Annotated in this window: 110 protein-coding genes and 1 other RNA gene (2 of these 111 cut by a window edge); 51 read left to right on the top strand and 60 right to left on the bottom strand. The window is 32.3% G+C overall.

What is annotated here, in order from left to right; genetic code table 11:
- The 8 genes from era to gpmI form a co-directional block, all read right to left on the bottom strand.
- Positions 1-490 carry the 5' portion of a GTPase Era gene (gene era / locus N7277_RS09200; protein ID WP_274779270.1) on the bottom strand. The gene continues 386 nt to the left of window position 1, outside the view, so 490 of the gene's 876 nt are visible here — the first part of the coding sequence; the start codon lies at positions 488-490; its stop codon lies off the left edge, out of view.
- A 129-nt stretch (positions 491-619) separates the two neighbouring features.
- The gene (locus tag N7277_RS09205; RefSeq protein ID WP_274779271.1) at positions 620-1,384 is read right to left on the bottom strand and encodes a class I SAM-dependent methyltransferase; all 765 of its coding nucleotides are present in this window, start codon (positions 1,382-1,384) and stop codon (positions 620-622) included.
- 135 nt (positions 1,385-1,519) lie between these two features.
- The gene (map, locus tag N7277_RS09210; protein ID WP_069799075.1) at positions 1,520-2,329 is read right to left on the bottom strand and encodes a type I methionyl aminopeptidase; all 810 of its coding nucleotides are present in this window, start codon (positions 2,327-2,329) and stop codon (positions 1,520-1,522) included.
- A gap of 45 nt (positions 2,330-2,374) precedes the next feature.
- Positions 2,375-2,722: a four helix bundle protein gene (locus tag N7277_RS09215; protein WP_274779272.1), complete on the bottom strand. Its 348-nt coding sequence runs from the start codon at positions 2,720-2,722 to the stop codon at positions 2,375-2,377.
- A 53-nt stretch (positions 2,723-2,775) separates the two neighbouring features.
- Entirely contained in the window at positions 2,776-3,207 is a 432-nt protein-coding gene (locus N7277_RS09220) for a BT0820 family HAD-type phosphatase (RefSeq protein ID WP_274779273.1), read from the bottom strand.
- 68 nt (positions 3,208-3,275) lie between these two features.
- On the bottom strand, positions 3,276-3,941 hold the full coding sequence (locus N7277_RS09225; RefSeq protein WP_274779274.1) for a response regulator transcription factor: 666 nt from the start codon (positions 3,939-3,941) through the stop codon (positions 3,276-3,278).
- A 66-nt stretch (positions 3,942-4,007) separates the two neighbouring features.
- A complete protein-coding gene (locus tag N7277_RS09230) occupies positions 4,008-6,698 on the bottom strand; it encodes a sensor histidine kinase (RefSeq protein WP_274779275.1) in 2,691 nt (896 codons plus the stop codon).
- Positions 6,699-6,750: 52 nt separating this feature from the next.
- On the bottom strand, positions 6,751-8,280 hold the full coding sequence (gene gpmI / locus N7277_RS09235) for a 2,3-bisphosphoglycerate-independent phosphoglycerate mutase (RefSeq protein WP_274779276.1): 1,530 nt from the start codon (positions 8,278-8,280) through the stop codon (positions 6,751-6,753).
- Positions 8,281-8,440: 160 nt separating this feature from the next.
- Here gpmI and N7277_RS09240 point away from each other — a divergent pair, with 160 nt between their 5' ends.
- Together N7277_RS09240 and N7277_RS09245 are read left to right on the top strand one after the other, a co-directional pair.
- Complete coding sequence (locus N7277_RS09240; RefSeq protein ID WP_274779277.1) at positions 8,441-8,764, top strand: translation initiation factor; 324 nt, start codon at positions 8,441-8,443, stop codon at positions 8,762-8,764.
- Between the two features lie 20 nt (positions 8,765-8,784).
- Positions 8,785-9,639, top strand: a complete 855-nt coding sequence (locus N7277_RS09245) for a nucleoside phosphorylase (RefSeq protein WP_274779278.1) — start codon at positions 8,785-8,787, stop codon at positions 9,637-9,639.
- 69 nt (positions 9,640-9,708) lie between these two features.
- Here the strand turns inward: N7277_RS09245 and N7277_RS09250 are convergent, their stop codons facing one another.
- Entirely contained in the window at positions 9,709-10,269 is a 561-nt protein-coding gene (locus N7277_RS09250) for a DNA-3-methyladenine glycosylase I (RefSeq protein ID WP_274779279.1), read from the bottom strand.
- Between the two features lie 304 nt (positions 10,270-10,573).
- Between N7277_RS09250 and N7277_RS09255 the strand changes: the two genes are divergently transcribed.
- Both N7277_RS09255 and N7277_RS09260 read left to right on the top strand, forming a co-directional pair.
- Positions 10,574-10,852, top strand: a complete 279-nt coding sequence (locus tag N7277_RS09255; RefSeq protein WP_274779280.1) for a hypothetical protein — start codon at positions 10,574-10,576, stop codon at positions 10,850-10,852.
- 92 nt (positions 10,853-10,944) lie between these two features.
- Positions 10,945-11,754, top strand: a complete 810-nt coding sequence (locus tag N7277_RS09260) for an enoyl-ACP reductase FabI (protein ID WP_274780824.1) — start codon at positions 10,945-10,947, stop codon at positions 11,752-11,754.
- Between the two features lie 177 nt (positions 11,755-11,931).
- Here N7277_RS09260 and N7277_RS09265 read toward each other — a convergent pair whose 3' ends face one another.
- A complete protein-coding gene (locus N7277_RS09265) occupies positions 11,932-13,101 on the bottom strand; it encodes an MFS transporter (protein ID WP_274779281.1) in 1,170 nt (389 codons plus the stop codon).
- An 84-nt stretch (positions 13,102-13,185) separates the two neighbouring features.
- Between N7277_RS09265 and N7277_RS09270 the strand changes: the two genes are divergently transcribed.
- The gene (locus N7277_RS09270; protein WP_274779282.1) at positions 13,186-16,137 is read left to right on the top strand and encodes a VPS10 domain-containing protein; all 2,952 of its coding nucleotides are present in this window, start codon (positions 13,186-13,188) and stop codon (positions 16,135-16,137) included.
- A 43-nt stretch (positions 16,138-16,180) separates the two neighbouring features.
- On the opposite strand, the gene N7277_RS09275 is transcribed toward N7277_RS09270, so the two are convergent.
- Positions 16,181-17,521 carry a M28 family metallopeptidase gene (locus N7277_RS09275; protein WP_274779283.1) on the bottom strand — a complete coding sequence of 447 codons (1,341 nt, stop codon included), beginning with the start codon at positions 17,519-17,521 and terminating at the stop codon, positions 16,181-16,183.
- A 19-nt stretch (positions 17,522-17,540) separates the two neighbouring features.
- Positions 17,541-18,572 carry a threonine aldolase family protein gene (locus N7277_RS09280; protein WP_274779284.1) on the bottom strand — a complete coding sequence of 344 codons (1,032 nt, stop codon included), beginning with the start codon at positions 18,570-18,572 and terminating at the stop codon, positions 17,541-17,543.
- A 293-nt stretch (positions 18,573-18,865) separates the two neighbouring features.
- Between N7277_RS09280 and N7277_RS09285 the strand changes: the two genes are divergently transcribed.
- Positions 18,866-19,732 carry a sigma-70 family RNA polymerase sigma factor gene (locus tag N7277_RS09285; RefSeq protein ID WP_069797503.1) on the top strand — a complete coding sequence of 289 codons (867 nt, stop codon included), beginning with the start codon at positions 18,866-18,868 and terminating at the stop codon, positions 19,730-19,732.
- 109 nt (positions 19,733-19,841) lie between these two features.
- Entirely contained in the window at positions 19,842-20,492 is a 651-nt protein-coding gene (rpe, locus tag N7277_RS09290; RefSeq protein WP_274779285.1) for a ribulose-phosphate 3-epimerase, read from the top strand.
- 80 nt (positions 20,493-20,572) lie between these two features.
- Here the strand turns inward: rpe and N7277_RS09295 are convergent, their stop codons facing one another.
- Positions 20,573-20,992 (bottom strand): nucleoside-diphosphate kinase, encoded by a 420-nt coding sequence (locus N7277_RS09295; RefSeq protein WP_274779286.1) that lies wholly within the window; start codon positions 20,990-20,992, stop codon positions 20,573-20,575.
- A 226-nt stretch (positions 20,993-21,218) separates the two neighbouring features.
- Here N7277_RS09295 and N7277_RS09300 point away from each other — a divergent pair, with 226 nt between their 5' ends.
- The gene (locus tag N7277_RS09300) at positions 21,219-21,869 is read left to right on the top strand and encodes a metal-dependent transcriptional regulator (RefSeq protein WP_274780825.1); all 651 of its coding nucleotides are present in this window, start codon (positions 21,219-21,221) and stop codon (positions 21,867-21,869) included.
- Between the two features lie 44 nt (positions 21,870-21,913).
- Here the strand turns inward: N7277_RS09300 and N7277_RS09305 are convergent, their stop codons facing one another.
- From N7277_RS09305 to N7277_RS09315, 3 genes are all read right to left on the bottom strand, one after another.
- The gene (locus N7277_RS09305; protein WP_274779287.1) at positions 21,914-23,302 is read right to left on the bottom strand and encodes a hypothetical protein; all 1,389 of its coding nucleotides are present in this window, start codon (positions 23,300-23,302) and stop codon (positions 21,914-21,916) included.
- A 58-nt stretch (positions 23,303-23,360) separates the two neighbouring features.
- On the bottom strand, positions 23,361-25,922 hold the full coding sequence (gyrA, locus tag N7277_RS09310; RefSeq protein WP_274779288.1) for a DNA gyrase subunit A: 2,562 nt from the start codon (positions 25,920-25,922) through the stop codon (positions 23,361-23,363).
- A 153-nt stretch (positions 25,923-26,075) separates the two neighbouring features.
- The gene (locus tag N7277_RS09315) at positions 26,076-26,447 is read right to left on the bottom strand and encodes a DMT family protein (RefSeq protein WP_274779289.1); all 372 of its coding nucleotides are present in this window, start codon (positions 26,445-26,447) and stop codon (positions 26,076-26,078) included.
- 41 nt (positions 26,448-26,488) lie between these two features.
- Between N7277_RS09315 and N7277_RS09320 the strand changes: the two genes are divergently transcribed.
- A complete protein-coding gene (locus N7277_RS09320; protein ID WP_274779290.1) occupies positions 26,489-26,803 on the top strand; it encodes a DUF4286 family protein in 315 nt (104 codons plus the stop codon).
- 46 nt (positions 26,804-26,849) lie between these two features.
- On the opposite strand, the gene N7277_RS09325 is transcribed toward N7277_RS09320, so the two are convergent.
- Positions 26,850-27,887, bottom strand: a complete 1,038-nt coding sequence (locus N7277_RS09325; protein ID WP_274779291.1) for an acyl-CoA reductase — start codon at positions 27,885-27,887, stop codon at positions 26,850-26,852.
- 136 nt (positions 27,888-28,023) lie between these two features.
- On the opposite strand from N7277_RS09325, the gene N7277_RS09330 reads away from it, so the two are divergent.
- From N7277_RS09330 to N7277_RS09355, 6 genes are all read left to right on the top strand, one after another.
- Entirely contained in the window at positions 28,024-28,374 is a 351-nt protein-coding gene (locus N7277_RS09330; protein WP_104792748.1) for a 4Fe-4S dicluster domain-containing protein, read from the top strand.
- Positions 28,375-28,453: 79 nt separating this feature from the next.
- Entirely contained in the window at positions 28,454-29,509 is a 1,056-nt protein-coding gene (gene serC, locus N7277_RS09335) for a 3-phosphoserine/phosphohydroxythreonine transaminase (protein WP_274779292.1), read from the top strand.
- Positions 29,510-29,524: 15 nt separating this feature from the next.
- Positions 29,525-30,484, top strand: coding sequence for a D-2-hydroxyacid dehydrogenase (locus tag N7277_RS09340; protein WP_274779293.1), 960 nt, complete (start codon positions 29,525-29,527; stop codon positions 30,482-30,484).
- 73 nt (positions 30,485-30,557) lie between these two features.
- Positions 30,558-31,808, top strand: coding sequence for a DUF1015 domain-containing protein (locus N7277_RS09345; RefSeq protein WP_274779294.1), 1,251 nt, complete (start codon positions 30,558-30,560; stop codon positions 31,806-31,808).
- A gap of 59 nt (positions 31,809-31,867) precedes the next feature.
- Positions 31,868-33,232 (top strand): M20/M25/M40 family metallo-hydrolase, encoded by a 1,365-nt coding sequence (locus N7277_RS09350; RefSeq protein WP_274779295.1) that lies wholly within the window; start codon positions 31,868-31,870, stop codon positions 33,230-33,232.
- Entirely contained in the window at positions 33,232-33,585 is a 354-nt protein-coding gene (locus tag N7277_RS09355; RefSeq protein WP_274779296.1) for a diacylglycerol kinase family protein, read from the top strand. Before N7277_RS09350 ends, N7277_RS09355 begins: the two co-directional genes overlap by 1 nt.
- Positions 33,586-33,591: 6 nt before the next feature.
- Here N7277_RS09355 and N7277_RS09360 read toward each other — a convergent pair whose 3' ends face one another.
- The 6 genes from N7277_RS09360 to N7277_RS09385 form a co-directional block, all read right to left on the bottom strand.
- On the bottom strand, positions 33,592-34,359 hold the full coding sequence (locus tag N7277_RS09360; RefSeq protein WP_274779297.1) for a patatin-like phospholipase family protein: 768 nt from the start codon (positions 34,357-34,359) through the stop codon (positions 33,592-33,594).
- 75 nt (positions 34,360-34,434) lie between these two features.
- Complete coding sequence (lpdA, locus tag N7277_RS09365) at positions 34,435-35,823, bottom strand: dihydrolipoyl dehydrogenase (protein ID WP_274779298.1); 1,389 nt, start codon at positions 35,821-35,823, stop codon at positions 34,435-34,437.
- Positions 35,824-35,943: 120 nt separating this feature from the next.
- The gene (locus tag N7277_RS09370) at positions 35,944-36,180 is read right to left on the bottom strand and encodes a hypothetical protein (RefSeq protein WP_274779299.1); all 237 of its coding nucleotides are present in this window, start codon (positions 36,178-36,180) and stop codon (positions 35,944-35,946) included.
- A 3-nt stretch (positions 36,181-36,183) separates the two neighbouring features.
- The gene (locus N7277_RS09375) at positions 36,184-38,613 is read right to left on the bottom strand and encodes an alpha-ketoacid dehydrogenase subunit alpha/beta (RefSeq protein WP_274780826.1); all 2,430 of its coding nucleotides are present in this window, start codon (positions 38,611-38,613) and stop codon (positions 36,184-36,186) included.
- 276 nt (positions 38,614-38,889) lie between these two features.
- Complete coding sequence (locus N7277_RS09380; RefSeq protein ID WP_274779300.1) at positions 38,890-39,111, bottom strand: hypothetical protein; 222 nt, start codon at positions 39,109-39,111, stop codon at positions 38,890-38,892.
- A gap of 247 nt (positions 39,112-39,358) precedes the next feature.
- Entirely contained in the window at positions 39,359-39,616 is a 258-nt protein-coding gene (locus tag N7277_RS09385) for a hypothetical protein (protein ID WP_274779301.1), read from the bottom strand.
- Between the two features lie 193 nt (positions 39,617-39,809).
- Here N7277_RS09385 and N7277_RS09390 point away from each other — a divergent pair, with 193 nt between their 5' ends.
- The 3 genes from N7277_RS09390 to N7277_RS09400 all read left to right on the top strand — a co-directional run bounded on the left by N7277_RS09390 (position 39,810) and on the right by N7277_RS09400 (position 45,611).
- Positions 39,810-41,597, top strand: coding sequence for a helix-turn-helix domain-containing protein (locus tag N7277_RS09390; RefSeq protein ID WP_274779302.1), 1,788 nt, complete (start codon positions 39,810-39,812; stop codon positions 41,595-41,597).
- 326 nt (positions 41,598-41,923) lie between these two features.
- Positions 41,924-43,576: a helix-turn-helix domain-containing protein gene (locus N7277_RS09395; protein WP_274779303.1), complete on the top strand. Its 1,653-nt coding sequence runs from the start codon at positions 41,924-41,926 to the stop codon at positions 43,574-43,576.
- A gap of 337 nt (positions 43,577-43,913) precedes the next feature.
- The gene (locus tag N7277_RS09400; protein WP_274779304.1) at positions 43,914-45,611 is read left to right on the top strand and encodes a helix-turn-helix domain-containing protein; all 1,698 of its coding nucleotides are present in this window, start codon (positions 43,914-43,916) and stop codon (positions 45,609-45,611) included.
- Here N7277_RS09400 and N7277_RS09405 read toward each other — a convergent pair.
- The 11 genes from N7277_RS09405 to N7277_RS09455 all read right to left on the bottom strand — a co-directional run bounded on the left by N7277_RS09405 (position 45,592) and on the right by N7277_RS09455 (position 58,635).
- Positions 45,592-46,569: a polyprenyl synthetase family protein gene (locus N7277_RS09405; protein WP_274779305.1), complete on the bottom strand. Its 978-nt coding sequence runs from the start codon at positions 46,567-46,569 to the stop codon at positions 45,592-45,594. The two genes, N7277_RS09400 and N7277_RS09405, sit on opposite strands and share 20 nt — an antisense overlap.
- Positions 46,570-46,666: 97 nt before the next feature.
- Positions 46,667-47,524 carry a hypothetical protein gene (locus N7277_RS09410; protein ID WP_274779306.1) on the bottom strand — a complete coding sequence of 286 codons (858 nt, stop codon included), beginning with the start codon at positions 47,522-47,524 and terminating at the stop codon, positions 46,667-46,669.
- Positions 47,525-47,529: 5 nt separating this feature from the next.
- Positions 47,530-48,567, bottom strand: coding sequence for a 23S rRNA (adenine(2503)-C(2))-methyltransferase RlmN (gene rlmN, locus N7277_RS09415; RefSeq protein WP_274780827.1), 1,038 nt, complete (start codon positions 48,565-48,567; stop codon positions 47,530-47,532).
- 92 nt (positions 48,568-48,659) lie between these two features.
- Positions 48,660-49,709 carry a tRNA preQ1(34) S-adenosylmethionine ribosyltransferase-isomerase QueA gene (queA, locus tag N7277_RS09420; protein WP_274779307.1) on the bottom strand — a complete coding sequence of 350 codons (1,050 nt, stop codon included), beginning with the start codon at positions 49,707-49,709 and terminating at the stop codon, positions 48,660-48,662.
- A gap of 90 nt (positions 49,710-49,799) precedes the next feature.
- Positions 49,800-50,144 carry a hypothetical protein gene (locus tag N7277_RS09425; protein WP_274779308.1) on the bottom strand — a complete coding sequence of 115 codons (345 nt, stop codon included), beginning with the start codon at positions 50,142-50,144 and terminating at the stop codon, positions 49,800-49,802.
- Between the two features lie 81 nt (positions 50,145-50,225).
- The gene (locus tag N7277_RS09430) at positions 50,226-50,432 is read right to left on the bottom strand and encodes a hypothetical protein (protein ID WP_274779309.1); all 207 of its coding nucleotides are present in this window, start codon (positions 50,430-50,432) and stop codon (positions 50,226-50,228) included.
- Entirely contained in the window at positions 50,429-50,920 is a 492-nt protein-coding gene (locus tag N7277_RS09435; protein ID WP_274779310.1) for a DNA-deoxyinosine glycosylase, read from the bottom strand. Before N7277_RS09435 ends, N7277_RS09430 begins: the two co-directional genes overlap by 4 nt.
- 57 nt (positions 50,921-50,977) lie before the next feature.
- On the bottom strand, positions 50,978-52,969 hold the full coding sequence (locus N7277_RS09440; protein WP_274779311.1) for a S9 family peptidase: 1,992 nt from the start codon (positions 52,967-52,969) through the stop codon (positions 50,978-50,980).
- 26 nt (positions 52,970-52,995) lie between these two features.
- Positions 52,996-53,523: a DUF1697 domain-containing protein gene (locus N7277_RS09445; protein WP_274779312.1), complete on the bottom strand. Its 528-nt coding sequence runs from the start codon at positions 53,521-53,523 to the stop codon at positions 52,996-52,998.
- Between the two features lie 9 nt (positions 53,524-53,532).
- Positions 53,533-55,023 carry a hypothetical protein gene (locus tag N7277_RS09450; RefSeq protein ID WP_274779313.1) on the bottom strand — a complete coding sequence of 497 codons (1,491 nt, stop codon included), beginning with the start codon at positions 55,021-55,023 and terminating at the stop codon, positions 53,533-53,535.
- A 126-nt stretch (positions 55,024-55,149) separates the two neighbouring features.
- Positions 55,150-58,635 carry a glycosyltransferase family 117 protein gene (locus N7277_RS09455; protein ID WP_274779314.1) on the bottom strand — a complete coding sequence of 1,162 codons (3,486 nt, stop codon included), beginning with the start codon at positions 58,633-58,635 and terminating at the stop codon, positions 55,150-55,152.
- A 271-nt stretch (positions 58,636-58,906) separates the two neighbouring features.
- On the opposite strand from N7277_RS09455, the gene N7277_RS09460 reads away from it, so the two are divergent.
- The 4 genes from N7277_RS09460 (at position 58,907) to N7277_RS09475 (ending at position 64,055) form a co-directional block, all read left to right on the top strand.
- Positions 58,907-59,944, top strand: a complete 1,038-nt coding sequence (locus tag N7277_RS09460) for a PLP-dependent cysteine synthase family protein (RefSeq protein WP_274779315.1) — start codon at positions 58,907-58,909, stop codon at positions 59,942-59,944.
- Between the two features lie 74 nt (positions 59,945-60,018).
- Positions 60,019-61,293, top strand: a complete 1,275-nt coding sequence (locus tag N7277_RS09465) for an aminotransferase class I/II-fold pyridoxal phosphate-dependent enzyme (RefSeq protein WP_274779316.1) — start codon at positions 60,019-60,021, stop codon at positions 61,291-61,293.
- A gap of 65 nt (positions 61,294-61,358) precedes the next feature.
- A complete protein-coding gene (gene rnk, locus N7277_RS09470) occupies positions 61,359-61,769 on the top strand; it encodes a nucleoside diphosphate kinase regulator (protein WP_274779317.1) in 411 nt (136 codons plus the stop codon).
- A gap of 96 nt (positions 61,770-61,865) precedes the next feature.
- Positions 61,866-64,055, top strand: a complete 2,190-nt coding sequence (locus N7277_RS09475; RefSeq protein ID WP_274779318.1) for a B12-binding domain-containing radical SAM protein — start codon at positions 61,866-61,868, stop codon at positions 64,053-64,055.
- A 53-nt stretch (positions 64,056-64,108) separates the two neighbouring features.
- Here the strand turns inward: N7277_RS09475 and N7277_RS09480 are convergent, their stop codons facing one another.
- Together N7277_RS09480 and atpD are read right to left on the bottom strand one after the other, a co-directional pair.
- Entirely contained in the window at positions 64,109-64,393 is a 285-nt protein-coding gene (locus tag N7277_RS09480; protein WP_104792726.1) for a FoF1 ATP synthase subunit delta/epsilon, read from the bottom strand.
- Positions 64,394-64,475: 82 nt separating this feature from the next.
- The gene (gene atpD / locus N7277_RS09485; RefSeq protein ID WP_213195886.1) at positions 64,476-65,984 is read right to left on the bottom strand and encodes a F0F1 ATP synthase subunit beta; all 1,509 of its coding nucleotides are present in this window, start codon (positions 65,982-65,984) and stop codon (positions 64,476-64,478) included.
- 104 nt (positions 65,985-66,088) lie between these two features.
- Between atpD and N7277_RS09490 the strand changes: the two genes are divergently transcribed.
- Positions 66,089-67,015 carry a bifunctional riboflavin kinase/FAD synthetase gene (locus N7277_RS09490; protein WP_274779319.1) on the top strand — a complete coding sequence of 309 codons (927 nt, stop codon included), beginning with the start codon at positions 66,089-66,091 and terminating at the stop codon, positions 67,013-67,015.
- 87 nt (positions 67,016-67,102) lie between these two features.
- Positions 67,103-67,861: a TerC family protein gene (locus N7277_RS09495; protein WP_274779320.1), complete on the top strand. Its 759-nt coding sequence runs from the start codon at positions 67,103-67,105 to the stop codon at positions 67,859-67,861.
- 35 nt (positions 67,862-67,896) lie between these two features.
- Here the strand turns inward: N7277_RS09495 and N7277_RS09500 are convergent, their stop codons facing one another.
- Entirely contained in the window at positions 67,897-68,250 is a 354-nt protein-coding gene (locus N7277_RS09500; protein WP_274779321.1) for an MmcQ/YjbR family DNA-binding protein, read from the bottom strand.
- 95 nt (positions 68,251-68,345) lie between these two features.
- Here N7277_RS09500 and N7277_RS09505 point away from each other — a divergent pair, with 95 nt between their 5' ends.
- Entirely contained in the window at positions 68,346-69,002 is a 657-nt protein-coding gene (locus N7277_RS09505; RefSeq protein ID WP_274779322.1) for an NAD(P)H-binding protein, read from the top strand.
- 33 nt (positions 69,003-69,035) lie between these two features.
- Here N7277_RS09505 and N7277_RS09510 read toward each other — a convergent pair whose 3' ends face one another.
- From N7277_RS09510 to N7277_RS09555, 10 genes are all read right to left on the bottom strand, one after another.
- Positions 69,036-69,572 carry a glutathione peroxidase gene (locus N7277_RS09510; RefSeq protein ID WP_274779323.1) on the bottom strand — a complete coding sequence of 179 codons (537 nt, stop codon included), beginning with the start codon at positions 69,570-69,572 and terminating at the stop codon, positions 69,036-69,038.
- Positions 69,573-69,663: 91 nt separating this feature from the next.
- Positions 69,664-70,326 (bottom strand): outer membrane lipoprotein-sorting protein, encoded by a 663-nt coding sequence (locus tag N7277_RS09515; protein WP_274779324.1) that lies wholly within the window; start codon positions 70,324-70,326, stop codon positions 69,664-69,666.
- A gap of 67 nt (positions 70,327-70,393) precedes the next feature.
- On the bottom strand, positions 70,394-71,116 hold the full coding sequence (kdsB, locus tag N7277_RS09520; RefSeq protein WP_274779325.1) for a 3-deoxy-manno-octulosonate cytidylyltransferase: 723 nt from the start codon (positions 71,114-71,116) through the stop codon (positions 70,394-70,396).
- 32 nt (positions 71,117-71,148) lie between these two features.
- A complete protein-coding gene (locus tag N7277_RS09525) occupies positions 71,149-71,505 on the bottom strand; it encodes a four helix bundle protein (RefSeq protein ID WP_213189067.1) in 357 nt (118 codons plus the stop codon).
- A gap of 24 nt (positions 71,506-71,529) precedes the next feature.
- A complete protein-coding gene (locus tag N7277_RS09530; RefSeq protein ID WP_274779326.1) occupies positions 71,530-72,783 on the bottom strand; it encodes a pyridoxal phosphate-dependent aminotransferase in 1,254 nt (417 codons plus the stop codon).
- Positions 72,784-72,907: 124 nt separating this feature from the next.
- Entirely contained in the window at positions 72,908-74,620 is a 1,713-nt protein-coding gene (locus N7277_RS09535) for a phospho-sugar mutase (RefSeq protein ID WP_274779327.1), read from the bottom strand.
- A gap of 46 nt (positions 74,621-74,666) precedes the next feature.
- A complete protein-coding gene (locus N7277_RS09540) occupies positions 74,667-75,380 on the bottom strand; it encodes a GIN domain-containing protein (protein ID WP_274779328.1) in 714 nt (237 codons plus the stop codon).
- Positions 75,381-75,410: 30 nt separating this feature from the next.
- Positions 75,411-76,364: a glycosyltransferase family 2 protein gene (locus tag N7277_RS09545; protein ID WP_274779329.1), complete on the bottom strand. Its 954-nt coding sequence runs from the start codon at positions 76,362-76,364 to the stop codon at positions 75,411-75,413.
- Positions 76,365-76,370: 6 nt separating this feature from the next.
- Positions 76,371-76,916, bottom strand: coding sequence for a hypothetical protein (locus tag N7277_RS09550; RefSeq protein WP_274779330.1), 546 nt, complete (start codon positions 76,914-76,916; stop codon positions 76,371-76,373).
- Positions 76,916-77,494, bottom strand: coding sequence for a DUF4199 domain-containing protein (locus N7277_RS09555; protein ID WP_274779331.1), 579 nt, complete (start codon positions 77,492-77,494; stop codon positions 76,916-76,918). The genes N7277_RS09550 and N7277_RS09555 overlap by 1 nt, the downstream gene beginning before the upstream one ends.
- 73 nt (positions 77,495-77,567) lie before the next feature.
- On the opposite strand from N7277_RS09555, the gene ffs reads away from it, so the two are divergent.
- Positions 77,568-77,665: signal recognition particle sRNA small type (gene ffs / locus N7277_RS09560), an RNA gene on the top strand.
- A 30-nt stretch (positions 77,666-77,695) separates the two neighbouring features.
- Here ffs and N7277_RS09565 read toward each other — a convergent pair.
- The 3 genes from N7277_RS09565 to N7277_RS09575 form a co-directional block, all read right to left on the bottom strand.
- Entirely contained in the window at positions 77,696-78,376 is a 681-nt protein-coding gene (locus tag N7277_RS09565) for a metal-dependent hydrolase (RefSeq protein ID WP_274779332.1), read from the bottom strand.
- Positions 78,377-78,382: 6 nt separating this feature from the next.
- Positions 78,383-79,312 carry a 1,4-dihydroxy-2-naphthoate octaprenyltransferase gene (gene menA, locus N7277_RS09570; RefSeq protein ID WP_274779333.1) on the bottom strand — a complete coding sequence of 310 codons (930 nt, stop codon included), beginning with the start codon at positions 79,310-79,312 and terminating at the stop codon, positions 78,383-78,385.
- Positions 79,313-79,380: 68 nt separating this feature from the next.
- A complete protein-coding gene (locus N7277_RS09575) occupies positions 79,381-80,220 on the bottom strand; it encodes a 1,4-dihydroxy-2-naphthoyl-CoA synthase (protein WP_104792711.1) in 840 nt (279 codons plus the stop codon).
- 211 nt (positions 80,221-80,431) lie between these two features.
- Between N7277_RS09575 and N7277_RS09580 the strand changes: the two genes are divergently transcribed.
- The 3 genes from N7277_RS09580 (at position 80,432) to N7277_RS09590 (ending at position 83,383) form a co-directional block, all read left to right on the top strand.
- The gene (locus N7277_RS09580) at positions 80,432-81,568 is read left to right on the top strand and encodes a Re/Si-specific NAD(P)(+) transhydrogenase subunit alpha (RefSeq protein ID WP_274779334.1); all 1,137 of its coding nucleotides are present in this window, start codon (positions 80,432-80,434) and stop codon (positions 81,566-81,568) included.
- Between the two features lie 12 nt (positions 81,569-81,580).
- Positions 81,581-81,889, top strand: coding sequence for an NAD(P) transhydrogenase subunit alpha (locus N7277_RS09585; RefSeq protein WP_104792709.1), 309 nt, complete (start codon positions 81,581-81,583; stop codon positions 81,887-81,889).
- Between the two features lie 87 nt (positions 81,890-81,976).
- Complete coding sequence (locus N7277_RS09590) at positions 81,977-83,383, top strand: NAD(P)(+) transhydrogenase (Re/Si-specific) subunit beta (protein ID WP_274779335.1); 1,407 nt, start codon at positions 81,977-81,979, stop codon at positions 83,381-83,383.
- Between the two features lie 107 nt (positions 83,384-83,490).
- On the opposite strand, the gene N7277_RS09595 is transcribed toward N7277_RS09590, so the two are convergent.
- The 4 genes from N7277_RS09595 to N7277_RS09610 form a co-directional block, all read right to left on the bottom strand.
- A complete protein-coding gene (locus N7277_RS09595; RefSeq protein ID WP_274779336.1) occupies positions 83,491-84,417 on the bottom strand; it encodes a cation diffusion facilitator family transporter in 927 nt (308 codons plus the stop codon).
- A 167-nt stretch (positions 84,418-84,584) separates the two neighbouring features.
- A complete protein-coding gene (locus N7277_RS09600) occupies positions 84,585-85,997 on the bottom strand; it encodes an APC family permease (protein WP_274779337.1) in 1,413 nt (470 codons plus the stop codon).
- A gap of 126 nt (positions 85,998-86,123) precedes the next feature.
- A complete protein-coding gene (locus tag N7277_RS09605) occupies positions 86,124-88,664 on the bottom strand; it encodes an adenosylcobalamin-dependent ribonucleoside-diphosphate reductase (RefSeq protein WP_274779338.1) in 2,541 nt (846 codons plus the stop codon).
- Between the two features lie 276 nt (positions 88,665-88,940).
- Positions 88,941-90,047: a M14 family zinc carboxypeptidase gene (locus N7277_RS09610; protein ID WP_274779339.1), complete on the bottom strand. Its 1,107-nt coding sequence runs from the start codon at positions 90,045-90,047 to the stop codon at positions 88,941-88,943.
- A 359-nt stretch (positions 90,048-90,406) separates the two neighbouring features.
- On the opposite strand from N7277_RS09610, the gene N7277_RS09615 reads away from it, so the two are divergent.
- Complete coding sequence (locus N7277_RS09615; protein WP_274779340.1) at positions 90,407-91,504, top strand: TerC/Alx family metal homeostasis membrane protein; 1,098 nt, start codon at positions 90,407-90,409, stop codon at positions 91,502-91,504.
- 197 nt (positions 91,505-91,701) lie between these two features.
- Positions 91,702-92,247: a helix-turn-helix domain-containing protein gene (locus N7277_RS09620; RefSeq protein ID WP_274779341.1), complete on the top strand. Its 546-nt coding sequence runs from the start codon at positions 91,702-91,704 to the stop codon at positions 92,245-92,247.
- Between the two features lie 102 nt (positions 92,248-92,349).
- Here N7277_RS09620 and rplS read toward each other — a convergent pair whose 3' ends face one another.
- Both rplS and rpsA read right to left on the bottom strand, forming a co-directional pair.
- On the bottom strand, positions 92,350-92,703 hold the full coding sequence (gene rplS, locus N7277_RS09625; RefSeq protein WP_069799210.1) for a 50S ribosomal protein L19: 354 nt from the start codon (positions 92,701-92,703) through the stop codon (positions 92,350-92,352).
- A gap of 219 nt (positions 92,704-92,922) precedes the next feature.
- Entirely contained in the window at positions 92,923-94,701 is a 1,779-nt protein-coding gene (gene rpsA, locus N7277_RS09630; RefSeq protein ID WP_274779342.1) for a 30S ribosomal protein S1, read from the bottom strand.
- A gap of 66 nt (positions 94,702-94,767) precedes the next feature.
- On the opposite strand from rpsA, the gene N7277_RS09635 reads away from it, so the two are divergent.
- Both N7277_RS09635 and N7277_RS09640 read left to right on the top strand, forming a co-directional pair.
- Positions 94,768-94,899 carry a hypothetical protein gene (locus N7277_RS09635; RefSeq protein ID WP_274779343.1) on the top strand — a complete coding sequence of 44 codons (132 nt, stop codon included), beginning with the start codon at positions 94,768-94,770 and terminating at the stop codon, positions 94,897-94,899.
- Between the two features lie 70 nt (positions 94,900-94,969).
- Entirely contained in the window at positions 94,970-96,277 is a 1,308-nt protein-coding gene (locus N7277_RS09640; protein WP_274779344.1) for a DEAD/DEAH box helicase, read from the top strand.
- A 44-nt stretch (positions 96,278-96,321) separates the two neighbouring features.
- On the opposite strand, the gene N7277_RS09645 is transcribed toward N7277_RS09640, so the two are convergent.
- A complete protein-coding gene (locus tag N7277_RS09645; RefSeq protein ID WP_274779345.1) occupies positions 96,322-97,221 on the bottom strand; it encodes an SMP-30/gluconolactonase/LRE family protein in 900 nt (299 codons plus the stop codon).
- An 80-nt stretch (positions 97,222-97,301) separates the two neighbouring features.
- Here N7277_RS09645 and N7277_RS09650 point away from each other — a divergent pair, with 80 nt between their 5' ends.
- Together N7277_RS09650 and N7277_RS09655 are read left to right on the top strand one after the other, a co-directional pair.
- A complete protein-coding gene (locus N7277_RS09650) occupies positions 97,302-97,649 on the top strand; it encodes a MerR family transcriptional regulator (RefSeq protein ID WP_274779346.1) in 348 nt (115 codons plus the stop codon).
- Between the two features lie 54 nt (positions 97,650-97,703).
- Entirely contained in the window at positions 97,704-99,035 is a 1,332-nt protein-coding gene (locus N7277_RS09655) for a helix-hairpin-helix domain-containing protein (protein ID WP_274779347.1), read from the top strand.
- On the opposite strand, the gene N7277_RS09660 is transcribed toward N7277_RS09655, so the two are convergent.
- From N7277_RS09660 to N7277_RS09670, 3 genes are all read right to left on the bottom strand, one after another.
- Positions 99,036-99,695 (bottom strand): hypothetical protein, encoded by a 660-nt coding sequence (locus tag N7277_RS09660; protein WP_274779348.1) that lies wholly within the window; start codon positions 99,693-99,695, stop codon positions 99,036-99,038.
- 96 nt (positions 99,696-99,791) lie between these two features.
- A complete protein-coding gene (locus N7277_RS09665) occupies positions 99,792-100,568 on the bottom strand; it encodes a hypothetical protein (RefSeq protein ID WP_274779349.1) in 777 nt (258 codons plus the stop codon).
- Between the two features lie 107 nt (positions 100,569-100,675).
- The gene (locus N7277_RS09670) at positions 100,676-102,559 is read right to left on the bottom strand and encodes an endonuclease (protein WP_274779350.1); all 1,884 of its coding nucleotides are present in this window, start codon (positions 102,557-102,559) and stop codon (positions 100,676-100,678) included.
- Positions 102,560-102,743: 184 nt separating this feature from the next.
- On the opposite strand from N7277_RS09670, the gene N7277_RS09675 reads away from it, so the two are divergent.
- The 16 genes from N7277_RS09675 to N7277_RS09750 form a co-directional block, all read left to right on the top strand.
- Positions 102,744-103,883 (top strand): acyl-CoA dehydrogenase family protein, encoded by a 1,140-nt coding sequence (locus N7277_RS09675; protein WP_274779351.1) that lies wholly within the window; start codon positions 102,744-102,746, stop codon positions 103,881-103,883.
- 84 nt (positions 103,884-103,967) lie between these two features.
- Complete coding sequence (locus N7277_RS09680) at positions 103,968-104,435, top strand: nucleoside triphosphate pyrophosphohydrolase family protein (protein WP_274779352.1); 468 nt, start codon at positions 103,968-103,970, stop codon at positions 104,433-104,435.
- Positions 104,436-104,454: 19 nt separating this feature from the next.
- Entirely contained in the window at positions 104,455-104,970 is a 516-nt protein-coding gene (locus N7277_RS09685) for a TlpA family protein disulfide reductase (RefSeq protein ID WP_274779353.1), read from the top strand.
- A complete protein-coding gene (locus N7277_RS09690; protein ID WP_274779354.1) occupies positions 104,970-105,581 on the top strand; it encodes a DUF4230 domain-containing protein in 612 nt (203 codons plus the stop codon). The genes N7277_RS09685 and N7277_RS09690 overlap by 1 nt, the downstream gene beginning before the upstream one ends.
- Positions 105,582-105,657: 76 nt before the next feature.
- On the top strand, positions 105,658-105,855 hold the full coding sequence (locus N7277_RS09695) for a hypothetical protein (protein WP_274779355.1): 198 nt from the start codon (positions 105,658-105,660) through the stop codon (positions 105,853-105,855).
- A 101-nt stretch (positions 105,856-105,956) separates the two neighbouring features.
- Complete coding sequence (gene thrS / locus N7277_RS09700; protein ID WP_274779356.1) at positions 105,957-107,876, top strand: threonine--tRNA ligase; 1,920 nt, start codon at positions 105,957-105,959, stop codon at positions 107,874-107,876.
- A gap of 86 nt (positions 107,877-107,962) precedes the next feature.
- Complete coding sequence (gene infC / locus N7277_RS09705; protein WP_069799165.1) at positions 107,963-108,493, top strand: translation initiation factor IF-3; 531 nt, start codon at positions 107,963-107,965, stop codon at positions 108,491-108,493.
- 129 nt (positions 108,494-108,622) lie between these two features.
- Positions 108,623-108,820, top strand: coding sequence for a 50S ribosomal protein L35 (rpmI, locus tag N7277_RS09710; RefSeq protein WP_069799163.1), 198 nt, complete (start codon positions 108,623-108,625; stop codon positions 108,818-108,820).
- Positions 108,821-108,949: 129 nt separating this feature from the next.
- A complete protein-coding gene (gene rplT, locus N7277_RS09715) occupies positions 108,950-109,294 on the top strand; it encodes a 50S ribosomal protein L20 (protein WP_069799160.1) in 345 nt (114 codons plus the stop codon).
- A gap of 269 nt (positions 109,295-109,563) precedes the next feature.
- Positions 109,564-110,982 carry an anthranilate synthase component I family protein gene (locus N7277_RS09720; protein ID WP_274779357.1) on the top strand — a complete coding sequence of 473 codons (1,419 nt, stop codon included), beginning with the start codon at positions 109,564-109,566 and terminating at the stop codon, positions 110,980-110,982.
- Positions 110,979-111,545, top strand: coding sequence for an anthranilate synthase component II (locus N7277_RS09725; RefSeq protein WP_274779358.1), 567 nt, complete (start codon positions 110,979-110,981; stop codon positions 111,543-111,545). Before N7277_RS09720 ends, N7277_RS09725 begins: the two co-directional genes overlap by 4 nt.
- A gap of 1 nt (position 111,546) precedes the next feature.
- A complete protein-coding gene (trpD, locus tag N7277_RS09730; protein ID WP_274779359.1) occupies positions 111,547-112,536 on the top strand; it encodes an anthranilate phosphoribosyltransferase in 990 nt (329 codons plus the stop codon).
- Positions 112,537-112,567: 31 nt separating this feature from the next.
- Entirely contained in the window at positions 112,568-113,341 is a 774-nt protein-coding gene (trpC, locus tag N7277_RS09735) for an indole-3-glycerol phosphate synthase TrpC (RefSeq protein WP_274779360.1), read from the top strand.
- 1 nt (position 113,342) lies between these two features.
- The gene (locus N7277_RS09740; RefSeq protein WP_274779361.1) at positions 113,343-113,981 is read left to right on the top strand and encodes a phosphoribosylanthranilate isomerase; all 639 of its coding nucleotides are present in this window, start codon (positions 113,343-113,345) and stop codon (positions 113,979-113,981) included.
- Entirely contained in the window at positions 113,978-115,174 is a 1,197-nt protein-coding gene (gene trpB, locus N7277_RS09745; RefSeq protein ID WP_274779362.1) for a tryptophan synthase subunit beta, read from the top strand. Before N7277_RS09740 ends, trpB begins: the two co-directional genes overlap by 4 nt.
- A gap of 22 nt (positions 115,175-115,196) precedes the next feature.
- Positions 115,197-115,343: the 5' portion of a PhzF family phenazine biosynthesis protein gene (locus N7277_RS09750; RefSeq protein ID WP_274779363.1), read on the top strand. The gene runs 639 nt beyond the window's last position; only the first 147 of its 786 coding nucleotides appear in the window; the start codon lies at positions 115,197-115,199; its stop codon lies beyond the right edge, outside the window.

Here is a 115,343-nt window from a genome sequence, read left to right on the forward strand (position 1 = left end):
TTAATTTTGGCAAAATTAAATCGGTATTAAAACCTTCTAAAGCTGAAATCGGTAAAATTTCTGCTTTTTCAATTTTATTATGCCAATACTCTACTTTTTCGAGCATCGCTTCTTGATTAGAAATGTCTATTTTATTGAGTAAAATAAGGACTGGAACTGGAATTTTGTTCAGTTTATCTACCAAAAATTCATTCGGTTCTTCTTTATCCGTAACATCTACGATGAACAAGAAAACGTCTGCATCTTGTAAAGAATCTTTTACAAAATCCATCATTTTTTCCTGCAATTCGTACTTGGGTTCTAGAACTCCTGGAGTGTCAGAAAATACGATTTGTAGGTCTTCTTCATTATAAATTCCAAAAATACGGTGTCTTGTTGTTTGTGCTTTTTGGGTTACAATCGCCAGTTTCTCACCCATCAATTGATTGAGCAATGTAGATTTTCCTGCGTTTGGTTTCCCAACTATATTTACAAATCCTGCTTTGTGCATTTGTTTTACTTAAAATTAAAGGATTAAAATATTTAAAATTTCTTTTTTGCAAAGGTAAGGAAAATAGAATTGAGAACTAATTAAAACGAAAAAATTGTCATTGCGAAGGAATATCAAGATATTTTGAAATTACTTTCTTACCACTGGTAAAATTTCGGTTACGTTTAAACCGAATCTTTTTTGTTCTTCTTCAGAAAATTTTTGAGAATAGAAATTTATATCTACTGAGAAACCTACGGATTTTAGTCTTTCGAAATAATCCATTCCGTACCAGCGAACATGGTCATATTGCCCAAAATGTTTTTGGCGTTCTTTTGGTTCTGTAATGGTGAAATCTTCGTATGTTTTCTCTAGAGAATTTTTCATGGGAACTTGCAGAATTCCCCACCCTCCTTTTTTCATCACTCTGTACAATTCGCTCATCGCTTTTTTATCATCTATAATGTGTTCTAGAACGTGATTGCAAAAAATGACATCAAAACTTTCATCTTCAAAAGGTAAATCTAGAATGTCTGCTTTTACATCTACAATTGGCGAAAACAAATCTGCAGAAGTGTATTCTAAATTCTTCATTTTCTTGAATTTTCTCAAGAATTCTTGCTCTGGAGCAATGTGAAGCACTTTATAATTTTGAGTGAAAAAATCGGTTTCATTTTTTAGATACAACCACATTTGACGATGGCGTTCAAGGCTTAAAGTACCTGGCGAAAGAGCATTTTCACGTTGCTTTCCGTAACCATACGGTAAAAATTTACGGTATGATTTCCCATCAATTGGGTCGGTGAATTTATTTCCTTTGAAAAAAAGATAGATTAAAGGGCGAAGAAAAATGCTTAAGTTAATAAGCATAGGTCTTGGAATTTTATTCAGTAAAAATGAGGCAATTTTCTTCATATAATTTCTAATTCAAATTTAAAAAAATATCATTATAAAAGAATAAAATTATTTTTCTTAGTTCAACTTTTAACTTTAGAAAAGAAAAAAAGCAGACAAAAGTCTGCTTTTACATTGATTATGAATGAAGTATTTCTAAAAATCCATAGTAAATGGTTCTTCTTCATTACTTGTAATTCCTAGGGCTTCATAAATATATTTGAAGGTAGAAAGTAAAACTGGTTTTCCATTAATCACCGCTACATCATGTTCAAAATGCGCAGAAGGTGTCTTGTCTAATGAAGTTACCGTCCATCCATCTTTGTGGAATTTTACCTGATGCGTTCCCAGATTAACCATAGGTTCTATGGCGACTACTAGACCATCTTTGATGACTTTTCCGCTGCCTTTTCTTCCATAATTAGGAACTTGAGGATCTTCGTGCATGGTTCTACCCAAACCGTGACCTACCAATTCTCTTACCACTCCGTAACCATGTTTTTCGCAATGCGTTTGAATAGCGTTTGAAATATCTCCTATTCTTTTTCCGCGAACACATTGTTCTATTCCTTTGTAAAGTGATTCTTTGGTTACTTGAAGTAATTTTTTGGTTTCTGGTGCTACTTCTCCTACTTCGAATGAATAGGCATGGTCACCATAAAAACCATTCATGTAAACACCACAATCTACAGAAAGAATGTCTCCTTCTTCAAGCGGAATATCTTTTGGAATACCGTGAACTACTTCTTCATTGGGAGAGATACATAGGGAATTTGGGAAACCATACATTCCTAAAAATGCAGGTTCACCGCCATGATCTTTAATAAAATCATGAGCTAATTTATCTAAATGTAATGTGGTAACTCCTGGTTTAATTTCTGCTGCAATCATTCCTAAAGTTTTAGAAACAAGTTGAGCACTTTCGCGCATTAAACGGAGTTCTTCTATTGTTTTAAGTATAATCATTTTATTTAAAGAGCCATGGCAAAAGTAAAAAGAGCCATGAATTATTTATAATTTAGTATTGTTTATAATAGAAGCTAAAATATTTTTAAGTTCTTTACTCTCCTGTATAAGAGATTCTAACTGTTCGTTTTCTGACCTTTCTAAAGCTTTAATTACTCTTAGCCAATAATTAGACTCTCTAGCTTCTCGAAGAGATATTCTTACTTTATTTTTAAAATCAGCTTTTGAAGAACCTGCTTGTGATTCTTCATAATTAGCACCAATTGAAGTAGACAATTTTGTTAGCTGTAATTTTATTACATTATATTCAAAATCACGAGGTAAAGTTCTTAAGAAAATAATGCAGTTCACCCCAAATTTAAAAGTTCTATCTAACAGATTATTATTTTGCATACATTAGATTATAAAACTTGTTTCTTTTTACTTTTTACTTGGGTCTTTTAATTTTACCAAAACAAACCTCTTTTCTTTTCTTTTTTCATTTTAGAATAGGCCAAAACTTCGCCGCCTTCTACCCTGAATTCTATTCTTTCAGTGATGATATTATAGATTTCTCCCCAACCTGGAAAACCTCCTAGGTTTCTATCATCTATGAATAAATCTGCATCTATTTTTCTAGATTGAGTTTCATCATCAAAGATTTCACCTTCGAAACTAGAGTTTACGGCGTAGAATTCTAGTCCATTTTTTTTACAAAATTCTACAGCTTCTTCTAAAGATTTCCCGTGTCTATATGTCCAAAGAATTAATCTATAACCTTCTGACTGTAATTTTTTTAGGGTTTCAAAAGCAAAAATTTTTGGTTTTCCGATTGATGGATAAGCATCTTCTACAATAGTTCCATCAAAATCTATAGCGAGTTTTTTATTACTTAACATTTACCGATTTAGTTTTTGCAAATATAAGAAATAAAAAAAGGCTAATAAAATAAGCCTTTTAGAAAATATTAAATCCATTTATTTTTATATGCCAGATTCATGACTTGGCTTCTAGAATTAAGATGGAGTTTTTTATAAATATTATTTACGTGAGTTCTTACGGTATTAGGACTTATAAATAATTTATCTGCAATTTCGTGATGGTTATAGCCTTTTACTACTTCTCTTAGAATTTCCATTTCTCTGTCGCTTAATTGGTGGTCTATTATTGCATTTTGCATACTTGCAATAGGTTTGGGGGTTTCTTTTAGAAGTTCCATTGCTCTTCTTGCAATCGCTGGACTCATAGGAATTCCATCAAATTGCACTACATTTTTTATGGCTTCTACAATGTTTACCCCTTTATCTTCTTTAAGCAAATAACCACTTGCTCCAGCCTTTATTGCTTCAAAGATTTTATCGTCATCTCCATAAATGGTCAAAACAATATACTTGATTTCTGGAAATTTAATAGAGGCAGACGCAATGGTAACAATACCGTCTAAAATAGGCATTTCTAAATCCATTAAAACCACTTGAGGATAATCACTTTTTGGAAGAGTTTCTAATTTTTCAAAAAACTCTTCACCGTTTGTTGCTTCAAAAGCTAAAACCACGTCTTGATAAGGCGCGAGTTTTTCTTTTATGGTTATTCTATTAACCTGATTATCATCTACTATTGCTACTTTTATCATTGTTTTTTATTGGTTCTACAAATTATTACTACTTGTGTTTTTAGGCAATACTACAAATTACGTATTTTATATTTCGTAGAGTTCAATTGTGGTTCCAGAAACGTCTGAGTAAATATTAAATTTAAATCCTAATTCCCTTGCTCTTTCTTTCATATTTTGAAGTCCAAAACCTTCTTTCAAGTTTTCTGTTTTAAAACCTTTCCCATTATCTTTTAGATAGATGATTATTTTATCTTTCGAAATTATATTTACTTCTATTTTGGTTGCATGAGCATGTTTATATATGTTTTGTAGTGCTTCTTGTATTATTCTAAAGATACCACTACCTGTAGTAGCGTTAAATTTTCTATTATTTTCTATTTCTTCTTCAAAGATTATTCTTATTTCGTCTGTTTGTAAAAATTTTAGTGCATAAGTTTTGAAGTTATCATATAGTGCGATAAGATTGGTATCTTTATTTCCTAATATCCAAATTGTTTGTCTAAGTAGTGCCAAAATTTTTTCTGCATCTAATCTTACATCATCATAGCTTACCAAGCCATTATCTTTAGTATTATCAGAATGTTTAAGTTTGTCTATTTTAGAAATGAGGCTAGCTACGTAAGCACCAATATTATCATGTAAATCTCTACTGATTCTTTTTCTTTCATTTTCTAATTGATGTTTAACTCTCAGTTGATTGAGTTTTTTTATATATTTTTTCTTGTTAATTTCATTTAGATAACTATATAAGAAAACACCGATAACCAATACAGACAAGAAGATGAACCAAAGCCTTATATAGAAAGGCCCCAGAACTGTAAACTCTATTTTCCCAGGAACTATTTTTTCATATCCATCTTCATTTACTGCTTTTATTGCTAAGGTAAAATCTCCCTGGTCAATATGTGAAAACTTGAGTGTTCTAGGCTCTTTAAAAGGTTTCCATGCCTCGTTATTTATTTTATAAAATAATATAGTATTTCCAAGTATATCTTTATCTATGGATGAAAAAACAAATTGTAAATTCTTATTGTGGTCTTCGAAATATATTTTTTTATTAAGGTCTATTTTTTCTCCATTACTGTAAACCCTTGTTAAATAGGTGTCTCTTACATAAGAATTTGGAACTATTTTACTTAAATCAACAACTGATATTTTATTTTTAGTAACAATTGTTAGTTGATGGTTTTCTGGGGAATAACTCCCTTTTAAAATAAGATCCTCATGATTGTCAAGAAGCCTCAAAGAACCTACGGGTCTTAAATTATTCTTATATTTTAGCATTAATTCTTGGTCAGTCAAAATCCACATTTTGTGATGAATGTCCCTAAAAATTAATCTGGTAACATTTCCTTTAAAACCATTGTCTTTATTAAATGTTTTAACAACTTTATTCTTATACAATAGGGAAACACCTTTTCTAGCACCTATGTAAGTGGTATCATTATCTGAAAAAGCAGTGGTTATAAAGTTACTATGTAAGCCATTTTTTCTTGTGATATGATTTAAAAATTTAAAATTCTCATCTAAAAGAGATATCCCTGATTCATAAGAAATCATGGCATAGCCGTTTTTAATCTTAAAAAAATTTTCAATATTATTAAAAGGTTTGTTATGATGTCTTACAAAAGAGTTTCCTTCTTGAACAAATATACCACCTCCATAAGTGGTAAAAATAATTTGATTATTAATTTTCAAAATCTTAGAAACTCCTGAGGTAAGAGGAAAAGTACTAATGAGTTTTAATTGATTACCATTTAATTTGTAGGTTTCTAATCCTGCAAATGAACCTAGATAAATATATTTTTCGTCTATAAAAAAAGTAAACGCATCTTTTCTTACTAGAATTTTAGAGCGTATTTTATCATTGCTAATAATATACAAAATACCATCAGAAAGAACATATTCCATGTTTTTATGAGTCATTACGGCTCTAGCATTGGTGCTTTTTACATTGTATGTTACTTTTGGGGTATTTTCTCGAATAATATATATTCCTCCACCTTGAGAAGAAATAATAACGTATTTTTTTGTTTTTAGAATCTGATTGATGTGATTATTTCCTAGTCCATTTTTTTCTGAAAGAGTATCAATAATTTTATTATTTTTTCTTCTGATAATGCCATTATCTACCTCTTCGAGTGATGTATTATTAAATTTAATCACTTCTTTACGAAGAAAAAAATCTGCTTCTGCTAATTTTGTTTTAGTAGTGTTTTTCACCAAAAAGATATTATTACGCTCACGCAATAAAGGAATTAAGGTTTTAACATTCTGAATGTTAATTGCAAAAAATTTCTCTTCTTTTTTACTAAAATCAATACAATAAACCAAGATATAGTTTTTATCATATGGCGAAATCTTAAGTCCTTTGAGAACTAGATTTCCTAAATCAGGGTACTTTACGGTGATTCGTCTCTTATTGGTATCAAAATAATACAATCCTCTTTCTGAAAGGTAAACAACTAAACCATTTTTTTTATCTGCAATAGCGTGGAAAATATAGTTTCCTGGCATCCCATTATCTACATCTAATGTAATCCATCTTCCATCTTGATACGTAGCAAGGCCTTTGTCTGTTCCTAACCAAATCACGCCATTCTGGTCTTCGTTTGCATTAAAAACATAATTACTAGGTAAACCTTCGGCTTCGGTAATATTCTCTAAAATAGAAGCTTCTTGAGAAAAAAGAAAGGAAGAGAGCACAATAAAAAATAGGCCAACTACTTTTTTGCTTTTGGTACAAACAGATTTATAAAAAAAATTAGCCAACATAATGATTATTAGTTGGCTAAAGTTAATAAATTATTTTAAAAATTTGAAATTTTTAAGAGACTAAAACTTCTCCTGTCATAATTTCTGGAATTTCTACACCCATTACTTTTAAAATAGACGGTGCTACATCTCCTAATTTTCCTGGTTTCAAATTCCAAGTTTGGTCTTTATCCATTACAATTAGCGGAACTAGATTAGTAGAGTGTTGCGTATTAGGACTTCCATCAGGATTAATCATGTAATCAGAATTTCCGTGGTCTGCCAAAATGAAAACAGCATAACTATGTTCATAAGCTTTAGTAGCTACTGCTTCTATACATTTATCTACCGCTTCGCAAGCTTTTACTGCCGCTTCGAAAACTCCAGTATGTCCTACCATATCTGCATTAGCAAAATTTAAGCAAATGAAATCTGCAGATTCTTTTTCTAATTCTGGTAAAATAGCATCTCTAATATCAAAAGCAGACATTTCTGGTTTTAAATCGTAGGTAGCAACATCTTTTGGACTCGGACAAAGCAATCTTCTCTCTCCTACATATTCTTTTTCTCTGCCACCAGAGAAGAAGAAAGTTACGTGAGGATATTTCTCTGTCTCAGCTATTCTGATTTGAGTTCTCCCCGCTCTTTCTAGAACTTCACCCATAGTTTCTTGTAAAACTTCTTCATCGAAAATGACATTTACATTTTGGAAACTTTCATCATAATTGGTTAAAGTTACGTAGTAAAGATTCAATTTTTTCATTCCAAAATCTGGGAAGTCTTGTTGAGAAAGCACTTCTGTAATTTCTCTACCTCTGTCTGTTCTGAAATTGAAACAGAAAACTACATCATTTTCCTCAATTTTAGCAGAAGGAAGGTTATTATTTTCTGAAACGATAATTGGTTTTAAAAACTCATCTGTAACACCTTCTGCATAAGATTTTTCAATCGCTTCTACAGGATTTTTTGTAATTTCTCCTACTCCATTTACTAAAGCATCATATGCTAATTTCACACGTTCCCATCTCTTATCTCTATCCATTGCGAAATACCTTCCTACAACGGTTGCTAATTTCCCAGTTGAGATTTTCATGTGATTTTGTAAATCTTCTATAAAACCTTTTCCAGACATAGGGTCACAGTCTCTACCGTCTGTAAATGCATGTACATATACATTTTCTGTCAATCCAAATTCTTGGGCAGCAGTTAATAGCCCTTTTAGGTGATTGATATGAGAATGAACTCCACCATCTGAAACTAAACCGATAAAATGTACTTTTTTATGATTCAATTTCGCATATTCAAAAGCCATTTGAATTCCTGGCTCTAATCCTAGAGTATTTTTTTCTACCGCCATATTCAGTTTTACCAAATTTTGGTAAACTACTCTTCCCGCGCCTAGATTCATGTGTCCTACTTCAGAATTACCCATTTGTCCTGCTGGTAAACCTACTGCAAGTCCAGAAGCTTCTAGCGTAGTATTCGGGAATTTTGTATAGCAAGAATCTATAAAAGGTGTGTTTGCTTGGTAAATTGCAGACACTTTATTATCCGTTCCTAAACCCCATCCATCAAGAATGGCAAGTATTGCTTTTTTAGCCATTTTAGTATTTTTTTTAATGATACAAATTTACGAAAATTCTAGGCATAGAATAATTCTTTTTAAAGACAACATTTATCAGTATTTAAAATATTTTTAAAGATTAATTTTTCAGTTATCAGTTAATTTGTAACTTTACACTCCTTTTTTTGAAAACAATTATATGGATTTAAGAGACCAATTAAAAAACCTTTTCCCAGAACACGAGGAACAAGATTTTGAAATGCCAGAAGAAAAATCTGAGCAGAAGAATCCTCTTATCTGTAAATTCGAAAAAAAAGGAAGAAACGGTAAACCTGTTACTTTAATAGAAGGTTTCGAAGGAACAGATGAAGAACTGAAACAAATTTCTAAAAAAATAAAAACCACTCTAGGAATTGGTGGCTCAGAAAAAGACGGAATTATCGTCATTCAAGGAGATAATCGTGATAAAATCATGAAAATTCTTCAAGATATGGGTTATAAAACCAAAAGAGTTGGAGGATAATAATTAAAAAATTAAAAATTATGTTGAATAAATTAGCAGCTTCAGAATTGGTTTTAAATCCAGACGGAAGCGTTTATCACCTTAATCTTCAACCAGAAGATATCGCAGAAAAAATTCTTTTAGTAGGCGACCCAGACAGGGTTCCAAAAGTTTCTCAATATTTTGATAAAATTGAAATTCAAAAAAATAAAAGAGAATTTTATACGCATACTGGAACTTTAAGAGGAGAAAGAATTACGGTAATGTCTACCGGAATTGGTACAGAAAACATAGACATCGTGATGAACGAACTAGATGCTTTGGTGAATATTGATTTAAAGGAGAAAGAATTCAAATCAGAACATACTGCGCTTCAGTTATTCAGATTAGGAACTTGTGGTTCTGTAAATCCAGATGTACAGGTAGATAACATGTTGGTTTCTCAAAACGTAGTGGGTTTAGATGGTTTAATGCATTTCTATCAAGATTATCAGTTTGAGAATGAATTTTCTAGAAATTTCATGGAAAAATTCCCATACGAAAGAATTAAGCCAATGCTTTATTTCTCTGAATGGACAGAATCTCAATACGATTACTTCAAAGATGCAAAATACGTAGGAAACACGGCTACATTCCCAGGTTTCTATGCTCCACAAGGAAGACAATTGCGTTTAAAAGCCGTAGATGATAAATTTTTGGAAACACTTAATGATTTAGGAGTTACCAATTTCGAAATGGAAACTTCTGCGATTTATGGCTTGTCTAAACTTTTAGGACACAAAGCTGTTACCATTAATAATGTGATTGCGAATAGAAGACGTGGAGAGTTTTCTGCTGATCATCATCAATCAGAAAAAAACATGATTGAATGGGTATTAGAAAGAGTTATCAAATAAGTCAGAAACTTTTTATTCTCAATAAAAAACCAGCTAGATTTTAGCTGGTTTTTATTTTTTAATAGAATTTCATTGTGTTTTAATCCAACAGTCTTCCACATGATCATTTACCATTCCTGTGGCTTGCATGTGTGCATAAACTACTGTAGAACCCATGAATTTAAAACCTCGTTTCTTTAAGTCTTTAGCAAGAGCATCAGAAATTTCGGTAGTTGCGGGAACTTCTTTTAAGGTTTTAGGACGATTAACAATCGGTTGATGATTCACAAACCCCCAAATATATTTACTGAAAGAACCAAATTCCTTTTGAACTTCTATAAATTTTTGAGCATTATTAATCGTAGCCATAATTTTCAGCCTATTTCTTATAATTCCAGCATTTTGGATGAGCTCTTCTACCTTTTTATCAGAATATTTCGCAATTTTTTGATAATCAAAACAATCAAAAGCTGTTCTGAAGTTTTCTCTTTTGGCTAAAATAGTGTACCAACTTAACCCAGCCTGAAAACTCTCTAAAATTAAAAATTCAAAAATTGTTTCATCATCATAGATAGGTCTTCCCCATTCTAGATCATGATAATCTCGGTATAAATCATCTTTTTCGCACCATGCACATCTTATGACTTCCATATTATAGATAGTATTGATAATTAATATTTTACAGCTATAAAATTTAATAAAACTTTATCAATTGGTTAACAAAATTTTGTGAAATTAGTGAGTAAATTTGTTATGTAAAATATCACAAAATTTAGCTAAAGATACAACCTTCCTAATAATAGTTATTCATAAAAATCAAATTTTTGTTGCAAGAACCTCGAAGAATTTCGGGGTTCTTTCTTTTTAACGATATAATAATTCTTTATAATTCTGTAAGAACTGTCGTTCCTAATAATTCTACATTTGCTTTAGTAACCAATCAAAATATATTATTATGGACACGAACAAACCATTAGACAATGCTTCTGATAGATTAAACGAAGCAAGAGACAGAACAGTAAACTCTGTAGAAAATACAGCGGAAAACATGTCAGAAAGAGCAGAAAATTTTGTAGATGATGTAAAAGATACTGCAGAAAATGCTTGGGAAAAAACCAAAGATGTTGCCAATGACATTTGGGAGAAAACCAAAGATGTCGCTGAAAACGTTAAGGATAAAACCGAAGACATGATAGACAATGTAAAAGACGAATACAGAGACAGAACCCATTAATTTTTAATCATCATTTTGATTTAGAATCCCGAATTTTTCGGGATTCTTTTATGCTATAAGCAATATTTTTATAAATTTGCCTAAAATAAATTATTATGTACGGATTACTTAAAGGTAAAAAAGGAATTATTTTCGGTGCGCTTAATGATCAGTCTATCGCTTGGAAAGTAGCAGAACGTTGTCATGAAGAAGGTGCAGAATTTATCCTTTCAAACGCTCCTATAGCAATGAGAATGGGCGAAATAGATGCTTTAGCACAAAAAACTAATTCAGAGGTAATTGGCGCAGATGCTACTTCTATGGAAGATTTAGGAAAACTTTTTGATGCAGCTATCGCTAAATTTGGTAAAATAGATTTCATCCTTCACTCTATCGGAATGTCTGTAAACGTAAGAAAAGGCAAACATTATACAGATATTAACTATGATTGGTTAGAAAAAGGTTGGGATGTTTCTGCAGTTTCTTTCCACAAAGTAATGAAAACCGCTTGGGAAAAAGATTGTATGAATGAGTGGGGTTCTATTGTAGCACTTACTTATATCGCTGCACAAAGAACTTTCCCAGATTATAACGACATGGGAGACAACAAATCTTACCTAGAATCTATCGCGAGATCTTTTGGTTATTATTGGGGAGAGAAAAAAGTAAGAGTTAATACCATTTCTCAGTCTCCTACGGTAACTACAGCAGGATCTGGTGTAAAAGGTTTTGGAGGATTTATGGGATTTGCAGAAGATATGTCTCCTCTAGGAAACGCTACCGCACTAGATTGTGCTAATTATTGTGTAGCTATGTTCTCAGACCTTACCAGAAAAGTAACTATGCAAAACTTGTATAACGATGGTGGTTTCAGCAACACAGGAGTTTCTCAAAAAGTAGTAGATAAATACAACGGAGAATAAAATCTCATAACTTTTAAAATACACAATCCATTCAACACTTTGTTGAATGGATTTTTTTATGGCGCCTTAACACGCTGTCCGCTATATCTTTTTTAAATTTTCTCAAAGCAATTTACTAAAATTTAAAAAAGGATGCCGCTTCCATCGTTAGCGCAAAATTCCGAATAAAATAGAGACTTAGTTTTTTACTTTCACAATAGTCAAAAAATAAAAAACTACCAAAACAGTTACAATTCCTGTTGTAATAAAGGTAATTTCTGCCCCAAATTGATACCAAATAAAACCTGCAAGAGAACTTGCCATCATTGTAAAAATACTTTGAAATGAAGAAAAAGTCCCTATAGCAGTTGCCGTATCTTTTTTATCTGAAATATTAGTAATCCATGCTTTAGAAATTCCTTCTGTGGCAGATGCATAAACACCATACAGAAAAAATAATAGAAAAAAAACATAGTAATTCCTATTAAAACTCATTCCAAAATAAACTATTGAAAAAACCAATAAACCAAAAATAAAAATCCTTTTCAAACCTAATTTATCCGCCAAAATACCAATAGGGAAAGCCAACAAAGCATAAATTAAATTATAAAAAATATAGATTATAATGAGCAATTGGTCAGAAACTCCAGACTCTTTCATTTTTAGCAGTAAAAAAACATCAGAACTGTTGAATAATGTAAAAACCAATAAGCCCACAACCAATTTTCTGTATTCATCACTACTCTCCTTCCAATAATTCAAAAAAGAAAAAAAAGAAACATTTCTCTTCTCGGGTTCTGCGTCATGCTTTTTCTCTTTCAAAAAATAAGAAGCAATTACTGCCAAAATTCCCGGAATAAAAGCAATCAAAAAAAGTGTCTTATAATTTTCCGGATAAAAATAAAGATAAATTAACGCCAGACTAGGTCCTAAAACAGCACCAAATGTATCCATGCTTCTATGAAAGCCAAAGACCTTCGCTTTATTTTCTGAAGTAGCTTCGTCTGATAAAAGCGCATCTCTTGCACCTGTTCTCACCCCTTTCCCTATTCTATCAATTGTTCTTGCAAAAAATATCCAAATCGGGAAAGTAAAAACCGCCATCATCGGTTTAGAAATAGCACTTAGAGCGTACCCTAATTGCACAAAAGGAACTCTCTTGGCAGAAACATCAGATTTTTTACCAAAATACCCTTTACTTAAACCTGCTGTAGCTTCAGCAACACCTTCTAGAATACCAATTAAAACAATGGAAAAACCAATAGATTTTAAATAAATTGGCATAATTGGATATAGCATTTCACTTGCAGTATCAGTCAGTAAACTGATTACCGATAAAATCCAAATACTTCTGGTGATGTATCTCACTTTTTTTCTTTAAAAATAAGTAAATTTTTCTCAAAATTGATTGTAATAAATTTTATTAACTTTGAAAAAATCAATAAATACCAAATGAAAATTTCTAAAATTGTTTTAACTACTGCACTTCTTGCATTTTCTTTTCATCATGCGCAAAACCTTAAACTCAATCCTACTTCTGCAGAAGAACGCTGGAAAGGTTACGAACAAAGAAAAAAATTAGAAGAAAATTCTATTCTTAAAAACCTTCAATTCAGAAATATTGGCCCTACTACCATGAGTGGTAGAGTTACAGATATAGATGCCAATCCAGAAAATCCAACAGAATTTTATGTAGCGTATGCTTCCGGTGGATTGTGGTACACCAATAATAATGGAACTACCTTCACTCCTATTTTCGACAGAGAAGCCGTAATGACAATAGGTGATATTTACGTAGACTGGAAAACCAAAACCATATTCATAGGAACAGGCGAAAGCAATTCTTCTCGTTCTTCTTATTCGGGAATGGGCATTTATAAAAGTACAGACCAAGGAAAAACTTGGCAAAACCTAGGCTTAAAAGACACGCATCACATTGGAAGAATTGTGGTAAATCCCGAAAACAATAATGAAATCTGGGTTGCAGCAGTTGGTCATTTATATTCTCCAAACGCAGAAAGAGGTGTTTATAAAACCAATGACGGCGGTAAAACTTGGAAAAAAACACTTTCGGCTGACCAAAATTCTGGAGCAATTGATTTAGCAATTAATCCACAAAACCCAAAAGAAGTTTACGCTACACTTTGGTACAAAGAACGTAAAGCGTGGAAATTTATAGAAAGTGGAGCTTCATCTGGAATTTTCAAATCAAATGATGGTGGTGAATCTTGGCAAAAAATTTCTACTAAAGATTCTGGCTTTCCAGCAGATGAAAACGTAGGAAGAATAGGACTTTCCATTTTCCCAAAAAATCCAAATATCATTTATGCGATTGTTGATAATCAAAAAACAAGACCTGTTTCTGCCGTAAAAGAAGAAAAAACTGAAAAATTTTTGGACAAAGCCAAAATGCAAAAAATCACCAAAGAAGAATTCTTGGCTTTAGATGATAAAACGGTTAATGAATACCTTGACGGAGAACGTTTCCCTGAAAGATACACTTCAGAAAACCTTAAGAAATCGCTCAGAGAAAATAAAATCACGGTAAAAGATATTTTCAACTATACACACAACGGAAATGATGATTTATTCAACATAGAAATTGAAGGTGCAGAAGTTTACCGCTCTGATGATGCAGGAAAATCTTGGAGAAAAACCAACGAAAAAAATCTAGACGGTTTATATTATACTTATGGTTATTATTTCGGGCAAATTTGGGTTTCGCCTACTAATCCAGATAAAGTAATCATTGCAGGTGTTCCGATTTTAGTTTCAGAAAATGGAGGAAAATCATTCAAATCTATAGATTCACAGAATGTACATGCAGACCATCACGCGATTTGGTTTAACCCAAAAAATGACAATCATTTCATCAATGGAAATGACGGCGGAATCAATATTTCTTACGATAATGGAAATTCATACATTCATTGCAATTCTCTGCCCGTTTCACAGTTTTATTCTGTGGATTATGATTTAGAAAAACCTTACAATGTTTATGGCGGAATGCAAGATAACGGCGTTTGGTTTGGACCATCAAGCAATAAATTTGATTATAAAAAAGGGAAATTTGATAATGGCGATAACTTCAAATTTCTCCTAGGAGGAGACGGAATGCAAGTGCGTGTAGATTTCAGAGATAATGCCACTATTTATACTGGTTTTCAGTTCGGAAATTATTTCAGAATTAACAGAAAAACCAATGAAAGAAAATATCTAGAAGTTCCTAGAGAAATTGGTGAAAATCCGCTTCGTTTCAATTGGGAAGCTCCTTTTCAGATTTCTCGTCATAATCAAGACATCGTTTATTTTGCTTCGCAAAGTGTTTTCCGAAGTATGGACAAAGGCGAAACTTGGCAAAAAATTTCTGGAGATTTAACCAGAAATACCAAACAAGAAAATGTGCCTTATTCTACCCTTTCAACAGTTGAAGAAAGTCCGAAAAAATTCGGATTAATTTATGCAGGAAGTGATGATGGATTGGTTAATGTAACCAAAGACGGCGGAAATTCTTGGCAAAAAATAGGCGATTTTCCTGGATTTTGGGTTTCTATGGTTCAACCTTCTTCTTTCTCAGAATCTAGAGTGTATTTGAGTTTAAATGCATATAGAGAAGACGATTTCCGTGCATTGCTTTACATTTCTGATGATTTCGGGAAAACTTGGAAGAAAATTGGCGAAGATTTACCTTCAGAACCTATTAATGTCATCAGAGAAGACCATACTAACGAAAATCTTCTGTTTGTAGGAACCGATAACGGATTGTACATTTCTCTAGACCGAGGAAAAACGTTTATGTCTGCCAATAACGCTACTCTTCCTAATGTAGCTGTCCACGATTTAAAAGTTCATCACAGAGATAATGAATTAATTGTAGCAACTCACGGAAGAAGTATTTACATTGCCGATGTGAAGAAATTACAAAAATTAACGCCAGAAAATTTAGCTAAAGATTTAATCGTTTATGATATAGAAAACGTGAATTTCAAAGAAAATTGGAGCAAATCTTACAATAATTTCACTGAAATTGAAAAACAGAATTTCCCATTAGAATTTTACACTAAAAATGCTGGAAACGCTTTCACTAAAATAATCAATGCTCAAAATGAAACCATAAAAATCATTAATCATTCTGCTGACAAAGGATTTAATACCATCAATTATGATTTGACCGTAAATGCAACTAAAAAATCTAAAAAAGCAGATGATGGCAATGTTTACATCACGCCAGGAAAATACACGGTAGAAATTTCCATCAATGGAGTTACAGAAAAGAAATCGTTAGAAGTGAAAGAAAAACCAAAATCTAAAAGCAAAAGGGTAACCGAAGTTCCGCAAGGAACAATGTCTCCAGGAGAATTTAAAAAATGGAGAAGAGAAGTTGGTTTCAAAAAACAATTATAATTTTAAAACAAAAAAAGTCCCGAAAATTTCGGGACTTTTTATTTTATCTTACACTCGGAATTACGATGAGACTTTCGTTTCCTGAACTGTTTACCGCTTGTACTGCAAAGAAATAATTATCTTTAGAATAAGGCAGTTTCATAGAATTTTCTTTGGTGAAAAATTTCTTTTGCCAAGTAGAAGAATCGGTTTCACGCATGAGAACGTAGTAACCTGAAACTTCTCCATTTTTTGGTTTTTCCCAATGAATGGTAGTGAAATTGGTCAATTCTTTTACATCCATTTTCACATTTTCTGGTTTAGAAGGAGATTTTGCCAAATTTGCCAAAACAGAAACATTAACGCCAACATTTTTCTTGAAATATTCAAAATCCATAAACTCTGGTAAATCCCCAAATTGCTTACCATTTTCTTTTCTGATATCTTGATGTTGATGGTCATAATTTTCATTAAATTCAGTTAATCTTACTGCTGAAAAACCTTGATTCACAAATGAAGTATGATCACCACCACGAAGAAATCTGTCGTTTCTGTAGATTAATTTAACTTCTAAATTGTCCACATAACGCTCTCCAATTTCCTTAATATATCTTGCTAATTGTCTGGCTTCGCCATCATTTTCTAAACCTAAATTTCTAATTCCTTGAGCTTTTTTGTCCAAATCAAATTGTGGTAAACCTTCAGAAAAAACTCTTAACTGATTGGCATTAATTAAATTGGTTTCACTAGAAAGATTATTCCCTACCATATCATTATTAAGCAAAGCTTCTAATTGCCAATTTTCATTTTTTGCCTTTTCTGCAAGCATTTTTGCACCTAATAAACCTTGTTCTTCGCCAGAAAACGCTACAAAAACAATGGTTGCTGGGAATTTTGATTGGCTCAAAACTCTAGCAGATTCTATTACGGCTCCTACTCCGCTTCCGTCGTCATTGGCTCCCGGTGCGAAATCTTTGTTATTCATCACATCAGAAACTCTGGAATCTAGGTGTCCGCCAATCATAAAAATTCTTTTATCATTGGGATCTGTCCCACGTAAAATGGCAATAGCGTTTCCTAAATCTGTAGGCTGATTGATTCGTTTTCCATCAGGTTGAATGGTTTGATTTTGTAGAAAAACTTCCATTCTTCCATCAGCATTTTTAGCATAATTTCTAAATTTAGAAAGCACCCAATTTCTAGCAGCACCGATTCCTTTTTTGGAATCAGTTGTAGAACTCATGGTATGACGAGTACCAAAACTTACTAATTTATTGATATGAGATTTTAGAGAATCTGCGCTTACTTGCGACACATAATTCGCAATTTCTGCATCTCTGGAAACAGTTTGTTGTGCAGAAAATACAACAGGAATTAAAAAAATTGAAAGTATAAGTTTTTTCATTATTGATTGTTGGTTTTATTTATTTTAATTTCGAAATTTCTTGACAAAAACGTTCTACCACTTCAGTTTCTGTAGCCCAAGACGTGATAATTCTAATAGCAGATTTTTGCGCGTCTATTTTCTTCCAAACATAAAAATCAAACTGCTCTGAAAGTTTCTCAATTTGTAAATTTTCTAAAATCGGGAAAATCTGGTTGGTATCCGTTTCAGCCAAAAGATCGCAACCAATTTCTTTGAAAGTTTGTTTAATTTTCATGGCTTGTTGATTAGCATGTTTTGCTAAATCCCAATACAAGTCTTCTTTTAACAACTCTTGAAACTGAATACCGAGTATTCTTCCTTTTGCCAACATTGCACCTTTTTGCTTGATATGAAACCCGAATTCTTCTTGTAAAATTGGGTTGTTAATCACAATAGCTTCTCCTAATAAAGCTCCGTTTTTAGTTCCGCCAAGATAAAAAACATCTGTAAACTTCGCTACATCTTCTAGCATTAAATCATTGCTCTCTGCAGTAAGTGCTTGTCCTAATCTAGCACCATCCATAAAGAGGTACAAACCGTTTTCTTTGCAGAATTTTGAAAGATTTTCTAATTCATTTTTTTTGTAAATGGTTCCAATTTCTGTAGAATTAGAAATGTAAACCAATTTCTGTTTCAGTTGATGAGGTTTATTTTGATGAACCTCTATCACACTTTGTACAAGTTCTGGAGTCAATTTACCATCTATGGTTTCTACACCATGAACTTTGTGACCTGTTGCTTCTATGGCTCCTGCCTCGTTGGTAAAAATATGACCAGTAGTTGCAGAAACCACACTTTCGTGAGGTCTTAGAATTGATGAAATCACCAATAAATTCGCTTGAGTGCCTCCACTTACAAAATGAACTTTGGAATGAGGTGCATTTGCTTTTTGAAGAATGAATTTTTCTGCTTCTACACAATAATCATCTAAACCATAACCATTTTGTTGAGAAGAATTGGTGCGCATCAACGCTGCTAAAATACTGGGATGACAACCTTCTGAATAGTCGTTTTTAAAAGAATATTTCATAGGACTAAATTAAATATTATTGAGGAGAAAATGAGAAATATGACATAAAAAATTTAAGAAAAGTTATATTTATTTCCGAATGTGTTAAAATACGAAAAACTGCGCCCCAGATTAAGCCATTGTTGGAGCTCATCTCAAAAAATAGGGGAATTGGGCTTGGCTTTTGAGATAGCGACTGGCGAAAGCTGGAAATGGCACACTAATTATTGGCTTTTTCTATAAAATTTAGATGTTTTTTCATTATTTTCAATAAAACGTGTAACCTTTTCGTTATCATTTACGTATAATAAGATATGAGACAGTTAAAAATTACAAAACAGGTTACCAATAGAGAAACCGCTTCCCTTGACAAATATTTGCAAGAAATTGGTAAAGTAGAACTCATCACAGCAGACGAAGAAGTAGAACTAGCTCAAAGAATCCGTAACGGAGACAGAGCTGCTCTAGAAAAGTTGATTAAAGCCAACTTGCGTTTCGTGGTGTCTGTATCAAAACAATATCAAAACCAAGGATTATCTCTTCCTGACCTTATTAATGAAGGAAACCTTGGCCTAATGAAAGCTGCTAAAAGATATGACGAAACCAGAGGTTTCAAATTTATTTCTTATGCAGTTTGGTGGATTAGACAATCTATCTTACAAGCTCTTGCAGAGCAATCTAGAATTGTAAGATTACCTTTGAACAAAATTGGTTCAATCAATAAAATCAACAAAGCTTACGCACACTTAGAACAAGAAAACGAAAGACCACCTTCACCAGAAGAATTGGCAGAAGTTCTAGACATGAGCGAAGAAGATATTAAAGAATCTATGAAAAACTCTGGTCGTCACTTATCTATGGACGCACCATTAGTAGAAGGAGAAGATTCTAACTTATATGACGTTTTACGTTCTGGTGAATCACCAAGTCCAGATAAAGACTTAATGCTAGAATCTCTACAAATAGAGATTGAAAGAGCTTTACAAACGCTTACACCAAGAGAAGCAGATTTGGTAAGATTATATTTCGGTCTCAATGGAAAACATCCTATGACTTTAGAAGAAATAGGTGAAACTTTCGACTTAACGAGAGAAAGAGTAAGACAGATTAAAGAAAAAGCAATTAAGAGATTGAAACACAACTCTAGAAGCAAAATCTTGAAGTCTTATTTAGGAAAATAATAAAGCTGTAAGCATTCAGCTATCAGCAAAACGCAAAAAAGATAGCAACTCGCTATCTTTTTTTTATATCAATACTTTAAAAATCTAAACGAAAGAAGTAAAAAATAAAATGAAAACAAAACTTATTGCACCTTCAGTTTTATCTGCAGATTTTGGGAATTTACAGCGTGATATAGAAATGATCAACCGCAGTCAAGCAGATTGGTTTCACGTAGACGTGATGGACGGAAGATTCGTTCCGAATATTTCTTTTGGCTTCCCAGTAATGAAAGCCATTCAGGAACACGCCAAAAAATTTGTAGATGTGCATCTTATGATTGTAGAACCAGATAAATATGTAGAAGAATTTATCAATTACGACGCAGACTTGGTTTCTGTACACTATGAAGCATGTACCCATCTTCACAGAACCATTAATTTGATTCAAGACAAAGGTGCAAAAGCCGGTGTAGTTCTCAATCCCTCTACTCCAGTTTGGGTATTAGAAGATATTATTACCGAAGTAGATTTGGTTTTATTAATGAGCGTAAATCCTGGTTTTGGTGGACAAAAATTTATAGAAAACACCTACAAGAAAATCAGAGAAACCAAAGAATTGATTCTGGAGAACAATTCTACAGCGCTCATCGAAATAGACGGCGGTGTAAATACCGAAAACGCTCCAAAACTCTTCGAAGCAGGTGCAGATGTTTTGGTGGCGGGAAATGCAGTTTTTGCCAGTGAAAATCCAGAAAGAACAATTGAACTGTTAAAAGTTTAAAATTACTTAAAGAGATAAAAAATAAAAAGTTCGAGAAGATTCTCGAACTTTTTTTATAAATTTTGGGTAATACTATTTGATTAGAAAATTTCTCTTCCAGAAAAATGGAATTGCGCTTCAATTAGAGCATTTTCATCAGAATCTGAACCGTGAACTGCATTTTCACCTACGCTTCTTGCAAACATCTTTCTAATGGTACCTTCTGCAGCTTCAGCAGGATTGGTAGCACCGATTAGTTTTCTGAAATCTTCTACTGCATTTTCTTTTTCTAAAACCGCAGCTACAATTGGTCCAGAAGACATAAATTCTACTAATTCTCCGTAGAAAGGTCTTTCTGCGTGTACTTCATAGAATTTTTTAGCATCTGCAACTGTTAATTGAGTTAATTTTAATGCTTTGAATTTAAATCCAGCTTCTGCAATTTTCCCTAAAATTGCTCCAATGTGCCCATCTGCAACCGCATCTGGCTTAATCATTGTAAATGTAATGTTACCTGACATAATTTTTTAAAAATATTTTTTGCAAATGTAAGATATTTTTGTACTTTTGCAAAGGAAACTTATTTCAAAGAGAGCCATTTTCTTTTGGCACGTTATTTGCAATATTAATAACGATTCTCATGTTTAATTTGAGTTTTCATGGTTATTAGTTTTTACCTCCAAGCAATTGGAGGTTTTTTTATGTAAAAATAAAATGTTAGATTTGAAAAATAATACATCTAACAACATGAATTCCCTTACCGAAGAAAACTATTTAAAAGCCATTTTCCACTTACTAGATTCTGAAAATCAGGTTACTGTAAATGAATTAAGCAAATTTTTACAAATAAAAATGCCTTCTGTAAACAGCATGATGAAAAAGTTTGCAGATAAAAATTGGGTAATTTATGAAACGTATAAACCAATAAGGGTAACAGAATTAGGCAGAAAAGAAGCCGCTATAGTTGTAAGAAAACACCGATTAACAGAAATGTTTTTAGTTGAAAAAATGGGATTCGGTTGGGAAAATGTACATGAAATTGCAGAACAACTAGAGCACGTACACTCTGAAGATTTTTTTGATAAGATGGATGAAATCCTGAATTTTCCAAAAGTAGATCCTCATGGCGAACCCATCCCAGATAAAGACGGTGTCATTATCACTCAAAATCTTAAAAAACTAAGTGAATGTAAAATAAATGAAACGATAATCCTCACTTCGGTTACTATTTCTACAGATGATTTCCTAAATTATCTGAATCAGAGAAATCTAGCTTTGGGTGTAGAAATTTTGATTAAAAGTATAGAAAAGTTTGATGGTTCTATGCAGATAGCGTTTTCAGATAGAACCGAGGTTTTAAGCAAAATGGTCTGCGAGAAACTTTTAGTAAAAAAATAAATCCCGAATTTCTTCGGGATTTATTTTTATGTATGAAGTATTGATTATTTTCCAGCTTTTAGAGCAGCTTCTACTGCTTTCATTTCTTGGAATTTAGCATCATTATGTGAGGTTTGATACAAACCTTTTAATAATGAAACAATTTCTAAATCTTTAGGATTTAAAGAATAAATTTTTTCAGCATATGGAATCGCTTTACTTAACTTAGCTCTTCTTTCTGCTAAAAGTTTATTGAATACATCCATTTTTTTTGCTTTTCTAGCCTCATCAATTGCAGCAATGGCTTTATCATCTCCATTTACATAAATGTTAAATACCATACCCTGTAAAGCTTCTGCATAATTAGGGTCTATTTCTAAAGATTTTTTGAAATAACCTTCTGCTTCAGCTAATTTGCTAGGATCTTTACTTGCCAAAACGCCTAAATTATACCAAGAAATTTTGTCGTTAGGATTTTTTGCAACTTGGTCTTTTAGGTTAGCCATGAACTGATCCATTTTTCCAGATTTGTAATAGATAGTACCTTGTTGTTCTGTTAATTTGCTACTTTTTGGAAATTTAACTAATCCTTTTTCAATTAAAGCTAATGCTGAATCATAATTTTGATTTTCAATTTCTAAAGCTACAGCTGTTTCATATAATTCTTGCTCTACACTTGGAGTATTTTCTGATTTGAAATCAGTATAATCTCCAGTTGCTCCCATTTTTTTATATAAATCCCAAGTATTTTTGTCTAGGTTTTCTACTGCTCCTGTTTTTTTATTCTTAGCTTTATACTCAGTTTTTACACCAGTATAACCTTCATTAATTAACTCATTATAAACTTTTGCAGCTTCTGCATTTTTTTGACCTTGAGCAAAAGAAATTCCTGCATAATATTTATATAATTTATCTTCGCCACCACCAGCTGCTAATAAATTATTAACTTCTAAGAATTTTTTCCCAGCCAATTCGTGGTTTTTAGCATTATAAGCAGCCATTGCTTCATCATTAGCTTTTGTCAAAAGTGGGTTAATTTTCGCACCAAGACTTCCAGCCAATGTAGGCACATAAGCTTCTTCTTTTAGATTAGCAACACCTGATGCATCTGCAGCCTGTTTTCCTACATAATACACTTTTTGCTTATCTGCATTTTTACCTACATAAATTTTAGATTTTCCAAGTGCAGAAATATTTGCTAATACTTCTGCGCCTTCTGAAACCTTACCGGTATTTAGAAGTCCCAAGCCTTTAGCATAATAATACTGTTCTAAAACTGAAGGCTCTAAAAGGTAAGTCTTACCTCCTAAAATTGCATCTGCAGCACCAATTTGTGAATTAGCTGTAGCAGTATCATTTGCTTCGATTGCTTTGAAAGCAGCTGTAATTTCTTTTTTTTGTCCAAATGAAAAACCAAAGGCAATAACCGCTGCACTTAAAATTATTTTTTTCATAATGTAAAAATTAAATTTTTAAGAAAGGACAAGTCATCAACTTGTCCTAAATATAATACTATTCTTCTTCGTTATTATTTAATGTATCTTCTTGAGATTCTATAGGAGCTTGATTTTGAGTTTCTTCGTCATTATTATCTACTGTTTCTTCAGTTTCTTCTTCTACTTCTTTATCCATCATTACTTTAGCAACAGCAGCAATCTCGTCATTATTTTTTAAGTTAATCATTCTTACTCCTTGTGTATTTCTACCCATTACTCTTAAATCATCCATTCCCATTCTTATGGCAACTCCAGATTTGTTGATAATCATCAAACCATCTTCATCAGTAACTGACTGAATTGCAATAAGATTTCCTGTTTTTTCGGTAATGTTAAGTGTAATTACTCCTTTTCCACCTCTGTTGGTAATTCTGTAATCTTCTACTGCGGTACGTTTACCATATCCTTTCTCTGAAACAACTAATACCGTCTCATTTTGAATATCATTTACCACAATCATGCCAATTACCTCATCTCCATCAGATAAATCTACACCACGAACTCCAATAGAAGTTCTACCTACTGCTCTTACTTTTTCTTCTGGGAATCTGATACATTTACCACCTTTAGTGGCAATCATGATTTCAGAAGTTCCTGTAGTTAATTTAGCTTCTAATAATTGGTCATCTTCTCTAATTTCAATAGCATTAATACCATTTACTCTAGGTCTAGAATATTGTTCAAGAGAAGTTTTCTTGATAATACCATTTTTAGTCACCATTACTACATACATAGAATTTACATAGTCTACATCTTTTAGATCATTGGTTCTGATGTATGCTCTGATTTTATCATCTGGTTCGATGTTAATTAAATTCTGAACTGCTCTTCCTTTAGCTGTTTTAGAACCTTCAGGAATTTCGAATACTCTTAACCAGAAACATTTTCCTTTTTCGGTAAAGAACATCATGTATTGGTGATTGGTCGCCGAAACAATGTATTCTAAGAAATCGGCATCTCTAGTTGTAGCGGCTTTGTTACCAACTCCACCTCTACTTTGAACTTTGTATTCAGAAAGTGGCGTTCTCTTGATGTAACCCGCATGAGAAATAGTAAGAACTACTTTTTCGTCTGGAATTAAGTCTTCTATAGACATTTCTCCACCTGAGTAATCTATTTCTGAACGTCTTTCGTCTCCGTATTTTTCTTTAACTTCTAACAATTCATCTTTGATGATTTGGTATCTTCTTGGTTCATTGGTCAAGATATCTTCCAAATCTTTAATTAAAGCCATAATTTCTTCATATTCAGCTCTAATTTTGTCAAGCTCCATTCCTGTTAAACGAGCAAGACGTAAGTCTAGAATCGCTTGAGCTTGAATTTCAGAAAGTTCAAATTCTGCAATTAAGCCTTCTTTTGCATCTTGTGGCGTAGAAGAATGACGAATAATTGCAATCGCTTTATCTAGAGATTCTTGTGAACCGATTACCTTCATGAAACCTTCTAAAATATGTGCTCTTTCTTTCGCTTTTTTCAGCTCATATTCCGTTCTTCTTACAATCACTTCGTGACGATGGTCTACAAAATGATGAATAATATCTTTAAGGTTTAATTGTTCTGGTCTACCATGAACTAAAGCGATGTTGTTTACAGAGAAAGAAGTTTGTAAAGCAGTATATTTATACAATAAGTTAAGAACTACATTTGGAATCGCATCATTCTTCAGTTCATAAACTACTCTAAGACCGTTTCTGTCAGACTCGTCTCTAATTTCATAAATTCCAGGAATTTTTTCATCTTTTACCAATTCTGCAGTTCTGGCAATCATTTCTGCTTTATTGACTTGGTAAGGAATTTCGGTAACGATGATGGCATTTCTATTGCCTATTTCTTCGAAACTTACTTTAGCACGAAGTACAATTCTTCCTCTACCTGTATGGAAAGCGTCTCTTACACCATCATAGCCATAAATAATACCGCCCGTTGGGAAATCTGGAGCAATGATATGCTTCATTAATTCATCAATAGTAATTTCTCTATTGTCTATATAGGCACAGATAGCATCTACAGCTTCAGATAAGTTATGTGGCGCCATATTGGTAGCCATACCTACAGCAATCCCAGAAGTTCCGTTAACCAAAAGATTTGGAATCTTGGTAGGCATTACTTTTGGTTCAGTCAATGAATCATCAAAGTTATTCTGAAAATCTACTGTTTCTTTATCTAAATCAGAAAGAATTTCGTCTGAAATTTTCTTTAATCTCGCTTCGGTGTAACGCATTGCAGCTGGTGGATCTCCGTCCATAGAACCGAAGTTACCTTGACCATCTACTTGCGGATAACGCAAACTCCATGGTTGCGCCATTCTCACCATTGCATCATATACCGAAGAATCTCCATGAGGGTGATATTTACCCAAAACATCCCCTACAATTCTTGCAGATTTTAAATATTTTCTGTTCGAAAAAACGCCCAAACCATACATCCCGTATAAAACTCTTCTGTGAACAGGTTTTAAGCCGTCTCTTACATCTGGTAACGCTCTGGAAACAATTACCGACATTGAGTAATCAATGTAAGAGGATTTCATTTCATCAACGATGTTGATAGGAATTAGTCTTTCTCCTTCTTTATGCATACTTTATTTTTTAATTATTTGAAAATCAGACTTATAATAAAATAAACTGATTTCTAAATTTTTCAATTTTAAATAACGCACGAATATACGAAAAAATGCCGAAAAAAGTGATGAAAATTCACAATTTATTATCCACAAATAAGCTAATATTTATCATTTTTTGAAAACAAAATAAACCGCCAAAACTAAACAGACAAAAGCCGCTAGATGATTCCATTTAAACGATTCATTTCTAAAGAAAAATACTGCAAATACGGTAAAAACAACCAACGTAACTACTTCTTGTATAATTTTCAACTGAAATAATGTAAAAGGCCCTCCATTTTCTCTAAAGCCTAATCTATTAGCTGGTACTTGAAAAATATATTCAAACAACGCAAATCCCCAACTAATGAGAATAACCGACCAAAGTACAGATTTTTTCATCCAACCCCACTCTTGGAATTTGAGATGACCATACCACGCAAATGTCATGAATATATTAGAAACCAATAAAAGCAGAACAGTAAGAATTCCTTTTGTCATTTTTGAGTATTTTTGCAAAATAATTTCCAAAAATAAGAAAAATGAGCATTTTAAGCATAACATTCCATACTGTAGAAAGCCAATTGCAGACTTGGGAACAATATTTAGAGAATGAATTGATGAGTTTAGTTGAAAACTTTATAGACGTAGAAAAATACATTCTTTCTGAAGTGAATACCGAAATGCTTACCGAAGGTAAAAACACTAATCTCCTTCTCATCTTCGAAAGCGATGAAAAAAGACAAGAATTCATAGAAAATGAACTTTATAATCTTTCAGAAATAATCGCCAGAAAATTCGGGGAAAACGTGATGATTTTCAAAACAGAATTGAACGAAAAAAAATCCAGATTTTAACAATCTGGATTTTTTTTTAATTTTTATCAATATATTATATTAACATTTAGACCACACTTAAAAAAGCCATCGTATCAATATTATCTGCATAAGTATTGAGACTAGGATTTTGCGCTTCTCCAAAGTTTACAGAATTTTCTATCCCCAATTCTGGCTTTGCCACCACACACTGAATATTTGATTCATTTTCTACGAGAAAAGCGTGAACCTCTTCTACACTTTCGTATCTGCTGAAATTAAGCACAGAAAGCGGCGAAAACAGCGCATTATCTTCTTTGAGCATTACAAAATTATTATCCCAAAAATTCTCTTGATTCAAGAGATAAACTGCTTTATTATAATCATAGTTATTGGCATATTTATGATGATTAATCACGTCTTTGAAACCTAAAAAGTTTTCAAAAAGCCTACTTAATTCATAATCTTTCGGGATAAGAAGCCTCGTTACATTTCTACAACCTAAGCCAAAATATCTGAAAATATCTTCTGCTAAGAGTTGTAATTCTTCATTCGTTTCATCTCCTTTAATTACCGCCACAGAAGTTCTGTTTTTTCTAATAATAGACAAAGCATCTTTAAAATAATACTCTAAATATCTAGCTGTATTATTACTTCCTGTAGCAATTACCGCATCATAATCCGTCAATCTTTCTACAATCTGAAACTCTAAATTCCACTCAGCAAATTCGCCCCATTTTTTCAAAAAGAAAGGCAAAAGAAGTCTATCTTTAGAAGAAAGTTTAATCAGCGGAATATGATTACTCATTAGCACACACATCACGTCATGAAATCCTACCAAAGGAATATTTCCCGCCAAAATCAATCCTACTTTTTTAGATAATTGAGAAACCTGATATTCTGAAAGCCAATTTTTTATATTTTCTTCGGTTAAAATATCTGCCCAATTTTTAAAACAAAATCTTATGTTTTCTTGTGTAAACCATGGGTTTTCTACCTCGCTTCGTCTCATCAATGCAGCTAGTTCTTGCTCATCATGAGTATAATCAATTTCTGATTTTTGTAAAAACTGTTGAAGATAATGTCCTAATTTACTTAAACCCTGTATTTTGAGATCTTGTTTCATTTTATATATTTAATCCTATTATTTTTGCACTTATTATTAAAAATTACCTCAAAAAAGATAAGTTTTACCATGCAAAACTTTTCCAAATCAACTGAAATTTACTAATTTTGTGCAAATTTAAAAAAAATACCTAGCAATGGCTATTATAATAACAGACGAATGTATTAATTGTGGAGCTTGCGAACCAGAATGCCCTAATAACGCGATTTATGAAGGAGCTGTAGACTGGAAAGCTTCAGACGGAACTAGTTTAAAAGGAACCGTAACTTTAAAATCAGGTTTAACAATAGATGCTAATGCACCTCAAAGACCTGTAAGTGATGATGTTTATTACATTGTTCCAGATAAGTGTACCGAGTGTAAAGGTTTCCACGAAGAACCACAATGCGCAGCGGTTTGTCCGGTAGATTGTTGTGTCCCAGATGACAACCATGTAGAAACAGACGCAGAACTTTTAGGTAAAAAAGCATTTTTACACGGCGAATAAAAATTAAAAAAATCCCGCTTCATTCTGCATGAGCGGGATTTTTTGTTTCAATATACTTTCAATCATTCTCTATAAAAATATGAAAAAACATAATTTCAGTGCAGGACCTTGCATTCTCCCTCAAGAAGTTTTCCAAAAATCAGCAGAAGCGATTTTAGACTTCAACGGAATGGGACTTTCTATTTTAGAAATATCTCACCGTAGCAAAGACTTTATCGCAGTAATGGACGAAGCCAGAGCCATTGTAAAAAGATTAATGAATCTTAATGATGACTATGATGTATTATTTTTAGGTGGAGGCGCAAGTTTACAATTTGCGATGGTTCCTTTTAACTTGATGAAAGAAAATGGCAAAGCTGCCTATTTAGATTCTGGAAACTGGGCTGCTAATGCAATTAAAGAAGCCAAAAAATTAGGATCAGTAGATGTAATAGGTTCTTCTAAGGAAGAAAGCTACTCTTACATTCCAAAAATTGAAGAAGTGAGTGCTGAATATGATTATTTTCATTGCACTTCTAACAATACCATTTATGGAACTCAAATCAAAAATTTCCCAAAAGCCAATACTTTAATGGTTTCTGACATGAGCTCTGATATTTTTTCTAGAGTGATCGATTATTCTAAATTTGACTTAATCTATGCAGGGGCTCAAAAAAATATGGGACCCGCAGGAACTACTCTAGTGGTGGTAAAAAAAGAAATTCTAGGAAAATCAGGCAGAATTATTCCATCTTACTTAGACTACGCTCAACATGTAGCTAAAGAATCTATGTTTAATACTCCACCAGTTTTTGCAGTGTACGCGTCACTTCTTACCCTACAATGGTTAGAAAAAAATGGAGGAATAACTGCTGCCGAAGAAAGAAATATTGCTAAAGCAAAACTACTTTATGATGAGATAGACAGAAATCCATTATTTGAATGTTTCTGCGTTCCAGAAGATAGAAGCTTAATGAATGTTTCATTTAAAATCACAGATGAATCTAAAAAAGAAGCTTTTGACAACGCTTGGAAAGCTGCTGGAATCAATGGATTAAACGGACACAGAAGCTTAGGCGGTTACAGAGCAAGTCTTTACAACGCATTACCAATAGAAAGCGTACAGGTTTTGGTAGATGTTATGAAATCTATTTAAAATCTAAAGAAAAATATGAAAATTTTAGCAAACGACGGTATTTCAAATTCTGGAGAAAAGGTTTTGAAAGAAGCTGGATTAAATCTTCTTGACAACAGAGTTTCTCAGGAACACCTCATTCCTTTTATCAATGAAAACCAAGTAGAAGTTTTATTGGTAAAAAACGCTACACAAGTAACTAGAGAACTCATAGATGCTTGTCCAAGTTTAAAAATCATAGGAAAAGGTGGTGAATCAATGGATAATATAGATGTAGAATACGCCAAATCTAAAGGAATCTTCGTCATTAATACACCAAACGCTTTTGCTAAATCCGTAGCAGAATTGGTTTTTGCGCATTTTTTAACTTTGATTAGATTTTTACACGATTCTAATAGAAATATGCCTTTAGAAGGTGATACTAAATTTGCGTTTCTCAAAAAATCTTACGAAAAAGCAACAGAACTTTCAGGCAAAACGCTAGGAATCATAGGCTTTGGAAGTATAGGAAAAGAAGTTGCCAAAATAGGAATAGGTCTTGGAATGAAAATTATTTTCTACACCAGAAAACCTAAAACAGATACCATTTCTTTAGAATTTTTTGACAGTAGAACTATTGATTTTGAATTCACTTCTACTCAAAACATGGAAGCGTTTTTAAAAAAAGCAGATTTCATCAGCATTAATACATCAGAAACTAAAGAATATATTATAGACACGCCAGAATTTGAAATGATGAAAGATGGCGTTTTCATTGTAAACACAGCAAAAGGTGGTGTAATAAATGAAGTAACACTCATAGATTACATAGAAAATAAAAAAGTAGCGGGAGCCGCTTTAGATGTTTTCGAAACCGAACCAAAACCAGAAATTCAGATTCTGATGAATCCTTCTCTTTCGCTTTCTCCGCATGTTGGTGGAAGCACTTTAGAAACTCAAGAAAGAATAGGAACTGAATTAGCTCAACAAATTATTGACTTACAAAAACTTATATAATTTAAAAATTTATTATATTCGCAGAATTTAAAAAATTAAACTATATAAAACCTCAAATTAATTAACGTAGAACATGCCAGTTTTTAAACCATTTAGAGGAGTTAGACCGCACCCTGATTATATTGATAAATTCCCAACTCATCCTTTGGATAACTTTACGCAGGAAGAAATCAATAAAAAGGCTACGGAAGACTCTTCTTACATACAGATGATTAAACCATATGTATGTAGCAAATCGAAAGATGTTGATAGAAATCTACGAAAAGTAAGAAGCAATTATGAAGAAATGTTAGCAGACAATAAACTTCTTCAAGATAGTTCTTCTTATTATTTGTATGAACAAATTTTACCCAATAAATCTGTTTTCAGAGGCTTATTAGGATTAACTAGTGTGGAAGATTTCTGGAACGGGAAAATCAAAAAACATGAATCTACCCTAACTTATAAAAAAGAAAAACTTGCTCATTTCTTAGAAAAAGTTTCACTTCAAGCAGAACCAGTTCTTCTTACCTATCAAGCTAATTCTAAAATAGAATTATTGATGAATCACGAAGAAAAAAACGTTCCCATCATTAATCATACAGACGAAACTGGAGTAAGACACAAAGTATGGAGAATAGACAATCGTTTAAAACTTCAGCAATTTAAAGAAGTAATAGACCAAATTGATTCTTTTTATGTAGCAGATGGTCACCACAGAATAGCTTCTGCAGCATTATACGCTCAAAAACACAAAGAAAAAAACAAAAGACATAATGGCAATGAACCTTATAATTTTGTTTTCAGCTTTATTGTTTCTAGTCAATCAATTAAAATCAATGATTACAACAGAGTTGTAAAAGACCTAAACGGAAATTCTAATGAAGAATTTTTACAAAAAGTGTCAGAAAACTTCCTTATTCACGAAAAAGGTGAAAACGCTTACTACCCTTCACAGAAATTCCACATTTCTATGTATTTGGGTGGGAAATTCTATTCACTACACGTAAAACATAACCTCAGAGATTTAGACCAAGGATTAGATAATGTAGACCATCATCTATTAGACAAATATATCTTCAAACCTATTCTCGGCATTAATGATTATGAGGAAGAAGAAAACAGCAAGATGAATTTTGTAAAAGGAAATTCTAATCTTGAAGGCATAATTCAGCTTAAAGAACAAGTAGATTCTGGTGATTACGCAGTAGGTTTCGGAATTTTTCCTGTGAGTTTTAATGACATTACCAAACTGGCGAATCAGAACTTACAAATGCCTCCTAAATGTACATACATAGAGCCTAAATTAGTTACCGCACTGTTAATGTACGATATGGATTGGTAATTTTTCTTGATTTATTGTAAAAAAATAGTATTTTTAGGTTTCCAAAAAGAAATCACAACATGAAGAAACTACTTTACATACTTCCGCTCTTTTTGGGCGGATTTTTTTGGTCTCAAAATTTCAAACAAGATTCTATTCAATTCAAGAAAATTTCAGACGAAATTTTGGTCAATGGTAAATCTTATGAAGACCTAAGAGAATTAACAAAAGACATTGGCAGCAGATTATCCGGAAGCAGTAATTACGAAAAATCTGCAGACTGGGCGATGAAAAAACTGCTGGAAGCTGGTGCAGACCAAGTTTGGTTTCAACCTGTAATGGTAAACGTATGGACACGTGGTGATGAATCTTTAAAACTAAAAGTGAATCACGGAAAATGGAAAGAAGTAAAAATGCTTTCATTAGGCAATTCTGAAGGTACCAAAGGTAAAGACTTAGAGGGTGAAGTAATTTTAGTTAAAACTCTAGAAGATTTCGAAAAACTACCAGACCATGTAGTAAAAAACAAAATTGTTTTTTTCAACTATGCCTTTAAACAAGAGTTTGTGGTCACTGGACAAGCATACGGAGATGCCGGAAAATATAGAAGAGTTACTCCATCTGAAGTAGCAAAAAAAGGCGGAAAAGCGGTAATAATTCGTTCTCTTACCTCATCATTTGACGATGTTCCTCATACTGGTTCTACTCGTTACGAAGACGGAATTCCTAAAATTCCTGCTGTAGCTATCGGTGCAGAATCTGCTGATTATTTAGAAGAAATTTTACTCAAAAAACAAAAAGTTCAAGCCGTTCTCAATTCTAATTGCGGAATGAATGGTCAAATGATGACCAAATCTGTCATTGGTGAAATCAAAGGAAAATCAGACGAAAAAGTAATTGTAGTAGGTGCACATATTGATTCTTGGGATGTAGGTGAAGGCGCTCATGATGATGGTGCTGGAATTGTACAAAGTATAGAAGTACTGAGAACTTTTAAAAATCTAAAACTCAAAAATAATCATACCATAAGAGTTGTTTGTTTTGCCAATGAAGAAAATGGTGTTAGAGGCGGCAGAACGTACATGGAAACAGTAAAAAAATCTGAAGAACCACACATTTTTGCCCTAGAAAGTGACAGTGGAGGTTTTACACCGAGAAGTTTTAGCTTAGGAATGCATCCTGATAAAGCCAAATCTATGAAATCTTGGGAAAAACTTTTTAACCCATACGGAATTTATGAATTTGCTGGAGATCACTCTGGCGTAGACATAGAACCTCTTAGAGAACTTAAAATTCCTGCATCTGGATTGGTAACAGACTCACAAAGATATTTTGACATTCATCATACTCCAGAAGACACTTTTGAAAAAGTAAATCGCAGAGAATTATTGTTGGGAGCTGTGGTTATGACACAACTTATTTACATGGTTGATAAAAATTGGTAATGAAAAGACCTCCATTTTACAAAAGTGTTTATTATGCTTTCAAAGGACTTTTTTGGATGCTAAAAACCGAAAGAAACTTTCAGTTAGAACTCTTAGCACTTGTTATTAATTTATTTTTAATTGTTTATTTTCAATTAAATTCTACAGACGCTGTTTTAATTTTTATCGTTTGTTTTTTGGTTCTCATTGCGGAAATCATCAATACTGCTATTGAAAAAATTTGTGATTTCATAGAACCTCATTTCAACGAAAAAATAGGATTGATAAAGGACCTAGCAGCTGCAAGTGTAGTAACAGCTACTCTACTTTCCTTAATTATAGGAGTTTTAGTCTATTCGAAATATGTTTTTTAGAAAATATTAAAAATTTTCGGGGAAAGTTTTTACGGCTTCTTCATAACCTAGCTTATAGATTTCGTCCATTCTGGCTTTATTGCTCTCGAACATTCCATAATTGGATAATTCTTTGGGAGAAATAAACCAGTCACAATCTTTGAATTTATAGTTTTCTACACTATGACTCAGCAATTCATAAGCTCTGGTAGAAACAGCTTTGATACTGTTTAGCTGTTTGCCTTCAATGTCTTGCAATGGTGAAACATATACTCCAATTAATTTTTCACATTTCTCTCTGATTAAATTTGAAGGAAAATTATTCAAAATTCCTCCATCGCTTAATAACATTCCATCTTTTTGAAAAGGACTGGTCAAACCAGGAACCGAACAAGAAGCTATAATTGCATCAAGCAAATAGGTGTCTCCATCAAAAACGTGTGTAACACCTTGAACCAAATCAGTCGCTGTAATCAACAATTCTAATTTTAAATCTTTAATTTTAATTTCTCCAATAATCGGTTGGAGATATAATCTGAAAACTTCAGAATTGATAAATCCCGGTTTTGTGAGAGTAAAATGTTTCCAATTGAAAAAATAAACCGATTTAAAAAATTCTAAAATCTCATCAGGAGACTTTCCGAAAGAATACAATCCTCCTACAATTGCACCAGCACTCGTTCCAGCAATGACTTCAGGAAAAATATTTTTTTCTTCTAAAAATTTTAGTGCGCCAGCTTCTGCAATTCCTTTGGTGCCACCACCAGAAAGTACCAGCCCTATTTCTTTCTTCATATTATTAGTTTCATTTGTTAAAATTAAAAAAACCACAGCAAAAACTGTGGTTTTTTTGTATTTATTACATAAATATTAGATGTGAATCACTTCTCCGTAAGCAGCAGCTACAGCTTCCATAATCGCCTCAGAAACAGTTGGATGCGGGTGAATAGATTTGATGATTTCGTGGCCAGTAGTTTCTAATTTTCTAGCAACCACAGCTTCTGCAACCATATCTGTAACACCGTCACCAATCATATGGCAACCTAACCACTCTCCGTATTTTGCATCAAAAATTACTTTAATGAAACCATCTGTATTACCATTTGCGGTAGCTTTACCAGATGCTGAAAGCGGGAATTTACCAACTTTAATTTCGTATCCTTTTTCTTTAGCTTGTTTTTCAGTTAAACCAACAGATGCAATTTCTGGATGACAGTAAGTACAACCTGGAATGTTTCCGTAGTCAATTGTTTCTACGTGCATTCCTTTGATTTTTTCTACACAAGTAATTCCTTCTGCTGAAGCTACGTGAGCCAAAGCTTGAGTAGGAATAATATCACCAATTGCATAATAACCCGGAACAGAAGTTTGGTACCATTCATTTACCAATACTCTACCTTTGTCTGTAGCAATTCCTACTTCTTCAAGTCCAATGTTTTCAATATTTGCAGCAATACCAACTGCCGAAAGTAGAATATCTGCTTCTAGTGTAATGTTTCCATCTTTGGTTTTCACATTGGCTTTAACACCGTTTCCAGAAGTATCTACAGATTCTACAGATGCATTGGTCATGATATCAATTCCAGATTTTTTAAGAGATTTTTCTAAGTGTTTAGAAATTTCTTCGTCTTCTACAGGAACGATATTTGGCATGAATTCTACAATTGTCACTTTAGTTCCCATTGTATTATAAAAATCTGCGAACTCTACTCCGATTGCTCCAGAACCTACTACAATCATAGATTTCGGTTGAGTAGGCAATGACAAAGCTTGTCTGTAACCAATTACTTTTACTCCATCTTGTGGAAGATTTGGTAATTCTCTAGAACGAGCTCCAGTTGCAATGATGATATGATTAGCAGCGTATTCTGTAACTTTTCCTTCTTTGTCTGTTACCGAAACTTTTTTGCCTTTTTGTACTTTGGCAGTTCCCATGATAACGTCAATTTTATTTTTCTTCATCAAGAAAGAAATTCCGCCACTCATTTTAGTAGCAACTCCTCTACTTCTAGCAATTACATTAGGAAAATCAAAACTTCCCTCTACTTTATTAAGACCGTAATCTTCGGCGTGTTTTATATAGTTAAAAACTTGAGCAGATTTAAGTAATGCTTTGGTAGGAATACACCCCCAGTTTAAACAAATACCACCTAGATTTTCTTTTTCTATGATAGCCGTTTTAAAACCTAATTGTGATGCTCTAATTGCGGTTACGTAACCACCAGGTCCAGAACCTATAACAATAATATCGTAATTCATTTCGAGATTAAATTTTTGCGAATTTACGGAATTTTTCAGAAAATTCGGGTTTTACTATGATATAAATATGATTTTTTAAAACAAAAAACAACTCCTGATAAGAGTTGTTTCTTATTTATCTTAATAAACTTCTTGTACTTTTATATTCGGGCAGTTTTTCTCTATCCAAGTGGTATCAAATTCTTTGATTTCTCTTCTTTGTCCTTTGTAAATGTAATATTCATTAGGCGTTTGTGAATTACCATCAATCACTTTTGGCATTTTATTGATGATTTTTTCTTCTGGGCAATCTTGGATTTTTGCCACAGCACAACTCGAAAGAGTAAAAGCTACTATGATAAAAAATAAAATTTTCATTTTTTAAATTTTTGGAAACTGAGAAGGGTTAGCCTCATGAAAAATTCCGTATACCTTTTCTACCATATCATCTACAGATGGTTTTGAGAAATAATCTCCATCACTTGCATAAGCTGGTCTGTGATCATTTGCTGCAATCGTTAACGGAGCTGAATCCAAATATCTGAATGCTTTTTGTTTTTCTACGATTTGCTGTAGAATAAATGCAGAAGTTCCGCCTTCTACGTCTTCATCAATAATCACTAAACGATTGGTTTTCTTCACGCTTTCTGCAATTTCATGTGAAATATCAAAAGGTATTAAAGATTGAATATCAATCACTTCCGCAGAAATTCCTAGTTTTTCTAATTCTTCGGCAGCTTCCATTACTAATCTCCAAGTAGAACCATAAGTTACTAAAGTAACATCTTTTCCTTCTTTAGTTACTTCAATTTTTCCAACAGGAACAGTGAATTCACCTAAATTATCTGGTTGTTTTTCTTTTAATCTATAACCATTGAGCGTTTCTACAATAATTGCTGGTTCATCACTCTGAAGCATTGTGTTATAAAAACCTGCTGCTTTAGTTAAATTTCTAGGAACCAAAACATTAACACCTTTTACCAGGTTAATAATCCCCGCCATTGGCGAACCAGAATGCCAAATTCCTTCTAATCTATGACCACGAGTTCTGATGATGAGCGGTGCTTTTTGCCCACCTTTTGTTCTGTAATGAAGCGTTGCCAAATCATCACTAATTCCTTGTAAACAGTATAAAATATAGTCTAAATACTGAATTTCTGCAATCGGACGAAGCCCACGCATTGCCATACCAATTCCTTGTCCGAGAATAGTAGCTTCTCTAATACCAGTATCAGCAACTCTTACTTTGCCATATTTTTCTTGAAGTCCTTCTAACCCTTGGTTTACATCACCTATATTTCCTGCATCTTCACCGAAAACCAATGTTTCTGGATATTTTTCAAAAATTTTATCAAAATTATTTCTTACCACGACTCTTCCATCTACCATTTCTGAATTTTCTGAGTAAACCGGTTTTACTTCTTTTACATTGGCAGATTTCCACTCAGACTCTGAATACAGGTGTGATGAATAATTATCTTTTTCTTGTGCTAAAAGTTGTTCATACTTAGAAGCAAGCCATTGTCTTTCAGTAGATTGATTAGTTCTAGTTAAAAGCAAAACTTTTCTCATCAAACTGAATACATCCTTTTTGGCATAAGAAATCAATGCCCCGAATTTTTGCAGTTCTGCTTCTACTTCGCTATTCTGAGATTTTAAATTCTCTACTAATGGAAGTACTTCATTTTTAAGAACTTCTATAGAATTTCTATAATTTTCCCAAGCTTTTTTCTGACCGTCTTTTGCTATTTTTTTAGCTTCTTTTTCTATATTTTCAAGTTCTTCTATCGTAGCTAAAATTTCTTCTTTTCCCTCTATTTCAATAGAATAATTAAGAATCCATTCTTTAAATTTTTCTAAGCCATCAAAATCTGCTTCCCATTTTAATCTTTCTTCAGATTTATATCTTTCGTGAGACCCAGATGTAGAGTGACCTTGAGGCTGAGTAACATCTGTCACGTGAATCACGACAGGAACAGATTCTGTTCTAGCAAAATGCTCTGCTCTAGCATAAGCGTCAAGAAGTGCAGGATAATCCCAAGCTTTTACTTGAATAATTTCGCAACCTTCTGTTTTTCCTTCTTTTCTTTGGAAGCCAGAAAGCATTTCTGCCATGTCTTCTTTTGCTCTTTGATCATGAGTAGGAACGGAAATCCCGTAACCATCATCCCAAATGGATAAAATCATGGGAACTTGTAAAGCACAAGCTGCGTTTAATGTTTCCCAGAAATGACCTTCTGCAGATGATGCATCACCTATGGTCCCAAAAGCAACTTCGTTTCCATTATTGCTGAATTTTTCTGAACCGTTAAATTTTACCGATTTGTAAACCTTTGAAGCTTGAGCTAAACCAAGAAGCCTAGGCATTTGTCCTGCAGTAGGAGAAATATCTGATGATATATTTTTAATTTGAGTTAAATCTTTCCAAGTTCCATCTTCATTTAAACTGCGTGTTGCAAAGTGACCATTCATTTGTCTACCAGCAGAAGCAGGTTCTCTTTCTACAGAAGTATCTGCATACAACTGCGCAAAGAAACTCTCTACAGACAAAGCACCTACCGCTAAAGCGAAAGTTTGGTCTCTATAATAACCACTTCTGAAATCTCCGTTTCTAAAAACTTTTGCCATGGCTAATTGTGGCAATTCTTTGCCATCACCTACAATCCCAAATTTAGCTTTACCTGTTAAAACTTCTCTTCTAGCCATATAAGACATCTCACGAGAAATTCTACCTAGTTTATAATCTGCTAATATTTGATTTTTAAAATCTTGAAAAGAAACTGTTTGCGTTTCAATATAAGTAGTTTGCATCATCTTGGATAAGGATTTTTACAAAGATAATAAAATTATGGAATTGATAAAATAAATTGATTTTTTTGATTATTTTTCAATTACAAAACAAAACACAATACTTCAATTGAAATATTGTGTTGAGCTTAACTTAATTAATATGAATGTATGAATAATTGTGAAGATGTTCTTTAAAAATCTCCTCCGCTGCTCTGAGAACAAGCAGCGAAAGGAGAAAACACAAACGATGAAAAAAAATTTATTTTACTTTTTATTAGATTTATTTTTAGTTGGATGCTATTTTTTTAGAAATCTTAATGCTTCTTCTTCGCTATGCAAAACTACAGTAGTTTTATATTCATTACTATTTCTTAGATTTCTTCTATTTTGAATAATTTCTAGAATCTCAATATCAGTTTTGCTTAATGCAGCATCAGATTTTTCTGAACTATTAGATTGTTTAAATGATAATACTGCGATTGAAGCCAATATTAACAATACAGGTGTAAATTTTTTCATAACAGTAAACTTTTAAATTATTATTTACAATATCTAAGATTTTGAAATAGTTAATTATTTGTAGAAATATTTCACTATAAACATAAATCTTTGATTTTGTTTTTATTTTAATTTTCCAAATGTTGTTTTTTAAAAAAATTTCTTTAAAAATCTCCTTCGCTACTATGAGAATAAGCAGCGAAAGGAGAAAACACAAACGATGAAAAAAAATTTTATTTTACTTTTTTATTAGATTTATATGTTGTAATTATCTTGGTGGAGGTACTATTTGTCCATCTGCCCCTTCAATTGCCATTTCTTCAACAGACATCTCAACTGTTCTTGTAGTTGACAAAATAGTATCATTCTTAATATTTTTAATTAAATCATTCTTCTGTCTTAAACTTCTACTTTGTTGAATAAATTTAAGATTAGTTGCATCTTCTTTTGATAATAATTCATCTTCTTGTCTACATGAAATAAAGAAAAGAACTAATGATAAACTAAAGAATACTAATTTTTTCATAATTTTATTTTTTTGATGAGAAAAATGTATGTTGATTGACGTCATTGAGACAAATTTTCGGACTGTCATTTTATAAAAATTGAGTGTTATTTCATAAATTTTATATCAGTTTTTAAAAAAAATAACATTAATATTGTAAAAGTTTACAAATAACTCATAAACTAATTCATTATTTCGCCTTTATTCATTGATTATGAAGAATTTATTACAATATAAAATTGTTTTTTTTATATTCTTTTTATTTTTTGTTCAATTTAATTCGCAAGACACAAAAATTGATGATTTAAATAATGAGACTATTGAAAAAAAGATTGACAGTCTACATAATAACCCAAATAAAGCATGGGAAATAATTAATCTTTATATAAAAAAATCTAAAAAAGAAAAGAATGATGAATCATTACTCTATGCTTATAGATATGCAGGTAATTTTTCGCAGTATCCAGAAAATTTAAAATACGCAGACTCAGCTTTGGCAATTGGTAAAAAATCAAACAATAAAAAACTATTAACTGAAGCATATCTAAATAGAGGCTTTGTATTTATGAGTCAATCTTTATATCAAAAAGCATTAGATGACATTTTAATTGCAAATAAATATTCAAATGAACTTAATGATTCATATACTGTAAACTGTAATAAATACTTAATTGCTCAAAATAAAATTTATTTAGGCTTATATGAAGAGGCTAATAAAGAGCTCTCAAGTTGCATAGAATATTTTAAAAAAAATCTAACTAAAACTTCTGATTTAGGGAAAAACTATCAAATGTTTTATTTATATTCTCTAATGAGTCTAATAGACACTAATACTAAGTTAAGAAGACATGAAGAAAATAATGTTTTATTAAAAACTGCTTTTGAATATATCAAACAAAATAATCTAAAACAATATACTCCTTATTTTATTTCATGTGATGGTGTAGATGATTATTTTAAAAAAAATTATAAACCCGCAATCAAAAAACTCTCTGAAGCGATAAGACTATATAATGACCAATGGCCACATATTACTGATATTTTTTATATTGGGCTTTCTAATTGGAAACTTGGAAAAAGAGATGTAGCTGTTAAATATTTTGAGGAAATTGATAAAGAATATGACAAGTCAAAAAAATTAAATCCTGAATTTAGACCAGCATATGAACTATTAATTAAGTACAATGACTCCATTGGTAATAGAGATAAGCAATTAAAATATATCAACACCTTAATGTCTCTTGATAAAAATTATGAAAAAAATTATAAGTACCTGTTCTCTAAGATTAATAAAGAATATGATACTCATAAACTCATAAATGAAAAGAACAAAATTGAAAGTTCATTAAAAAATCAAAGAACTATAATTAGTTCAATATTATTAATAACCATACTTGCATCATTATTCTATTGGAATCGTTATAACTCTTTACAAAAAAAATACAAAGAAAAATTTGAAGAAATTATCTCACAGAAACCTATTTTAGAAAAGATAGAGACTCTTGCAGAAGTAGAATCAAAACAGGAAGATGATCTAAATCTAAAAACTCTTAATATAACTGACAAAATAAAAATTACCGCTCCGAAAAATTCTTCTGAACTAGAGTTTTACAACAAAATACCTGGTCTCAATCCTATTTTAGTTCAAAATATTTTGCAACAACTAGAAAAATTCGAAGAAGAACTTAGGTTTACTGATAATCAAATGTCATTGAGACTTTTAAGTGAAGAATTTAACACCAATATACCTTATCTTTCTAAAATCATAAATGTATACAAAGGAAAAAATTTCAACTATTATATTAATGATCTAAGAATCGATTATATTATTGAACTCCTAAAAAATGATGCTACCTACTTAAATTACGACATCAAAAATCTAGCGTCTTTAGCCGGCTTTACAAATGCGGTAAACTTTTCTGATAACTTCCAGAGAAAATTCGAGATTAAACCTTCCTATTTCATTAAAATGATGAAGGAAAATATTAAAACTAATTCATAAAAATAAAACTTCAACATTTTCATGTTGAAGTTTTTTTTGAAGAAGAACTTTACTATTTTAATAGTATTGTTTTTTGTTTGGTTATTAAATTTACCCCTTTTTAATTGTGTTCTTAAAAGTTGAAGCAAAACTAACCATTTTAAAGCTTGCATAATAAAAAGCAAACTCGGAATTCATAAAAATTAACTGGGATTTTTTGAAAAATATCATATTTCTTTTCTCATTTTTTTGTTTTATCATTGTAAAAAAAAATAAGTTTGAAAAACACTTATAACAAATATCTGATAATTAGAAATTTAGTATTGATAATTTTATTTTTTTTTCAAATGAGTGTAAAAGCTCAAAAGAAAATATTAGAAGAATTATCATTCTTAGAGATTGAGAATAAAATTGATAGTTTAATTTCTATTAACGGCAATACTTTGCCAGTAATTAAACATTACATAAAGAAATCTAAAAAAGAAAATAACGATCAGGCGTTGATTTATGCTTTCAGATATGCTAGTAAAGCCACACCTGAAGATATTGGATATAAATACGCGGATAGTGCAATAGTAATTGCAAAAAAAACTAATAATAACGAACTTATTTCAGAGGCTTTACTTAACAAAGGAGTACTCTTAATGGATTATTATCAATATGAACCCGCCCTAGATTATATTTTGCAAGCAAAAGAATACTTGAATAATGTAAAAAATGATTACATTAATTACAAAACTCTTTATTTTATAGCTCAAAACAGAATGTTACTAGGGCAAATCACAGAAGCTAAAAAACATCTTAGTATATGTGTTGATTTTTTCAAACAGCGTATAAATGAAGCTGAATTAGGATATGATTACAAAACTTATTACAGCTATTCTCTTATGAGCTTAATTGACTGTAATACAAAACTAAAAAAACATTCTGAAAATAATTCTTTATACAAAGAAGCTTACGAATTCATTAATAAAAACAATGCAAGATATTTAATTCCATATTTTATATCCTGTGAAGGAACTGATGCTTATTATCTTAAAAACTATTCTGTGGCAATTAATAAACTTAAAAAAGCACAACATTTATATCAAGATAGTTGGCCTCATTACACAGAAATTTTCTATATAGGAATGTCTTATTGGAAATTAGGAAATAAAAAACAAGCTGTAAAATATTTCGAAAAACTAGATAAAGAATATTATAAAGATAAAAATCAAGATCCTCAGTTCAGACCTGCTTACGAATTACTTATAGAATACTACGCTTCTAAAAATAATACCAATAAGCAACTCGAATACATTAACAAATTAATGTCTTTGGATAAATCCTACGAAAAGAACTACAAATATCTTTTTGCTAAAATTCATAAAGAATATGATACAAAAAAGCTTATTGACGAAAAAAACAGCATTGAAAATAACTTAAAAATTCATCAATATATTACCATTTTCATCATTACATTAAGTATATTGATTATTTCGTTTTCTACTTATAAATATCTCCAGATGCAGAGAAGATATAGAGAGCGATTTAAACAAATGATTTCACAAAAAAATACAGAAATCGAAAAAATGCCAGTTACAATCGTTGAAGAGAATAAAAAAACAACTCCAAAAATCGCTGGTCTTAGTGAATCAACTATTACATATATTCTAGAACAGTTAGAAATTTTCGAAAAAGAACAGCTATTTCTGGATTCGAAAATCACTCAAAAACTGCTCAGCGAAAAGTTAGGAACCAACCCTACTTATCTCTCTAAAATCATCAATACATACAAAAAGAAAAACTTCAGCAATTATCTCAATGACTTGAGGCTAGAATATATTGTGGAACTACTCAAAACAGAACATAAATACTTGAATAGAGATATAAAAGAATTGGCAAATATTGCAGGTTTTACAAATGCTGAGGCATTTTCGGATAACTTCCAGAGAAAATTTGAGATTAAACCTTATTACTTCATTAAAATGATGAGGGAAAATATTAAAACTTATTCTTAAAAATATAAAAAAACTTCAACATTTTCATGTTGAAGCCCCTTTGAAGAAGAACTTTACTATTTTAATAGTATTGTTTTTTTTGATTGGTTATTAAATCTTACCCCTTTTTATTGTGTTTCTATAAGATGAAGCAAAGCTACTCTTTTCATTATTTCCTTACTAAAAAGTGAACTCGGAATTCATAAAAAACAACTGGGATTTTTTGAAAAAATATCATATTTCGTTTCTCATTTTTTTGTTTTATCATTGTATTAACGAAATTCAAACTAACAATAAAACATAAATAATTAATTATCAATTAATTAAAAAAAATCAACACCAATCAAACAACAAAAAAATGATTCCTTCAAAAAAAAGAATTTTAATCATCGCTATACTCTTTTTTTTACCATTTTATATTTTTTCACAGCTTTCTGTAAATTATAATAAGTTAGAAGAAAATATAATTAATTATAAAATTTCTGAATCGGATAGATGGAAATTAATCTACAATTATATTAATATCGCAAAAAAAAATCAAAATAATGAAGCTATTATCAATTCATATAAAATAGCAAGTGTTTATTCTATTTTTCCCGAAAATTTAAAATATGCTGACAGTGCATTAATAATTAGCAAAAAATTAAATTCTCCAAAATTTCTTGCGATTACTTATCTGAATAGAGGAATTATTTCTATGGATAATTCTGAATATATAAAATCACTAGATGATGTTTTAACTGCTCATAAATACGCTTTGACTTCTGAAGATTATTATTATATATTTAAGTCAAAATATTATATTGCACAAAACAAAATTTATCTTGGCCAGATTAAAGATGCTAACAATATTTTAAAAGAATGTGTTTCATTTTTCAAAAAAAACACCAATACTAAAGAATACGGAAAAGATTACATTCAAATGTATATTTTTTCAATGATGAATTACATTGATACAAATTCTAAACTAAATAAACAAAAAGAAAATCTATCTTTAATAAAAGAAGTTATAAACTTTTGTGATAAAAATAAATTAGAAAATTACATCCCTTATTTTTTATCTTCCGAAGGAACTGATGCTTATTATCTTAAAAACTATTCTGTGGCAATTAATAAACTTAAAAAAGCACAACATTTATATCAAGATAGTTGGCCTCATTACACAGAAATTTTCTATATAGGAATGTCTTATTGGAAATTAGGAAATAAAAAACAAGCTGTAAAATATTTCGAAAAACTAGATAAAGAATATTATAAAGATAAAAATCAAGATCCTCAGTTCAGACCTGCTTACGAATTACTTATAGAATACTACGCTTCTAAAAATAATACCAATAAGCAACTCGAATACATTAACAAATTAATGTCTTTGGATAAATCCTACGAAAAGAACTACAAATATCTTTTTGCTAAAATTCATAAAGAATATGATACAAAAAAGCTTATTGACGAAAAAAACAGCATTGAAAATAACTTAAAAATTCATCAATATATTACCATTTTCATCATTATATTAAGTATATTGATTATTTCGTTTTCTACTTATAAATATCTCCAGATGCAGAGAAGATACAGAGAGCGATTTAAACAAATGATTTCACAAAAAAATACAGAAATCGAAAAAATGCCAGTTACAATCGTTGAAGAGAATAAAAAAACAACTCCAAAAATCGCAGGTCTTAGTGAATCAACTATTACATATATTCTAGAACAGTTAGAAATTTTCGAAAAAGAACAGCTATTTCTGGATTCGAAAATCACTCAAAAACTGCTCAGCGAAAAGTTAGGAACCAACCCTACTTATCTCTCTAAAATCATCAATACATACAAAAAGAAAAACTTCAGCAATTATCTCAATGACTTGAGGCTAGAATATATTGTGGAACTACTCAAAACAGAACATAAATACTTGAATAGAGATATAAAAGAATTGGCAAATATTGCAGGTTTTACAAATGCTGAGGCATTTTCGGATAACTTCCAGAGAAGATTTGAGATTAAACCTTCATACTTCATTAAAATGATGAGGGAAAATATTAAAACTTCCTCTCTATAACATAATCAAGCATCAAATTAAGAGAGTGTTTCGCGTCAGAATCAGGAAATTCTGCGAGGATATTTTTTGCTTTTTGCTGAAAATCTTTCATAACCCCAATTGCATAATCCAATCCACCAGATTTTTTCACAAATTCTATCAGCTCTTTTACTCTTTTTTGGTCGTTATTATATCTTTTAATAGTATTCAAATAGTACTTTCTATCAGCTTCATTCGCCGTTTTCAGAGTATGAATAAGCGGCAAAGTCATCTTTTGCTCTTTAATATCAATCCCAACTGGTTTTCCAATAATATTTTTAGAAAGATAATCAAACAAGTCGTCTTTGATTTGGAACGCCATACCTGTATAGGTACCAAAATCTTGCATTTTTTTGGCTAAAACTTCATCAGCTTCATTAGACAAAACGCCTACTTCGCAACAAGCAGCAATAAGTGTAGCCGTTTTTTGACGAATAATTTCATAGTAAACGTCTTCTGTAATGTCTAATTTTCTGGCTTTTTCTAATTGAAGCAACTCCCCTTCAGACATTTCTCTGATGGTTCTAGAAATAACAGCCAATAAATCAAAATCTTTATTATCAGTAGAAAGTAAAACTGACTTAGAAAGCAAATAATCACCTACTAAAACAGCGATTTTATTTTTCCATAAAGCATTGATAGAAAAGAAATTACGACGTTTAAAACTTTCGTCTACTACGTCATCATGAACCAAAGTAGCAGTGTGAATCAATTCAATCATAGAAGCGCCGCGAAACGTCTTTTCGTTTACATTTCCTACCAATTGAGCGGTAAGAAATACAAACATAGGTCGCATTTGCTTTCCTTTGGTGGTTACAATAAAACGAGTAACTTTATCAAGCAAAGGAACTCTACTTTGCATAGATTCATAAAACTTTTGTTCAAAAAGTTTCATTTCTTCGTTAATCGGCTTCTTGATTTCTTCTACAATGTTTGACACGCTATAAATTGAATGATTATTGACAATAAGTATAAAATCATACAAATATAATTAATTAAAACTATTCTTGCATAATCAAAAGAATGCAATAAAAAAATTATTTTAATTTTTCTATTGGAATAAAATACAAACGCTGTTTTACACTGAAAATAAACTTAGAAAAATCTTCATTAGAAATGTAAATTCCATCTTGGTTTACTGTAATTCCTTCTACTTGACCTATCGAAAGAAAAGAACCTAACTTATACTTTTTCAATGGTTTAGAGAAAAATAATCCTTCAGAGTTTCTCTCAAAAATCATCAAATACACTTTCGCTTTTTTAGTATAACCTACCACATATAATTTTCCTTGAAAGTAAGCAGCATCTGTAATGACGAATCCTGCATGAAAAGACTCCAAACTTACAAGTGATTGATTTTCTGAATCTTGTAAATCAATAGTATAATGAGAAATATTTTTAGAACTCCATTCTTTCGAAAAAACATGAACTTTTTCATTGAGAAAAATCATGGCTTCTGCATCAAAATTATGTGAAAGATATCGCGTAGAAAAATCGTTTTGTATAGAATAATTCAAAGAATTTTTAGAATAATTACCCTGAAAATCAGTTTTATAAATAGCTAAATCTCTTCGATTTCCTGCATTATTTCCGAAATCGCCTATATAAAAATTTTCACCATCACTGGTAATAGCCTCCCAATCTTTATTCGGGAAATCTGTTTTCAGTTTTGATAAAATTTTACCCGAATTTTTATCAATTTCAAAAATTTCATTGGTATTGCCACCATCATTTAAGGTATAGAGCTTATCTTTAAGAAAAGTAAGGCCAGATGTTTCTTTTAAAGAATCTGATAATGTGGCAATTTTGTATTTCCTAAGAGCTAACTTTTCTGTTTTTTGAGAAAAAGAAAAAAGAAAACTAAAAAAAAGAAAAACAAGAATGATTTTTTTCATAGAGTTTATTCTCCAGAATTTTTGTTGGCCAATTGTCCACAAGCAGCATCGATGTCTCCACCTCTACTTCTTCTCACCAAAGCAGTGATACCCGCTTTTTCTAACTCACGAACATATTTTTCTTCGGCCTCTACACTTCTATGGTCGAATTTTCCTTCACCAATTGGGTTATATTGAATCAAATTCACTTTACAAGGAACTTGTTTACAATATTTTATCAAGGCTTTTATATCTTCATCACCATCATTAATTCCTTTCCAAACACAATATTCAAAGGTGATTCTGCTTCCAGTTTTATCATACCAATATTGCATCGCTTCCATAATTTCTGTTAACGGAAATTTATTAGAAAAAGGCATTATTTCGTTTCTTTTATGTTCTATTGCGGAGTGTAATGATAGCGCTAGTTTTACTTTTAGATTTTCATCAGCAAGCATTTTCATCATTTTCGGAATTCCAGATGTAGAAACGGTAATTCTTCGTGCTGACATTCCTAAACCATCTTCTTGAGTGATTTTTCTGATGGCATCTACTACGTTTTTATAGTTCATCATGGGCTCTCCCATTCCCATAAAGACGATATTAGATAATGGTCTATCAAAATACAGTTTGCTCTGTTTATCAATCAGTGCAACTTGGTCTACAATCTCGGCAACTTCGAGATTTCTCATTCTTTTGAGTTTTGCTGTTGCACAAAATTCACAATTCAAGCTACAACCCACCTGAGAAGAAACACATGCGGTAGTTCTAGACTCTGTAGGAATAAGAACAGATTCTACCAAAAGTCCATCATGAAGTTTCACTCCATTTTTGATGGTTCCGTCTTTAGATTTTTGCAATAAATCTACAGAAATAGGATTAATGGTAAATTCTTGGGAAATTTTTTCTCTCAACTCTTTAGAAAGGTTGGTCATTTCATCTATTGAGTGTAGATTTTTAGACCATAACCAATCATAAACCTGTTTCGCACGAAAAGGTTTTTCGCCAAGAGTGACAAAATATTCTTTGAGTTGTTCTAAACTTAATGTTCTGATGTCTTTCATATAAAAAAGTCTCGCAGATTCAGCAAATTTAGCAGATTTTAATTCATCTGCAATATCAGCCAAATCTGCGAGAAAATTATTTTAAATTAATCTTACAATATTAACATTGCATCTCCGTAAGAATAGAATTTGTATTCATTTTTCACGGCTTCTTCATAAGCGTGCATGATAAAATCTGTTCCTGCAAAAGCTGCAATCATCATAATTAATGTAGATTTTGGCGTGTGGAAATTAGTAATCATAGCATTTGCTACACCAAAATCATAAGGTGGATAAATGAATTTATTCGTCCAACCTTGATAAGCAGAAATCTTTCTGTTAGAAGAAACTGAAGTTTCTAATGCTCTCATTGTAGTAGTTCCTACTGCACAAATTCTTCTGTTTTCTTCTCCAGCTTTATTAATAATATCTGCTGTTTTTTCGTCAATAATTGCTTCTTCACACTCCATTTTGTGCTTAGAAAGATCTTCAACCTCAATTGGGTTAAAAGTTCCTAAACCTACGTGAAGAGTAACTTCTGCAAAGTTAATTCCTTTGATTTCTAGACGCTTCATTAAGTGCTTAGAAAAGTGTAAACCTGCAGTTGGAGCTGCTACTGCACCTTCTATTTTAGCATAAATGGTTTGGTAACGTTCTGCATCTTCTGGTTCTACATCTCTTTTGATGTATTTAGGAAGTGGAGTTTCTCCTAATTCTTTTAATTTAGCGCGGAACTCATCATAAGAACCATCAAATAAGAATCTTAGAGTTCTACCTCTAGATGTAGTATTATCAATTACTTCTGCAACCAAAGATTCGTCTTCTGTAAAGAAAAGTTTGTTCCCAATTCTAATTTTACGAGCTGGATCTACTAATACGTCCCAAACTCTGGTTTCCTTATCAAGTTCTCTTAATAAGAAAACTTCGATTTTAGCACCAGTTTTTTCTTTGTTTCCGTATAGTCTAGCTGGGAAAACTTTGGTATTGTTAAAGATAAATAAATCGTCTTCGTTAAAATAATCGATTACGTCTTTAAATAGTTTATGTTCAATGGTTTGTGTCTTTCTGTCAAGAACCATTAATCTTGCTTCGTCTCTGTGTTCTGAAGGGTGTTCTGCCAATAAATGTTCTGGCAAGTGAAAATTGAAATCAGATGTTTTCATAAAATTTACGGATTTTATTTAAAATTTTTAAGCCTGCAAATATACGATATGAAAACAGGGGTTGTCAAGTGTTTTGAGATATTTATTTTTTTAATCAATAAAACTAAGAGTTTTAGGTAGATGAATAGTTAAATTAATTTTTTCTATTTCTGAAGATTCTTTTAGAGAATTTTCATTATAAAATATTCTATCAATAAGATAACTTCCATTTTCATACTCTAATAATTTAGAAAAAATTTTTCTCTTAGCATCAGTATTAAATTCTAAAGGAAAATGTAAAATTAAATTATTTTCGAAACTTTTAAGTTTAATTTTAAAATTCATTTTTCGTTTCGGATAGCCTTCATATTTATATTCAAAACTAATTTTATAATCATATTCATCATTATAGAGTTTTTCAGTATTTACATTTTTAATAATACAATCATTAGCCAATAATTTGTTTGAATTTAAATAAATAAAATCCGATTGTTCTAATTTCTGAACTATTTGAAATGTATGACCTATATTTTTATCTTAATCTAATAATCTTGCATAAACTTCATTTCCTCTATCATAGAAAAAAATAGAAACATTAACATTTTTAGAATATATTAAATGTTTAGATGCCCCCTCATAATCATTGGAAATTGATCTACTATTTAGCATATAATCAAACTGATACTCTTGAGAAAAAACAAATAAAGAAAATAGTAAAACGAAAGAAATAAATAGTTTTTTCATGGTAAATAGTTTTTAATTTTTTGCCAAGATAATAATTTTTCATCGTACTTCAAACTTGCATGAGCAGGGCTTGTAGAAGGTAAAACCGTTATGGGCAGATGAAAATCTTTTGGTAAAATTTTCAATAAATTTTTATAAGATTTTTGTCCGTTGCAGAAAACAGCTTTTATGTTTGGATAATTGTGCAGCAACTCTCCTATTTTATTACTCTCTTCATTTCGGATTTCAGAATCTAAACTTCCTTTTCTTTCGCAAGTGTCTATTACATCCCAAAGTGCAACGTGATATTTTTCTAAAATTTTAATTCTTTCAGAATAATCTGTTGTGAATTCTTCATTAAAAAGTTCAAAAATAATTTTCCAGAATTTGTTTTGAGGATGTGCGTAATATTGTTGCATTTCCAAAGATTTTACCCCTGGAATAGAGCCTAAAATCAGAATTTTCGATTCGTTATCAATGATTGGTAGAAATGATGAAATTTTTTGCATAAAAAAATTGCGATAGAAAACTACCGCAATTTAATATTAATTTTTAATTCTTAATTTCTACAAAGTTTCTTTCAACCAATCGAAGAATTCTCTTTGCCAAACTAAACCATTTTGAGGGTGTAAAACCCAGTGGTTTTCATTAGGGAAATAAAGGAATTTGGTTTTAAGACCTTTCATTTTTGCTGCTTGAAAAGCTTCCTGACCTTGTTCATAACCCACTCGGAAATCAAGACCTCCTTGAATTACCATAATTGGTTTATTCCATTGGGCAACAAAATTGATTGGATTAAAATCAGTATATGCTTTTGGTAAAGGGTTTTCCCAAGGCGAACCTAAATCCCAATTCGCAAACCACAATTCTTCAGTTGTTCCGTACCAAGATTTCATATCGAAAAGTCCGTCATGAGCAATGAATGTTTTAAATCTATTTTCGTGAACTCCAGCCAGCATAAAAACACTGTAACCACCGTAACTAGCTCCTACTGCAGCCATTCTATTACCATCTACATAAGGTAAAGTTTTAGCAAAATCTGCCGCCGCTAGATAATCTCTGATTGGTTGTCCTCCCCAATCTTTAGAGATATCTTCGTTCCATTTGGTTCCCCAACCTGGCATTCCTCTTCTGTTTGGTGCAACTACGATATAATCATTTGCAGCCATCAAAGCGAAATTCCAACGGGTAGAGAAAAATTGAGTCAATGCAGATTGTGGACCACCTTGACAATATAAAAGTGTAGGATATTTTTTATTCGGATCAAAATTTGGTGGATAATGGAACCAAACTCCCATTTCTTTTCCATCAGAAGTTTTTACCATTTTCAGTTCAGATTTGCCTTGAGATAATTTAGCATAAGTATCTTTATTTATGGAAGTTAGCTGAATCATACTTCCGTCTTTAACATTAACTTTAAATAAATCTGCATTATGATTAATATCTGTTCTGGTTACTAAAATACTTCCGCTTTGGAAGGCAATAATTTCATTCACATCAAAATTACCACCAGAAATTTGCTTCACTTTCCCATCTAAACCAATGTGGAAAAGCTGTTTTACACCTCTGTATGCGGTAGAAAAATAAATATTTTTAGAATCTGGACTCCATGCTATATCTCCCACTACACTTTCGTCCCAAGATTTAGTAAGATTTGTGATTTTTTTAGAAGTCAAATCCATCACTACAATATCATTTTTATCTGCTTCATAACCATCTCTCGCCATAGATTGCCAAAGCAAAGACTTTCCATCTGGTGAAAACTTAGGATTTACATCATAACCCATCATTCCTTCTGTCCAGTTTTCAGTTCTACCAGAAGCTAAATCATATGCGTAAATATCTGTATTAGTGCTTGTTGCATAATCCTTACCCGATTTTTTCTTGCAAACGTATAAAACCTTAGAAGAATCTGGACTCCAAACGAAATCTTCGCTTCCGCCATGAGGTTTTTGAGGAGAATCAAAAGGTAAATTTTCTAATAAATCTTTAGCTTTAGCAACATCTTCACCTACATTGGCTACAAAAACGTGATTGTATTTTCCTTCGTTCCAAGCGTCCCAATGTCTATGGTTAAGGTCTGTATAGATTTGAGCTGTCGTTTTAGGAAGGTCAGAATATTTGTCTTTTCCTAACAAATTTTCTACGTGAACTGACTTACTGAAAGCGATTTTTTTACCATCAGGAGAAATGATAATATTGTCTGCATCACCTATAGTATAAAATTCAGCCCATGTTAATCCTCTGTCTTTAGAAATATAGATTTTATCGCCTTCTGAAGCGTAAATTCCATTTTTATCCCACTGAATTAAAGATTTTTTGCCAAAATCAACTTTAGAAGTTTGATTTTTTGACAAATCGTAGTAAAAGTGTTCTTTGTTGGTCTTTTCGGTTTTCAAATCTACTTTTCCTACGCTGTAGAATAACCCAGATTGAGACGGTTCTACTGCAGTAACCGAGAATTTATTAAGTGTCCAGAGAATTTCTGGCGTCATCACTTGTTGTGCTTTCATAAGGAAAGGTGCTGCTAGAGCGATAATTGTATGTTTTAGTTTCATTTTATAATGATTTTAGCGGTCTAAAATTAATTAAATTTATTGACAATTTTTTCGATAGTATTGATATTTCGGCTGGTTAGAATATTTTTAAAAGATTTCTTTCCCAAAATCTTACCAAACTCACTATTAAGCGTATTTCCTTTAGAAATCTTCCAATAAAAATTACTATTGATTAGTTTAGCTTCTTCCTGCTCTTGATGATTTGCTTTTAAAAACTCTTCCATCAAAAGATTTTCGTCTCCTGCATTACAAATAAAGCTGTAAATATGAAGATTTTCATCTTTCTCAAAAGGAGAATTTTCTAAAATTTGCTTCACTTCTTCATCAGTTTTTAAAAACAAAAATGCTTCGTAACGAAAATGCTCAGAAAGTAATCTTTCTAGTTTTTGTTTTAAAATCTCTGGAGCTTCATCAGACTTAAATAAAATATTTCCTGTTGCCAAAACACTAGAAACGTCTTTCACTCCTGCCTTTTTGAAAACATCACAGACTTCTACCATTTTCATTGCAGTTCCGTTTACGTTTACGCCGCGTAAAAAAGCACAGTAATTCATTAAGTAAATTTATTTTCTTTCGTAGAGATTATAATCTGTTCCAGAAGGTTTTAATCTGTATATTTTTTCTAAAATTTTATTGTCAGAATTTAAGTGATTTTTAATTCTAAACTCCTTCAATAATCGATAGTTTTCTTGGTAAAAACTTCCATCTTTTCCTTCAAATAAGTTTTTGGGCGCCAATAAATACTTTGGTTTCCTTTTTTCGACTGTATTTTTCCAATAATTGACTTTGTCTTTTTTGATTTCAGTTTGAACTTCTTTATCCACCAAACCAACTTCATCTATTGCCTTTAAACCCGAAAAATAAGGAATATAACCCGCTGGCTCTAGTAAAATGTATTGATTTTTATCTTTTTCATAGTCTTTTAGAAACAAACCAATGCTTCTTCTATAATTCCACTCACCGTTTCCTGTGGCGATAGAATGAACCGTTTGAAAAGCAGCCATCGGTAAAATATAAAAAATAAGAAGCAGAGAAATCCACCAAAATTTATATATCTTTTGCTCTAAAACAAATACCAAAATCACTGCAAAAAGCAAAATCTGTGGAACCCAATAATACCAATCAAAATAACTTCTTTGTGAAATAAAAATCAATTGTTTTGTCCAGCCAAAAAGGAAAATAATCCAGATGAAAAGGTTTTTGCTTTCTCTTTTCGAAACGATGTATAAAAACGCTAAAAACTCAAAAACTAGAACTAAAATCGTGAAAGGATTAAAATCTCCAGGAAGTTTCAGCATTCCCCAGAAATTACCATAATTCATTAGGAAATATTTCCACTGGAGTGCCAAACTCATGTTTTTTGCATACGTCACACTTTTGGCAACAATGGTGTTATTTACCAATTCTCCGAAGTAAAACCAGTTAAAACTCATCAAAACGGCAACTCCTAAAATTCCACCTAAAATGTAGAACCAACGGACTTTTTTATTCCAAATAATATCGACCAAAAAAACGATTCCTAAGAAAATCACCGTATCTATTCTTGTGAAAAGAATGAGAATAGGGAAAAGAATTTGTACCCAGATTTTATTCTGCTTGAAACCGAAAAACAACAAAGCCATTTCTAGAAAGAATAAAAGTCCATATTCCATACCTAGAATTGAAATTTTAATAGAAGGAGGCAAAATGCCAAATAAGAAGATGAAAATAGCTTGATGTAAAGGATTTTTGAGGATTAATTTTGAAAGAAAGTAGCTCCCAATCGTAAACAATAATGAATTGAAAACCAATAATGGGTAAATGAAGTCTTCTTTGCCAAAAATCAGATTAAAAATATAAGAAACAAACACATACAAATGCGTAGTAGAAGCAGAAATTTTAGTTTCTCCATTGAAACCAATTACACTGTAATCTAATAAGTTTTGCGCTACTCTCCAAGTGATAAAAGCATCTTCCTGAATATGATGCGTGAGCAAAAAAAGAAGTTTTACCAATACGGTAAAAACAACTGCCAAAAGAGGAAATTTTGCGTACTTCTGTATAGTTTCAGACATTTTTTCGTGTAAATTTTTACAAATATAGTTTTAAAAAAATCGCTGTCAAAGATTTTAGACTTTCAGTCATAAAAAAATCCGTCAGAATATTTCTAACGGATTTTATGTTAAATTTTAATTGAAAAACTAGTTCGTTGCTTTCATCATTTGTCTGGTGATTTCCGCTTCTTTTTCTTTTGGATAAGTAGAATCATAAGGTTTCATCACTTCAAATAAATAAGAATAAAACGGTGTGATTTTTTGCACTTTCTCAGCTTCTTTAAAAGCTTTTTCTTTTCCTGCCATTTGCAAATCACTGATGAAGTTTTTAAATCTCTTGTCAATAGGTTCGATGGATTTTAACAAGTAATTGTAACCTTTATCTTTTTGACCGATTTTCTTATACGCATCAGAAACTGCTCCTGTTACCAATGAATACAAGATTGGTTGAGCATTCATCTGTTTTCTTACAAATTTTTGTTCGTATTTAGAAAGCGACAAGTAATAATCGTACTCTTCAAAAATATCTCTTTTTAATTGTTCTGCCAGTTGTAATCCTTTTTGCTCTTGACCTGCAACTATATACCCATAAACCATTGCGCTTAAAGAACGAGGGTCATTATATTTTGAAGAAGGTATTTCTCTGCTTGCTAAATCTAAAAGTTCAATTGCTTTTGCTTTCTTACCTTCTAAAGTCAATGCTTCTGCGGCTCTACTTGCAGAACTTCTGTAACTTACGATATTCTGTGTACAAGTTTCGTCCATGTGAACATTTAGATCTTTGAAATTGCCCCACTTGTAGTTTTTCACTATTTGATATAGGTTTTCAGCATCTACTCTTCCCATTTCTCCATCTTCTCTTTCTTCTGTTTTAATAGGAACTAATCTATAGCTGAAACCATCAAACTGAAGATAATCTTTCAAATAGAAAATGTTTTCGTCATCATAAATTCCACCCACTGAGAAATTGATAGGACGTTTCCAATCAAAATTTGCCAAAATATCCATCAAGATATAATTAGCTTTAAACATATTTCCTCTTCTGTAATCTATGGTAATTTGGTCTACTGTATTCGGTAAATCTTTAGCAGAAATAATACCAGATTTCACTGCATTTGCTTTATTTACTGGTAAAACAAACCTAGAAACAGGCAAGAAATTAAAACGTTCATATTTATCTTCCCCAAAAAGTAATTTTAAAATTTCATCTTTTTCTGGACTTCTTTTTCTCAAGAAATTTACGGCGTCTTTGATGTTCATAGAATCTTGAACCATATACTTTTTGTAAGGCTCAAATAAACTCTCTGGAACGCCAGCATCTATATTATTCTGAATAAAATTTTTCCAATCTTCTGCAGAAAGTAAAACTACTTGATCATTAGTACCATCTCTATATTCTTCGTGCGTAAGCACTGACGGAACTGGCATTGAATTGTATGTTCTGCGTTTTACTTGGTCTATATTCCAAGGGGTTCCTAAAAGCGTAAAATTCACCACTTTTACATCATCTCTGAATTGCTCTGTTTCTTGTAATCCCCATATTGGATACGTATCATTATCACCATAAACGAAGAAAATATCATCTTTAGGAAGGGATTTTAATGAAGAATAAGCAAAATCATATGCAGCATAACGCTCACTTCTATCGTGAGAGTTATAATTTTGGAAGCCCATCATCAATGGAACTCCTAATAAAACGATTCCTGTAACCCAAGTGGCAGCATTTGATTTAATTTTTTCTTGTAAATACCAAAGAATTGCTGCTGCTCCGAAACCAATCCAAATTGCAAATGCATAGAAACTTCCTACCATAGCGTAATCTCTTTCTCTTGGTTCAAAAGGTTTTACACCGGTATAGAAAATAATTCCAAAACTGGTTAAAACGAATAAAGAAAGTAGCGCCCAGAATCTTCCAAAATCTTTATTGAACTGGAAAAACGCTCCCAAAAGTCCTAAAATCAATGGTAAAAAGAAGAAATAAACTGTACTTTCATTTTTGAATTTTGCAGGCATATCTTTTTGGCTTCCCCATTGCATTTCATCAATTGCAGAAATACCAGAAACCCAGTTCCCATTGGTGTTTTCCATGTGACCTTCTAAATCGTTCTGTCTTCCTACGAAATTCCACATGAGATACCTTACAAAATAATATCCTATTTGAAATTCTACAAAATACGTAAGATTTTGTGCCAATGTAGGTCTATGAACCCTTATTAAATCATATTCTCTAGCTTGTTTGTAATCATCAAGCGTAATGCTTCCGTCTTCAAATTTTTGTCTTAATTGGTCAAAAACTTGTTTTGCCTGAGGATTATCTGCAATATCCTGATTGTCATAATTGAATTCAAAATCCGGCGCACCATACATAGAGATGTAGTTGCTCATAACGGTTTCATCTTCATTAAACATTCTCGGCATGATGCTTACATGTTCTTTAGAATAAACGTAATTAAAACGTTCTCCTACGATATCATAACGACCAGTTTTTTCGTTTTTCTCATAAACATCACCTGTTTTCTGCGTTTTGTAACTACCATCATCATTTTTTTCAATACCATAGTTGTCTAAATATGCGGTATAGTTTTGTCCGTAAGAAGTGGGCCAATCTCCGTATTGCTCACGATTGTAATAATCTAGCATTCCGATGGCGTTATCTGGATCATTAAGGTTCATTGGCGGATTTGCATTCGCTCTAATTGGAATGACTAACCAACAAGAAAAACCAATAATCATATAGATTACTGATAGTGCAATAGTTTGATATAATTTGCTTTTAGATTTTCTAGCATAAGAAATTCCTATATACATTAAAGCAAACAAAATGATAAATGCAGCAATAGTTCCTGAATGGAAAGGTAAACCTAAGCCATTAACAAAGAAAATTTCAGATTTACCGAAAAGACTCATGATAATTGGGAAAATCCCTTTGAAAACAACTGCTAAAATGAAAAGTGTCACCAAATTAGCGATGATAAAACTCTTCCATGTAAATTCATAATTTCTTGCGTAATAAACCAAACAAACGGCTGGAACTGCTAACATTACCATCATGTGTACCCCCACAGAAAGCCCAGTAATGAAGAAAATTAAAATGAGCCAGCGTTCATTATCACTGTCATGATATTCGTTTTCCCATTTGGTAATGAGCCAAACCAAAAGTGCTATAAACATAGAAGACATAGAATAAACCTCTCCTTCTACCGCAGAAAACCAAAAGGTATCTGAAAAAGTAAAAGCTAAAGCACCAATGACACCAGCAAATAGAATTGCAATTTCGTCTGAAACAGTTACCTCTTCAAAGTCTTTATTTAAAAGTCTTCTCACAAAATGAGTAATCGTCCAAAATAAAAACAGTATGGTGAATGCACTGAACAGCGCAGACATAGCATTGATAATTACAGAATATTTAGAGCCATCTCCGAAACCAAAAATAGCCGCCACAGCACCCATTAACTGGAATAATGCAGCACCAGGAGCGTGCGTAACTTCTAATTTTACAGCAGACGAGATGTACTCTCCGCAATCCCAAAAACTAAAATTAGGTTCAATAGTAGATAAATAGGTGAAAAATGCAATTGCAAAAACCACCCAACCTAAAATGGTATTCCATTTTTTGAAAGTCCAATTCTTCATAGAAATTTTTAAAAATTTACAATGTTGCGAAATTAAGTTTTTTTATTCTGATATTTTCTAAAACATCTATTTATTAAGAATATTTTAAGAAAAAAAATGAAAAAATAAAATTAAACGTTTGTTTGGCTTAATATTTGTTAAAGAAATCAGCAAAAAATATGAAAAAAATCATTTCTAGATGCTTTCAGTTCAAAATGTTAGGATAAAATGATAAATTTATTTGATTTTTTTCTTATTTTTGCAATCGGTTTTTTAGAGAAAAATGAAGAAAATGACGAACGTTTTTGATAACATTCTCGGATTAATTGGAAATACTCCAATGGTTAAACTTAATGAAGTGACCAAGGATATTCCTGCAAAAGTATTTGCTAAAATAGAATCTTTTAATCCGGGGCATTCTACTAAAGATAGAATCGCGCTTCATATTATAGAAGCTGCCGAAAGAAAAGGTCTTTTAACCCCAGGTGCTACCATTGTAGAAACCACTTCTGGGAATACAGGCTTTTCAATCGCTATGGTAAGTATTATAAAAGGATATAAATGTATTCTTTCTGTAAGTGATAAAACAAAACCAGAAAAAATTGCTTATTTAAAGGCTCTAGGTGCTACTGTATACGTTTGTCCAGCTTCTGTTCCTGCAGATGATCCTCGTTCTTATTATGAAGTAGCAAAAAGGATTGCAGCTGAAACGCCTAATTCTATCTATATCAATCAATATTTTAACGAGCTTAATATAGATGCACACTACTCTTCTACTGGTCCAGAAATTTGGGAACAGACTGAAGGAAAAATTACTCATCTTTTTGCATGTACAGGAACTGGTGGAACACTTTCTGGTTCGGCTAAATTTTTAAAAGAAAAAAATCCTGATATCAAAATTATTGGTGTAGATGCAGATGGTTCTATCTTAAAAACCTATCATGAAACAGGCGAAATAGACCCTTCTGAAATTCATTCATACCAAATTGAAGGTTTAGGCAAAAACCTTATTCCATCCGCTTTGCTTTTTGACAGAATAGACCATTTTGTAAGAGTAAATGATGAAATGAGTGCTTATTGTACTAGAGAAATAGCACTTAAAGAAGCGATTATGGGTGGTTATACTACAGGAGCTGTTTTACAAGCTCTTAGACAATATGCTCATGCAAATCCTTTCTCTGAAAACGATTTAGTAGTCTTAATTTTCCCTGACCATGGTTCTAGATATATCACCAAAGTATACAGTGATAAATGGATGGAGGAACAAGGATTCATCAATAATTGTGTCCATAATTACGAAGAAGTTTTTAAAACAGAATATATTAAATAAAAATAGAATTCAGATGTCCTTCTTGGCATCTGATTTTTTTAAAATTTAAAATACAAATCCACAATATCATCGAAATGAAAGATATTTTTGAAAGAATTAAAGAAAATCCTGGTCCTCTAGGTCAATTTGCAGATTATGGTGAAGGTTATTTCATTTTTCCAAGATTGGAAGGTCCAATTGGACCTAGAATGAAATTCCAAGGAAAAGAAGTAATTTTTTGGAGTGCAAATGATTATTTAGGACTTTGTAATCACCCAGAAGTTCTAGAAGCTGATGCTAAAGCAGCTGCTGAATATGGTATGTTCTACCCTATGGGAGCTAGAGCAATGTCTGGTGAAACAGAACAACACTTACAATTAGAAAGAGAATTAGCTGATTTCGTAGGAAAAGAATCTGCTTATTTATTGAATTTCGGTTACCAAGGAATGCTATCTACAATTGACGCGTTGATTTCAAGACATGACGTAATTGTATATGATTCTAATTCTCACGCTTGTATTGTAGATGGAGTACGTCTTCACATGGGAAAAAGCTTCATGTTCCGTCATAACGACATGGAAAGCTTCGAAAAAAATATCAAAAGAGCGACTAAAGTTGCAGAAGAAAACGGCGGCGGTATTTTAGTTATCACTGAAGGAGTTTTCGGGATGACTGGTCAACAAGGTAAGCTTAAAGAAATTGCAGAATTTAAAAAACAATACAGTTTCCGTTTATTAGTAGATGATGCTCATGGTTTCGGTACTTTAGGAAAAACTGGAGCTGGAGCTGGAGAAGAGCAAGGTTGCCAAGACCAAATTGATGTGTACTTTTCTACTTTTGCTAAGTCTATGGCTGGTTTCGGTGCATTTATCGCTGGAAACAAAGAAATCATCAGATACTTAAAATTCAATCTACGTTCTCAAATTTTCGCAAAATCATTGACTATGCCAATGGTAATAGGAGGTTTAAAGAGATTAGAACTGTTAAGAACCAGACCAGAAATCAAAGCTAAACTTTGGGAAAATGTAGAAAAACTACAAAGTGGCCTACTAAAAAGAGGTTTCAACTTAGGAAACTCTAACACTTGTGTAACTCCTGTTTTCATGCAAGGAACACCAGTAGAAGCTACTCTTTTAGTTAAAGATTTAAGAGAAAACTTCGGAATTTTCACTTCTGTAGTTGTATATCCAGTAATTCCAAAAGGAAGCATTCTTCTAAGATTAATTCCTACAGCTTCTCACACAGATGCTGAAATCAATGAAACTCTTGCTGCTTTTGAAGCTATTCACGATAAATTAGTGAATGGTGTTTACAAGCAACAAGCTGAAAAATTATTAGAAGAACAAAATTTGAGTTTTAAACCGCTTTAATTTTTATTAAAATAAAAAATTGAAACCGTTTGGAACTCCAAACGGTTTTTTTAATGCATAATATTATGAAAAAAGTAACTTTAACTAAGAATGATTACACTAGAATTTATAAAGCCATCACTGATGCTAAAAATTCTAAAACCATTAACAGCAATGAGGCCGAAAAGCTTTTGTCTGAACTAAGTAAAGCAGAAATTGTACCTTCAGAAAAGATTGATAAGGATGTAGTCACTATGAATTCTGAAGTAAAACTATTTTTTGAAAATACTCAAAAAGAGCAATCATTTAAAATCGTATATCCTCAAGACGCCAATCTAAAAGAAAACAAAATCTCTATTTTTTCGCCTATTGCTACAGCATTAATTGGATATAGAATCGGTGACGAAATAGAATGGATTGTTCCGAGTGGAATGACCAAAATAAAAATTGTAGATCTTATATATCAGCCAGAAGCTGCTGGTGATTTTGATTTATAAAATTCAATGAATTATAATCCGTGAGAAACTCTTCTGACGGATTTTTTTATTCCAAAAATCTACAGGAAAATCATACCTTTGCAAAAATTCATTTTTTTGAAAGATTTACTGCTCATCACTCCTCCATTTACCCAACTCAATACGCCGTATCCTGCAACTGCGTATTTGAAAGGATTTCTCAATACCAAAAATATTTCGAGTTACCAAATCGATTTAGGAATTGAAGTCATTCTAGAAATTTTTTCTAAAAAAGGAGTAACCCAAATTTTTAACGTAAAGCCCGAAAATTTATCTGAAAATGCTCAGAGAATTTTTGCATTGAGAGAAGAATATATCAAAACCATAGATGAAGTTATTGCTTTTCTTCATAACAAAAAACCAACACTTGCAAGACAAATTTGCAGTATGAATTTCTTGCCAGAAGCTTCCAGATTTAATCATTTAGATGATATGGAATACGCTTTTGGAAACATGGGATTACAAGACAAAGCAAAGCATCTCGCTACCCTTTACTTAGAAGATTTATCAGATTATATTATAGAAAATATTGATGAAAATTTTGGATTCAGCAGATATGCAGAACGACTAGGAAGAAGCGCCAATTCATTTGACGAATTGTATGAAAAACTTCAATCAGACAAAACTTTCGTAGATAACTTTACTCTTGAAATTTTAGATAAAAAACTTCTCGAAATGCAGCCGAAACTAGTTTGTTTTTCTGTTCCGTTTCCTGGTAATTTATATTCAGCGTTTAGATGCGCTCAATACATTAAAAATCATTATCCAAAGATTAAAACAGCTTTTGGTGGAGGTTTTGCCAATACAGAACTTAGGGATTTAAAAGACAAAAGAGTTTTTGAATTTTTTGATTTTATCACATTAGACGATGGCGAACTGCCAATAGAATTGCTCTTTGAAAACGTCTGCCATTCTAAACATCGTGAAGCATCTTTATTCAAGCGCACTTTCCTCTTAGAAAACGGAGAAGTTGTTTATAAAAATAACTCTGATAGACACGATTATAAACAAGTTGAAATTGGGACTCCAGATTACACAGATTTACCTTTAGACCAATATATTTCCGTAATAGAAATTGCCAATCCTATGCACAGTTTGTGGAGTGATGGAAGATGGAATAAACTCACGATGGCTCATGGCTGTTATTGGGGAAAATGTACTTTTTGCGACATATCGCTCGATTATATCAAAATTTATGAGCCTATTGCTGCCAAAATTTTGGTAGACAGAATGGAAGAACTCATCGAAAAAACAGGAGAAAACGGTTTTCACTTTGTAGATGAAGCAGCACCACCCGCTCTGATGCGAGAAGTAGCTCTTGAAATTTTGAGAAGAAAATTGGTTGTGACCTGGTGGACAAACATTAGATTTGAAAAAAGTTTCACCCGAGATTTATGTTTTTTACTAAAACTTTCAGGTTGTGTAGCGGTTTCTGGTGGTCTAGAAGTAGCTTCTGACAGATTATTGAAACTCATTAACAAAGGAGTTTCAGTTGCTCAAGTTGCCAAAGTTACCAGAAATTTTACAGAAGCAGGAATTATGGTTCACTCCTATTTAATGTACGGATATCCTACTCAAACAGAACAAGAAACCATTGATTCTTTGGAAATGGTAAGGCAAATGTTTGAAATGGGTATTTTGCAAAGCGGATTTTGGCATCAATTTGCAATGACCGCGCATTCTCCTGTTGGAAAAAACCCTGAAGAATTTGGGGTAGTTCCTCATTTGAAAGAGATTACTTTTGCCCACAACGATGTAGAATTTATGGATAAAACCGGAATTGATCATACTAAATTTAGTTTTGGACTTAAGAAATCTCTGTTTAATTATATGCACGGAATTTGTTTTGAAAATCCACTGCAAGAATGGTTTGATTTTAAAATTCCGAAAACTACCATTCATCCTGATTATATTCACGATTGTCTTTTAGAAGAAGATCACTTTAACACCAAACCAAATGCTAAAATTGTTTGGGCAGGAGCGAAACCTTTGGTAGAGTTTTTCACGAAGTCAAAAAAAGGAAATTCTTGGGAAATGGCAACACTTACCTTCCATGAAAAGACCAATGTTTTCAGTATCAATTTAGAAAAAGAAAAAGCAATTTGGTTGTTAGAAAAAATTGAGGAAATCTCTATTCATTCTGAAAAAAACATAACATTTAATCAGTTAAAAGCGAAATATGAATTAGATTTTGATGATTTCGAATTGTTTTGGTATTCTAAGCCGATGCAAATTTTAAAAGAAAACGGAGTTATCTTAACCTTATAAAAACAAAAAACTCGAGCAAAATTGCTCGAGTTTTTAATTTATTGTGAAGAATTTTAATCACAAAGGATTATTCCTTTATCATTACTAAATTCTACTACACCACTGTTGATTGAATAAGAAAAAACACTGTTCTTTTCGTTTTCTTTGGTAAAGAATTTTGCAAAATTTTCATTCTGAATTTCATTCGTGAAAACTCTTACTTTACCATTCACTAAAGAAGAAACAATAGCGGCGTGGTTTTTCATGATGTGGAAATCACCATTTTTTCCAGGAAGAAGAACTGAATCTACTTCGCCATCAAAAACTACAAATTCCGGAGTTAATATTTTAATATTCATTTCTTATAGATTTGAGATATCAGATTACAGATTACAGACAAGTTAAACTCTGATGTCTGTAATCTAAAATCTTGTGTCTAATTTATGCGTTTTCAGCAAGCATTTTTTGACCTGCTTCGATAGCTTCTTCGATAGTTCCTTTCAAGTTGAAAGCAGCTTCTGGTAAATGATCTAATTCACCATCGATAATCATGTTGAAACCTTTAATAGTATCTTTGATATCTACTAAAGCTCCTTTAAGACCTGTAAATTGCTCTGCAACGTGGAAAGGTTGAGATAAGAATCTCTGTACTTTTCTAGCTCTATATACTACTAATTTATCTTCTTCAGAAAGTTCTTCCATACCAAGGATTGCGATGATATCTTGAAGTGCTTTGTATCTTTGAAGAATTTCTTTTACTCTCTGAGCTGTATCATAATGCTCATTTCCTAAAATTTCTGGAGTTAAGATTCTAGAAGTAGAAGCTAGTGGATCTACTGCTGGATAAATACCTAATGAAGCAATTTTTCTATCTAATACGGTAGTTGCATCTAAGTGAGCGAACGTAGTTGCTGGCGCCGGGTCAGTTAAGTCATCCGCAGGAACGTAGATTGCTTGTACAGAAGTAATAGAACCGTTTTTAGTAGAAGTAATTCTTTCTTGCATTGCTCCCATTTCAGAAGCAAGAGTTGGCTGGTAACCTACTGCAGAAGGCATACGTCCTAAAAGTGCAGATACCTCAGAACCAGCTTGAGTAAATCTAAAGATATTATCTACGAAGAATAATACGTCTCTTCCTTGACCTGATTCACCACCATCTCTGAAATATTCAGCAACCGTAAGACCAGAAAGTGCTACTCTAGCTCTTGCACCAGGAGGTTCGTTCATTTGTCCGAAAACGAAGGTACATTTAGAATCTTTCATTTCTTCTAAATCTACTTTAGATAAATCCCATCCACCTTCTTCCATAGAGTGCATGAAACCTTCACCATATTTTATGATACCAGATTCTAACATCTCTCTAAGAAGGTCGTTTCCTTCTCTTGTTCTTTCACCTACACCAGCGAACACAGATAAACCACCGTGTCCTTTAGCAATATTATTGATTAATTCTTGAATTAATACTGTTTTTCCTACACCAGCACCACCGAATAAACCAATCTTACCACCTTTTGCATAAGGTTCGATAAGGTCGATTACTTTGATACCAGTAAATAAAACTTCAGCCGAAGTAGAAAGCTGATCGAAATGAGGAGCTTCTCTGTGGATTGGCAAACCGCCATCTTTAGATAAATTAGGAAGTCCGTCAATTGCATTACCTACTACGTTAAAAAGTCTTCCGTTTACACCATCACCTGTTGGCATGGTAATTTGGTTTCCTGTTCCTACAACTTCTTGCCCTCTTTGTAAACCGTCAGTAGCGTCCATTGAGATACATCTTACCATATCTTCACCAATGTGTTGTTCTACTTCTAATACAACAGTTTCTCCGTTTGATTTTTTAATTTCAAGAGCATCATAAATTTTTGGTAATTCTTCTACTTCTTGAAAAAGAACGTCTATAACTGGACCGATAATTTGTGAAATTTTCCCTTTAATTTGGTTTGCCATTGCTTTATTTTTTCTTGTGGTGCAAATATAGTGATTCTCTTCAAAATACATAATCAAAAATCAATATTTTTTTTCATCTTTGCACACAGAAAATGTAAGCGGTTTTGAAACTCATAGAAGATTTAAATTTTTATCACGAAAAATCTCCTAAAGTTCTTTCTTTAGGAATGTTTGACGGAGTTCATCTCGGTCATATTTCCATCATCAATCAATTGAAAAACAAGGCGAAAAAAAATAATTTAGAGACTTCTTTGCTTACCTTTTGGCCACATCCAAGGAAAATTTTCAACCCAAATGATGACCTTAAACTGCTCAACACTTTAGAAGAGAAACTTTTTTTATTGGAAAAGGCGGGAATTGACATTTTATTTTTACAAAAATTTGATGAACACTTCAGAAACTTAACAGGCGAAGAATTTATTCGTGAAATTCTCATCAAAAAACTGAATGTAAAACACATTATCATAGGTCACGACCACGTTTTCGGGAAAAATAAATCTGGGAACTTCGAACTGCTCCAAAAACTTTCTACCGAATTAGATTTTACTGTAGAGCAACTACAAGCCATCAAAAATGACGATGATTTCAATATCAGTTCTACTAAAATCAGAAATTGCTTAGGAAACGGAAACATCGTTGGTGCCAATAAAATGCTGGGTTATTCCTACTCTCTTTCTGGAAAAGTAATTGACGGAAAAAAACTAGGAAGAACAATAGGTTATCCTACTGCAAATCTAGAAATTAATGAACTGAAACTTTTGCCTAAAAAAGGGGCTTATATTGTAGAAGTTTTCGTGAAAGACCAATTTTACAAAGGCATGATGAGCATTGGCACTAATCCTACTGTAAATGGAGATAGACTTACTGCAGAAGTGTACATTTTAGATTTCAATCAAGATATTTATGGCGAGGTAATTACTGTTAAATTCAGAGATTTTCTACATGAAGAAATTAAATTTGAATCGCTAGAAAAACTCATCGAAAGATTAGATGAAGACAAGGTTTTGACCGAAAATTTTAACTTTAGTTAAGAGTTAGAATCATATAAATTTTCAATCAGATTTTATAAAATTAGATTCATAGTTTCTATAGTTTTGTGAAAATCATAAAATAAAACTATGGAAGCAGAAATTATTATTTCTTTACTTACACTTATCGCACTAGAAACCGTTCTAGGAATAGACAATGTTATTTTTATTTCTATTTTGGCGAATAAACTACCTGTAAATCAACAAAAAAAAGCCAGAAGAATTGGTTTAGTTCTTGCGGGTATTATGAGACTCGGTTTACTCCTATTAATAAGTCAAATCATGAAACTAGACCAAGATTTATTTACCGTTTTCGAAACGGGAATTTCTGGTAAAGATTTGATTTTAATTCTTGGGGGTTTATTCCTACTCTACAAAAGCACCGCCGAAATTTATCATAAAATGGAAGGTGAAGATGGCGATGTAACTAAAACCATGATTGTAACGAGTTTCGGACAAGTAATATTCCAAATTTTATTAATGGATTTGGTGTTCTCCGTAGACTCTATCATTACCGCTGTAGGAATGGTAAAAGAAGTTTGGGTAATGTATGTAGCGGTGATTGTGACGGTGATTATCATGCTATTTGCAGCAGAACCTATCAGCAATTTTGTAAATAAACACCCTGCTTTTAAAGTTTTAGCACTTTCATTCTTGCTATTGATTGGTTTCTCTTTAATCGTGGAAGGTTTTGGCAAAGAAATCCCGAAAGGTTATATTTACTTTGCGATGGCATTTTCACTTTTGGTAGACATTATTCAAATGAAAACGACCAAAAAATCTGAACCTGTACATCTTCACGAACATTATAAAGAAGAAGAACAACATCTTGATAAAGATGTTTTATAAAACAAAAAGCATTCAGAAATTTCTAAATGCTTTTTTTATGAACTTAAAATCTCTTCTTTTATTTTCTTTGTTAAACTTTCATACACCAATTGATAAGAATCATCAATTAGTTTTTTAATGAATTCTGGCTTCAATCCTTCGCAAATTATAGAATTCCAATGCGTTTTGTTCATATGATAAGCTCCTGAAATTTGATAATATTGCTCTCGCAGTTCTTCATTATAATCTGCTCTATTCTTCACCGAAAAGACCAATGGTTGCTTTTCTAAAGCCATTAATAAAAACATTTTACCACCTACTTTAAATACTAAAGTAGTATTATCAAACGGAAAACCTTCCGTAACTCCTTTCTTATTGAGGCAATAATTACGGATTTCTTCAGCTTCCATAAAATATTATTATAAATGATTGATTGAACGAATTTATTAAAATATTCAAGAAATTTGACTAATTTTAAATCATTAATTTACTAATTCATACTAATATGAAGGCTTTAATTATAGGAGCAACTGGCGCTACAGGAAAAGATTTGGTTCAAAAACTAAGTCAAGACAAAGATTTCGAAGAAATTCATGCTTTTGTAAGAAAACCTGTAGAATCTATTTCTGAGAAAGTGAAATTTCATGTAGTTAATTTCGAAAAGCCAGAAGAATGGAAAGATTTGGTAAAAGGTGATGTCGCTTTTTCTTGCCTCGGAACTACCTTGAAAGATGCAGGAAGCAAGGAAGCACAGAGAAAAGTAGATTTTGATTATCAATTGCAATTTGCCAAAACTGCCAAAGAAAATGGCGTGGAAGATTTCGTTTTAGTTTCTGCTTATGGAGCCAATCCTAATTCTAAAATTTTCTACTCTAGAATGAAGGGCGAATTAGAAGAGGAAGTAAAAAAACTTCATTTTAATAAAATTACCATTTTCCAACCCGGAATGCTTGATCGAAAAAACACTGACAGAACTAGTGAAGTTTTAGGAGCTAGAATTATAAAATTTGCCAATAAATTTGGCGTTTTAGAATCTCAAAAACCATTGCCAACAGACATTTTAGCACAAGCTTTAGTGAATTCATCTAAAATAAAATCTTACGGATATTCTAAAATAAAATTAGGCAGTATTTTCAGTTTTGCCGAAAAAGGAAAAGAATAAAAAACAAAAAAGCCTCAAAATTTGAGGCTTTTTTTATTTAAAATATTTCGTAATAGATTCTGAAGTAGGTTTCGTAGTACTTACAAAAGTATCTATCAACTCTCCTTTTTCATTGAGCAAAAATTTCTCGAAGTTCCAAAGAATGGTAGTATTTTTTACTCCGTTTAGTTTTTTGTCTGTTAAAAATTTAAAAATGGGAGCAATATCTTTTCCTTTCACAGAAACTTTAGCCGCCATCGGAAAGGTAACTCCGTAATTCTTTTTGCAAAAAGCACCTATTTCTTCATTACTTCCAGGTTCTTGCCCACCAAAATTGTTTGCAGGGAAACCTACAATCACCAATTGATCTTTATACGTTTCGTACAACTTCTGTAAACCTTCATACTGTGGTGTAAAACCGCATTCTGACGCTGTATTTACAATTAGAATCTTCTTACCTTTAAATTTAGAAAAATCAATTGTTTTACCATCTAAAGCTTTCACTTTAAAAGAATGAATAGATTTTGCTTGTTGCGCCTGTAAAGAGAAAAGTCCAAAAAATGCCATGAGAATAATTAATATTTTTTTCATTTTGATTTTATTTGATTTCAAATTTATGGATAAAAAAACTGCAAAATCTATAGAAATTGCAGTAATAGAAATTTTTTATCGTAAACCGTTATTAAAACTTAAAAGTATTGGCAGGAAACGCTTTGTTGACTTCAATTTTATAAAGAATCATCACGTAATCTCCTTCTTTTTTCGGCGTAGTTGCTTCAATTCTGTAAGGCATAATTAAATTACTCACCTTTTTAAAATCAGAATAAACCAATGTTTCGTCTTTCTTTTCTTCTTTTAACAGTAAAAAGTTCTGAACATCAAAATAATAAATGGTTTTATTCACATTTTTAGTCAGTTCTACCTTATAACAGTCTCTGTCTCCTACTTTTTCTTTACCAAGAACTTGTGCGGTAAAACCTTTGTTCTCATAATCGATGAAATCTGTGTCAAAGCTTTCTGGAACGTAATTTTTTTGAACCTGAAGTTTATTCACCACGTAATTCATCGCGTAACCATTTTTACCATCATACCCTTCGATTACATTTTCTTTATTGCCTATAAATACTACTGTTTTGGTAAGATTAGGTCTTTGCTGATAAATCTTCATCGCATATTCATCATTAACACCTAGAATTACTTTTCCTTGTAGAATAATAGAATTCAGCAGTTTCCAGTTGGTTAATCCGCCTGTTAACTCTATATTTTTATCAATAATTTGTTTAGCAGTTTGCGCCGAATATATGGTGGTTACTAGAATTGTTACGATTAATAATATCTTTTTCATTCAATCTTTTTTACGAGATTCCAAATATATGATTTTGAAACGAAAACATCTTTAAATTTTCAAATTTTCAAATTAATTTTCTTGCTTTTTCTAAATCTTCGGGAACGTCTATTCCAACGCCTATGAAATCTGTTTCTATCATTTTGATTTTCATTCTGTTTTCCAGATAACGAATAGCTTCTATTTTTTCTGAAATTTCAAGTGGAGTCATCGCCAAGTTTGCAAATTTCAACAAAGCTTCTTTTCTGAAAGCATAAACACCAATATGCTTATAATACAAGTGTTCTACAGAGGTTTCTCTAGGATAAGGAATTACAGAACGGCTGAAATACATCGCAAAATTCTGTAAATCTGTAATTACTTTAACATTATTCGGATTTTCGATTTCTTCCTTTTCCTTTAACCTGATTTTAAGCGAAGCTAATGAAATTTCTTTATCAACATCATTTTCAAAAACTTCAATTAATTGTTTCAAAGGCTCAGTTTTCAGGAAAGGTTCATCTCCCTGAACATTAATCACAATATCGCAATCAATATTTTGAACCGCTTCTGCTATTCTGTCGCTTCCTGTTTCGTGTTCACCTGTCATTACTGCTTTTCCGCCGATTTTGGTGATTTCTTCAAAGATAATTTCGGAATCAGTCGCCACGAAAACCTCATCAAATAGCTTAGTTTCGACTACATTTTGGTAAGTAGTAGTAATCACGGTTTTGTCGCCTAAAATCTGCATTAATTTCCCAGGAAATCTACTTGCAGCATAGCGAGCTGGTATTACAGCGATAATCTTCATTTAGTTATAAGTTATGAATTATGAATTATAAGTTATGAGTTTTTATTTTTTGTAGTAATGATAATGCTTCTGATTATTTTAAGAATTTCTACAGCAGGATTTTTCAAATCATTGTAAATTTCATCTGAAATATATTCTGTTTCTTTTAATAATTCAAGCCAATAGATTGTTTCATCACATTCTTTTTGAGCTATTGAGAATTTATGAATGAAATCCATTTTGCTTTGTGCATTTAACGCTTCTCTTACATTTGCACCAATTGAAGTTCCTGAACGCAAAATCTGTCTAGATAAAACATATTCTTTGTTTTCATGAGAAAATTTTTTGTAAAAATTTATAATTCTCACGGCAAATTCAAAACTCTTCTTTCCTACAATGCTTTCACTCATAATTCATAACTTATAGCTTATAACTTATTTTAGTTTGCTTAAAGCAGCTTCTAGTTTTGGGAACATTTTTTGTAAATCTTCTACTGAACAAGCGCCAACTGATGCTCTAAACCAAGGCATTTCTCTAGAATTTCCAAATGCGGAAAATGGAACTAAAGCTACTCCTGCTTTTTCAATAAGGTAGAAAACTAAATCTGTAGAATCTTTCAGAACTTTTCCGTCTTCAGTGGTTTTTCCTACATAATCTAATTTAATAGTTAAATACAAAGCACCCATTGGTTTAATGCTATCTACCGCGAAATTTTTAGATTTCATTTCTTGAATTCCAGCATGTAAAACTTCTAAACTGTGTGCAATTTTACCTTTGAAATCATTCACAAATTCATTTACAGCTGGTGTATTGTCTAAAAATTCGGCTACAGCTTGTTGTTCTGGTTTCGGCGCCCAAGCTCCAACGTGTGTTAATAGCGCTTTCATTCTATCAATCACTTTAGTTGGTCCAAAACTCCATCCTACTCTAACACCAGTTGCTGCAAAACATTTAGAAGTTCCATCAATATAAATGGTGTAATCTCTAAGTTCTGGATAAAGAGAAACTGGATTAAAATGTTCTGAATCACCAAATGTAAGCATTGCATAAATTTGGTCGTACATTAAGTAAAGTGGCTTTTCGCCTTCTCCTCTTTTTTTATTCTCTGCAATTACCGCTTCGCAAATTTCTGAAAGTTGTTCTTTGGTAAACATGGTTCCAGTTGGGTTTAGCGGAGAGCAAAGCGCCAATAAAACTGCACCTTCTAAATGCGGTGTAATCACATCAGCTGTTGGCAAAAAATTATCTTCTGGAGTAACTTCTAATTCTACTGCATTGGCAGAAGTTAAATAAGCATAGTGGTTATTATTCCAAGAAGGAACGGCGTAAACTACTTTGTCGCCTTCGTCTACAATGGTTTTAAAAGTGGCGTAGATTAAGGGTCTAGAACCACCAGAAACCAAAATATCTTCTGGAGAATAATCTAAATTCCAACGAGATTTTATGTCTTTTGCCACTGCTTTTCTTAATGAAAGCAAACCATTTGCAGGAGGATAATTGGTTAAATTATCCACGTAAGCTTTCTGAATATTTTGTTTCAATCCTGCAGGAATAGGATAAATGTTAGAATCTAAATCACCGATGGTGAGATTGGCAATTTCAGCTCCTTGAGCTTTGAGTTCGTTTACTTGATTACCGATTTTAATAATTTCTGAACCGATAAGGTTTTGAGCGAGTTTTGAAACCACTTTTTATTGAGATTTTGTTGTTAATGATTTTTCAAATTTAAATAAAATAAAAAAGTTCACAAAAGATTAAAAACCTAAAGATTTGTTAAACTTCTGTGAACTTAAAAGCATTAGATTAAAATATTTATAGTTTTAAATCTTTTTTTACTTCATTGATTTTTTGTTCCAGAGAAGCTTGTTTAGCCTTGAAATCTGCTTCGTTTTCAATTTTATCTTTCACAGAAAAATAGAATTTAATCTTCGGTTCAGTTCCTGAAGGTCTTATACAAACTTTAGTTCCGTCTTCTGTGTAATAGATTAACACGTTAGATTTCGGAATATCATTCATTACTTTTCTCTCTCCTGTAATCACGTTTAAGCTGGTTTGTTCTTGGAAATCTTTTACTTCCAAAACTTTAGAACCTGCTAATTCTTTTACTGGATTTTCTCTGAAATCTACCATCATTTGAGAAATTTCTTCGGCTCCAGTTCTTCCTTTTCTTACTACGTTTACCAAACCTTCTTGATACATCCCAATTTCTTTGTAGATATCAATCATGTACTGATACATTGTTTTTCCTTGTGCTTTGCAAACGGCTGCAATTTCACAAGCCAATAAAATAGAACCACAACTGTCTTTATCTCTTACGAAATCTCCCGTCATAAATCCGAAAGATTCTTCACCACCGCAAATGAATTTTTCTTGACCTTCTACATCACGAATCATTTTACCAATCCATTTGAAACCAGTAAGACCTGCTTTACAAGCAACTCCAAACTTTTCTGCTACCTCAAAGAAACAGTCAGACGTTACAATTGTAGAACCGATGAACTCATTTCCTGTAATTTTGCCTGCTTTTTTCCATTGGTCAAGAATATAATACGTCAAAATCATATTGGTTTGGTTACCATTCAATAACTGAATTTCGCCATCTAGATTTCTTACCGCAATTCCTAATCTATCTCCATCTGGATCACAACCGATAACGATATCGCCATTGGTAATATTTGCCAAATCTACCGCCATTGTTAATGCTGCAGGCTCTTCAGGATTTGGAGATTCTACAGTTGGGAAATTTCCAGAAGGAATCATTTGTTCTTTAACCAAATCTACTTTAGTGAAACCTGCTTTTGCTAAAGCTTTAGGAATCGTAGTATAAGTAGTACCGTGAATAGAAGTGAAAACGATGTTTACATTATCTCTACCAATATTTTGGTACAATGAATTTTCCATACAAGTGTCGATGTACACATCATCCTGTTCTTCGCCAATCCATTCGATTAAATCATCATTTCCGTTGAATTTAATATTTTCAAAGTGAGTAGCATAAACTTCTTTGATAATAGCATCATCATTTGGCGGAACAATTTGCGCTCCATCATTCCAATATACTTTGTAACCATTATACTCTGGTGGATTGTGAGAAGCCGTCAAAACGATTCCCGCATTACATTTTTTATCACGAACCGTGAAAGAAAGTTCTGGAGTTGGTCTGTGTTCTTTGAAAAGCAACACTTTAATTCCGTTTGCAGTTAAAACATCTGCACACATTTTTCCGAACTCTTTAGAATTATTTCTTACGTCATAAGCAATCGCTACTTTTATTTCTTCGCCCGGAAATTGCTGATGAAGATAATTTGCCAAGCCTTGTGTAGCTTGACCCAATGTATATTTATTGAGACGATTGGTTCCTACTCCCATAATTCCTCTCATACCGCCAGTCCCGAATTCTAATTCTCTGTAAAAACTGTCTTCTAATTCTGGAGAATTGGTATCAATCCAATTCTGAACTGTTGCTCTGGTTTCTGCATCAAAAGTATTTGATAACCAAAGTTTTGCTTTTTCCAAAGTTGTCATATATTTAAATTTTTTGTTTCTTAATTAAGAAATGGTTAAAATCCCATTACTTCAATTTTCTGTTTTCTACAGAAGCTTTGTCTTTTTTCGTCAATTTATTGAGCGGTTCTCCATAGAAAATTAGTTTTGAGGTATTTTCTAGAGTTCCTTTCATTTCTTGGTCTATGTTTAATCCTGCAGAAGCTCCATTTTTACTAAGAATTTCTAAATTTTCCACATAAAAATACGGCGCCATTATACTTGCAGAATCTGCTAATTTTAAATTCAAGTTTTTAGTTTCTCCTAGAATATTGGCATTAGATTTCTCTGCCATTTCTATTTTGCTTTTCGGGGCAATTACCGCTCCCATAAATTTAGAATTTCCTTTTAAATGAAGTGAAAATTCTGGTGTTTTTACTTGTCCAGAAACATTCATTTCTACTTTATCAGAAAGCGAAACCTCATTCAAATCGTTTTTACCAAAAACAGTTATACTGTAGAAATCTACTTGGTCTGTTTTTCGATTTTCTTCGATTGTTAAAATTCCGTTTTCTACTTCTATATCTAGATTTTTGTAGACATTAGGATACGTTTCTACACTTACCAAATTCTGATTTCCTTTCGCAAAAAACACTTTGAAATCTCCTTTAAGATTCAATTTAGTGAAATTTTCTACCGTTACGTCTTTCACTTCTATTTCTCCTTTTGGAGAAATTTTAGAGCAAGAAATAATGTTAAAAACAAGGAATAGAAAAAGGAAATATTTTGTGATATTTTTCATTTCAAATTTTCAAATTAGCACACTTTCAAATTAAATTACCTCTTCAATATGATAATTCTTATGACCTCTACTTTGTCTGATAATTAGTTCTCCTAAAAATCCTGCTACAAAAAGTAATGTCCCCATAATCATCATGGTTAATGCTATGTAAAACCAAGGATTTTCGGCGATTAAATTACCATAAACGTGATAATAATACACGTCTACTAATTTAGTTGCGCCCAACCAAAATGCTGAGAAAAATCCGAAAATAAACATTAAAGTTCCTACCGCTCCGAAGAAGTGCATTGGTCTTCCTCCGAATTTGCTTACGAACCAAAGCGTAATTAAATCCAGAAAACCACGGATAAATCTTTCTGTCCCAAATTTAGAAGTTCCGTAAGGTCTGGCTTGGTGCTGAACTGGTTTTTCGGTGATTCTCTTGAAACCTGCATTTGCTGCCAAAACAGGAATCCATCGGTGTAAATCTCCGTAAACATCTACCGATTTTACCACTTGTTTTCTGTAAGCTTTTAACCCACAGTTAAAATCGTGTAATTCTACTCCAGAGAGATTTCTTGCCGCAGAATTGAACAATTTTGACGGAAGATTTTTAGTCATCACATTGTCAAAACGTTTTTTCTTCCAACCAGAAACCAAGTCGTATTTTTCGTCTACAATTTTACTGTATAATTCAGGAATTTCTTCTGGAAAATCTTGCAAATCTGCATCCATTGTAATCACTACATCGCCTTGAACTTTCTCAAAAGCGGCATGTAACGCTTGAGATTTCCCATAGTTTCTAGAAAATTTAATGCCGTGAACATGATGATTTTCTTTGGATAAATTTTCTATAATTTGCCAAGAAGAATCTGTACTTCCATCATCTACGAACCAAATTTCGTAAGACAATTGGTTTTCTTGGCACACTTTATTTATTCTTGCATAAAGTTCGTGCAAAGATTCTTCTTCGTTTAATAAAGGAACTACAACGGATAGATTCATTAAAAATTATTTTATTTTTTTGAAAATTAATATCGCTAAAACGAACAGCAAAATTACAAAATATAAGCTTGTAAATAGACTTTTTATTACAGTAAATGTGCTGATTATTCTCACGCCTATTTCAGAGATTTTAGGATATGAAGTGAGTAAATAAATAAGGCCAAAATTTTCTAAATAATCGAAAATTCCAGCAATTATAGGGAACAAGACCAAAAGAAACCAAGATTCTAATTTGCCAATTTTCTTAAGAAAGAAACTCAAAATCAGAATATTACTGATCATGAACAAGAAAGGATATACGAAATCTAATGGCAACTGACGAAACAGATAAAAACTTCTGCCACTCTTCCCTAGATTTCCTAAAAGTTCTTTGGTATAAGTAAAACTGTAACCATTTGGTTTCATGTCAAAAATCTGCAAACCATTCGCAAAATCAGTCAATTTTGGAATCGTAAAAAAGATCATCGTAAAATAAACCACACTTGACAACACGAAAAAAGTAAGAACTTTTTTGCTCGTCAAATTTCTGGAAACAGTAGTTTTTAAGCTCATTATTCTATAGTTTTATTTCTAAAGAAAGTCCCGAAGAATGTAGAAAGTATCGTGTAAAACACCAAAACTGCTGCGAAAAAATACGTGAAGTTTCTGAAGGTAAACATATCTTTATCTTTTACCAATTCTGGCGCAAAACTCTGCAATCTTTCTTGATATTTTTTGTCCAGTTCTTCTTTGTCTTCTTTTTTAGCTAAAATTTGTTTTGCCTTGTTATACTCATTGTCAAGTTCTGTTTTTTGACGCTCTACATACTGATGATTCAGTAAATCTTTAGCATCTGTATCTACATAATTCAGAAATGCAAAAATGCTGAACATGGAAAGAAAACCACCAATAAACATCGGTTTAAAAGCTCTACCAAAAGCATCTCTAAAACCTATTTCTTTCACTTCTTTTTTGTAAGTTGTCACCGAAAAATAAGCACCTAGAGTATAAAGTGCTGGCATTAAAAATGCGTTAAGAAGCATACTTGTGTTAAAATAATTGGTATTATAACCCAAAAAATACACTCCAAAGAACACTAACATGGTTGCGATAAATATCAGAAAACCAAATGTATAAACGTTTTTACTCATTTTATTTTTAAAAATTTTTCTCGAAAATACGAGATTAGATTTTGAATTTTAAATTAATTCAGTATTTTTGCACTGGCAAGTCCTACACAACCAGCTCCTGAAAATCCTCCAGGGTGGGAACGCAGCAAAGGTAATTGGTCGTAGCGGTGTGATGTAGGGAGCTTGCCATTTTTTATGTCTTTTTTGAAATTCTTCAGAAAATTATACTTCAAATTCTTCTCCCAATTCTGGAATCGAAAACTCAATATTTTTCTCTTTAAACAATTGTTTCGCCGAAACATGATTAATTTTTATCGGCTCGAAAGTATCAAAATGACAACCAATCACTCTTTTGGTTTTCAATAATTCTGCAGCAGCAAAACTCGCTTTTCTTGCACACATGGTATAATGTGAACCAATAGGAAGAATGGCTGCTGTAATTTCTCCGAAAAGCCTTGGAAACAACTCCATATCTGCCATTACACCTGTATCTCCAGCAAAATATAAGTTTTTACCTTGGAATCTAAACATATAACCGCATGGTTGACCGCCGTAAGTTCCATCTGGGAAACTAGAAGTATGATGCGCAGGAAGCATAGAAATCTTCAAGTCATCAAACTTTGCAGAACCTCCGTAGTTGATGTCTATAGAATTTGGATGATTAAAATAACCACAAATTTCTGGTTGACCAATTACCGTAGCATCTGGGTTATGTTGCAATACTTCTCTTACATCTGCAATATGATCTCCATGAGCATGAGTAATGAGCACATAATCAATTTTTTGTGCTGAAATATCAAAACCTGTTTTCTCTTTCTGAAAATTATAAAAAGGATCAGAAAGGATGTTTTTTCCATTATAAGTGAACAAAAAACAGTTTTGTCCTAGGAATTTTATTTTCATGATTTTTTATCTAAAATAATTCAATCCAAAAGCTACTAAAATACTCATCAATAAAGTAATGATTCCCACTTGTTTTAAGAATGGGTCTAATTCTTTTGGCTCTTTTACTTCCATCATTTTTCTGCGCAAAGCGGTCAAAGGAAATACGGTAATGAAGAAAATAAAAGCGTAATATTTTCCTTGTTCTTCTAAACCTTCAAGAAACATATAAATCAAAACCAAAATCGGTGGAAGCATTAAAATGACCATTTCATAAATCATAGCATTTTTAAAACCTAATCTTAATGCAAGCGTTTTTTTGCCTGATTTTTCGTCATTTTCAATGTCTCTCATATTGTTGAGATTAAGAACGGCAGCACTCAGCAAACCTATTGCAGAAGCTGGTAAAAGCATATCCCAATCAAAAGTTTTAGTGAACAGAAAATAACTTCCGCACACAGAAACCAGCCCGAAAAAGATAAAAACCATAATATCTCCTAAACCGAGGTATCCATAAGGTTTTTTACCAACAGTGTAACCAATTGCCGCCAAAATACACGCAACTCCTAGTCCTATAAAAGTGTAAAATTCATTAATAAAATTAGGAAAAAATGCTTTGTACAACAAAACTAAAGTAGCCACCAATGATAAAAAGGCAAACAAAAACATAGCGTTTCTCATTTGCTTTGCCGAAATTTTACCAGATGCTACCGCACGTTGTTCTGCCTCTCCTATTCTATTTTGGTCGGTTCCTTTTACACCATCTCCATAATCATTGGCAAAATTTGATAAAACCTGATAGAGCAAAGTCACCAAAAGTGCCAAAGCAAAAATAGTCCAATCCCAAGTTTTTCCTTGTTCTAAAAGTTTCCATCTTGCAATGAAAGAACCCATAATAATTCCGCTCACCGAAAGCGGCAAAGTACGCAGTCGAGCTGCTTTTATCCAATCAATCATAGTTTTTAGGATTTAGGATTTAGGATTTAGGATTTAGTTTTTACTAATCTCTAAAACCTTATTCCTTGTTAAGATATCCATTGATTATCTCCGAAATCTGGTTTACGTTTTTCTAAAAATGCGTTTCTGCCTTCCTTAGCTTCTTCAGTCATGTATGCTAATCTAGTTGCTTCACCAGCGAAAACTTGTTGGCCAACCATTCCGTCATCCGTTAAATTCATCGCAAATTTCAACATTCTGATAGAAGTTGGTGATTTTGCTAAGATTTCCTGCGCCCACTGATAAGAAGTTTCTTCTAACTCAGCGTGAGGTATTACTGCATTTACCATTCCCATATCTTCTGCTTCTTTCGCAGAATAGTTTCTTCCTAAAAAGAAAATTTCTCTGGCTTTTTTCTGACCTACCATTTTGGCTAAATATGCTGAACCGTAACCGCCATCGAAGCTGGTAACATCTGCATCGGTCTGTTTAAAAATGGCATGTTCTTCACTTGCCAATGTTAAATCACAAACCACATGAAGAGAGTGACCACCACCTACTGCCCAACCGTTTACCACAGCAATCACCACTTTTGGCATAAAACGAATCAATCTTTGAACTTCTAAAATATTGAGACGGTGTCTTCCATCATCACCTACATAACCTTGATGACCACGAGCTTTCTGGTCGCCACCACTACAGAACGCATGACCACCATCTTTAGGACTTGGACCTTCACCAGTTAATAAAACTACACCAATGCTAGAATCTTCATAAGCATCATAAAAAGCATCATAAAGTTCTGAAGTAGTTTTAGGACGAAAAGCATTTCTTACTTCTGGTCTGTTGATAGCGATTCTCGCTACTCCATTGCACTTTTTGTACGTGATATCTTCGTATTCTTTAGCCGTTTTCCAATCTATATTCATATTTCAAAAAATTTGCTGGTAAAGATACTATTTTTGAAAAAAAGGTACAGAATAAAAATTTAGAAATATTAATGTAATATATGTTACATAATTATTGAGGATTTAATAAATTTTAACTTCATTCATTCATAATAATTGTGAGTACATGAAATAAATCATTTTTAATTGTCAAAAAATAGGTTTATATTTGAAAATATTTAAAATTAATAAAATGATTATAGGTGTATTAAAAGAACCTTCTTTCGAAACAAGAGTTTCTTTACTTGCAGAATCTGCAGCAGCACTCATTAAAAAAGGAAATAAAATAGTTGTAGAATCTGGTGCAGGTGATAAATCCTTTAATAATAACCAAGAATATGAAAAAGCTGGCGCAGAAATTAAATCTAGAGCTGAAGTATTAGAACAAGCAGACATTTTACTTTCTATTCACCCCCTTGAAAACGAAGATTTTGTAAAAGTTCATTCTAAAGTTCTCTTAGGTGTTTATCAACCCCTAGCTAACGGAGAAAACGTTATTAAATCTATTGAAAGAAAAGTCACTACTTTTTCTCTTGACATGCTGCCTAGAACGACCAGAGCACAAGCAATGGACGTTTTAAGTTCTCAAGCCAATATCGCTGGCTACAAAGCGGTTTTACTCGCTGCTAACTCTTACGGAAGATATTTCCCTATGTTTATGACCGCTGCAGGAAGTATTGCTCCCGCTAAAATGCTTATTTTAGGAGCTGGAGTTGCTGGTTTACAAGCAATTGCTACCGCAAAAAGATTAGGTGCTGTAGTAGAAGTTTTCGATACAAGACCTGCTGTAAAAGAAGAAGTAATGAGCTTAGGCGCTAAATTTGTAGAAGTAGAAGGCGCTGCAGATGCTAGTTCGGCTGGCGGTTATGCAGTAGAACAAACCGAAGAATACAAACAAAAGCAACAACAACGCATCGCTGAAAGTGTAGCAAAATCTGATATCATTATCACTACTGCACAAATCCCTGGTAAAAAAGCTCCGATTTTAATTACCGAAGAAATGCTGAACTCTATGAGAAATGGCTCTGTAATTATAGACTTAGCTGCTTCTACCGGTGGTAATACTCCACATACTAAAAATAACGAAACCGTAAATTATAACGGTGTTTCTATTATAGGAAACTCTTCTCTACAATCTACCATGCCTTCAGACGCAAGTAAATTGTACGGAAAAAATATTGTGAACTTCTTACAACTCATCATTGACAAAGATGCAAACCTTAACCTCAACTGGGAAGACGATTTGGTAAAAGGCGCTTGTATCACACACAATGGCGAAATTATTAACGATAGAGTAAAATCTATCCTCTCTCCTTCAATGAATAACTAAAACAAAATTTTTATGAATATTATAGAGTGGATTTCTCAATACCAACAAATCATCTACATTGTAATTCTGATGATTTTTGTAGGAATTGAAGTGATAGGTCATGTACCTAGTGTACTACACACTCCTCTAATGAGTGGCGCAAATGCGATTCACGGAGTAGTGATTATTGGGGCAATTATTGTAATGGGAAAAGCTGAACCAGACAATTATTTGGCATTAGTTTTAGGTTTTCTAGGAGTGATTTTAGGAACGCTTAATGTGGTAGGAGGTTTTGTAGTAACAGACCGAATGCTAGAAATGTTTAGTAAAAAGAAAAAATAACATGCAGGGTGTATAATGCTTGGTGAGAGGTGTTTCAAAATTACATCCTACTTCCAGCATCCAACATCCATCTATAAAATCAAAATCATGGGACTACTTACAATATTATACCTCATCGGTTCAGTGACCTTTATTCTAGGGTTAAAAATGCTCTCGAATCCAGCTACTGCTAGAAAAGGAAATTTATTAGCAGCAGCAGGAATGGTAGTAGCAATTTTAGGAACTATTTTTCTTTATCAGGACGATGAAGGACAAAAATTAGGAAATTACGGTTGGATTTTTGGCGGAATCCTTATCGGAACAATCGTGGGAGCGCTAGCTGCCAAAAAAGTAAAAATGACGGCAATGCCACAAATGGTGAGCCTTTTCAACGGAATGGGAGGCGCTTGTGCCGCTTTAATTTCTTTGGTTGAATTTAATCACTTATCACACAATACTACTGGCGAAGTAAATTTAGGAATTCTTTCAATAATTCTTCTAGGATTAATTATCGGTTCTGTATCATTTGCAGGAAGTATGATTGCTTGGGGAAAACTGAATGGAAACATTAAAAAAGACTTTGCTTTTCCTGGTCAACAATTCGTGAATATCGCTATTTTATTAGCTATTTTAGGATTATCAGTATATTTGGTAATGACTTTCAGTCCAGAAAATGCTTATTTATTCTATGTCATTTTTGGATTATCTTCGCTTTACGGATTACTTTTCGTATTCCCAATTGGTGGTGCAGATATGCCTGTAGTGATTTCACTATTGAACTCATTTACGGGAGTTGCCGCAGCCTGTGGAGGATTTTTATACGACAACAAAGTAATGTTAACTGGTGGTATTTTAGTAGGTGCTGCAGGAACTTTGTTAACCATCTTAATGTGCAACGCCATGAATCGTTCTTTATTAAACGTATTGATTGGCTCATTTGGAGGCGGTGCAAAATCTTCTGGCGGAACTTCTCCATCAGGCGGAACAGTAAAAGAAATCACGTTGAGCGATACAGCAGTTCTCATGACTTATGCCAGCAAAGTAATGATTGTTCCTGGTTATGGTCTAGCAGTAGCTCAAGCTCAACATGCTTGTCATGAATTAGAAAAATTATTAGAAAGCAAAGGTGTAGATGTTTTCTACGCAATACATCCAGTTGCTGGTAGAATGCCAGGACACATGAACGTACTGTTGGCAGAAACCGATGTTCCTTATGAAAAATTAATGGAAATGGAACAAGCCAATGAAGAATTCTCAACTGCAGATGTTGTACTAATCTTAGGAGCAAATGATGTAGTAAACCCTGCTGCTAAAGAAGACACTTCCTCTCCTATCTACGGAATGCCTATTTTAGAAGTTGAATTGGCTAAAAACGTCATCGTAAACAAACGTAGTATGAAACCTGGTTACGCAGGAATTGAAAACGAATTATTCTACAGACCAAAAACTTCAATGCTTTTCGGAGATGCGAAAAAAGTTTTGCAAGATTTAATCTCTGAGATTAAAAATCTGTAAGATTTTATAAACTATAAAAACAAAAATCCTGTTCAAATCTGAACAGGATTTTTTATGATTACAATCAAAACTTCAACTCATAACTCAAAACTAATAATTTATAACTTTTAAAGCATTTCTTCTTCCTTAAATTCCCTGTCGTTAAAGTAAATTTCAAGTGTTGTATGATGTACATTGTAATGCTCTAATTCATGCTTCACTTTATCTTTTAACTTTTCTATTTCATTGTGAGAAAGTGATTTTTCAACCTGAAGATGAGCCGTCAATGCATTTTCAGTCGTGCTCAATGCCCAAATATGAAGATGTTTAAAATCTTTCACTCCGTCAATTGCTAAAATTTCTTCTTTTAATTTATTGAAATCTACTCCTTCTGGAACTCCATCTAGAGCCAATTTAAGACTTTGGGTAAATAAGCTCCACGTTCCGTAGAGAATCACTAAAGCAATAATAATACTCATCACCGCATCCAGCCAAAACCAGTCTGTATAAATAATTACCACACCTGCAATTACCACACCCAAACTCACCAAAGCATCTGCAGCCATGTGTAAATAAGCGCCTTTAATATTGAGATCTTTGTCTTTATCTTTCATGAAAAAATAAGCAGTAAGCGCATTGATGATAATCCCAATAAATGCAACAATTGCCATTACTTTTCCTTGCAAAGGTTGAGGATTATAAAATCTGAAAACCGCTTCAAAAATAATTCCGCCCACTGCCGCAAAAAGGATTAAAGCATTAAGCAAAGCCACCAAAACCGTCACTTTTTTGTAACCGTAAGTATAAGATTGTGTAGGCTTTGAATACATCAATTTAAAGGCAAAGAGTGCTAAAATCAAACTCACTACATCACTGAGATTATGCCCAGCATCTGAAAGTAACGCCAATGAATTCTGTGACCACCCCACTCCTGCTTCTATAATAACAAAAGCAGAATTAAGGAAAATCCCAATGTAAAAAGCGTTTCTTAGTTTTTTAGAGTTTAAATCTAGTGTTGGAACGTGACTATGACCGTGATCGTGAGAATGCGACATGAAAGAAATTTTAGCCAAATTTCGGGATTTTTTTTGAGATTAAATTCTTTCCGAACGATAAACTTATTATTTAAAAACTCTAATATAAATTTCAGCTAAACCAAAATGAATTTCCTAATAAAAAAGTCGGACAAAAGCCCGACTTTATTCATTAATTTTTTTATTCTTTAATTCTCAGAATTCTTTTTATTAATCATGTAATACACAGGCAAACCCATCAAAATAAGAAGCAATCCTGGCCAAGTGTAATTCGGTTTGTAAATAAATAATAAAACACAAAATGCTGTTCCTATCAACAGATAAATGATGGGTGTAACTGGATATAACAACGTTTTGTAGCTTCTTTCTGCATTCGGTTGTTTAATTCTCATGTAAATTACACCAAAAACGGTAATCATGTAAAACAACACAATCACAAAAGAAATCATATCTAACAAATCACCATATTGTCCGCTCAAAGCGAGAAGTGAAGCCCAAATTCCCTGCATCCAAAGAGATTTTTCAGGTACTCCATTTTTATTGTTTTCAATGGCGGATTTTAGAAACAAACCGTCTTTTGCCATCGTTTGAAAAACTCTAGCTCCTGCTAAAACAACTCCGTTCACACAACCAAAAGTGGAAATCATCACGAGAACCGCCATAATAATCGTTCCTACACCTCCGAACATCTTTTCCGAAGCGGCAACTGCCACTCTATCATTCGCTGCAAATGCGATGGAATCTCGGTCTAAAGCATTCAGATAAACGAAATTCACCAACAAATAAAGCAACATCACAGAAATTGTACCTAAAACCATCGCTTTTACCACATTTTTTTGTGGATTTTCTATTTCACCAGAAACGAAAGTCACGTTTTCCCAAGCTACAGAACTAAAAACCGAACCTACCATTGCCGCGGCAATTCCTCCGAAAAGTGTAGCTCCAGAAATAGATTCCCAACCGAGTTTCAGGTAATTTCCTTTGTCATCTTTAACCAAATTATTAAAAGAATCCCAACCAAAACTCATATTTCCGCTCCAAAAAGATTCTTTAACCAATATAAAACCTAAAAAGATCAACCCTAAAAGCGCGACGATTTTAGAACCTGTGAAGATATTTTGAAGGAGTTTCCCGCTTTCTACACCTCTAGTATTGATGTAAGTAAGTAACAAAATCACCGCAATACCCAAAATTTGAATCCAAGTGATTTTAAATTCACCACTTTGAAAAAGTGGAGACGCATCATTGAGTGCAGGAAAAAGATAAGCAGAAAACTTACTGAAAGCCACTGCAACTGCAGCAATAGTTCCTGTTTGAATCACGGTAAACATTCCCCAACCGTACAAAAACCCGAGTCTTTTCCCGAAAATTTCTGTAATGTAAGTGTATTGTCCTCCCGCTTTTGGGAACATCGCTGAAAGTTCGCCATAGCTTAAAGCGGCTGCAACCGTCATAATTCCAGTAATAATCCACACTACGATGAGCCAATACCCAGAACCCAAATTTCTCATCATATCCGCAGAAACAATGAAAATTCCGCTTCCTATCATGGAACCCATCACGAGCATGGTTGCGTCCCAAAGTTTTAATTTTTTATTCATAGTTTATTTTTAGAAAAGACCATCAAAGATATTAGAAAATTAAAAAGCCACAAGTATTTGTGGCTTTTTGTTTATAAATTCTTTTAAATCTATGTTTATTATCCAAATATTAAGGAAAAAATTCAATTATCCGCATTTAGAATTTCCACAATTTTTACAAATCAGGCAACCTTCTTGATAAACAACTTGGTCTGAACCACAATTGCTACACTTGTGTCCATCAACTTCAGTTCCATCAGGAATATAGCGTTTTAAAGCTCTAGCAACTCCCGCTTTCCAAGTATTGATAGACTCAGAATCAAGCTCTAATCTGTTAATTAATTCTACCACGTTTTCAATTGGCATTCCGTGTCTTAAGGTTCCTGAAATCAATTTAGCATAATTCCAGAATTCTGGATTAAATTTATGAGAAAGTCCTTCAATAGTGGTTTTATAACCTCTTAAATTCTTGAATTGGAAATCATATCTAGAAACGCCGTTTTCGTCTCTGTTTTTAATGATTAAACCTTCGTTTACCCAACGTGGAAGCATAATTCCTTCTTCATCATCTGCCAAACCTGTAAAAATTTCATAAGGTCTACCATTAACCAAACCTACAAAAGCAATCCATTTTTCTTTATTATTTTGGAATCTCACCACATCAGCTTCTAGAATCTGAGGTCTTTTTGTAGGGAAAGCTTCTAAAGATGAAGCAGTTTCTTCCTCATCTTTTTCTTCTTTTTTATCATCTGCAGAAACCAAAACTCCACTTCTGGAACCGTCTCTGTAAACCGTAACTCCTTTGCAACCCACTTCCCAAGCTTTGATATATAATTGATTCACCAATTCTTCTGTAGCTTCATTCGGAATGTTGATAGTCACCGAAATAGAATGGTCCACCCATTTTTGAATGGCACCTTGCATTTCAACTTTGCTGAGCCAATCAATATCATTAGAAGTAGCTTTGTAATAAGGAGATTTCTCGATTAAATCTTGAACTTCTTCGTTGGAATAATTTTTGGAAATATCATAGCCATTCACTTCCATCCAAGTTTTAAAATGATGATGGAAAACAATGTACTCTTCCCAAGAATCTCCCACTTCATCTACAAAATCTACTCTTACATCTTTATCATTAGGATTTACCTTTCTCCTACGCTTGTAAACTGGCAAAAATACCGGTTCAATTCCCGAAGTAGTCTGAGACATCAAACTAGTACTTCCTGTTGGTGCAATGGTTAATAAAGCGATATTTCTTCTGCCATATTTTACCATATCTTGATACAGACTTTCGTCTGCTTCTTTTAATCTCAAAATGAAAGGGTTATTTTTTTCTTTTTCTGCATTAAAAACTTCAAAAGCGCCTCTTTCTTTCGCCATTTCTACTGAAGAACGATACGCGGAAAGAGCCAACGTTTTATGAACTTCTACTGAAAACTCATTAGCTTCATTGCTACCATATCTTAAATTTAAAGCAGCCAACATATCGCCTTCTGCAGTAATTCCTACTCCCGTTCTTCTTCCTTGAAGCGTTTTCTTGCGGATTTTTTCCCAAAGTTGTTTTTCGGTATGTTTTATTTCTTCGTTTTCTGGGTCTTTTTCAATTTTTGCCAAAATTGCATCAATTTTCTCCATTTCCAAATCGATGATATCATCCATCATTCTTTGTGCATAAGCTGCATGTTTTTTGAATAAATCAAAATTAAATTTTGCTTCTTTGGTAAATGGATTTTCTACATAAGAATATAAATTAATGGCAATCAATCGACAAGAATCGTACGGACAAAGCGGAATTTCGCCACAAGGATTGGTAGAAACCGTTTCAAAACCTAAATCTGCATAACAATCTGGAATAGATTCTCTGATGATGGTATCCCAGAAAAGAATTCCTGGTTCAGCAGATTTCCAGGCGTTATGTACGATTTTTTTCCAAATTTCATCTGCAAAAATAGTCTTGGTATATTTAGAATTCTTACTGTAAATAGGATATTTCTGTTGATATTCACTGTTCGTTTTTACCGCTTTCATGAATTCATCATCTATTTTCACAGAAATATTCGCTCCTGTCACTTTTCCTTGCTCTAATTTAGCATTGATAAAATCCTCAGAATCTGGATGATTTATCGACACAGAAAGCATTAAAGCGCCTCTTCTTCCATCTTGAGCTACTTCTCTGGTAGAATTAGAATAACGCTCCATAAACGGCGCTAAACCTGTAGAAGTAAGCGCAGAATTCTTCACCGCAGAACCTTTCGGACGAATGTAAGATAAATCATGACCAACTCCACCTCTACGTTTCATGAGTTGAACTTGCTCCTCGTCTATTTTCATAATACTTCCGTAAGAATCACTATTGGTTCCGTTACCAATTACAAAACAGTTAGAAAGAGAAGCAATCTGGAAATTATTACCAATTCCCGTCATTGGACTTCCTTGCGGAATGATATATTTAAAGTCTTTTATTAGATCAAAAATTTCTGCTTCGGAAAGCGGATTGGGATATTTTTTTTCTATTCTCGCAACCTCAGAAGCAATTCTTTGATGCATGTCATCAGGTGTTTTTTCATAAATATTCCCATCAGAATCTTTAAGTGCATATTTGGTTACCCAAACTCTGGCTGCTAAATCGTCTCCTTTGAAGTAGTGTAAAGTTTCTTCATACGCTTGTTGGTTGGTTGTTTTCTCCATGGCAGATAATTAATTTTTTGACACAATAAAATTAGACAAAAAATTAAAATATACAATATTAAATTTTTATAAAATTTTTCATTTTTGTAAACTTTTTGAAAATTTTAAAATATTAATACACTTAAAATCAATTATTTAAACAAAAAAATTTGTAAACTTTTATGATATAAATCAAGAAATAAGTTTTTCATAAAATAAAATTTTAAAATAAAAAAGCCTAATAATTTTTTAAAAATTAATAGGCTAAATCTATAACGCAAAGAATAAATAGTTAATTTATTCAATAGTAAAGTTCTGAACAGCTTCTAGTTTAGGGAATTTATTCTCTGAAATAAATTTCCGCCCTGTACAATCTATTTCTTTCCACCCTTTTTTTCTGTGTAGGTCTCCCACCTCCACTACAATCGGAACAAAAGATATTTCTTCTTCACCCTCTTTGATTTCTTCTTTATATTGAACCGCAACATCTAATACACATTCAAAATCCGTATTAAGTTTCACATTTCTATAAATAACATCAAAATGCGATTCTTTATTTTCTGGGATTTCAAAATACGTTTCGTAGCCATAGCTTTTTCTATCTAATAATCCAATGCTAGAAAGTGCCGTATATAAAGCAATTGTATAATATTTTCTAGTACCAAAACGTTGATAATCTTCAGGAAAATGTCCACCTTCAAATAAAATTACTGGAATTCCTGCTCTCATGAAATTATCACCAGTAGAAGTTGGGTAAAACTCATCAGAATATCTTGCCAATTGATTAGGAATTTGCATTCTCAATACATTATATATACTAGCGATAACCGCCATACTTTTTTTGCGATTTTCAGTAATCATTCTATCATAATCTTCTGAAGGCGCTAAAAAAGATAAAGTAGCGGGATTTTTACCATCTGTAGAAAAAATAGTCCTTTGCTCATGTAAATTCAGAGCGTAATCATATTTTTTAGAAAACGCAATTTCTTTTAACAGCTTCATTTCGCAGCTTGCATTCTGTAAATAGTCTCTATTCATATCTATATCAAGAGAATTTCTGCGCGACCAAACTTTAGAACCATCCGGATTGAGCATAAAAATGAAATCTAAAGATATATTTTGGAATAATTTGTCTTTGAGTTGAGGTTGAGATTCTAAAGAATACCATAAGTCTAACATGCAGTGAGTAGAATTACTCTCATTACCGTGCATTTGAGACCATGCCAACACTTTTATATCACCAGAACCATAAGAAAATTGATAAATAGGCTCACCTAGAGTAGAAGTACCAATTAAAGTAATATAATCGCTGAGATTCTCTTGTAGAAATTTTTGAAGGTTATTAGGCGAAATATAACGATTTGGGAAATTAGGGTTTTTGTGATATTGAAAAGTAGAATGCATAATGTGGATAAATTTTGACGATTCAAAAATACTATAAAAAGAATTAATCTCCTAATTAACATTTGTAAATAATTTAAACAATAAAAAAAGACAGAATGTCTGTGGAAAAAATTGTTAATTTCATAATCTGTAATTAAAAAATATAAAATAAACAAAATCAGTATTTTAAGTAGTTTATATAAAGTTAATTTATAAATATACTTTAATATGTAGATCGTACTAATAAAGCCATTTGTAGAGTTATACCATTAAACATTTTTAATGTTGATAAGGTTGTGATATTTTACTTATTTACAAATGTAAAATATTGGATTTTTTCTAATTATAGTTATCTTTGAGGACTTAAAATTTTAGAATTCATGTCAAACGAAACCTTATTTCTACTATCCTTTGTAGTTTTTATCTTTTTTATACTGGCATTAGACTTAGGACTATTGCATAAAAAATCAGACACTATTTCGCTGAGACAAGCTGGTTTAATGAGTTTTTTTGTCGTTTGTTTGTCTTTAGCCTTTTATTTTCTTCTCATTACCTATGGACATATGCTTCATGGAATAGATAGTATAGAAAAGCTACAAACAGTAATAAATAGGCATCATCATCCAGTAAAAGTTATTCCGAATAATCTGGAACAGAGCATAGCACTCTACAATCAGAACCTAGGATTAGAATATCTTACTGGTTATGTAGTAGAATATGCTCTATCAGTAGACAATATATTTGTAATTGTTTTGGTATTTACTGCTTTTGGAGTTGCACCAAGAAATTATCACAGAGTTCTTTTTTGGGGCATTTTAGGAGCTATTGTAATGCGTTTCATCTTTATCTTCGTAGGTGCTGCTTTAATTGAAAAATTCAGCTGGATTATGTATGTTTTCGGAGCGTTTCTGGTATTTACAGGTATCAAAATGTTTGTGGATAAAGATAAAGATGAGGAAATAGATACTCAGAATCACCCAGTTGTAAGATTTGCCAATAAATATTTTAAAGTTCATCCACACTTTGTGGGCAGTAAATTCTTTGTAACAATTGATGGAGTTAAGAAACTTACACCATTATTCTTAGTTCTTATCATCATAGAATTTACCGATTTGATTTTTGCAGTAGATTCTATTCCTGCAATATTTTCAGTAACTAAAGACCCTTATATCGTCTTCTTTTCGAACATTTTTGCGATTATCGGACTTCGTTCTATGTTCTTCTTATTAGCAGGAATTATCGATAAGTTTAGGTTCTTAAAAATAGGTTTAGCAGCATTACTCACATTCATTGGTTTAAAAATGCTAGGACATAGTTACCTAGAAGAATGGGGCTTTGGTACAACGCATTCTTTATTAATCATTGTAAGTATTTTAGGAGCTAGTGTATTCTTCTCATTACTGTTTCCAGAGAAGAAAAAAGACAGAAAACTGAAATTTAATCCAGACGATGAAAAACATCTTCATCATCACGAATAAAAATTTAAACTCTCATTATTGAGAGTTTTTTTTTGTGCTTTATGAGAAAAATATATTAGAATTTTAATATTGTAAATTATGTAAAATCCTTTATTCATTATGGTTTTAGTTATGTTTATACAAATGTAAAACTGTAAACTTTCTCATTGTTTACATTTGTATTTACTTATGTAAATTATAATTATTACATTTGTAACATGAATATAAATGACAGATTTACTAAAATTTTAGAATATTCTGGATTTACCGCATCAGAATTTGCAGACGAAATAGATGTTCAGCGCTCCAGTATTTCGCATATCATTTCGGGGAGAAATAAGCCTTCCCTAGAATTTATTGTAAAGATAAAAAATAGATTCCCAGAAATTAGTTGGGATTGGATAATTTTAGGACAAGGAGAAATGTTACAAAATGATTCTGCTCTATCCAATAGCGAATCAAAAATAAATCTAGAGGAAGAAAATTCTTCGCCTGATCTTTTTACATTAATTGATGAAGATTATAAAAATGAAATTTTTATTCAAGAAAATCTTCAAAAAGAAACGCCGCGAGAATCTAATACACCTTTCCCTTTTCCAAAAAAAGAAAAAATAAGCGATTCTCAGCGATTAGAAGTTCAGGAAGATATTTCAGAAGTTCAAAATATTGTAAATCAATCAGTTACTAATAATTCTACTGAAAACAAGATTAAAAGAATTGTTTTCTTCTACGAAAACGGAAAATTTGAGGTTTTTGAACCTTAACAGATGTAATAATTGAGAATTTTAAAAATTCTTTAGTTCCATAAAATAAAAAAGCATTCCAAAAATTTTTGGAATGCTTTTATTCTTTTTCTAGAGAGGTGATTACTTTTTGTAAGCAGCATCTTTGATTCTTGCTCTCTTACCTCTAAGATCTCTGAAGTAGAAAATTCTAGATCTTCTAACTTTTCCTCTTCTATCTACTTCAATTTTTTGTAAAGCAGGCATGTTGATTGGGAAAACTCTTTCTACACCTACATCACCGCTCATTTTTCTGATGGTGAAAGTTTTAGTAGCACCTGTTCCTCTTAGTTGAATTACAACTCCTTTGAAGAACTGAGTTCTCGTTTTGTTACCTTCTTTAATTTCGTAATACACAGTAATGGTATCACCAGCTTTGAATTCTGGGAATTCTTTTTTAGCAATGTACTTGTCTTGTACGTACTTTAATAAATCCATTTTTTATAAAAAATAATTTTTGGAAAGCTAAACAACGTTCACGGCTTTCGTCAGAGGTTGATTAACAGGTTGCAAAACTATTAATTTTATTTGAAACAAGCAAATATCTTTTGCAATTTTTATTGATAAAAACTTAAATCAATGAGTTATAGATTAAACACAAAAAACCGCCTCATTTACAAAATGAGACGGTTTAAAATTTATGAAATCTCAGGAAGATTATTTACCTTCTTCCATTCTTTTCTTCAGTTCTGCTAAAGCATCGATATCACCAAGTGTAGATTTTTCTTCACCTGAAGAAGATGCAGCTGGTTTAGATTCCTTTGCAGCTTTTTTCTCTTCATCTCTGAAGATACCAGTGTGAGATACTACTACTCTTTTGAATTCTTTGTTGAACTCGATTACTTTGAAATCAGCAGTTTCACCTTTTTTGATTTTAGAACCATCTTCTTTTTCTAATAATCTAGAAGGAGCGAAAGCTTCTACTTCAGCATCTTCGAACTGAACTTGAGCACCTTTATCGAAAACATCTGTAGCTTTTCCTGAGTGAACAGTTCCTTCTGCATATTTAGTTTCGAATTTATCCCAAGGATTTTCAGTCAATTGTTTGTGACCTAAAGAAAGTCTTCTAGCTTCAGTATCTAATTCTAGAACGATTACGTCTAGTTTATCACCTACAGCACAGAACTCAGATGGATGTTTGATTTTCTTAGTCCAAGAAAGATCAGAAATGTAGATAAGACCATCAATTCCTTCTTCTAGTTCTACGAATACACCAAAGTTAGTGAAGTTTCTTACAGTACCTACGTGTTGAGAACCAACAGGGTATTTAGTTTGGATATCAGCCCATGGATCTGGAGTTAATTGCTTAATTCCTAAAGAAATTTTTCTTTCTTCTCTATCTAAAGTAAGAACTACAGCTTCTACTTCGTCACCAATTTTCACGAAATCACCAGCAGATCTTAAGTGAGTAGACCAAGACATTTCAGAAACGTGGATAAGACCTTCTACACCTGGAGCAACTTCTACGAATGCACCATAGTCAGCAAGAACTACTACTTTTCCTTTTACTTTGTCACCTACTTTTAAGTCAGCAGAAAGAGCATCCCAAGGATGAGCTTCTAATTGCTTCATACCTAATTGGATTCTAGTTTTCTCATCATCGAAATCAAGGATAACCACTTTCACTACTTGACCGTCTGAAAGGATTTCTGATGGATGGTTTACTCTAGACCAAGAAAGATCTGTAATGTGGATAAGACCATCTACACCACCTAAATCGATGAATACACCGTAAGAAGTGATGTTTTTAACAGTTCCTTCAAGAACTTGACCTTTCTCTAATTGAGAAATGATTTCTTTTTTCTGACCTTCAATATCAGCTTCGATTAACGCTTTGTGAGATACTACTACGTTTTTGAATTCTGGGTTGATTTTCACAACTTTGAATTCCATAGTTTTACCTACGAATTGATCGTAATCTTTGATTGGTTTAACATCAATTTGAGAACCTGGTAAGAATGCTTCGATACCGAATACATCTACAATCATACCACCTTTAGTTCTAGATTTTACGAAACCGTTTACGATTTCTCCAGACTCGTGGTATTCATTTACTCTATCCCAAGCTTTAAGCGTTCTAGCTTTTTTGTGAGATAGCTGTAATTGACCAGATTTGTCTTCTCTTCTGTCTACCATTACTTCTACTTCATCACCTACTTTAAGACCTTGGTTGTAACGGAATTCATTAAGAGAAATTACACCTTCAGATTTGAAATTGATATCTACAATCGCTTCTTTATCAGTTAATCTTACTACTTTACCGATGATAACATCAGTTTCAGAAAGATCATTAAGAGAACCTTTGTAGATTTCTTCTAAATCATTTTTTTCTTTTCTTGCATCAGCATCAAGACCTGATTCAAAAGAATCCCAATCAAATTGTTCTGGTGCTACGTTTGCATTTAATAATGCTTCTTGGTTTGTCAATTCAGACATAATAAAAAAATTTGTATTCCTTCTTTTTTAGCTTTGGCTTACTGTGGATTCTAAAAAATACGGAAGATGTTAATTACTAATGTTTTACTTCGCCAAAACTACTTCCACAAAAGTGGTGCAAAAATACAAACTTTTTACAAAATAGCAATGGCTTTTTCTGCTAATTTTCAAAGAATTATTCCGCCTAAATATACTTAATCAAGACTTTAATTTAAAGCATTATCAATAAGTTTCTGATAAACCCAAACCTTTACCTTAAATTTGCAAAATGGAATTACAACCAATTTATGAAAAACTGCAGATTCAGGAAATGAATCAAATGCAGAAATCTACTTATCAAGCTTCTGAAAACCAACAAGATATCATTCTACTCTCGCCTACAGGCTCTGGTAAAACCCTCGCGTTTTTGTTTCCAGTACTTAGAAATTTACAAAAAGATATTTCGGGAATTCAAGCGATTATTCTGGTTCCGGCAAGAGAATTGGCATTGCAAATAGAACAAGTTTTCAAAAATATGGGAACCGATTTTAAGGTAACCATTTGCTACGGTGGTCACGATAAAAAAATTGAAATCAATAATCTTACTCAGGCTCCTGCTGTTTTAATTGGGACGCCAGGAAGAATTGCGTATCACCTCAAAAATAATAATTTCGAGCCCAAAACCATCAAAACTTTAGTTTTAGATGAATTTGACAAAGCTTTAGAATTAGGCTTTGAAGAAGATATGAACTTCATCATCAGCTCTTTAAAAAATGTCTCTCAGCGTTTTCTTACTTCTGCAACTGCTATGGATAATATTCCGAAATTTGTTGGATTAGAAAACGAAAAGACCATCAATTTTTTAAAATTAGGCGAAGTAAAACCTAATATTCAACTAAAAAAAGTGATAACGATTCCGGAAGAAAAATTGGATACACTTTTTAAACTCATTTGCAAAATAGGCAACAAAAGAACACTTATTTTTTGCAATCACAGAGATGCTGTAGATAGAATTTCTGAACTTTTAAGAGAAAAAGGTATTGATAGAGAAACGTTTCACGGCGGCATGGAACAAGACGAAAGAGAACGCGCTTTGTTAAAATTCAGAAATGATTCTACCCGAATTTTAATTACTACCGATTTAGCTTCCAGAGGTTTAGACATTCCAGAAGTAGAATCTATCGTACATTATCAGTTACCTCCAAAAGAAGATGCTTTCATCCACAGAAACGGAAGGACTGCAAGAATGCATGCTAAAGGTTTTGCTTATTTAATTATGACTGAGGAAGAGAATTTCCCTTTCATTAAAGGAAATACGCCAGAAGAAAACATTACTGAAAATTACAGAATTCCTGCCCAAACTCCTTTCCAAACCATTTATATAAGCGCAGGAAAAAAAGACAAAGTAAACAAAGTAGACATTGTAGGCTATCTCATCAAAAAAGGTGAACTATCGAAAGATGACATTGGCATCATTGAAGTAAAAGACACTACTTCTTATGTAGCAGTTACTAGAAATAAAGTAAAAGATGTTCTGAAAAAACTCGCCAACGAAAAGCTAAAAGGCAAGAAAATAAAAATGGAAATTGCTTATTAAAACAAATGCCAAAGATTAACTTCTTTGGCATTTTTATTAAGTTTTTATTTAATTCCTGAAACATTCATCTTCAAAGTGTAAACTGATTTAGAGGCCGTTATAAACAAGGTAGAGAAATTCTCGCCACCAAAAGTCACATTTGCTGTCCAATTTTCTGGTACAGAAATATGATGAATTTGCACTCCATTTTTATTGAAAACCGTTACTCCATTTCCAGTTAAATAAAGGTTTCCTCTGTTATCTAAAGTCATTCCATCTGAGCCTAAATTGCAAAATAATTTTTTATTCGTCAATTTCCCATCTTCCTGAATGTCATAAACATAAGTTTTATTAGCATCAATATCAGAAACGTACAATTTTTTCAATTTCTGACTTCCTACAATTCCATTCGGCTGAGTAAAAGTATCTAATTTGGTGATTTTACCTTCAGAATTTCTGTAATACAAGTTTTTTTCAGGAATTTCTTGTTTGAAATTTTTCCAATAATCTCTTACATATAAAGGATCTGTAAAGTAAATTCCGTTATTTTCATCCACCCATAAATCATTAGGACCGTTTAATCTTTTTCCTTCAAAATTGGTGGTTAACACTTCTGCAACTCCTTCTTCATTAATTTTCCAAATTTCTCCGTTTTCATCAGAACATGTCAGTAAATTTCCTTTTTGGTCAAAAAAAGTTCCGTTTGCTCTTCCTGTTTTATCTAAAAATTCTTCAATTTGATTGGTTTTCCAGTTCCAAACGTAAATTTTGTCATCTGGTTGGTCTGTAAAATAAACATTTCCAAAAGCATCAGAAGCAGGACCTTCTGTAAAGCTAAACTTGTTAGAAACAAGCACTATTTCTGTATCCTTTTTAACCAAATCATTTGATATTGTTGATTTTTTAGAAGTACAATTTACAATCAGCAGGAAAATGAAGAAAAGTGTATTGATATTTTTAAACATGAGAAATAAATTTCTTGGCAATTTACGATAGCGCTTTAAAACAAAAAAATTTCTATCTTTGAATTTCGATTTTATAGACTATGAAACTCAATTTACCAGACAAATTATACTATTCTATAGGAGAAGTTTCAAAAGCTTTCGGTGTAAATGCTTCCTTAATTAGATATTGGGAGCAAGAATTTCCTATCATAAAACCTAAAAAAAACAAGAAAGGAAACCGCTATTTTACACCAGAAGACATTAAAAATCTTAAAATCATATATCATCTTGTAAAAGAAAAAGGCTACACTTTAGACGGCGCCAGAATTGCACTCACCACCAATCAAAAAATCAATGAAACGGTAGAAGTTTTAGACCGTTTAGAATTTGTGAAATCTGAATTGATAAAACTCAAAAATTCTTTACTAGATAGAGACGAAGTGGTGTAAAACATTTTCTTCACTTTTTATAATTTTTCTTATATTTGGGTAAAACTAACCCCCATGAAACCCAAATTACCTTATGAGATAAGGAAAAAGCAATTCTATGCTCTATCCTTACTTGGAATTTTGATTGTAATATTTCAGCTAACTTATCTAGTTTACAAAGGAAATCAAGAAACAAAATTCCCTGAAATTCATTTTACAACAAGAAACGAATCTCAATTTTTTCTTACAGAATTTGACCCGAATCAACTCAATGAAAAGCAATGGGAAAATTTAGGTTTTACTGCCAAACAAGTAAAAACTATTTTAAAATACAAAGAAATTGTTGGCGGAAACTTCACTTCTAAAGAACAACTGAAAAAGTGCTATTCTATTTCTGAAGAAAAATATGCAGAATTAGAACCGTACATTCTTTTACCTGATAATAATTCTAATAAATCAAGGAAAATTTTTAAAGAATCTGAACAAAAAGAGCTCCAAATTGAAGGTAAATTTAATCCAGACCAATATTATCAAAAAGATTGGGAAAAGCTGGGTTTTTCTGAGAGACAAGCTGCTGCAATCATTAAATACAAGCAATATTTAGGAGGAAGTTTTATGAGTAAAGAAAAGTTTAAAGAATGCTTTATTATCAGTCCTGAAAATTACCAAAAACTATCTCCTTTCTTGCTTCTCCCTGCAAAAACACCAGATAATTTTGAAAGAAAATACCAAAACTTTGCTTCCGAAAAGCCTAAAATTCAATACTTTGAATTTGACCCTAACAGTTTAGATGTAAACGGTTGGCAAAAATTGGGTTTTAGCGAAAAACAAGCTACTGTAATTGTAAATTATAGAAAGCGAAATCTGAAAGGCAGTTTCAAATCGCTAGAAGATATTAAAAAATGCTTTGTGATTTCAGAGGAAAAATTTAATGACTTGAAGCCTTATATTAAATGGAATTCTGTGCAAAAAAACACTGAAAACACCATTCAAAACCCTCCTGAAAAAGCAATAACAGCTACTGATTTTAGTAAAACTGATTTGAATAAAATAACGTTTCAGCAACTAATAGAATTTGGTTTTGACGAAAAATCCGCAGCTAGTTTTATTGGTTTTAGAAATAAACTGGGCGGTTTTGTAAAAACTAGTCAGATTTTGGAAACGTATAATATTGACAAAAATTTAGCGGAAAAACTTATTAAGGCTTCTCCGCTAAACAATATGAATGTTCAAAAGTTTGGTTTATTAGATGCTCCCGAAGATTGGTTGAAAAACCATCCTTATTTCAGGTACTATGCAAATAAAATCATCTATTACAGAATCAGTTTTCCTAAAGAATCTACCATTTTTGAAAAGATGAAAGCAAAACCTGAAGATGAGGCTAAAATGCGATTGTACCTTAAATAATTACTCTGCTAATTGAGCATTAAGGTGGATTCTAGCCATTCCTTCATCTATATTATCACAAAGATTAGAAGCTGCGCCTCCATAAGTAATATGTGTATAGTTGTTTGAAAGTTTGGGTAAATTATACGCATATACTTTTATCACATGATTTCCTAAGGAAAGATTTTCTAAAACTCCAGCAAAATCGAATTTTTTAAAATTACATTTAGTTTCTGCAGAATCTATTTGAAATTTTTTTACCAATTTTAATTGATCGTCAATAAAAATTCCCAATGCAAATTGGTAAGATGAGTAATTATTCACATTATCAATTTGAGAAACTCCATCAATATTAATTAAAACAATATTTTCACTTTTAGTCACTGAAAATTGTGTGTATGTATTAAGATAAGACCAGCCTGATGTGTCACTATCTATTATAAATTCAGGAATATTTTGCGGAAAATTTCCTACATTAACCTTACTATTAGACATCCCTGTAAAATTCTTGGTAATCTCTTCTAGATAGGCATTAGAACCACTGGTATGTTTTTTTACACTATCGTTTTCTAATACATAACTTTTTTTAATTTCCTTAAAAAAATGATTTACTTCTGTGGCAGATTGAGTAAAAAATAAATTAGTATAGAATGCTAAGAAAAGTATCAATATCTTTTTCATAATAATCAAATATTAGTTATGATAATTAATTTAAAAAGAATAGCCGCAATAAAATTTTACGACTATTCTATAATCAAAACCAATAAAAACAATCTTCTATTCTCCTTTATATAAGTCGAAAACTAAGACGTTCATAACTAGATTATGCCTACCTCCAGAACATTTTACAGTAACTTTAAAACCTGTAGGTTTAAAATCTGCTGTTCCTGGAATGTAGCAGTTAGCATCTTCAATAACATTAGCATTCCCTTTTGACTCTAATGTTACTATAGTAAGATATTCATTATTTTCTAATGCATTTTTGAATGTTACATCGAAAGTTTCTGTTTGAGAAGTTTTGGCAAATATTTTTGCACTATTGATATTATCATTTTTGATAATTTCTGCGGGGAATTCTTGATCAACAATTCTGCTATTACCCCCTACATCGCCTACAAAAACCTTACCTGAAGATAAAGATCTAAAAACAGTAATTGCTTTAGTAGTAGATTTAGATGCTAGTAACTTTAACCAGTTGCCTGTGAGTAAAGTGTGATTCCAATCAAAAGTGTATAAACCTGCCGTGTAAATAATATTAGGTGATACACTGTCATCTATCCAATCTTTTGACAGGAAAATGATCATCCCATCTTGATCAGCAGTTAAGTTTAAATTAAGTTTTTCGACTTTTGGCACCAAAAAACCATCAGTAGAAGAAGGGTTTTGCGGATTAGAAGCTTTTACTTCGAGTGTTGCCTTGGGGTCAGAAGTGTTAATACCAACTCTTTGGGCAGAAAAGACGACCCACAATAATAGAGCCAATAAAGAAAGTGTTTTTTTAGTTTTCATCTGTGTGTTTTTAAAGGTTAAGTTTAAGTATTTAAACCTTGCCAAAATTCAAAATCTTTTTCTTTTAATTCAATACGCTACTTTACGTATTTTTTAAATTCATAAAAAAACCATCCAAAAATGGATGGTTGAAAAAAGAAAATTTTATGATTTTATTTCTTAATAAACTTATAAGATACCCCGTCTAAACTTATAAAATACACTCCTGGACTGTATGTAGAAACATCTATAGAATTATCAATTTTAAAGGCTTGAGGAATCACTTGTAATAGTTTTCCTGAAATATCATACACTTCTACTTTTGAAACTTTAGAAATATTTTTTCCGTTTACATAAAGCCTTTCAGAAACTGGATTAGGATAAACAGTATATGAAAATTCTACTCTTTCTGGCTCAGTAGTAGACAAGAAACTGCCTAATCCACTTGCATAATCTAAGCCATAATCTGTCCATTCGGAAAGTGTAAATGTAATATTAGGGTCATTAACATTAGTGTTTCTGTATAGAGACTTATTACCATTAGTATTAGAAGTTCCTTTAGCCCCTACTACATCTACTGTTTCAAAAAGCATTTCATAATTATTAGTAGAAACTGTTTTTATGGTTTTAATTCCATAAGAAAGTTCTACATATTGACTTCCCGTATATGTTAATGGAGGTGCATTGGTCACAAATTTAAATTGATTTATATCTATTCCAGAAAAATTAGATTTTGGATTAATGACTACCACACTTTCACCATGGGCGATTTTGCCTTCTAATTGATAAGCATCAGAAAAATAATAAGTTGTACTTTTAAACTCTGTATTGAGATAATAATTTCCTAAATCTACATCGTGACCTGTAAGATTGGTAATTTCAATAGCAGTATTGTAAACATCAGTAGTACTACTGGTTGTTCCCTCAATATATTTAGTAATCATTAAATCTTTTGCAAAGTTGTCTGTAGACAATGTAGTTGCAGAAACTTGATTACTATCTGGAGAAAGCAAGTATCCTTTATCATAAGCTTTTATGGTAACATTATATGATGTGGAGGGCTGCAATCTATCAATCGAAACAGAATTAGTTTTAGAATATTTAACATAATTGCCATTAAGGTACACTTTATAACCCAAAATGTCTGTATCTGTACTTGGAGTCCAAGAAAGGGTGATAAAACTCTCCCCTAATTGAGAAACAGATACGTTAGATGGCGCCTGTGGCGCTATTCCGTCTGGCGTTTCACCCCAAATTAAGTCTACCCATTCTTCACGATCTATAAAAGGGTTTCTCATTTTCTGAATGGCATATACCGCATTATTTCTATCTCTTTCTCTTTGAGATACAGGATCTAAATTATTCCAATCTTTTAACATGGTAATATACCAATCCTCAAAGGCTTTCTCTTCACTGCCATCTAGAGGCATCGTAGAAAGTTGATGATTATACAGATTAAGATTTCCTTCATATCTTACCGCAAAGTATAATAAAAACCTTGCAACATCTCCCTTAAATTCATCTATTGGTTCATACACTAAATTGGTATAACCTGGAGTTGTACTGGTGCCTCTTTTTGAGCCATTGGTAAAAATATTAGAACTCCCATTATTTCTAGCATAAGGATAGTTGCTTCTTAACTGATTAATTCTAGCATCAGCTGGAATTAAATAATGCATATCAGAATACATAGGATAAAGCCCATAGAATGTACTTTGGGGCATTCCATGTTCCTTATTCCAACCTTGACCTTCTGCGTTAGCAGAACTAATATTCTGGGTTAAATCATAATTATAAGCGTCTGCTTCTGTAGGTTTTTCAGAATAAATATCTAGAACTGTGTTATCATTTTCATAATATTTATCTAGATCCGTGTAGGCATACAATGGCCCGATTTGGGAATAATTATAAGAAAAAATCTTTTTAGAAATAATTTCATGAACCTTGCTTTTCAGAGCATATCCAGAAAGCCCCTCTGTCCCATTATAATAACCAGCAGGAATTTGTGCCCAATATGAAACTGGCACTAACAATAGAAATAGTAAAATATTTTTCATCCTAAAAAATTAAGGACTACAAATATACTACATTATTTAACATAAAAAAATACACTTATCATCATTACAACTGATAATCAGAGTGTTAAATATTAACATAATAAAAATCTTATTTTTTTATATGCTTAAAAAAAACTCTTTTTTGGCTAATTTTTTTCAATTATATTTGAGCAAACAAAAATTTATGAATACAGAAATATTAAATAATCTTAAAATGATAGCAGAAACTGCAAGAGATTTTGCAGAAGTAAACATTAGGCCACACATTATGGAATGGGACGAAGATCAAATTTTCCCAGTAGATTTATTTCATAAATTAGGCGAAATGGGCTTCATGGGAATCATCATTCCAGAACAATACGGTGGTTCTGGATTAGGTTATCATGAATACGTTACTATTTTAGACGAAATTTCTCAAGTAGATCCTTCTATTGGTCTTTCTGTAGCTGCACATAATTCACTTTGCACTAATCATATTTATGAATTTGGAAACGAAGAACAAAGAAAAAAGTGGTTGCCAAAATTAGCTAGTGGTCAGGTAATTGGAGCTTGGGGATTAACCGAACACAATACTGGCTCAGATGCTGGTGGAATGTCTACAACCGCTGTCAAAGACGGTGATGAATGGGTGATTAATGGTGCTAAAAATTTTATCACTCATGCTATTTCTGGAGACATTGCAGTAGTAATGACTAGAACTGGCGAAAAAGGAGCACCTAACAATTCTACTGCTTTTGTTCTAGAAAAAGGAATGCCTGGATTTACTTCTGGCAAAAAAGAAAATAAACTAGGAATGCGAGCTTCTGAAACTGCCGAATTAATTTTTGATAATGTAAGAGTTCCAGATTCTCACCGATTAGGAGAAGTAGGAGATGGTTTTAAACAAGCTATGAAAATCCTTGATGGAGGTAGAATTTCTATTGCAGCATTAAGCTTGGGAATTGCTAGAGGCGCTTATAAAGCCGCTCTAAAATATGCTCAAGAAAGACATCAATTCGGAAAATCTATTGCTAGTTTCCAAGCGGTAAATTTTATGCTCGCTGATATGGCTACAGAAATAGATGCCGCAGAATTACTCATCCAAAGAGCATCAGAACTTAAAAACACCAAGCAAAAAATGACTAAAGAGGGTGCAATGGCTAAACTATACGCTTCTGAAGCTTGCGTAAGAATTGCCAATAATGCTCTTCAGATTTTTGGTGGTTATGGGTATACCAAAGATTTCCCTGCAGAAAAATATTACAGAGATTCTAAACTATGTACCATAGGTGAAGGAACATCTGAAATCCAAAGATTAGTAATTGGTAGAGAAATTACCAGATAATTATTAAAATCATTTATAAAATCGCAGAGATATTTTTCTCTGCTTTTTTTATTTATTATTTTTGAAAAAAAGTATTATCATCAAATGGAAAAAATCGACAGTTTAAACCAAGTTGCAGAATTTCACAGAACCTTTAATGCACCTATTTTAGAAAACCCTCAGATTCCTTCTTCAGAAAGATGCAACCTAAGAATTTCATTACTTCAAGAAGAACTAAACGAACTGAAACAAGCCATTTTAGACCAAGATATTGTAGAAATTGCTGATGCACTATGTGATTTACAATATGTACTTTCTGGCGCAGTTCTTGAATTTGGTTTAGGCGAAAAATTTGTAGATTTGTTTAATGAAGTACAACGCTCTAACATGTCAAAAGCTTGTGATACAGAAGAACAAGCCCAAGAAACCGTAGAATATTACACTTCAAAAGGAGAAGAAGCTTATTACGAATTATCTGGAGATAAATATAATGTACACAGAGTTTCAGATAATAAAGTCCTAAAAAATAAGTACTATTCTAGTGCAAATCTCAAAAGTATATTAGAAAAATAAACACCAAATTTTGAAAAAAATGAAAAAAATAATCACATTAATCATTTTAGGTATGACACTTAATTCTTGCGCTCAAAAAGTAATCATCAACAGAGAGGTAGATACTCCAGAATACGGGAAAATGCTTCTAGGAAGCCAATCTTTAGAACAATTTCAAAAAGAACCTTACAAAGCTTGGTATGATGAAAATTACACCATCTATCCTATTGACAAAACCGCTTTAGAAGGATTAAAGAAAGAAAAAATCAATTCATATAAAATCATAGTGTTTCTAGGAACTTGGTGCGGAGATAGCAAAAGAAATTTCCCTAGGTTGATGAAAATTTTAGAAGAAACCAAATTCCCAGAAAGCAAACTCCAAATCATTGGTGTAAACAGACTGAAACAAGCTCCAGATGGCGAAGAAGTAAAATATAACATTACACACGTTCCTACCATAATCGTAGAAAAATATGGCAAGGAAATTGGTAGAATAACCGAAGAACCAGAAACTGGTTTTATTGAAAAAGATTTATTGAACATTATCAAAAAATAATGAATTACATTAAACAAGTCATTGGTTTTACCCTAGGCGTAATCCTTACTTTATTGCTCGTTTATTTTTTTAGAAATATTGGCAAAAATGATGACCAAGTTTCTACAGATTACTATGTGCTCACCAACCAAATTTCTAAAATGAATAAAATGGTGGTGATAGAACAAGATTTTTCAAACTTGCAAAAAACCAAAATCACTAATCTTCTTTTTGGAATCAAAGGTTTACCTTCCAGCGAAAAAGAAATCGTGATTTTCACCAAGGCAAAAGCGCAGGTCACTTATGATTTGAAAAAAATGAAAATCGAGGTAGATTCTGTTGATAAAAAAATGATTATCAAAGAAATCCCAAATGCTGACATCAAGATTTTTACAGATGCAGAAATCACTTCGCTTGATGATTCATTTTTCGACCGTTTTTCTGAAGAAGATTTCAAAAGAATTACCAATAAAGCAAGAAAAAACGCCGAAAAAACCGTTGACCAAAACAAGTTGAGAACAGAAGGCAGAAAACAATTAATGACAAATCTAAATGAAATTTTCGTTTTAGCTAAAGCATTGAATTATGAAATCGTAGACGAAACGCAAAGTTTCGATTTATCTAAATTCTAAAAACTTTTTGCAATATTTTATAAAACATTTCCTCAGAATTTTCCAGAATTTTGAATAACTTAAAAATTCAAAAATCATGGAAAAAGATAAAAGAAAAAACACAGCAGAAAATAACGCGCAAAACGCTAAACAAAATCAAGATTTTCCTAATCTACCTCAAACTCCAAGATTAGAAGGAGCTTCTAAAATTGAAGAAAAGCAAGTCAAAAAAACTTCTAAACTTCACAAAGATGGTAGAACAGACAATACCGAACAAAATAAAACCGAAGAGTAATTTCTTCGGTTTTCTATTTTAAGTTCTAATATTATCTTTGAATTTAAGAAACATCAAAAAAAATCCTTATTTTTGCACATTATTAAAATTAGGATTCCAAAATGATTAAAATTACTCTTCCAGACGGAAGCATTCGTGAGTTTGAAGGTGTAGTTACACCTCTAGAAGTTGCAAAATCTATCTCTGAAGGTTTGGCTAGAAACACTATTTCTGCTTTGGTAAACGGCAAACAAGTAGAAGTCACGACGCCAATTAAAGAAGATGCTACGCTTACGTTGCTCACCTGGAATGATGATTTAGGAAAGAAAGCTTTTTGGCATTCTTCAGCACACATTTTGGCTCAATCTATTTTAGATTTTTATCCAAATGCTAAATTAACTATTGGTCCTGCGATTGAAAACGGGTTTTATTATGATGTAGATTTCGGTGATGAATCACTTTCTGAAAAAGATTTTGAAAAAATCGAGAAAAAAATGCTCGAAAACGCTAAAAAAGATGCGACTTTCAATCTTTATTCGGTTTCAAAAGCAGATGCACTGAAAGAATATGCAGACAATCCTTACAAAACTGAATTAATCGAAAATTTACAAGACGGCGAAATCACTTTCTGTACTCATGATAACTTCACAGACCTTTGTAGAGGTGGTCATATTCCAAGTACTGGTATCGTAAAAGCTGTAAAAATTCTTAATGCAGCAGGAGCATATTGGAGAGGAGACGAAAAAAACAAGCAATTAACTAGAGTTTACGGAATTTCTTTCCCTAAACAAAAAGAATTGACAGAATATCTAGAAAGATTAGAAGAAGCAAAAAGAAGAGACCACAGAAAACTTGGAAAAGAACTAGGAATCTTCGCATTTTCTGAAAAAGTAGGTGCTGGTTTACCACTTTGGTTGCCAAAAGGAACTGCACTGAGAAAAAAATTAGAAAATTTCCTTTCAGAAGCACAGAAAAAAGGCGGTTATGAGTTTGTAATGACTCCTCATATTGGGAATATTGAATTGTACAAAACTTCTGGGCACTATGAGAAATATGGAGCAGATTCTTTCCAATCGATTAAAACGCCAAACGAAGGTGAAGAATTTTTCTTAAAACCAATGAACTGCCCTCATCACTGCGAGATTTATAAAACTTCTCAATGGTCTTATAAAGATTTACCAAAGAGATATGCAGAATTCGGAACGGTTTATAGATACGAGCAATCTGGTGAATTACATGGTTTAACCAGAGTAAGAGGTTTCACTCAAGATGATGCACACTTATTTTGTACTCCAGACCAATTATTAACCGAATTTGAAGCGGTAATTGATTTGGTTCTTTACGTTTTCAGAAGCCTAGGATTCGAAGATTTCGTGACTCAAGTTTCACTTAGAGACAAAGAAAACAGATCAAAATACATTGGCTCAGAAGAAAACTGGGAAAAAGCAGAAACTGCAATTATCACTGCTGCACAAAATAAAGGTCTTAAAACCATTGTAGAATACGGCGAAGCAGCTTTCTATGGTCCTAAATTAGACTTCATGGTAAAAGATGCTTTAGGCAGAAGTTGGCAATTAGGAACTATTCAAGTAGATTACAATCTACCAGAGAGATTTGATCTTTGGTACACTGGTAATGACAATGAAAAACACAGACCAGTGATGATTCACAGAGCACCATTTGGTTCTATGGAACGTTTCATTGCCATTTTACTAGAAAACACTGCAGGAGACTTCCCTCTTTGGTTAAGTCCAGACCAATTTATCATTCTGCCTATTTCTGAAAAATATGTAGATTATGCTAAAAAAGTTTCACAATTATTAGAAAATCACGATATTAGCGGTCTAATTGACGATAGAAACGAAAAAACAGGTAAGAAAATTCGTGATGCAGAATTGAAGAAAATTCCGTTTATGTTAGTCGTAGGAGAAAATGAAGAACAGAACGGCACCATTTCTGTAAGAAGACGTGGAGAGGGCGATTTAGGAGTAATGAAATTAGAAGATTTCGTAACCTATTTCAAAGAAGCGGCAAAAATTTAAAAAAGCTAAAAAAGCTTACAACAAAGAATTAACTTTAAAATTATACAACTATAGCACAGAAATTTAACAACAGAGGAAGAGGACCAATGCGTCGCCCTGTACAAGAAGACTTACATCAAATTAACGAAAAAATCCGTGCAAAGGAAGTTCGTTTAGTAGGAGATAATGTAGAACCAGGAGTGTATCCTTTAGCAAGAGCTATTGCAATTGCTCAGGAACAAGATCTTGATTTAGTCGTTATTTCAGATAAAGCAGAACCTTATATCTGTAGAGTTCTTGAATACAAAAAATTTCTTTACGAACAAAAGAAAAAACAAAAGGAACTCAAGGCTAAGCAAGTAAAAGTTGTAGTTAAAGAAATCAGATTCGGACCTCAAACAGACGATCATGATTTCGAGTTCAAGAAAAAACATGCCGAGAAATTTTTAGAAGAAGGCTCTAAATTGAAAACGTATGTTTTCTTCAAAGGACGTTCTATTATCTTCAAAGATCAAGGTGAAATCTTACTTCTAAGACTCGCTCAAGAGCTAGAACACGTAGGAAAAGTAGACCAAATGCCTAAACTGGAAGGTAAGAGAATGATTATGATGATGAGCCCTAAAAAAGCGGCTAAATAATCTTTAATAAAAATAATTTTACATCAAGGGATTTCTCCTCTGAAATCTCTTGATTATAGTATTGCAGAGTATTATAAATTTTTATAATTTTGCAAACTCATTGATAACAAATACATAAAAAGCAAAACAATGCCAAAATTAAAAACGAAATCAGGTGCTAAAAAGCGTTTTGCTCTTACTGGTACAGGTAAGATCAAAAGAAAAAATGCTTACAAAAGCCACATCTTAACTAAAAAAGAAACGAAGCAAAAGAGAAATCTTACGCAAACTTCTTACGTTGCTACTGTGGATGAGAAAAGCGTTCTTCGCCAATTAGCAATTAAGTAGTTTTTATAAATCAATATTCGGTTTATAAGAATTCCTAAAAAATTCATTAAAAGTTAACCCTGAAACGGTGCCTATAAGAGAACTTTAAACGCAGTTCCGCCCTTTTCAAAAAAACAAAAAATTTAAATTATGCCAAGATCAGTAAACGCTGTAGCGTCTAGAGCGCGCAGAAAAAAAGTTTTAAAGCAGGCTAAAGGTTTTTTCGGTAGAAGAAAAAATGTTTGGACTGTAGCTAAAAATGCCGTAGAAAAAGCAATGCAATATGCTTACCGCGGTAGAAAAGAGAAGAAAAGAAGCTTCAGAGGCCTTTGGATTACCAGAATTAACGCTGGAACTAGAGAGCACGGAATGTCTTACTCTCAATTTATGGGAGCTCTTAAAAAGAACAACATCGAGCTAAACAGAAAAGTTCTTGCAGACCTTGCAATGAATCATCCAGAAGCTTTCAAAGCTGTTGTAGATCAAGTAAAATAATGTAAAACAAATTTGTTATCAATAATAAATCCTAAACTTTTTTAGTTTAGGATTTTTTTATTTCAAAAACTTTTATAAATTTGCCCCAATGAAAATGAATAGCAACAAAAATTGGTGGTGGCACTTATACTCTACGCTGAGTCTAAGGTAATACTGCTATGCTTTGAATCTATACTAAAATAAAATTCATTTCATGAGAAGACTTCAGCGATTATACCGTTGAAGTCTTTTTTTATTTAAAAACTTTTTAAAAATATCTCTTAAAATATATGCAAAACTCAAAACTTAGAATCAAAACCACCTCTAAATCATTGATGGGAGACCTTCATACAGCGATGGGAATTTATCTGAAACTCAGAGATAAATTCAGAGATACCATTCTACTGGAAAGTGCCGACCACAATGTAAATAACAACAGTTTTTCTTACATCGCTATCAATGCAATTGCAGGAGTAGAAATTAAAAATCTACAGGAAATGGAAGTGAAATTTCCATTAACCGCTCCAGAAAAATATCAAATTCCAGAAAATTTCAATATCACTGAATATTTAGAAAATTTTTCCAAAAGTTTTGATTGCGAAAAGGTAAAAAAACCAGTTGAAAAAATGGCTCAAGGTTTATTTGGTTACACCAGTTTTGATGCCGTTCAGTTTTTTGAAACCATCCAATTCAAACCTCAAAGCAAGGAAGTAGAAATCCCTATTTTACGTTACAGATTTTATCAATATGTGATTGCTATTAATCATTTTAATGATGAAATGTTCCTCATCGAAAATAAAATTGATGGTTTAAAATCTGATATTTCAGAAATTGAGAGTATCATTCAAAATAAAGACGTTGCACTCTACCCTTTCGAAAAAATAGACGAAGAAACCTCTAATTTAAGTGATGAAGAATACAGAGATTTGGTAGAATTAGCAAAGAAACACTGTTTCCGTGGAGATGTTTTCCAATTGGTTTTAAGCAGAAGATTTGAGCAAAAATTTAGAGGAGATGAGTTCAATGTTTACAGAGCATTGAGAAATATCAATCCTTCTCCCTACCTATTTTTCTTTGATTATGGCGATTATAAATTAATGGGCTCAAGTCCAGAAAGCCAGTTGATTATTCAAAATCATAAAGCCGTAATTCACCCTATTGCAGGAACTTTTCGCAGAACTGGCGACACCGAAAAAGATTTACAACTGGCCGAAACATTGAAAAAAGATCCAAAAGAAAACGCAGAGCACACCATGTTGGTAGATTTAGCCAGAAATGATTTAAGCAAATTAGGGAAAAACGTAACGGTGTCTAAACTGAAAGAAATTCAATTATTTTCACACGTAATTCACATGGTTTCAGAAGTCACTGCAGAATTAGACGAAAAAACCAATCCTTATGAAATGATTGCGACTACTTTTCCGCAAGGAACATTGAGTGGCGCTCCAAAATATAAAGCTCTTGAACTCATCGATGCTTATGAAAAAACTTCCCGCGGTTATTATGGAGGTTGTATTGGCTTTGTAGGCTTTGACGGAAGCTGCAACCAAGCCATAATGATTAGAACATTTTTAAGTAAAAATAATACGCTTTTCTATCAAGCTGGTGCTGGAATTGTAGCCAAATCTTCCGCAGAAAATGAGTTGCAAGAAGTAAATAACAAACTAAACGCCTTGAAAATGGCAGTTAAAAAAGCAGAAAAATTATGAGAGTTTTAGTTTTCGATAATTATGATAGTTTCACCTACAATCTCGTTCAAATTGTAGAGCAGATTTTAGGCGAAAAAGTAGAGGTGTATAGAAATGACGAAATTCTTTTAGAAGACATCAATAAATATGATAAAATCATTCTTTCTCCAGGTCCAGGAATTCCAGAAGAAGCAGGTATTTTATTAGACGTGATTAAAAAATATGCACCTACTAAATCAATTTTTGGGGTTTGTCTTGGTCAACAAGCGATTGCCGAAGCTTTTGGCGGAAGTCTCATTAATCTTTCGGAAATCTATCACGGTGTTGCAACCGAAGCGAAACAAATAAAACCACACAAAATTCTAGAAAATTTACCCGAAGTTTTAGAAGTAGGTCGTTATCATTCTTGGGCTGTAAATCCTGACGATTTCCCAGAGGAATTAGTAATTACCTCTGTAGATGATTCTGGAATGATTATGAGCCTAAAACACAAAGAATACGACGTTCACGCTGTTCAATATCATCCTGAAAGTATTTTAACTCCAAAAGGAAGAGAAATTTTAATCAATTTTTTGAAAAATTAAAATGAAACAAATTTTACAATACCTTTTCAATCATCAAACATTGACCAAAGCCGAAGCAAAGGCTATTATGATTGAAATTGCACAAAATAAATTCAATGAAACAGAAGTTTCGGCATTTATCACTGTTTTTATGATGCGAAGCATTACGCTCGAAGAAATGCAAGGCTTCCGCGAAGCTTTGTTGCAGTTGGCAAAACCTATTGATTTAGGAACAGATGATTTAGTGGACATTGTAGGAACTGGTGGCGATGGAAAAAACACCTTCAATATTTCAACTTTGGCAAGTTTTATTGTGGCTGGAACCGGACAAAAAGTAGCCAAACAAGGGAATTATGGTGCTTCTACTATTTCTGGAGCTTCTAACGTTTTAGAAGAATTAGGTTATCAGTTCAAAGATAATCAGGAAGATTTAAAGAAAGATTTAGAAAAAGCTAACATTTGTTTTCTTCACGCTCCGCTTTTTCACCCCGCTTTAAAAACAGTGGCTCCTCTAAGAAAAGGACTGGGCTTGAGAACATTTTTTAATCTTTTAGGTCCATTGGTAAATCCTGCGAAACCGAAATTTTCTATGATTGGCGTTTACAGTTTAGAAATCGCAAGATTGTATCAATATATTTTGCAAAAAAACAATGAAGATTTCATGTTGGTTCATGCTTTAGACGGTTATGACGAGATTTCTTTGACAGGAGACAGTAAAATTTTCAACAAAAACGGTGAAGAAATTTTTTCTGCTGAAGAATTAGGATTTAAAAATATAGAAGCAGAAACCATTTTTGGCGGTGATACTAAAGAAGCAGCAGCACAAATTTTCAAAAATGTCTTGGAAGGAAATGGAACTTACGAACAAAATGCTGTAGTTCTTGCCAACGCAGCAAAAGCACTTCAAAACACAGGAAAATATGAAAACTACGAGATAAGCTTAGCAGCTGCCAAAGAGAGTTTAGAAAGTGGAAAAGCGCTAGAATGTTTAAATAAACTTATTACAATTTAAGCTCAAATTGTATATAAAACGTAACTTTAAAATGAATATTTTAGATAAAATAGTAGCCAGAAAAAAGGAAGAAATTGCTTTCTCTAAAAGTAAAATTTCTGTTGAAGAACTGAAAAATTCTGAATTTTTCAGTAGAAATACTTTTTCATTGAGAGAATCTGTAAAAGCCAGAAACGGAATTATTGCTGAATTCAAGAGACAATCGCCAAGTAAAGGAATCATCAACAATCAATTTTCGCCAATAGAAATCGTAACGAAATATGAAGAATTTGGCGCAAGTGGAATCTCAATTTTGACGGATAAAGACTTTTTTGGAGGCAATTTTGAAGATATTTTGAGTGTGAGAAATTCTGTAAACATCCCGATTTTAAGGAAAGATTTTATGGTAGATGAATATCAATTCTACGAAGCAAAATCTATTGGTGCAGATGTGATTTTACTCATTGCAGCTTGTCTTTCGCCAACTCAAGTTCAAGAATTTACGGCTTTAGCACACGAATTGAATTTGGAAGTTTTACTGGAAATTCACACCGAAGAAGAATTAGAACACTTCAATCCAAATATTGATTTGGTGGGCATTAACAATCGAAATTTAAAAGATTTCAAAGTAGATTTACAACATTCTGTCAATCTGAAAAATTTGCTTCCAAAAGGAACTTTATCTGTTGCAGAAAGTGGCATTTACAATGTGGAAGATTTTAAATTTTTGAAAGAAAAAGGATTTGACGCTTTCTTGATGGGAGAATATTTCATGAAAACCGAAAATCCTGGAAAAACGTTTGAAGAATTTTCTAAACTTATTTAAAATGAAGCCAACAGAAAATTTGAAATTAAAAGTTTGCGGTTTAACACAACTTGCTCAAATTCAAGAATTAATTTCTTTGAACACCGATTTTTTAGGCTTCATATTTTATGAGAAATCTCCGAGATTTGTTTTAAATCATCTAAGCTTAGAAGAGATTTCAGAAATTAATCATCAAGGAAAAGTAGGTGTTTTTGTGAATGAATCGATTGAAAAAATTGCAAAAATCACAGAAAAAACCAATTTGAATTTCATACAATTACATGGTGATGAAGATGAAAACTTTATCATAGAATTAAAAAAAAGCGTAAAGAAAGAAGTAAAACTCATCAAAGTTTTCAGAGTTGGAGAAACTTTCAATTTTAAATTTTCAATTTTAAATTCTTTGGTAGATTATTTCCTTTTCGACACAGACAGCAAAGCTTTCGGCGGAACAGGAAAAAGTTTTGATTGGCAAATTCTCAACGAAATAGAAATTCCAAAACCCTATTTTTTAAGCGGCGGAATTTCACCTGAGAACTTAGAAAATATAAAAATTTTAAATCAAAAACCTTTAGTTTTAGACATCAACTCAAAATTTGAGACAGAACCAGGAAGTAAAGACCTAGAAAAAATAAAAACATTTAAATCATTACTGAAATGACAACATATAGAAACCCCGATGAAAACGGATATTACGGAGAATTTGGAGGCGCATTTGTTCCAGAAATGCTCTATCCAAACGTGGAAGAACTTCAACAAAATTATATAAAAATTATAGAATCTGAAGAGTTTAAAAAAGAACTCAACGATTTATTGAAAGATTACGTTGGCAGAGCTACTCCACTTTATTTAGCAAAAAATTTAAGCGAAAAATATGGTACAAACGTTTACCTAAAACGCGAAGATTTAAACCATACAGGCGCCCATAAAATCAATAACGCTCTCGGACAAGTTTTACTTGCCAAAAAGCTAGGAAAAAAGAGAATTATTGCCGAAACAGGAGCTGGTCAACACGGCGTGGCGACAGCTACAGCTTGCGCTTTGATGAATTTGGAATGCATCGTTTACATGGGCGAGGTTGACATTGCAAGACAAGCTCCCAACGTTGCCAGAATGAAAATGCTCGGCGCAAAAGTTGTCCCTGCAACTTCAGGTTCTAAAACTTTGAAAGATGCTGTAAATGAAGCTTTAAGAGACTGGATTAACAACGCTACTACTACCCATTACATCATAGGAAGTGTTGTAGGTCCGCACCCTTTTCCAGATTTGGTCGCGAGATTTCAAAGTGTGATTTCTGAGGAAATTAAATGGCAATTAAAAGAAAAAATCGGAAGAGAAAATCCTGATTATGTCATCGCTTGTGTTGGTGGCGGAAGCAATGCTGCAGGAACTTTTTACCATTTTGTAGATGAACCGAGTGTGAAAATTATCGCAGCAGAAGCGGGCGGTTTTGGAGTAAGTTCTGGGAAATCTGCTGCAACCACTTTCTTGGGAACTACAGGTGTTTTACACGGCAGCAAAAGCATTGTGATGCAAACCAATGACGGACAAGTAATCGAGCCGCATTCTATTTCTGCAGGATTAGATTATCCGGGTATTGGACCTTTTCACGCGAATTTGTTTAAAAATAATCGTGCAGAATTTTTCAGTATTAATGATGATGAAGCGCTAGAATCTGCTTTTGAACTCACAAGGCTAGAAGGCATCATTCCTGCTTTGGAAAGCTCTCACGCATTGCACGTTCTGAAAAAGAAAAACTTTCAAAAAGATGATGTGGTAGTCATTTGTTTGAGTGGACGTGGCGACAAAGATATGGAAACGTATCTGAAAAAATTAGAAACTGAAAACCTTTAACCATTCTTCAAAAAATTTTAAAATGAGCCAAAAAATATATCAAATAGATGCTTTTGCAGACGCTTTATTTTCAGGAAATCCTGCTGCGGTTTGTCCATTAGAAAATTGGTTAGATGCAGATATAATGCAAAAAATAGCAGCCGAAAATAATTTAGCAGAAACTGCTTTC

The sequence above is a fragment of the Cloacibacterium sp. TD35 genome (genome assembly GCF_028864635.1).
Classification (GTDB): Bacteria; Bacteroidota; Bacteroidia; order Flavobacteriales; family Weeksellaceae; genus Cloacibacterium.

Excerpts from the sequence above, each read along its gene's own strand:
- N7277_RS09205 (WP_274779271.1), bottom strand. The coding sequence starts at position 1,384 with ATGAAGAAAATTGCCTCATTTTTACTGAATAAAATTCCAAGACCTATG.
- map (WP_069799075.1), bottom strand. The coding sequence starts at position 2,329 with ATGATTATACTTAAAACAATAGAAGAACTCCGTTTAATGCGCGAAAGT.
- N7277_RS09215 (WP_274779272.1), bottom strand. The coding sequence starts at position 2,722 with ATGCAAAATAATAATCTGTTAGATAGAACTTTTAAATTTGGGGTGAAC.
- N7277_RS09220 (WP_274779273.1), bottom strand. The coding sequence starts at position 3,207 with ATGTTAAGTAATAAAAAACTCGCTATAGATTTTGATGGAACTATTGTA.
- N7277_RS09225 (WP_274779274.1), bottom strand. The coding sequence starts at position 3,941 with ATGATAAAAGTAGCAATAGTAGATGATAATCAGGTTAATAGAATAACC.
- N7277_RS09230 (WP_274779275.1), bottom strand. The coding sequence starts at position 6,698 with ATGTTGGCTAATTTTTTTTATAAATCTGTTTGTACCAAAAGCAAAAAA.
- gpmI (WP_274779276.1), bottom strand. The coding sequence starts at position 8,280 with ATGGCTAAAAAAGCAATACTTGCCATTCTTGATGGATGGGGTTTAGGA.
- N7277_RS09240 (WP_274779277.1), top strand. The coding sequence starts at position 8,441 with ATGGATTTAAGAGACCAATTAAAAAACCTTTTCCCAGAACACGAGGAA.
- N7277_RS09245 (WP_274779278.1), top strand. The coding sequence starts at position 8,785 with ATGTTGAATAAATTAGCAGCTTCAGAATTGGTTTTAAATCCAGACGGA.
- N7277_RS09250 (WP_274779279.1), bottom strand. The coding sequence starts at position 10,269 with ATGGAAGTCATAAGATGTGCATGGTGCGAAAAAGATGATTTATACCGA.
- N7277_RS09255 (WP_274779280.1), top strand. The coding sequence starts at position 10,574 with ATGGACACGAACAAACCATTAGACAATGCTTCTGATAGATTAAACGAA.
- N7277_RS09270 (WP_274779282.1), top strand. The coding sequence starts at position 13,186 with ATGAAAATTTCTAAAATTGTTTTAACTACTGCACTTCTTGCATTTTCT.
- N7277_RS09275 (WP_274779283.1), bottom strand. The coding sequence starts at position 17,521 with ATGAAAAAACTTATACTTTCAATTTTTTTAATTCCTGTTGTATTTTCT.
- N7277_RS09280 (WP_274779284.1), bottom strand. The coding sequence starts at position 18,572 with ATGAAATATTCTTTTAAAAACGACTATTCAGAAGGTTGTCATCCCAGT.
- N7277_RS09285 (WP_069797503.1), top strand. The coding sequence starts at position 18,866 with ATGAGACAGTTAAAAATTACAAAACAGGTTACCAATAGAGAAACCGCT.
- rpe (WP_274779285.1), top strand. The coding sequence starts at position 19,842 with ATGAAAACAAAACTTATTGCACCTTCAGTTTTATCTGCAGATTTTGGG.
- N7277_RS09295 (WP_274779286.1), bottom strand. The coding sequence starts at position 20,992 with ATGTCAGGTAACATTACATTTACAATGATTAAGCCAGATGCGGTTGCA.
- N7277_RS09300 (WP_274780825.1), top strand. The coding sequence starts at position 21,219 with ATGAATTCCCTTACCGAAGAAAACTATTTAAAAGCCATTTTCCACTTA.
- N7277_RS09305 (WP_274779287.1), bottom strand. The coding sequence starts at position 23,302 with ATGAAAAAAATAATTTTAAGTGCAGCGGTTATTGCCTTTGGTTTTTCA.
- gyrA (WP_274779288.1), bottom strand. The coding sequence starts at position 25,922 with ATGCATAAAGAAGGAGAAAGACTAATTCCTATCAACATCGTTGATGAA.
- N7277_RS09315 (WP_274779289.1), bottom strand. The coding sequence starts at position 26,447 with ATGACAAAAGGAATTCTTACTGTTCTGCTTTTATTGGTTTCTAATATA.
- N7277_RS09320 (WP_274779290.1), top strand. The coding sequence starts at position 26,489 with ATGAGCATTTTAAGCATAACATTCCATACTGTAGAAAGCCAATTGCAG.
- N7277_RS09325 (WP_274779291.1), bottom strand. The coding sequence starts at position 27,887 with ATGAAACAAGATCTCAAAATACAGGGTTTAAGTAAATTAGGACATTAT.
- N7277_RS09330 (WP_104792748.1), top strand. The coding sequence starts at position 28,024 with ATGGCTATTATAATAACAGACGAATGTATTAATTGTGGAGCTTGCGAA.
- serC (WP_274779292.1), top strand. The coding sequence starts at position 28,454 with ATGAAAAAACATAATTTCAGTGCAGGACCTTGCATTCTCCCTCAAGAA.
- N7277_RS09340 (WP_274779293.1), top strand. The coding sequence starts at position 29,525 with ATGAAAATTTTAGCAAACGACGGTATTTCAAATTCTGGAGAAAAGGTT.
- N7277_RS09345 (WP_274779294.1), top strand. The coding sequence starts at position 30,558 with ATGCCAGTTTTTAAACCATTTAGAGGAGTTAGACCGCACCCTGATTAT.
- N7277_RS09350 (WP_274779295.1), top strand. The coding sequence starts at position 31,868 with ATGAAGAAACTACTTTACATACTTCCGCTCTTTTTGGGCGGATTTTTT.
- N7277_RS09355 (WP_274779296.1), top strand. The coding sequence starts at position 33,232 with ATGAAAAGACCTCCATTTTACAAAAGTGTTTATTATGCTTTCAAAGGA.
- N7277_RS09360 (WP_274779297.1), bottom strand. The coding sequence starts at position 34,359 with ATGAAGAAAGAAATAGGGCTGGTACTTTCTGGTGGTGGCACCAAAGGA.
- lpdA (WP_274779298.1), bottom strand. The coding sequence starts at position 35,823 with ATGAATTACGATATTATTGTTATAGGTTCTGGACCTGGTGGTTACGTA.
- N7277_RS09370 (WP_274779299.1), bottom strand. The coding sequence starts at position 36,180 with ATGAAAATTTTATTTTTTATCATAGTAGCTTTTACTCTTTCGAGTTGT.
- N7277_RS09375 (WP_274780826.1), bottom strand. The coding sequence starts at position 38,613 with ATGCAAACTACTTATATTGAAACGCAAACAGTTTCTTTTCAAGATTTT.
- N7277_RS09380 (WP_274779300.1), bottom strand. The coding sequence starts at position 39,111 with ATGAAAAAATTTACACCTGTATTGTTAATATTGGCTTCAATCGCAGTA.
- N7277_RS09385 (WP_274779301.1), bottom strand. The coding sequence starts at position 39,616 with ATGAAAAAATTAGTATTCTTTAGTTTATCATTAGTTCTTTTCTTTATT.
- N7277_RS09390 (WP_274779302.1), top strand. The coding sequence starts at position 39,810 with ATGAAGAATTTATTACAATATAAAATTGTTTTTTTTATATTCTTTTTA.
- N7277_RS09395 (WP_274779303.1), top strand. The coding sequence starts at position 41,924 with ATGAGTGTAAAAGCTCAAAAGAAAATATTAGAAGAATTATCATTCTTA.
- N7277_RS09400 (WP_274779304.1), top strand. The coding sequence starts at position 43,914 with ATGATTCCTTCAAAAAAAAGAATTTTAATCATCGCTATACTCTTTTTT.
- N7277_RS09410 (WP_274779306.1), bottom strand. The coding sequence starts at position 47,524 with ATGAAAAAAATCATTCTTGTTTTTCTTTTTTTTAGTTTTCTTTTTTCT.
- rlmN (WP_274780827.1), bottom strand. The coding sequence starts at position 48,567 with ATGAAAGACATCAGAACATTAAGTTTAGAACAACTCAAAGAATATTTT.
- queA (WP_274779307.1), bottom strand. The coding sequence starts at position 49,709 with ATGAAAACATCTGATTTCAATTTTCACTTGCCAGAACATTTATTGGCA.
- N7277_RS09430 (WP_274779309.1), bottom strand. The coding sequence starts at position 50,432 with ATGAAAAAACTATTTATTTCTTTCGTTTTACTATTTTCTTTATTTGTT.
- N7277_RS09435 (WP_274779310.1), bottom strand. The coding sequence starts at position 50,920 with ATGCAAAAAATTTCATCATTTCTACCAATCATTGATAACGAATCGAAA.
- N7277_RS09440 (WP_274779311.1), bottom strand. The coding sequence starts at position 52,969 with ATGAAACTAAAACATACAATTATCGCTCTAGCAGCACCTTTCCTTATG.
- N7277_RS09445 (WP_274779312.1), bottom strand. The coding sequence starts at position 53,523 with ATGAATTACTGTGCTTTTTTACGCGGCGTAAACGTAAACGGAACTGCA.
- N7277_RS09450 (WP_274779313.1), bottom strand. The coding sequence starts at position 55,023 with ATGTCTGAAACTATACAGAAGTACGCAAAATTTCCTCTTTTGGCAGTT.
- N7277_RS09455 (WP_274779314.1), bottom strand. The coding sequence starts at position 58,635 with ATGAAGAATTGGACTTTCAAAAAATGGAATACCATTTTAGGTTGGGTG.
- N7277_RS09460 (WP_274779315.1), top strand. The coding sequence starts at position 58,907 with ATGACGAACGTTTTTGATAACATTCTCGGATTAATTGGAAATACTCCA.
- N7277_RS09465 (WP_274779316.1), top strand. The coding sequence starts at position 60,019 with ATGAAAGATATTTTTGAAAGAATTAAAGAAAATCCTGGTCCTCTAGGT.
- rnk (WP_274779317.1), top strand. The coding sequence starts at position 61,359 with ATGAAAAAAGTAACTTTAACTAAGAATGATTACACTAGAATTTATAAA.
- N7277_RS09480 (WP_104792726.1), bottom strand. The coding sequence starts at position 64,393 with ATGAATATTAAAATATTAACTCCGGAATTTGTAGTTTTTGATGGCGAA.
- atpD (WP_213195886.1), bottom strand. The coding sequence starts at position 65,984 with ATGGCAAACCAAATTAAAGGGAAAATTTCACAAATTATCGGTCCAGTT.
- N7277_RS09495 (WP_274779320.1), top strand. The coding sequence starts at position 67,103 with ATGGAAGCAGAAATTATTATTTCTTTACTTACACTTATCGCACTAGAA.
- N7277_RS09500 (WP_274779321.1), bottom strand. The coding sequence starts at position 68,250 with ATGGAAGCTGAAGAAATCCGTAATTATTGCCTCAATAAGAAAGGAGTT.
- N7277_RS09505 (WP_274779322.1), top strand. The coding sequence starts at position 68,346 with ATGAAGGCTTTAATTATAGGAGCAACTGGCGCTACAGGAAAAGATTTG.
- N7277_RS09510 (WP_274779323.1), bottom strand. The coding sequence starts at position 69,572 with ATGAAAAAAATATTAATTATTCTCATGGCATTTTTTGGACTTTTCTCT.
- N7277_RS09515 (WP_274779324.1), bottom strand. The coding sequence starts at position 70,326 with ATGAAAAAGATATTATTAATCGTAACAATTCTAGTAACCACCATATAT.
- kdsB (WP_274779325.1), bottom strand. The coding sequence starts at position 71,116 with ATGAAGATTATCGCTGTAATACCAGCTCGCTATGCTGCAAGTAGATTT.
- N7277_RS09525 (WP_213189067.1), bottom strand. The coding sequence starts at position 71,505 with ATGAGTGAAAGCATTGTAGGAAAGAAGAGTTTTGAATTTGCCGTGAGA.
- N7277_RS09535 (WP_274779327.1), bottom strand. The coding sequence starts at position 74,620 with ATGACAACTTTGGAAAAAGCAAAACTTTGGTTATCAAATACTTTTGAT.
- N7277_RS09540 (WP_274779328.1), bottom strand. The coding sequence starts at position 75,380 with ATGAAAAATATCACAAAATATTTCCTTTTTCTATTCCTTGTTTTTAAC.
- N7277_RS09545 (WP_274779329.1), bottom strand. The coding sequence starts at position 76,364 with ATGAATCTATCCGTTGTAGTTCCTTTATTAAACGAAGAAGAATCTTTG.
- N7277_RS09550 (WP_274779330.1), bottom strand. The coding sequence starts at position 76,916 with ATGAGCTTAAAAACTACTGTTTCCAGAAATTTGACGAGCAAAAAAGTT.
- N7277_RS09555 (WP_274779331.1), bottom strand. The coding sequence starts at position 77,494 with ATGAGTAAAAACGTTTATACATTTGGTTTTCTGATATTTATCGCAACC.
- N7277_RS09565 (WP_274779332.1), bottom strand. The coding sequence starts at position 78,376 with ATGAAAATAAAATTCCTAGGACAAAACTGTTTTTTGTTCACTTATAAT.
- menA (WP_274779333.1), bottom strand. The coding sequence starts at position 79,312 with ATGATTGATTGGATAAAAGCAGCTCGACTGCGTACTTTGCCGCTTTCG.
- N7277_RS09575 (WP_104792711.1), bottom strand. The coding sequence starts at position 80,220 with ATGAATATAGATTGGAAAACGGCTAAAGAATACGAAGATATCACGTAC.
- N7277_RS09580 (WP_274779334.1), top strand. The coding sequence starts at position 80,432 with ATGATTATAGGTGTATTAAAAGAACCTTCTTTCGAAACAAGAGTTTCT.
- N7277_RS09585 (WP_104792709.1), top strand. The coding sequence starts at position 81,581 with ATGAATATTATAGAGTGGATTTCTCAATACCAACAAATCATCTACATT.
- N7277_RS09590 (WP_274779335.1), top strand. The coding sequence starts at position 81,977 with ATGGGACTACTTACAATATTATACCTCATCGGTTCAGTGACCTTTATT.
- N7277_RS09595 (WP_274779336.1), bottom strand. The coding sequence starts at position 84,417 with ATGTCGCATTCTCACGATCACGGTCATAGTCACGTTCCAACACTAGAT.
- N7277_RS09600 (WP_274779337.1), bottom strand. The coding sequence starts at position 85,997 with ATGAATAAAAAATTAAAACTTTGGGACGCAACCATGCTCGTGATGGGT.
- N7277_RS09605 (WP_274779338.1), bottom strand. The coding sequence starts at position 88,664 with ATGGAGAAAACAACCAACCAACAAGCGTATGAAGAAACTTTACACTAC.
- N7277_RS09610 (WP_274779339.1), bottom strand. The coding sequence starts at position 90,047 with ATGCATTCTACTTTTCAATATCACAAAAACCCTAATTTCCCAAATCGT.
- N7277_RS09615 (WP_274779340.1), top strand. The coding sequence starts at position 90,407 with ATGTCAAACGAAACCTTATTTCTACTATCCTTTGTAGTTTTTATCTTT.
- N7277_RS09620 (WP_274779341.1), top strand. The coding sequence starts at position 91,702 with ATGAATATAAATGACAGATTTACTAAAATTTTAGAATATTCTGGATTT.
- rplS (WP_069799210.1), bottom strand. The coding sequence starts at position 92,703 with ATGGATTTATTAAAGTACGTACAAGACAAGTACATTGCTAAAAAAGAA.
- rpsA (WP_274779342.1), bottom strand. The coding sequence starts at position 94,701 with ATGTCTGAATTGACAAACCAAGAAGCATTATTAAATGCAAACGTAGCA.
- N7277_RS09635 (WP_274779343.1), top strand. The coding sequence starts at position 94,768 with ATGTTAATTACTAATGTTTTACTTCGCCAAAACTACTTCCACAAAAGT.
- N7277_RS09640 (WP_274779344.1), top strand. The coding sequence starts at position 94,970 with ATGGAATTACAACCAATTTATGAAAAACTGCAGATTCAGGAAATGAAT.
- N7277_RS09645 (WP_274779345.1), bottom strand. The coding sequence starts at position 97,221 with ATGTTTAAAAATATCAATACACTTTTCTTCATTTTCCTGCTGATTGTA.
- N7277_RS09650 (WP_274779346.1), top strand. The coding sequence starts at position 97,302 with ATGAAACTCAATTTACCAGACAAATTATACTATTCTATAGGAGAAGTT.
- N7277_RS09655 (WP_274779347.1), top strand. The coding sequence starts at position 97,704 with ATGAAACCCAAATTACCTTATGAGATAAGGAAAAAGCAATTCTATGCT.
- N7277_RS09660 (WP_274779348.1), bottom strand. The coding sequence starts at position 99,695 with ATGAAAAAGATATTGATACTTTTCTTAGCATTCTATACTAATTTATTT.
- N7277_RS09670 (WP_274779350.1), bottom strand. The coding sequence starts at position 102,559 with ATGAAAAATATTTTACTATTTCTATTGTTAGTGCCAGTTTCATATTGG.
- N7277_RS09675 (WP_274779351.1), top strand. The coding sequence starts at position 102,744 with ATGAATACAGAAATATTAAATAATCTTAAAATGATAGCAGAAACTGCA.
- N7277_RS09680 (WP_274779352.1), top strand. The coding sequence starts at position 103,968 with ATGGAAAAAATCGACAGTTTAAACCAAGTTGCAGAATTTCACAGAACC.
- N7277_RS09685 (WP_274779353.1), top strand. The coding sequence starts at position 104,455 with ATGAAAAAAATAATCACATTAATCATTTTAGGTATGACACTTAATTCT.
- N7277_RS09690 (WP_274779354.1), top strand. The coding sequence starts at position 104,970 with ATGAATTACATTAAACAAGTCATTGGTTTTACCCTAGGCGTAATCCTT.
- N7277_RS09695 (WP_274779355.1), top strand. The coding sequence starts at position 105,658 with ATGGAAAAAGATAAAAGAAAAAACACAGCAGAAAATAACGCGCAAAAC.
- thrS (WP_274779356.1), top strand. The coding sequence starts at position 105,957 with ATGATTAAAATTACTCTTCCAGACGGAAGCATTCGTGAGTTTGAAGGT.
- infC (WP_069799165.1), top strand. The coding sequence starts at position 107,963 with ATGCGTCGCCCTGTACAAGAAGACTTACATCAAATTAACGAAAAAATC.
- rpmI (WP_069799163.1), top strand. The coding sequence starts at position 108,623 with ATGCCAAAATTAAAAACGAAATCAGGTGCTAAAAAGCGTTTTGCTCTT.
- rplT (WP_069799160.1), top strand. The coding sequence starts at position 108,950 with ATGCCAAGATCAGTAAACGCTGTAGCGTCTAGAGCGCGCAGAAAAAAA.
- N7277_RS09720 (WP_274779357.1), top strand. The coding sequence starts at position 109,564 with ATGCAAAACTCAAAACTTAGAATCAAAACCACCTCTAAATCATTGATG.
- N7277_RS09725 (WP_274779358.1), top strand. The coding sequence starts at position 110,979 with ATGAGAGTTTTAGTTTTCGATAATTATGATAGTTTCACCTACAATCTC.
- trpD (WP_274779359.1), top strand. The coding sequence starts at position 111,547 with ATGAAACAAATTTTACAATACCTTTTCAATCATCAAACATTGACCAAA.
- trpC (WP_274779360.1), top strand. The coding sequence starts at position 112,568 with ATGAATATTTTAGATAAAATAGTAGCCAGAAAAAAGGAAGAAATTGCT.
- N7277_RS09740 (WP_274779361.1), top strand. The coding sequence starts at position 113,343 with ATGAAGCCAACAGAAAATTTGAAATTAAAAGTTTGCGGTTTAACACAA.
- trpB (WP_274779362.1), top strand. The coding sequence starts at position 113,978 with ATGACAACATATAGAAACCCCGATGAAAACGGATATTACGGAGAATTT.